Origin of the sequence: Prauserella shujinwangii, from assembly GCF_003001955.1 — a bacterium.
GTDB lineage: Bacteria > Actinomycetota > Actinomycetes > Mycobacteriales > Pseudonocardiaceae > Qaidamihabitans > Qaidamihabitans shujinwangii.
Genome location: NZ_PVNH01000006.1, coordinates 338,442 through 426,313 on the forward strand (window position 1 = coordinate 338,442; position 87,872 = coordinate 426,313).

The following is an 87,872-nucleotide window of genomic DNA, read 5'->3' on the forward strand; positions in this document are numbered from 1 at the left end:
CGTGGCCGTGCGCGCCCGGCCCCGCACCCCACCAGTCGCCGCCCTGCCAGTAGCCGAGGTTGTGCCTGCACCGGGCGGCGGGCCCGCTCGCCCAGTTGGACACCTCGTACCAGCGCAGCCCGGCCTCGTTCAGGCGGCGGTCGACGAGTTCGTAGCTCGCGGCCAGCGCGTCGTCGTCCGGAGCGGGCAGCTCACCGCGACGGACCCGCCGGGCGAGGGCGGTGCCCTCCTCGACGATCAGCGCGTACGCCGAGACGTGGTCGACCCCGGCGTCGAGCACCGCCGCCAGCGAGGCCTCCAGGTCCTCGGTGCGCTCCCCCGGCGTCCCGTAGATGAGGTCCAGGTTGACGTGCTCGAAGCCGGCCGCCCGGGCCTCCCTGGCCGCCCGCACCGGCCGTCCCGGCGTGTGCACGCGGTCGAGCACCCGCAGCACGTGCGGCGCGGCGGACTGCATGCCCAGCGACACGCGCGTGTAGCCGGCGGCGCGGATGCCCGCGAAGAACTCCGGTGCCGTGGACTCGGGGTTCGACTCGGTGGTCACCTCCGCGCCGGGCGCCAGGCCGAAGGCGTCGCGCACGGCGCCGAGCACCGCCGCCAGGCCCTCGGCGCCCAGCAGGGACGGGGTGCCGCCGCCGACGAACACCGTGTCGGCGGCCGGCGGCGTGCCCAGTGCCTCCGCGGCCAGGGCGAGCTCCCGGCGCAGGCCCTCCAGCCACGAGCCGGGCGACGCGCCCGAGCCGAGCTCGCCCGCGGTGTAGGTGTTGAAGTCGCAGTAGCCGCAGCGGGTGGCGCAGAACGGCACGTGCACGTACACCCCGAACGGGCGGGTGCCGAGCCCGCGCAGCGCGGACTCCGGCAGGGCGAACTGGTCGGGGGGTACCGCGATGGTCACCCCACCAGTGTCCCACCGGCGCTACAGCTCCCCCAGGCGGCGGGCCAGCTCGCCGAGCTCACCGGCCCCGGTGAGGGCGTCCGGGAGCAGTGGGACACGCACCAGGCCGGTGCCGGAGAACCGCCCGGCCAGCTCGGCCAGCACCCGCTCCTGGTGCTCCCGGCGCCGCGCCAGCACCCCGGTCTCGTCGTCGGGCACGACCCGGTTGACGACGGTCCGGCCCAGCCGGAGACCGCCGCCCTCCAGCGCCTCGGCGGCCCGCAGCGTCTCCGCGAGAGGCAGCTGCTCGGGCACGAGCACCAGGTGCACGAGCGCGTCGTCCCGCAGCCGGGCCCGCAGCCACTCCAGCCGGTCGCGGCGCGCGTGCAGGCGGTCCAGCAGCGGGTCCGGCCGTTCCCGCTCCCCGCCGAGCATCCCGGCCAGCAGCCGATCCGCGCCGCGCGCCCGTTCCCGCTGGCGCGCCAGTCCCTCGATCCACGGGGTGAGCAGCGCGGGCAGGCTCAGCAGGCGCACCATGTGCCCGGTCGGCGCGCTGTCCACGACCAGCCGGTCCCACCGCGCACCGACCTCCTCGACGAGGCCGGTGAGCCGGTCCAGCAGCGCGGACTCCACGGTGCCGGGGCTGTCCGCCGCGCGCGCCAGATGCCGCTCGACCGCGGGCAGCACCTCCCTCGGCACCGCGTGCCGCGCGTCCTCGGTGATCTCCGCGACCCGCCTGCGGGCCTGCTCCTCGCCGCTGATCTCCGCCGCCCACAGCAGGGGCGCGACCTCGCGCGGCTGCCCGGACAGCGGCGTCGCCAGCACGTCGCCGAGCGAGTGCGCCGGATCGGTGGACACGACCAGCGTCCGCTCCCCCGCCCCGGCCCTGCCGAGCGCGTACGCGGCGGCCAGCGTCGTCTTGCCCACGCCGCCCTTGCCGCCGAAGAAGCGGATCAACAGCACACCCCGGGATCGCCGAAACTCTCCTGACCCATCCGCCGGTGCCAGGCGTGCAGGTCGGCCACCAGGTACGGCACGAGGTCCAGCGTCTCGTACGCGACGGGGTTGTCCACGCCGAGCGACTCCAGCATCACCAGCGCCCGCAGGGTGTCCTCCTGGCGCCGGACCTCACGCCGCAGCCCCTGCCGCCAGCGGGCGACGAAGAGTTGGTCGTGCGCGGCCTCCGCCCTGCGCCAGGCGGAGGCCAGGCGGGTGCGCAGGCTCACGACTCCCGTTCCGGCTCGGGCGCCGGGGCGCCGGTCCGCGCGCCGAGCCACGCCTTCCGCAGTGCCACGGCCGCCTCGAAGATCAGCCAGACCGCCAGCACGAAGATGATCGCGTCGAGCGGGGCCAGCACCCAGTCGCCTTCGCCGATGAAGTTGCCGAGGTTGACGATCAGCGCCCAGCTGGTCATGACCAGCAGGAACACCAGCGGGACGAGCACCGCGACCGGGTTGCGGCGGTTCTTGGTGACCCACACCGCCACCACGGCGAGCGCCAGGCCCGCGGTGAGCTGGTTGGTGGTGCCGAACAGCTGCCACAGCACACCGAACGTGTAGCCGCGCTCGCCGCCGCCGGGCAGCAGGGCCATCACCAGCGGCACGATGACCGCGATGCCGGTGGCCAGCGTGACGTTGCGGGCAATCGTCCGCGCGCCCGCGATCTCGGCGATCTCCTGGACGATGTAGCGCTGCAGCCGCACGCCGGTGTCCATCGTGGTCGCCGCGAAGCTGATCACGACGATCGCCGCGAAGATCGTGCCGATCGCGACCGGCACGCCGATGTTGTTCGCGAACTGCGCCACACCGTTGACGAAGTTGCCCACCGCGCCGTCCGAGGCGGTCGCGAAGTCGGGGTAGGCGGCCTTCCAGTCGGCCGTGGTCGCGACGATGCCCGCCGTGCAGGCGAGGATCGACGCGAGCGCGAGCGAGCCCTCGCCGACCGCGCCGACATAGCCGACGTACCGGGCGTCGGTCTCCTTGTCGAGCTGTTTCGACGTGGTGCCCGACGACACGAGACTGTGGAACCCGGAGATCGCCCCGCACGCGATCGTGATGAACAGGAACGGGAACCAGTGCGGCGAGCCCTCGGGGGTGTCGTTGAACGCGGGCGCCACGATCCGGTCGAAACCGACGATGATGCCGAGCCCGATCACACCGAGCGCGATGAACAGCTGGTGCGAGTTGATGTAGTCGCGTGGCTGGAGCAGCACCCACACCGGGATCCGCGAGGCGACGAAGGTGTAGGCGAACAGCAGGATCACCCAGATGTTGCGCTCGGTGAAGAACCCGTCCTCGGCCGCGATGCCCGCGAGCGAGATCGGCACGAGCTGGCCCAGCAGGATCGACACGTAGAGCAGGATCACGCCGACGATCGACGGCAGGAGCGCGGCGCTGCGCGTGCGGTAGACGTACTGGCCGATGCCGATGGCGAGCGGGATCTCCAGCAGGATCGGCAGCACGGCCTCCGGGTTGGCCACGAACAGATTGCCGATCACCACGGCGAACACGGCGTTCACCAGGGTGAGCAGGAAGAAGATGATCAGCAGGAACAGCGTGCGCGCCCGCCGGTTGATGACCTCCCTGGCCAGGGTGCCGATGCTCTTGGCGCGGTGCCGGACCGACACCGCGAGCGCGCCGAAGTCGTGCACGCCCGCCGCGAAGATCGTGCCGAGCACGACCCACGCCAGCGCGGGGCCCCAGCCCCAGAACACCGCGATCGCCGGGCCGACGATCGGCGCCGCCCCGGCCACCGACGTGAAGTGGTGACCGAACAGCACGTGCTTGTTGGTCGGCACGAAGTCGACGCCGTCCCGCATGCTGTGGGCCGGGGTGACGAACGCCGGATCGAGGGCGTAGACGTTCTTGGCGAGATACGCCGAGTAGTAGCGGTAGCCGAGGTAGAACAGCACGGCTACGACCAGCGCAACGACGATGGCGGGCATGTCGCTCACTCCTGGCACCATTGGCGGGAGGCTCTGTCGACGTGGGACGTTAACAGCCCGACGATCTTCTGGTAAGAGCCTGGATGATGAACGAGCAGCTTCCGTTATGGCGGCGCGCGCTGACCGCCGAGCTGTGCTGGCTGGACGAGGCGGGGCAGCCGCACGTGGTGGCCAGCACCCCCCTGGTCGCCGGCTCGGTGCCGTGCGTGGCCCTGCCCTACGCCAGAGCGCCCGAGGTGGCGGGCATCGGCACGGGCACGCCGGTCGCGTTCGCGGTGACGGACTCGCGCTCGCTGCGGCGGGGAGGTCCCGGCCACGCGTGGTACGGCACCGTGACGAGGACCGAGGACACCGAGGGCGACTTCTTCGCCGTCGAGCTCCTGCGCCAGGAGCTGACCAAGTACCCGCCGTCACGCACGTTCGCCGACAGCCCGCTGCTGTGCCGGGAGAACTGGTGGTGGCTGCCGCGGATCGTGCTCCGGCTGGCGCGCCGCGCGCACGCCGTCGAGCTGCCCGCGCGCACCAGCCCGCACCGGCACGCCCTGCTGGCGCGGGAGCGGTCCGGGGAGTTGGCGCTGGACGTGGTGGACCTGCCGGACGGCGCGCAGGGCACGGGCGGCCCGGCCGCGCTGCCGTTGCGGTCGCTGGCCGGCGGCGCGCTGCGCGGTGACGGCGCGCAGGCGCTGGCGTTCGGCTACGACTACTCGATGCCGGACATGGAACGCTGGGAACCGTGGTCGCTGCGCGGCCCGCTGCTCGGCGACCGGCTGGAGGTCACCGACCGCGCCGGGGCCCCGGGCGCCGAGCTGGGGCCGCTGACGCTGCTGCAGCGCATCCGGCGGCAGCGGACGCTGTCGAGGGCCTGCCGCCGGGAGCTCGCGGCGGCGCAAAACCGCAGCTAGTGACGCTCCTCCCACCATGCGGACGGCGCTAGACCACATCCTGAGCGCATGGCACCCTGAGAACCGTGACTATCGCCGGTGTGCTCCTCGTGGTTCGACGCCACGTGGACTACCTGCGTGTCTCCAGCAGTCTCTGCCGGCGCTGACCCCATTCCGCGCGCCGCAATCCGCCCAACGTAGGACAGCAGGCGGCGCCGGACGTGCCGCGAACTGCCCCCACCACGGCCCTGCCCGGGCGGTCCGGCGCGCACGGCGCCCGCTCCCAGCTCTGGAGGACGACACCGATGGCCCCGAACACAGGCCGCCCCGCACGGACCAGGCAACGTCGCGGTGAGGGTCAGTGGGCCCTGGGCTACCGCGAGCCGCTCAACCCGAACGAGCGCTCGAAGAAGGACGACGCCCCGCTCAACGTCCGCGCGCGCATCGAGAACATCTACGCCCACCGCGGCTTCGACGCCATCGACCCCGGTGACCTGCGCGGACGCTTCCGCTGGTACGGCCTCTACACGCAGCGCAAGCCCGGCATCGACGGCGGCCGCACCGCCACGCTGGAGCCCGAGGAGCTCGACGACGAGTACTTCATGCTGCGGGTGCGCGTCGACGGCGGCGCGCTGACCACCCAGCAGCTGGCCGTGATCGGCGAGGTCTCGCAGGTCCACGCCCGCGACACCGCGGACATCACCGACCGGCAGAACATCCAGTACCACTGGATCCGCATCGAGGACATGCCCGCCGTCTGGGAGAAGCTGGAGGGCGCGGGCCTGACCACGATGGAGGCGTGCGGCGACAGCCCGCGCGTCATCCTCGGCTCCCCGGTGGCGGGCATCGCGGCCGACGAGGTCATCGACGGCACCCCGGCCATCGAGGAGATCCGCCGCCGCTACGTCGGCGACCCGGCGTTCGCCAATCTGCCGCGCAAGTTCAAGACCGCCGTCTCCGGCCTGCCCGACGTGGCGCACGAGATCCACGACGTCGCGTTCATCGGCGTGGTCCACCCCGAGCACGGTCCCGGCTTCGACGTCTGGGTCGGCGGTGGCCTGTCCACCAACCCGATGATCGGGCAGCGGCTCGGTGCCTGGGTGCCACTGGACGAGGTGCCCGACGTGTGGGCGGGCGTGGTGAGCGTCTTCCGCGACTACGGCTACCGCAGGCTGCGGTCGCGGGCGCGGATCAAGTTCCTGGTGAAGGACTGGGGCGCCGAGCGGTTCCGCGAGGTGCTGGAGAACGAGTACCTCGGGCGGGCGCTGCTCGACGGCCCGGCCCCCGAGGTGCCCGAGCGGCCGGTCGACCACGTGGGCGTGCACCGGCAGCGGGACGGGCGCTACTACGTCGGTGCCGCGCCGGTGGCGGGCCGGACCTCCGGCACCGACCTGGTCGCGGTCGCCAAGGCCGCGGAGCGGGCGGGCTCCGGCCGGGTGCGGCTCACGCCACAGCAGAAGCTCGTGGTGCTCGACGTGCCGGAGACGGAGATCGAGGGGCTGCGCGCCGAACTGGCGGAGCTGGGGTTGCAGACGGATCCGACGCCGTGGCGGCGGGGCGTGATGGCCTGCACGGGCATCGAGTTCTGCAAGCTCGCGATCGTCGAGACCAAGGCGCGAGCCCAGGAGCTGGTCGCCGACCTGGAGCGCAGGCTGGCCGACATCCAGGCCGGTGTGGACACCCCGGTGAGCGTGCACCTCAACGGCTGCCCCAACTCCTGCGCCCGGATCCAGACCGCCGACATCGGCCTGAAGGGCCAGATCGTCACCGACGCCAACGGCGACCAGGTCGAGGGTTTCCAGGTGCACCTCGGCGGCGGGCTGGGGCTCGACGCCGGTTTCGGGCGGAAGCTGCGAGGGCACAAGGTCACCAGCGCGGAGCTCACCGACTATGTGGAGCGGGTCGTGCGCAACTACGTGGCCGGCCGCGCGGACGGCGAGCGGTTCGCGCAGTGGGTGGCACGGGCCGAGGAGGGACAGCTGCGGTGAGCGAGACAGGACCCAGCACCGGCCGGGCCGTGCCGTTCCACTGTCCGTACTGTGGCGAGGAGGACCTGCGGCCGGAAGAGAACGGCGCGTGGCTGTGTTCCTCCTGCCGGCGGGTGTTCTCGGTGAAGTTCATCGGGCTGCAGATACCGGAGGTAACACGATGACGGCGGCATCGCCGACCGAGCAGTCGACCGAGGAGCTGAAGGCCCTCGCGGAAAGGGCGGCCGAAGAGCTGGCGGACGCCGGCGCCGAGGCGGCGCTGCGCTGGGCCGTCGAGCAGTTCGGCGACGATCTCATCGTGGCGTCGAACATGCAGGACGCCGTGCTCATCGACCTGGCCACGAAGGTCAAGCCCGACGTGGACGTCCTGTTCCTCGAGACGGGTTACCACTTCGCGGAGACGATCGGCACCCGGGACGCCGTGCAGACGGTCTATCCGGACATCCGGATCATCGACGCCAAACCGGCACAGACGGTCGCCGAACAGGACGCGGAGTACGGGCCACGGCTGCACGAGCGCGACCCGAACCAGTGCTGCTTCCTGCGCAAGGTGGTGCCGCTGCGCGACACGCTCGCGAACTACTCGTGCTGGGTCACCGGCGTGCGCCGGGTCGACGCGCCGACGAGGGCGAACACCCCGATCGTCACCTGGGACGACCGCAACGGGCTGGTGAAGGTCAACCCGATCGCGCCGTGGACGGACGAGGAGTTCAACGACTACCTCGACCGGCACGGCATTCTGCAGAACCCGCTCGTCGGCGAGGGGTACCTGTCCATCGGCTGCGCGCCGTGCACGGCTAAGGTCGCGCCGGGTGCCGACCCGCGGAGCGGCCGCTGGGCCGGACAGTCCAAGACCGAGTGCGGCCTGCACGGCTGAGAAAGGACGCCATGACCGCGCTTCACGAGACACGCGAGACGGGCGAACCGGACACTGTTTCCGCGGTGTCCGCTGCCGCCACCGACGCCGCGCGGGACAACCTCGCCGCGCTGGAGTCGGAGGCGATCCACATCTTCCGCGAGGTCGCGGGCGAGTTCGACCGCCCGGTGATCCTCTTCTCCGGTGGCAAGGACTCCACGCTGCTGCTGCACCTGGCGATCAAGGCGTTCTGGCCGGCGCCGGTGCCGTTCCCGCTGCTGCACGTGGACACCGGACACAACTTCGACGAGGTCATCTCCTTCCGTGACCGGATGGCCGAGCGGCACGGGCTGCGGCTCATCGTCGCGCACGTGCAGGACTGGATCGACGACGGGCGGCTCACCGAGCGCCCCGACGGCACACGGAACCCGCTGCAGACCCAGCCGCTGCTCGACACCATCGCCGAGCACCGGTTCGACGCGGTGTTCGGCGGCGGCCGCCGCGACGAGGAGCGCGCCAGGGCCAAGGAGCGCATCTTCAGCCTGCGCAACGCGTTCGGCCAGTGGGAGCCGCGCAGGCAGCGGCCCGAGCTGTGGAACCTGTACAACGGCAGGCACCGTCCCGGTGAGCACGTGCGGGTCTTCCCGCTGTCCAACTGGACCGAGTCGGACGTGTGGAACTACATCGCGCGCGAGCGCGTGGAGCTGCCGTCGATCTACTACGCCCACCAGCGCAAGGTGTACCGCCGCGACGGCATGTGGCTCACCGAGGGACCGTGGGGCGGCCCCCGCGAGGGCGAGGAGGTCAAGGAGCTGACGGTGCGCTACCGCACGGTCGGCGACGGATCGTGCACCGGCGCGGTCGAGTCCACAGCGTCCACTGTGGAGGAAGTTATCGCCGAGGTGCAGGCCAGCAGGCTCACCGAGCGCGGTGCCACCCGGGCGGACGACCGGCTGTCCGAGGCCGCGATGGAGGACCGCAAGCGGGAGGGTTATTTCTGATGAGTTCCTTGCTACGGCTGGCCACGGCCGGCAGCGTGGACGACGGGAAGTCGACCCTGGTCGGCCGCTTGCTGTACGACACGAAGTCCGTCCTCGCCGACCAGCTCGACGCGGTCCAGCGCGCGAGCGTCGACCGTGGACTGTCCACACCGGATCTCTCGCTGCTGGTGGACGGCCTGCGCTCCGAGCGGGAGCAGGGCATCACGATCGACGTGGCCTACCGTTACTTCGCCACGCCGAGGCGGAGCTTCGTGCTGGCGGACACACCCGGCCACGTGCAGTACACGCGCAACACGGTGACCGGCGCGTCCACCGCGCAGCTGGCCGTGCTGCTGGTGGACGCGCGCAAGGGCGTCGTCGAGCAGACGCGGCGGCACGCGGCCGTGCTGGCCCTGCTCGGCGTGCCCCGGCTCGTGCTGGCGGTCAACAAGGTGGACCTCATCAACTACGACGAGGCCGCGTTCACCGTGATCGCCAAGGAGTTCGCCACGCACGCGGCGTCGCTGGGTTACGCCGAGGGCTCGGTGCTGACCATCCCGGTGTCGGCGCTGCACGGCGACAACGTCGCCACGCGCTCGGAGAACACGCCGTGGTACGGCGGTCCCACCCTGCTGGAGCACCTGGAGCAGGTGCCGGTGGCGCCCGACCCGCACGACGCGCCGTTCCGGTTCCCCGTGCAGTACGTCATCCGGCCCCGCACGGCCGACTACCCCGACTACCGCGGATACGCCGGGCAGATCGCGGCGGGGACCGTGCGGCCCGGCGACGAGGTCGTGGTGCTGCCGCAGGGGCTGCGCACCAGGGTGACCCGGGTCGACACCGCCGACGGCCCCCGCGACGAGGCGGGCGCGGGCAGCTCGGTGACCGTGCTGCTGGCCGACGACCTCGACATCGCGCGGGGCGACCTCATCGCCTCGGCGACCGACCGGCCGGAGGTCACCGACGAGTTCACCGCCACCCTGTGCTGGCTGTCCAGCTCGTCGCTGCGGCCTGGCGCGCGCGTGCTCGTCAAGCACGGCGCGCGCACGGTGCAGGCACTGGTCGAGGAGCTGGGCTCCCGCTTCGACGAGCAGACGTTGTCCACTGTGGATTCTCCGGAGTCGCTGGAGCTGAACGAGATCGGCGGTGTCCGGATCCGGCTGTCCGAGGAGCTGCCGGTGGACGAGTACTCGCACAGCCCGCGCACGGGCGCGTTCCTGGTGATCGACCCGAAGAACGGCGACACGCTGGCCGCGGGCCTGGTCGGGGAGCGCCTTTCGGCGGTGGGCGCGGGGTGACCCTCGTCGCCGTCGCGCACGGCAGCCGCGACCCGAGGTCGGCGGCCACCGTGCGCGCCCTCGTGGGAGCCGTCCGCACCGTCTCCCCCGGGCTCGACGTCCGCGAGGCGTTCCTCGACCTGTCCGAGCCGAAGGTCGGCGATGTCCTCGCCCGCCTGCACGCCGAGGGCGCACGGACGGCCGTCGCCGCGCCGCTGCTGCTCGGCAGCGCCTACCACGCCCGAGTGGACCTGCCCGGGATCGTCGCCGAGGCCGCGGAACGGTTCCCGCCGCTGCGGGTGTCGGTCGCGGACGTGCTCGGCACCGACCCGCTGCTCGACGCCGTCGCGCTCGACCGGCTGGCCGCCGCGGGCGCCGACCCGGCCGATCCGGAGCTCGGCGTCGTGGTCGCCGCGGTCGGCTCGTCCCACCCGCCCGCGAACGACGCGGTCGCGCGCCTCGCCGCCCGCTGGCAGGCGCGGCACGGCTGCCTCGCGGCTCCCGCGTTCGCCAGCGCGGCGAAACCCGACGTGCCCGCGGCCCTGGCCCGGCTGCGCGCCCGCGGCGCACGGCACTTCGCCGTCGCGTCGTGGTTCCTCGCCCCCGGGCTGCTGCCCGACCGCGTGCTCGGGCAGGTACGCGAGCACGCCCCCGGCGCCCCGGTCGCGGAGCCGCTGGGCGCCGACCCGCGGGTGGCCGAGCTGGTGGTCCGCCGCTACCACGAGGCCGTCTCCGCGGCCGCCCGCAGCGCGTAGCATTCCGCCCTGCCCGTGCTGACCGGCGGCGCAGCGGCGCGGAGCGCCGCCACCAGGGGTGGCGGCCGGGCGACGGGAGAGCCGCGCCACGTTTCGCACGCACGAGGCAGTAAGGGGTAGCGATGCCGGAACGAAGCGCCGTCCGGGTGCGCGGGCTCGAGAAGTCCTACGGCGAGGTCCAGGCCGTCCGGGGGATCGACCTCGACGTGACCGAGCGGGAGATGTTCGGCTTCCTCGGGCCCAACGGCGCGGGCAAGACGACCGCCATCAAGATCCTCTGCACCATCGTCGAGCCCACCGCGGGGTCGGCCACGGTCGCCGGCTGCGACGTGCGGGACCAGCGCGCCGAGGTGCGCCGCCGGATCGGCGTGGTGTTCCAGGAGCCGACCCTGGACACCTACCTGAGCGCCGAGCAGAACCTCCGCTTCCACGGTGAACTGTACGGGATGCCGAGGCGGCTGCTGCGCGAGCGGATCGATGACGTGCTGGGGATGGTCGGGCTGGCCGACCGCAGGCACGAACCGGTCCTGAGGTTCTCGGGCGGCATGAAACGCAGGCTGGAGATCGGCCGGGGCCTGCTGCACGCCCCCGAGGTGCTGTTCCTCGACGAGCCCACGATCGGGCTCGACCCGCAGACCAGGGCCTCCATCTGGGAGTACATCGGGCGGCTGCGGGACAGCCAGGACATCACGATCTTCCTGACCACGCACTACATGGACGAGGCCGAGCACTGCGACCGGATCGCGATCATGAACCGCGGGGAGATCGTGGTGACCGACACCCCGGACGCGCTCAAGAGCAGCGTCGGGGCCGACCGGGTGCAGATCCGCACCGAGGACGACGACGCCGCCCTCGGCCTGCTCCGCGAGCGTTTCGGCGTCGAGGCCGCCGTCCACGGCGGCATGGTGACGTTCGCCGTTCCGGAGGGGGCGGAGTTCGTGCCCCGGCTGTTCGCCGGGCTGGGGCTGGCCATCAACACGGTGACCGTGACCCGGCCCAGCCTCGACGACGTGTTCATGGCCTACACGGGACGCACCATCGCCGACACCGAGCAGGCCGAGGGACCTGCCGCGTTCGCCCGGATGATGGCGCGCCGATGAGCGAGGGACCCGAGATGAGCGTGACCGGCGACGTACGGGAACGGGCGGGCCGGCCGGTGGCCACCCGCGGCGTGCGGCACGGGCTGCGGGCCACGGCCATGGTGTGGCGCCGCGAGATGATCCGCTTCCGGCACGACCGCATGCGCCTGTTCTCGATGCTGGTGCAGCCGCTGCTGTTCCTGTTCGTGCTGGGCACGGGCCTGGCCGGGGTGGTCCGCACCGAGGGCGCGCTCGACTTCCGCACGTTCCTGTTCCCCGGTGTGCTGGCGATGTCGGTGCTGTTCGCCGCCGCGTTCGCGGGCATCTCGCTGGTGTGGGACCGGGAGTTCGGCTTCCTGCGGGAGATGCTCGTCGCGCCGGTGAGCAAGACGTCGATCGTCGCGGGCAAGTGCCTGGGCGGCGCGACCACGGCCACCCTGCAGACCGTCGTGCTGCTCGGGCTGGCCGGCGTCGTCGGCGTGCCCTACGACCCGCTGCTGCTGCTCACGCTGCTCGCCCTGCTGTTCCTCGGCGCGCTCATGCTCACCGCCCTCGGCGTGCTCCTCTCGGCCCGGATCACGCAGATCCAGTCGGCGATGCCGGTCACCCAGCTGACGATCACGCCGATGATGTTCCTGTCCGGGGCCCTGTTTCCGATGGCGAACCTGCCGGACTGGCTCGCGGTGCTGACCAAGCTCAACCCGCTCACCTACGTCGTGCAGCCGATGCGCTCGGTGGTGTTCGACCACGTGGGCGTCTCCGCGCGGGCGCGGGAGGCCTTCGACCCGGCGATCACGTGGGGCGGGTGGACCGTGCCGGTCGGCGTCCAGGTCCTGGTCGCGGTCGGCTGCACGCTCGCGCTGGTGGCCGGCGGGATCGCGCTGTTCAACCGGACCGAGTGACGGCGGGGGCGCTGTGCCAAGGTGTCGGCATGGCAGACGAACTGGTGCACTACTCGGCCGAGCACGGGGTCGCGACGATCACCCTGGACTCGCCGCACAACCGCAACGCGCTGTCCGCGCAGCTGCGCCGCGAGCTGGCCGAGCGGCTGGAGCGGGCACTCGGCGACGACACGGTGCGGGTTCTCGTCCTGGACCACACCGGTCCGGTGTTCTGCGCGGGCATGGACCTGAAGGAGGCGCGCGGCAGCGGCGCCGGGGACCAGGGCGTCAACGAGTTCCCCGCGATCCTGGAGCGGATCTGGACCAGCCCGAAGCCGGTGGTGGCCACGCTGCGCGGGCCCGCGCGGGCCGGCGGCGTGGGCATCGTCGCCGCCGCGGACATCGCCGTGGCCGTCACCGACGCCACGTTCGCCTTCAGCGAGGTCCGCATCGGCGTGATCCCCGCGATCATCTCGGTCACCGTGCTGCCCCGGCTCGCCCCCCGCGCGGCGCACGAGCTGTTCCTCACCGGCGACACCTTCGATGCCGAGCACGCCGCGCGGATCGGGCTCATCAACGCCGCCGTGCCCGCCGAGCGGCTGGACACCGAGGTCGGCCGCTACGTGCGGTCGCTGGCCCTGGGCGGGCCGAAGGCGCTGGCCGCCACGAAGCAGCTGCTGCAGGGCGACTCGGCGGCCGCGATGCCGGAGCGGTTCGCGGCGATGCTCGCCACCTCGGCCGAGTTCTTCGCCGGCGAGGAGGGCCAGGAGGGCATCACGGCGTTCGCCGAGAAGCGCAAGCCCCGCTGGGTCCCCGAGGGCGCCGGCGAAGCGTGAGCGCAGCACTCAGGGCCCCGAACGCAGCACTCGCGGCCCTGAGTGCAGCACTCGGAGTGCCGCGTTCCGGTGCTACTCGTCGGCGAGGACGACGGTGAGCCTGCGGCTGTCGGCGCGCTCGCCGCCCGACGCGAGCGCCCGCTGCGCGTCGGAGAGCACGCCGTGCACCGCGAGGTAGGACTTCGGGTCGGCCTGCTTGAGCACGTCGGAGCCGATCCAGATGAGCACGTGCTCCCCCGTCGGCAGCCACGAGAGGTCGGTCAGGCAGTCGTAGAGCGCGTCCAGGTTGCGGCCGAACCAGTCGGGGAACGACAGGGCGGCCGCGATGGCGTCGAGCGTGCCGAGCCGGTCGCGGTGCTGGGCGCCGTCGAGCACGTGCGTGTGGGCGCCGCGGGCGCGGGCCTGCTCGGCGAGGGTCTTGGCGTCGGGTTTCTGCGTCACGGTCATCGACCTGGATCCACGACGACGAACGAGGCGTAGTGGTCGGCGGTGTAGTAGAGCTCGCGACCGTTGCCGGTGACGAGCCTGCGCGCACCGCGGTCGGCGCTTCCCGGAGTCACCACCGTGTACTCGCGGTAGTAGCCGGCTGGCTTCTCTGGCAACAACTTCTCCCTATTGCCGAACGTCGTTCCGTCTTTCCCGGGATACGGAAACGGTCCGCCCTGCTCGATCAGCGTCCACGTCCGGCCCGCCTCGGGCGGCAGGCTCGACAAGGCCTCGACCGGCAGGCCGGACTCCGCGCCGGGCAGGGTACCCGTTCGCGTGGTGTCGTCCGCGAGGACGTCCTGGATCAGCCATCCGATCAGGACCAGGACGATCAGCCCGAGCAACGCCGCGCTGATGCGCCTGCGGGACAACATGGGACTCACTGTAGGTCGGCCCGCCCGGCGCCGGGTGCGGCACTCCGCGGCCGCCCGCCCCGGTCCGCGACGAGCGCGGCCACCAGATCGACGACCCGGCGAATCACCCACGCCAGGAGCAGGCACAGCGGCACGAGCACAGCCATGACCAGCACGAACTGCACCGGGAACCACTGCTGGGCGAGCCACAGCTCGATCCCGTCCCACCAGCTGGACACACCGTCGAACACGAGAGACAAGCCTACGCCGGGCGGCTGCCACCACCCGCACGGGCGGGTAGGTTGACGCCCATGTTCGCCGTCTACGCCAAAGAACCCAACGCTGACGACCCGCTCGCCTCGCTGGTGGTGGGCGACCGGCCCGACCCCGAGGTGCCCGAAGGCTGGGTGCGTGTCCGCGTGCGGGCGGCCAGCCTCAACATGCACGACATCTGGACCCTGCGCGGCGTCGGCATCAAGCCGGAGCAGTTCCCGATGATCCTCGGCTGCGACGGGGCCGGGGTGCTCGACGACGGCTCCGAGGTGGTGCTGCACTCGGTGGTCAACGACGAGTCGTGGCACGGTGACGACACGCTCGACCCGAAGCGCACGCTGCTCACCGAGAAGCACCAGGGCGCGTTCGCGGACTCCGTGGTGGTGCCCGCGCGCAACGTGCTGCCGAAGCCGGCGGGTCTCTCGTTCACCGAGGCCGCCACGATGGGCACGGCGTGGCTGACCGCGTACCGCATGCTGTTCGTCAAGTCCGGCCTGCGGCCCGGCCAGACGTTCCTCGTGCAGGGCGCGTCGGGCGGGGTGGCCACGGCACTGATCCAGCTCGGCCGGGCCGCGGGCTTCCGCGTGTGGGCCACGGGCCGCACCGAGGAGAAGCGGGCACTGGCCGAACGGCTCGGCGCCCACCAGACCTTCGAGCCGGGCACGCGGCTGCCCGAGCGGGTCGACGGCGTCTTCGAGACGGTCGGCAAGGCGACCTGGTCACACTCGGTCAAATCGCTCAAGCCGGGCGGCATCATCGTCGTCTCGGGCTCCACGAGCGGTCCCGACCCCAGCGCCGAGCTGCAGCGGGTGTTCTTCCTGCAGCTGCGCGTCGTGGGCTCCACGATGGGCACCCGGGACGAGCTGGCGGACCTGCTCACCTACGTCGACCTGGCCGGAATCCGGCCGCAGATCGGGGCGGAGCTGCCACTGGCCGAGGCCGAACACGGCTTCCGCGACATGCTCGACGGCACCACCGCGGGAAAGATCGTGTTCACGCACGACCCGGCCTGAAGCCGCTGACCTGCACCGACGCCTCGTTGACGCACTGCCGATACCGGTTTGTGATCCACTTCGGGGGGATTGAACCGGCGAGTAATTGGCTAGTCTTGGTCAATGACCGCGGTGCAGCGGGAGGTCTCGCCGGACACGGCGAGCCGTGACGTACCCGGCCCGGAGATCCGGGCCGGGTACCGCCGCTTCGCGGGTTTCCGCACCCGGGTGCTGGAGGTCGGGCCCCGGCGCCCCGCCGACGGCGACCCGCCCCGCAGGCGCGGCAGGCGCAGGCCGCGGCAGCCGGTGCGGCCCGCCACGCCGCCGCGGCTCGTCCTCCTCCACGGCTACTGCGACAGCGCGGACACGTGGCTGCCCGTGCTCGAACGGCTCGCCGCGGAGGGGCACTCGGCGGTCGCCGTGGACCTGCCCGGGTTCGGCCACGCCGATCCGCTCCGGCCGGGGCCGATGCTGCCCCAGCTCGACGCGTTCACCGCGGCCGTGGTCCGGGAGCAGGCGGTGCTGGGCGACGTCGTGCTGGCCGGCAACTCGCTCGGCGGCACGATGAGCCTGCGGGCCGCGCAAAGCCCCCGGCTGCCCGTCTCCGGCGTCGTGTCGATCGCCGCGCCGGGCCTGGTGGACTCGTGGCTGGTGCGGATCGTGGGCCGGTACCCGCTGCCGCTGCGGCTGTACTCGGCGCTGCCCCTGCCGGTGCCCGGGTTCGTCGTGCGGACGGTCGCGCGGCAGGTGGTGCCGCGCCTGCTGTACGCGGACGCCAGGTCCGCCGCGGACGAGCACGTCCGCCGGTTCACCGAGCTGTTCCCGGACTACCGCTCGACCACCACCCGGCTGGAGCAGGCCAGGCAGCTCGTCGGCGAGCTGGCCGAGGCCTACCAGCCGGACCGTATCGGCGTACCGCTGCTCGTCGTCGCCTGCGGCAAGGACCGGCTGGTCAGCGCGGCCTCCGGCAGGCAGCTGCACTCGCTGGTGCCGCACAGCAGGCTGCTGGTGCGGGAGGACTGGGGACACTGCCCGCAGCTGGACGACCCGGCCGCCATCGCGGAGCTGCTGACCTACTTCGCGGCGGGCGCGCGCTTCCGGACCGCCACCGGGACCACCGGCGCCGGGGATTCCTCCGCGGAGGCCGCGGGATAGGGCGGGCGTCAGCCGAACAGCTTGCCGCCGCGCTCCAGCGCCGCCCTGGCCTGCTCGGCGATCCGCTCGATGAGGTCCGCGACCGGCCCCTCCCCCGCGACCGGGTAAGCCTGCCCCGCCCACAACGACATCGCCTCGGGGTCGCCCGCCCGCGCCGCGGCGGTGCGGATCGGCTTGCTCATGTGGTGCACCTGCGGGTACGTGGCGGGCGCGTGCGCCGAATGCTCCCGTGAGAACCGGTTCACCAGGCCCCGCGCGGGCCTGCCGCTGAACGCGCGGGTGATCGTGGTGGGCCGGTCCCCCTCCGCCAGCGTGTCCCGGTACACCGGATTGGTCCCGGCCTCGTCGGCGCGCAGGAACGCGGTGCCGAGCTGCGCCGCGCTCGCGCCCGCGACGAGCACGGCGGCCACGTCGGCGCCGTGGACCAGCCCGCCGGCCGCGATCAGCGGCAGGTCGGTTACCCCGGCGACCAGGCGGAGCGCGGCGAGCAGCCCGTACAGCTCGCCACCCGCGGGGGCGGCGGGCTCGTCGGTGAACACGCCGCGATGGCCGCCTGCCTCGAAGCCCTGCACGCACAGCGCGTCCGCGCCCGCGGCGGCAGCCTGCCGCGCCTCCTCCGGCGTGGTGACCGTGACGACGATCCGGCTGCCCGCCTCGTGCAGGCGCGCGATGTCGGCGTCCACCGGGATGCCGAAGGTGAACGACACCACCGGGACGCGTCGTTCGACGAGCAGGTCCATCTTCGCGGCGTAGGCGTCGTCGTCCCACCGCGCGTCGCCGGGCTCGACCCCGTAGCGGTGTGCCTCCTCCGCGAGCCGCCTCGCGTACGGCCGGGTGTCCACCGTGGACCGGATGCCCGGCACGAACAGGTTCACCCCGAACCCGGCCCCGGCGCGTTCCCTGGTCGTCTCGATCTGGCCGTCCAACGCCGCGGCGCTCAGGTAGCCACCGGCCAGGAAGCCGAAGGCTCCGGCGCGCGCGGCCGCGGCCACCAGGCCGGGCGTGGACGGTCCACCGGCCATCGGCGCGACGATCACCGGGACGCGCAAGCTGTCGAACATGGGACCCAGCGTACGAACCGCCGCCACCCGTCCTCGATGCGGTGGTCGGTCCGGGCCCGCCGTTCGCCCGGCCGCGCGGCGCGATGGTCGTTAGGGTGGCGGTATGCCCGCCGACCTCGCGCTCGTCCGCCGCCTCGCCGCCGCGGAGAACGGCCTGGCCACGCTCGCCGTCGCCCGCCAGGACGGCACCGTCCACGCGTCCGTCGTCAACGCCGGGGTCCTGCCCGATCCGGTGTCCGGCCGCGACAGCGTCGGCCTCGTCGCCAGGGGCGGCACCCGCAAGCTGGTGCACCTGCGGCGCAGCCGCCACGCGACGATCGTCTTCCGGCGCGGCTGGGAGTGGGTGTCCGTGCAGGGCACGGTGCGGCTGATCGGGCCCGACGACCCCGACCCGGACTTCCTCGCCGACGGCGTGCCGAGGCTGCTGCGGGACGTGTTCACCGCCGCGGGCGGCACGCACGACGACTGGGCCGAGTACGACCGGGTGATGGCCGAGGAGCGCCGGACCGCCGTGTTCGTGACGGCCGAACGGATCACCGGGAACCCGTGAGCTACTTCTTGCCCTTGCCGCCCTTGTCGCCCTTGTCGGTGCCGCTCTCGGTGGACAGCGCGGCGACGAACGCCTCCTGCGGCACCTCGACGCGGCCGACCGTCTTCATCCGCTTCTTGCCTTCCTTCTGCTTCTCCAGCAGCTTGCGCTTGCGCGAGATGTCGCCGCCGTAGCACTTGGCGAGCACGTCCTTGCGGATGGCGCGGATGGTCTCGCGGGCGATGATGCGGGACCCGACTGCGGCCTGGATCGGCACCTCGAACTGCTGGCGCGGGATGAGCTCGCGCAGCTTCGTGGCCATGCGGTTGCCGTAGGAGTACGCGGCGTCCTTGTGCACGATCGCGGAGAACGCGTCCACCGGCTCGCCCTGCAGCAGGATGTCCACCTTCACCAGGTCCGCGGTCTGCTGCCCGGCCTCCTCGTAGTCGAGCGAGGCGTAGCCGCGGGTGCGGGACTTCAGCGCGTCGAAGAAGTCGAAGATGATCTCGGCGAGCGGCAGCCGGTAGCGCAGCTCCACCCGCTCCTCCGACAGGTAGTCCATGCCGAGCAGCTGCCCGCGCTTGCCCTGGCACAGCTCCATGATCGCGCCGATGAACTCCGACGGCGCGATCACGGTCACCTTGCTGACCGGCTCGTGCACCTCGGCGATCTTGCCGCCGGTCGGCCAGTCGGACGGGTTGGTGACGATGTGCTCGGTGCCGTCCTCCAGGTAGACCTCGTACACGACGTTGGGCGCGGTCGAGATGAGGTCGAGGTCGAACTCCCGCTCCAGCCGGGCGCGGGTGATCTCCAGGTGCAGCAGCCCGAGGAAGCCGCAGCGGAAGCCGAACCCGAGCGCCACCGACGTCTCCGGCTCGAACGTCAGCGCCGCGTCGTTGAGCTGCAGCTTCTCCAGCGCGTCCCGCAGCACCGGGTAGTCCGACCCGTCCACCGGGTACAGGCCGGAGAACACCATCGGCTGCGGCTCCCGGTAACCGGGCAGCGGCTCGTCGGCGCCCTTGCGCTCGGAGGTCACCGTGTCACCGACCTTGGACTGCCGGACGTCCTTCACGCCGGTGATGAGGTAGCCCACCTCGCCGACGCCGAGTCCCCGCGTCGGCTTGGGCTCGGGCGAGATGATGCCCACCTCGAGCAGTTCGTGCGTGGCGCCCGTGGACATCATCCGGATCTTCTCGCGCGGGGTGATCTTGCCGTCGACCACGCGGATGTAGGTGACCACGCCGCGGTAGGTGTCGTACACGGAGTCGAAGATCATGGCCCGTGCCGGGGCGTCGGCCTCGCCCACCGGCGGCGGCACCTGCCGCACCACCTCGTCCAGCAGCTCGCGCACCCCCTCGCCGGTCTTCGCCGACACGCGCAGCACGTCGGTCGGCTCGCAGCCGATGATGTGCGCCAGTTCGGCGGCGTACTTGTCCGGCTCCGCGGCGGGCAGGTCGATCTTGTTGAGGACGGGGATGACGTGCAGGTCCTTGTCGAGCGCCAGGTAGAGGTTCGCCAGGGTCTGCGCCTCGATCCCCTGCGCCGCGTCCACCAGGAGGATCGCGCCCTCGCACGCCGCCAGCGCACGGGAGACCTCGTAGGTGAAGTCGACGTGCCCCGGCGTGTCGATGAGGTGCAGCACGTGGTCCTGCTCGCCCAGCCGCCACGGCAGGCGCACGTTCTGCGCCTTGATCGTGATACCGCGCTCCCGCTCGATGTCCATCCGGTCGAGGTACTGGGCGCGCATGGCTCGTTCCTCGACCACGCCGGTGAGCTGCAGCATCCGGTCGGCCAGGGTCGACTTGCCGTGGTCGATGTGCGCGATGATGCAGAAGTTCCGGATGAACTCCGGCGGCGTGAAGGTGGTGTCGGCGGACAGTCGTGTCACAGTGACTCTGTTCCTCGATCGGTCGGGGATGGCACCTTCCATGCTCCCACGAGGCCGGGGACGGATCTCCGGGTCATCCCCGATGCGCGTTCCCGCGGTTCGTGTTGACCTCGAAGGATGAGCTCCATGAACGACCTCTTGGACCGCGCGTTCGGTCACCCGCGCGGCATGCTCGGCCGGCTCGGCGGCACGCTGATGGCGCGGGGCAACGCGGCGACCGAGCACAACCTCACCGGCCTCGCCGCCCCCTCGGGCGAGGAGACGGTGCTCGTCGTCGGTCCCGGACCCGGCGTCGGGCTGGCGGCCGCCGCCGAGCGGGCCGGGCTGACCATCGGCGTCGACCCCTCGGCGGAGATGCTCGAGCTGTGCAGGCAACGGTGCGCGGCCGCGATCGCGCGCGGCACCGTCCGGCTGCACCGGGGGTCCGCCGCGGACACCGGCCAGGACCCCGGTTCGGTCGACGTCGTGCTCAGCGTCAACAACGTGCAGCTGTGGGAGGACCGGGCGGCCGGGTTCGCGGAACTGCTGCGGGTGCTGCGGCCCGGCGGGCGGCTGCTGCTCTCCGCGCACGAGAAGTGGCTGCCCGTGCCCCGGCACACGCTCGCCGCCGAACTGGAGCGGGCGGGGTTCACCGACATCCAGACCTGGACGTGGGAACCACCGGGCCGGATGGCCGCCACGGCCGCCCAGTTCCGCGCCTACCGGCCCGCCTAGTCCTGGCCGGGCTCGCGAACGTCGACGCGCAGCGGGTGATCGGCGGGGATCTCGACGAGGACGATCCGGACGCCGTCCGGGTCGGAGATCCAGGCCTCGTCGAGACCCCACGGCTCCCGCCGTGGCTCGCGGTCCGGTTCGACGCCCTTCGCCCTGAGCTCTTCGACGACGGCGCGCACGTCGCGCACCTGCAGCCACAGCGCGATGTCCGGGGAGGCGGGCGCGCTGCCCCGGCCCACCACCTCCAGGAAGCCGCCGCCGAGGAAGAACACGGTGCCCCCGGGGAACTCGCGGTAGACCGCCAGCCCGAGCGTGTCCCGGTAGAACGCGACGGTCGCCTCGGGGTCGGTGGGTCGCACCAGTACACGGCTGCTCAGCACGTCCATGCCGGTACGGTCTCACGCCAGCGCGATCGCCGTGATGCCGGCGAGCACCCCACACCGTCACCGGACCTGGCCGGAGCCGCCGTGACCGGGCCGTGTAGCCTGGTCAGCCGTTGCCGTGTGGCATTCCGCCAGGGAGGAAGCCTGCCCGGGTCCCCGTACCCGTCAGGGCCAGCAGAACGCGGCACCGGATCATCGACACACGACCGAAGGAGCGCCCGCGTGGCCAACATCAAGTCCCAGATGAAGCGCATCAAGACCAACGAGAAGGCGCGTCTGCGCAACCAGTCGGTGAAGTCGTCGGTGAAGACCGCGATCCGCAAGTTCCGCGAGGCCGCCGACGCCGGTGACAAGGACCGCGCCGTCGAGCTGCAGCAGGCCGCGGCCCGGAAGCTCGACAAGGCCGCCAGCAAGGGCGTCATCCACGCCAACCAGGCGGCGAACAAGAAGTCCGCGATGGCCAAGCGGGTCAACCAGCTCTGAGCCGTCCCCGCGCCGTCCCCGCGACGGTGCCCGAAGGCCCCCGGCGACCCCTCGGTCGGCGGGGGCCTTCGCCGTTCCGGAGGCCGTCAGCGCCGCTCCCGCGCCGCGATGATGTCCAGGACCGCCCGTTCGACGGCGTAGTCCGCGTCCGCCGCGGCACCCTTCACGTCGGCGTTCACCCGGGCGGCGACGCGCATCGCCTCCGCGAGCCCGGCGGTGCTCCAGCCACGCACCTGCCCCTGGGCCTTGCGGATCTTCCACGGGGGCATGCCGAGCTCACCGGCCAGCTGGTTCGGGTTGCCGCGCCCGGCGGCGGCCACCCGCGCGATCGTGCGGACCGCGTCGGCGAGGGCGTCGGCGACGAGCACGTGCGGGACGCCGATCTGCTGCGCCCAGCGGACCGTCTCCAGCGCGGCGGCCCGGTCCCCGGCCACCGCCTTCTCCGCCACCGCGAACCCGCTGACGTCGGCGCGGCCGCGGTGGTACCGCCGCACCGCCTCCTCGTCCACCGTCCCACCGGAGTCCGCGACCAGCTGGGCGGCGGCGGAGGACAGCTCCCGCAGGTCCGTGCCCACCGAGTCGACGAGGGCCACCACCCCGGCGGCGTCGATGCGGCCGCCCGCGCGGCGCACCTCATTGCGGACGAACGACTCCCGCTCGGCGGGCTTGGTGATCTTCGGGCACTCGGTGACCTCGGCCCCCGCCTTGCGCAGCGCGGCGGGCAGGCCCTTGGCGGCCTTGCTCCGGCCTCCGCCGGTGTGCACGACGACGAGCACGACGCCGTCCGCCGGGTCGGCGACGTAGGACAGGATCGCGTCGGCGATCTCCTGGGACGCTTCCTGCGCGGCCTCGACGACGACCACGCGGCCCTCGCTGAACAGCGAGGGACTGACCAGCTCGGCGAGCATCGGCGGGGTGAGCTCCGACACCCGGACGCGGGTCAGGTCGGCGCTCGGGTCGGTGCGGCGCGCGGCGTCGAGCGCGGCCCGGACAGCCCGCTCGACGAGCAGTTCCTCCTCGCCGAGGACCAGGTGCAGGGCCGGGCCGCGGGTTGCTGGTGCGGTCACGCGGTCGATCCTGCCACGGTGACGTCGCCCGCACTCCCATGGCCGGACCCGATCTCCATGCCGTAACGTGTACCCCGAAGCCGCGCGATCTTGGCCGACACAACCGAATACCGCTCATCCAGAGGGGCAGAGGGAACGGCCCGTTGAAGCCCCGGCAACCGGCGTCAGCCTGTCATCTCGAGTCCGCGAGGTAGCTGGCGATCACGGTGCCAATTCCGGCCCGCGCCAGTGGGACAGATGAGGAAAGGACCTCGCGATGACTGTGTACAGCCCGGCCCTCGACACCACCGCCACGCGCACCCTCGATCTCGGCCCCGCCGTCGAGCTGGTGTCCAAGGAGGAGGGCCACCGCCAGCCGCTGGCCCCCGAGTTCGTGTCCGCGGAGGACTTCTCGCCGCTGGAGGTCGCCTACGACTTCGGCCGCGTGCGGCGCGAGGACATCGAGGCGGGCCCGCGCAACATCTGGCGGTACAAGAAGCTGCTCCCGGTCCCCTCCCGCGTCGAGGAGATCCCCAACACCGAGCCCGGCTGTACCCGGCTCGTGCGCGCCGACCGGCTCGCGAAGGCGCTCGGCCTCCGGCGGGTGTGGGTGAAGGACGACACGGGCAACCCCACGCACTCGTTCAAGGACCGCGTGGTCGCCGTGGCGCTGGCCGCGGCCCGCGAGTTCGGGTTCGACACGCTGGCCTGCCCCTCCACCGGCAACCTCGCCAACGCGGTGGCCGCGGCCGCGGCGCGCGCGGGCTGGCAGTCGGTGGTGCTCATCCCCTCCTCTCTCGAGCGGGCGAAGATCCTGACCACCGCCGTGTACGACGGCGCGCTCATCGCCGTCGACGGCAACTACGACGACGTCAACCGGCTCGCCACCCAGCTCGCCGCCGAGAACGAGGGGTGGGCGTTCGTCAACGTCAACGTCCGGCCCTACTACTCGGAGGGCTCCAAGACCCTCGCGTTCGAGGTCGCCGAGCAGCTCGGCTGGCGCCTGCCGGAGCAGATCGTGGTGCCGATCGCCTCGGGTTCGCAGCTGACGAAGGTGGACAAGGGCTTCCGCGAGCTGGGACAGCTCGGCCTCGTCGAGGAGACCCCGTACCGGGTCTACGGCGCGCAGGCCACGGGCTGCTCCCCGGTGTCCACCGCCTTCCGCAACGGCCACGACGTGGTGCAGCCGGTCAAGCCGGACACCATCGCGCGGTCGCTCGCCATCGGCAACCCGGCCGACGGACCGTACGTGCTCGACACGGTCCACCGCACCGGTGGTTCGATCGAGGATGTCACCGACGAGGAGGTCGTGGCGGGCATCCGCCTGCTGGCCAGGACGGAGGGCATCTTCACCGAGACCGCGGGCGGCGTGACCGTCGCGACGGCGAAGAAGCTCGTGGAGACCGGCAAGCTGGACCCCGACGCGGAGACGGTGCTGCTCATCACCGGCGACGGCCTGAAGACGCTCGACGCGCTGGAGGACCGGATCGGCCCCAAGGCCACGGTGCCGCCGTCCGCGGACGCCGTGCGCGAGGCCCTCGGCGGCTGACCGCACCCGGCGGCCGCGCCGGGCGCGGTGGGCCCCTGGCCCGCCTGCCGTCCGCCCGGGCGGACGGTCCCCGGCGCACCACGGCCGGGTCCCGCTCACCGGGCACCACCGCGGTGTCGCCGCCGGTGTCGGTCCTCGCGACGAGCGCCCCTGCCCCGGTCAGCATGCGCAGCGCGACACCGTTCGGGTGGCCGTAGGTGTTGCCCCGGCCCACGCTGACCACCGCGATCCGCGGCGCGACGGCGTCCACGAAGCGCGGCACCAGGAACCTGCTTCCGTGGTGCGGCACCTTGAGGATCTCCGCCCGCAGGTCGGCCCCGGACGCGAGCAGGTCGGCCTGCGCGGCCAGCTCCACGTCACCGGTGAGCAGCACGCTGCCCGCCGGGGTATCCGCGCGCAGGACCACCGAGGCGTTGTTCACCTCGGTGCCCTCCGGTTCCCCGTCGGGCGGCGGCACGTAGCCGGGGCCGAGGACGTCGAGCCGCAGCGCGGGCCAGCCGAGACGCAGGCCCGCGCCGAGCTCGACGAGCGGCACGCCGTGCGCACCCGCGTCGGCGACCACCCGCCGCCACGCCCAGTCCGGGACGCGGCCCGGCCCCACCCCGATCGCGCCCACCGCACGGCCCTCGAACACCGACGGCAGCCCGCCGATGTGGTCCGCGTGCAGGTGGCTCAGCACCACCAGCGGCACCCGGTCGACGCCGAGCCGGTCGAGGCAGCGGTCGATCGGCCCCGGCTCGGGTCCGGCGTCCACCACCACCGCCCGGCCGGGCTCCCCGGTCGCGAGCACGAGCCCGTCACCCTGCCCCACCTCGCACGCCACCAGCGCCCAGCCCGGCGGCGGCCACGACGGCGCCACCACCCGGACCGGGATGGCCACCACGACCGCGGCCACCAGCGCCAGGGCCAGCAGCAGCCGCGCCGGGCGGTACCGCAGCGCCAGCACGAGCAGCGCGACCGCTCCGACCGCGAGCAGGCCACCCCACCACCCGGAGGGCCACGGCAGCACGGCGCCGGGCACGGCCGACGCCTCCCGCGCCACCACGATCAGCCAGCGCACCCCCGGCTCGGCGACCCGCACCAGCACCTCCGCGACCGGCGGGCAGGCCACCGCCGCCCCGGCGGCGAGCACGCCCAGCACCGTCACCGGTGCCACGACGGGAGCCGCGAGCACGTTGGCGGCCACCGACACCACGCTCACCGATCCGGCCATGCCGGCGACGATCGGCGCCGTGACGAGGAACGCGGCGAGCGGCACGGCGAGCCCTTCCGCCACCCCCGCGGGCACGCGCCGCCGCGTCAGCGCACCGGCCCAGCGCGGCGCGAGCAGGACGAGCCCCGCGGTGGCCGCGACGGACAGGGCGAAACCGTGGCTGACCGCCATGGCGGGGTCGTGCAGCACCAGGGCACAGACGGCCGCCGCCAGCGCGGGCAGCACCGACCGGTTCCGCCCGAGCACCAGCGCACCGAGCGCCACGGCACCCATCACCCCGGCCCTGAGCACGCTCGGCTCCGGCCCGACGAGCACCAGGAACCCGGCCAGGACCAGCCCCGCCGCGGCCGCCGCGCAGCGCGGCCCGCACCGCACCGCCCGCAGCAGGAGAAGCACCGACCCGCAGACGATCGCGATGTTCGCCCCGGACACCGCGGTCAGATGGGACAGGCCCGCGTCGAGGAACTCCTGCTCGACCCTCGGTGGCAGCGCGCTCGTGTCGCCGAGGACGAGACCGGGCAGCAGCCCGGCCGGCTCGTCGGGCAGGACCGCGCACGCCGCGCGCAGCGCCGCGCGCACCGACTCGGCGGCACGCTGCCACCACGGTGCCCGGGTGGGGTCGCGCGGCGGGCCGCGAACGTAGGCGACCGCCGCGATGAGCTCCCCGGAACGGGCGGGTGCCAGCGACCCGTGCGCGGTGACCGTCTGACCGGGCAGCAACCGGGCCCAGTCCGCGTACGGCGCGATGAGCAGCGCCCTGGCGGCGGTGGGGACGTCCCGGCCGCGCACGGTGGCCGCCCTGACCTCGACGGGAACCAGCACCGAGCGGACACCCCCCGCCTGTCCCGCGTAGCCCGCGGACCGCAGCGGGCGCGGGCGCTCGGCGAGGGTCACGCGGAGCCCGGCCTCACCGCCGCGTTCCGCCTCGGCACGCAGCGGGTCCTGCTGGGCGGTGGCGATCCGCACGCCCAGCGGTCCGGCGGCCAGTGCCGCGCACAGGACCAGGGCACCGGCCGCGGCGAGCCCGCGCGACCGTTCACGGTCGGTGCGGTGGTGCCGCGGGCCGTCCCGGCGCAGCCGCCACAGCGCCGCGGCACCCGCCACCACCCCGGCCCCGGCGCAGGCCACACCCACCCGCCAGCCGAGGAGCAGGCCGCCCAGCGCCGAGCCCCACACGACGACCGCGGCGGGCACCAAGCGCAGGTCGTGCGCCGCCCGCCCGGCCGGGGCGGCCTCGGCACCGGGCGCGACCACGGTCACCGGACGCTCACGAGGTCGCGCAGTCGCTCGAAACGCTTGTCGCCGATGCCGTCGACCTCGCGCAGTTGTTCCACCGCCGTGAAGCGGCCGTGCCGGGCGCGCCAGTCGAGGATGCTCCGGGCGGTGACCTCACCGATCCCGGGCAGGCTCTCGAGTTCCTCCCGGCCCGCGGCGTTGAGGTCGACCGGGACGCTCCCGCCCGTGCCGTCACCCGCGCCGGGCGGTGCGGCCTGGGGCAGCGCGCTGCCCATCCCGGGCGGCGACGGGACCCCGACGTAGAGCTGCTCACCGTCGGCGACGCGGCGCGCCAGGTTGAGGGTGGCCAGGTCGGCACCGGGCCGGGCACCGCCCGCCGCCCGCACGGCATCGGCGACACGCGCGCCGGGCGGGACGGTGACGAGCCCCGGTGTCCGCACCTTGCCGACGACGCTGACCACGAGCGGCTCGGCGTCGGCGGGCCGCGCGGTCGTGGTCCGCGGCGGCCCGGCGGCCCCCGCGGGAAGCTCCCTCGCCAGGGGCAACGGCGGCGGGCTCTCCGCCGCGGGCCCGTCCGCGAGCAGGAACGCGACCACGACCGCGACGGCGGCGACGCCGAGCGCGGCGGCGACGACGGCCACCCGGCGCCGCCGTTCGGGCGGGCCGGAGCCGAGCCCGGCCGGGAGCCAGCGTTCGACCAGCCGTCCCGCGCGGCCCGCGGGCAGGGGTCCGGTGCCGGGCGGAGGGTCGCCATCGCCGGGAGGCCCGTCCGGCCCTGGCCGGGCGCCCGGTGGTGGTTCCGGCTCGCCGGGCAGGGCGGCGAGCTGGCTGAGGCGCCGGCGTGGGGCGGGCGCGCTCGGGGACGGTGCGGTCTCACCGGACCGCCGGGGATTCTGCTCGAACACACGAGCGACGCTAGGGCGGGCTCGGGCCCGCGCGGCAGTGCCGATCGACCGGGCTGTGGATGGCCGGGGGGATGTGGACAACCCGCCGTCCGCACGGCCGCCCCGGGCCGCGCCGTCGGCACCGCATGCTACGGTCGCCGGTTCGGCTGCGTGGTGTCCGCCGGGTCAGTGGCCGCGTTGCACGACGACACCCACGACGCCGGGGCCGGTGTGCGCCCCGATCACCGCGCCGAGCTCGGACACCACGCAGCCGGGTGAGCCGGGCAGCCGCTCGTCGAGCCGGTTGGCGAGGTCCGCGGCGCGTTCCGGCGACGCGAGGTGGTGCACGGCGAGCTCGGCGGGACGGTCTCCCGCGGCCTGCACGGCGAGGTCGACGAGGCGGGTGAGGGCGCGGTTCATCGTGCGCACCTTCTCGAGCGGCCGGATCTGCCCCTCCACCATGTGCAGCACGGGTTTCACCGCGAGCGCGGTACCCAGCAGCGCCGCGGCGGCGCCGATCCGGCCACCGCGCCGCAGGTACTCCAGCGTCTCCACCACGAACAGCGTCTCCGACCGGCCCGCCGCCGCCACGGCCGCCGCCTCGACCTCCTCGCCCGACGCGCCCCGGGCCGCCGCGGCCGCGGCGTGCAGGGCGGCGAAGCCGAGCCCCATGGCCGTGGTGCGGGAGTCCACCACACGCACCCGCTCGGGGCCGACCTCCTGCGCCGCGAGGACGGCGGACTCCCAGGTGCCGGACAGCCGTTTCGACAGGTGCACCGACACGACGGTGTCCGCGCCCTCGGCCAGTGCCCGCCGGTACGCGGCGGCGAACTCGGCGGGGGTGGGACGCGAGGTGGTGACGATCCTGCGCTCGCCGAGCGCCTCGGCGAGCTTGGCCGGGCCGACATCGATCCCGTCGACCGCGGGCACGCCGTCGATGAGCACGTGCAGCGGCACGACGCGGATGGCGTGCCGGTCGGCGAATCCCTCCGGCAGGTGGGCAGTGGAATCCGTGACTACGGCGACCGGCACGGCCGCCAGCCTACGTCCCCGTCTCCCGGGCGGCGGGTTCCCCGGCGGTTCCGCGTGGCGGGACCAACGGGGCCAGCAGCCCGGCCATCGCCGTGCCCACCGCCTCGTGACCTGCCCAGCCCCAGTGCATGCCGTCCGGGTTGCCGTGGCCGCCGAGCACGTGGGGGCCGACGATCGCGGGCAGGTCGAGCGCGGGCACCCCGTCCTCGGCGGCCCACGCCGCGATCGCCGCCGCCGTGTGCTCGCGCACGGTGTGCACGAAGCCGTAGGACGGCGCCCGGTGCACCGAGGGCAGCCAGCAGGCGACCGGCAGCTCCGGCCGCAGCGTCCGCAGCGCCCCCACCGAGGTCCGCAGGTAGTGCACGGTCAGCCGGGTGGGCAGCACGGCGGGCCTGCCGCGCAGGGCGGCGGCCAGCCTCGGCTGCGCGGCGAGGTAGGCACCGCGCACCGCCCGGCGCAGCGCGGGCGGGCGGAGGTAGCGCAACCCGGTGCGCAGATAGGTCGGCAACGGGGAGGGCAGCGTGTCCATGCTGCCGACCGCGAGCACCACCGCGTCGGCGTGGTGCAGGTCGGCCCACACCCGGGGGTCGCCGGTGAGCGACCACCAGAGGTCGCGCGCGGTCCAGCCGATCCCGGCGACGAGCTCGGCGGTGCCCCCGAGTGCGGCCGCGGCGACGTTCGGCCACAGTCGCGGCTCGTCCGCCGGATACCCGCCGTCGGGGCCGTGGAAGCTCAGGGAGTCGCCGAAGACCAGCACCCGGGGGCCGGTGCGCACCATGCCGCTACCCGGTCATGCCCGCGTTGTAGGCGAGCAACCGCCACGCGTCGTCGCGCCTGCCGAGCTCGACCCAGTGGCAGTTCGCGATGCCGCCGAGGGTGGGCCAGTGCGACACCGGCAGGTCGATCAGGCGGGCGGTCAGCGCGAGGATGAGCCCGCCGTGCGCCGCGAGCAGGACGGTCTCGTGGTCCTCACCGCCGCGGAGCAGGTCGGCCACGACCTCCTGGGCCCGGTCGGCCACGTCGACTCTGGACTCGCCGCCCGGCGGCGCCCAGGTGGCGTCGCTGCGCCAGCGCTCGCGCTCCCCCGGCGCCCGGACGTCGACCTCGGCGCCGGTCAGCCCCTGCCACTCCCCCAGGTGGGTCTCCCGGAGCCGCTTGTCGATGCGCAGCGGGACGCCGATGGCCTCGGTGAGGACGGTCGCGGTGTCGGTGGCCCGCCGCAGGTCGGAGGCGATGACCAGGTCGGGGGCGAACCGGGCGAGCGCGGGCGCGGCGAAGCGGGCCTGGTTCCAGCCGACCTCGGTGAGCGCCGAGTCGAGGTGCCCCTGCATCCGGCCCGCGGCGTTGAAATCCGTCTCACCGTGCCGCCACAACACCAGCCGCCGCAGGCTCACGAGGGTTCCGGCTCCTCGCCGGAGCCGTCCGCCCCGTCCCGCAGGCCCTGCACCTCGATCCGCGGGCAGTCCTTCCACAGCCGCTCCAGGCCGTAGAAGGAGCGCTCCTCGTCGTGCTGGACGTGCACCACGACGTCGACGTAGTCGAGCAGGACCCAGCGGCCCTCGCGCGCGCCCTCCCTGCGCACCGGCTTGTGCCCGGCGATGCGCAGCTTCTCCTCCACGTTGTCCACGATGGCGCCGACCTGCCGCTCGTTGGGAGCCGACGCGATGACGAACGCGTCGGTGATCACCAGCTGGTCGGAGACGTCCAGCACGACCACGTCGGTCGCCTTCTTGTCCGCGGCCGCGTGGGCGGCCGCGGTCGCGATGTTCCGTGCTTCGGCCGTCGCTGCCACGGTGCTCCTTCACGTCGAACTGCGCCGGAAGCAGGGTACCCGCAACGCCCGGCGGTCCGCGCCGCCACCGGCGCCGGTCCGGGTCAGTCCCGGTACAGCTTCCGCTTGTCGATGTACCGCACGACGCCGTCGGGGACGAGGTACCAGACGGGTTCGGAGTTGCGGACGCGTTCCCGGCACCCGGTCGAGGAGATGGCCATCGCGGTGACCTCCACGAGGCTGACCTTGCCGCTGGGCAGGTGGTGGTCGTTGAGGTGGTACCCGGGCCGGGTGACGCCGATGAAGTGCGCGTAGCTGAACAGCTCGTCGGCGTTGCGCCAGGTGAGGATCTGTTCCAGCGCGTCGGCGCCGGTGATGAAGTACAGCTCGTCCTCGGGGTACTCGGCGTGCAGGTCCCGCAGCGTGTCGATGGTGTAGGTCTGGCCGCCGCGGTCGATGTCGACGCGGCTCACCGAGAACACCGGGTTCGACGCGGTGGCGATCACCGTCATCAGGTAGCGGTCCTCGGCCCGGGACACGGTGCGGTCGGACTTCTGCCACGGCTGCCCGGTCGGGACGAACACGACCTCGTCGAGCGCGAACCGGTACTGGACCTCGCTGGCCGCGACGAGATGCCCGTGGTGCACGGGATCGAAGGTTCCCCCCATGACCCCTATCCGACGTGGAGACATGGGAACCCACCCTATACACCCTGGTTGGCGGCCCGGATGCGATGTGCGGGTCGGCCCTCCCCCGTCCAGCAGGGCCGACCCGCACGGCGTCCTCCGGCGAACCGAGGGGGCGTCGCCGGACGTGCCAGCCGCTCCCCCACGAGGACTCGCACGCCGACGGGACTCGTGCCCGGTGGTCCCCTGACGACACCTTGCCTGTGATCCGCATCACAAATGACCCTCCGCGGCGCGGCCGCGGTTCCGTTCGCCCCGCCCGGGGCCGACATCGTCGGCCCGATGCGGTAGAGCTGGTCGGCGTGGACATCGACACTCTTCGCCAGCGGGCCGAGACCCTGCTGCACGCCCTCGCCGGCGCCGACGCGACCCTGCGCGACGACCAGTGGACCGCCATCGAGGCGCTCGTCGCGCACCGCAGGCGCGCGCTGGTGGTGCAGCGCACCGGCTGGGGCAAGTCGGCGGTGTACTTCCTGGCGACCGCACTGCTCCGGGAGCACGGGGCGGGCCCCACGGTGATCGTCTCGCCGCTGCTGGCGCTGATGCGCAACCAGATCGCGGCGGCCGAACGCGCGGGGATCCACGCGGCGACGATCAACTCGGCCAACCCGCAGGAGTGGGACGACGTCCAGGCGCGGATCGCCGCGGGCCAGGTCGACGTGCTGCTGGTGAGCCCGGAGCGGTTGAACAACCCGGACTTCCGCGACGCCGTGCTGCCCAAGCTGACCGCGTCGGCCGGGCTGCTCGTGGTGGACGAGGCGCACTGCATCTCCGACTGGGGCCACGACTTCCGGCCCGACTACCGCAGGCTGCGGACGCTGCTCGGGGACCTGCCGGACGGGGTGCCCGTGCTGGCCACCACCGCCACCGCGAACGACCGGGTCGCCACCGACGTGGCCGAGCAGCTCGGCATCGGCCACCGCAGCGACACCCTCGTCCTGCGCGGTCCGCTGGACCGGGACAGCCTGCGCCTGTCGGTCGTTCGCCTCCCCGCCCCGGCGCAACGGCTGGCGTGGCTGGCCGAACGGCTCGCCGACCTGCCGGGCTCGGGCATCGTGTACACGCTGACGGTGGCCGCGGCCCACGACGTCGCGACGCTGCTGCGGGACCGCGGCTACCCGGTGGCCGCCTACACCGGCAAGACCGACCCCGCCGACCGGCAGGCCGCCGAGGACGACCTGCTGGCCAACCGGGTCAAGGCGCTCGTCGCCACCTCCGCGCTCGGGATGGGCTTCGACAAGCCGGACCTCGGGTTCGTCGTGCACCTGGGCGCACCGTCCTCCCCCATCGCCTACTACCAGCAGGTGGGGCGGGCCGGGCGTGGCGTGCGCCGCGCGGAGGTGATCCTCCTGCCCGGCCAGGAGGACGTGGAGATCTGGAACTACTTCGGATCGCTGGCCTTCCCCGACGAGCAGCGGGTGACCCAGGTGCTCAACACGCTGGCCTACGCCGACCGCCCCCTGTCGACGGCGGCCATCGAGCCCACCGTCGAGCTGTCCCGCACGCGGCTGGAGATGGTGCTCAAGGTGCTCGACGTCGACGGAGCGGTACGCCGCGTCCGCGGGGGCTGGGAGGCGACCGGCCAGGACTGGCACTACGACCGGGAACGCTACGAGCGCGTGCGGCAGGCGAGGGCCGCCGAGCAACGGGCGATGCTGGACTACCTGGACACCACCGGCTGCCGGATGGAGTTCCTGCGGCACCAGCTCGACGATCCGCACGCCGCGCCGTGCGGCCGCTGCGACAACTGCACCGGCGAGCGCTGGCCCGCCGAGGTCTCCCCGGACGCGGCACGGGCGACCAGCGAGCGGCTGAACCGCCCGGGGGTGGCCGTGGCGCCGCGCAGGCAGTGGCCCACCGGCATGGCGGCACTGGACGTCCCGCTGTCGGGCCGCATCGGCAAGGACGAGCAGGCGGACGAGGGCCGGGTCGTGGGCAGGTTGACCGACGTCGGGTGGGGGAACCGGCTGCGCGACCTGGTCGGCGCGAGCACCTCGGACGGGCCTGTGCCCGATGCCGTGTTCGAAGCCTGCGTCTCGGTGCTGGCCGGCTGGGACTGGCCCGCCCGTCCGGTGGCGGTGGCCGGGATCGCCTCGCACACCCGCCCGGAGCTGGTCCGCGACCTGACCGAGCGGATCGCCAGGGTCGGGCGGCTGACCCCGCTGGGCACGGTCGACGCGCACGGCCCGCCACCGCGCCGCGCGAACAGCGCCCAGCGGCTCGCCGACCTGTGGCAACGGCTGAGCCTGCCGGACTCGGTACGGGAGGTGGCCGGCCGGCTCGACGGGCCGGTGCTCCTGGTGGACGACGTCGTGGACACCGGGTGGACCATGACCGTCGCCGCGCGCCTGCTCCGCCAGGCCGGGGCACCCTCGGTGCTGCCGTTCGCGCTGGCCGCGACGGCGTAGCGGCCAGGGGCGGTGTCACCCACGGCCGAGGAGCCGCGCGCCGAACGCCTGGCAGGCGGCGCGGAAGCCGGGCGGTTCGTGGACGGTGAAATCGGCGTCCAGGAAGGCGAGGGCGAGCAGCAGCCACTGCCACGTGTCGAGCATGAGGACGGCCTTCGTCCGCCGGTCGCCGAGCGCCTCGAGCTCGGCGTCCTGGTGCCGGAAGGCGTCGGCGACCGCGGGCAGGGGCGCCTCGACGGTGAGGACCACCCGGCTGCGGTCCTTGTGGAGCCCCTGCCGGAGATAGTCCAGCGCGGTCTCGGCGGGCAACGGCCTGGGCGAGAAGGTGCTCGTGGAGGTCCGGAGGCCGGTGACGCGGTCCAGCCGGAACACCCGCCAGTCCTCCCGGTGGACGTCCCAGGCGAGCAGGTACCAGCGCAGGTGGTGGTGGACGTGGCGGTAGGGATGCACCTGGCGGGACGTGACCGCGCCGTCGCGGCCCGCGTAGCCGAACGTGATGACGTGGCGGTGCCGCACGGCGTCGGCGAGCGCGGCGAGGACGTCGGCGCTGACGCTCGGAGCGCCGCTGGGTCCGGTCTCCAGGCTGGCGCGAAGCTGGGCGGCGCGGTGCCGCAACCGCTTCGGGAGGAACTGGTCGATCTTGCCGTAGGCCCGGGTGGCGGCCTCGTCCACGCTGCCTCCGGCGGCGCTGCCGGTGGCGGCGAGCGTGGCCAGCCCGAGGAGGGTGGCGATCGCCTCGTCGTCGTCGAGCGCGAGCGGGGGCATGGCGGTGCCCGCGGTGAGCCGGTAGTGGCCGCCGGGTCCCGGCTGGGTCCGGACCGGATAGCCGTAGCCGCGGAGGCGGTCGATGTCCCTGCGCAGCGTCCGGGGACTGACGCCGAGCCGCGCGACCAGCTCGTCCGCGGTGAACGCCCGTCCGGTCTGGAGCGTGGCGAGCAGGGCCAGGATGCGCTGGGTGACGTCCGCCATGAACCCAGTCTCCCCCCGGTCGCGGTCAGAATGTGGCCACATCTGTTTCTAGCCTGCGCCCATGGCGCAACGCACGATCCGCATCCGCGGTGCCCGGACCCACAACCTGAAGAACCTCGACCTCGACATCCCCCGCGGCCGGCTGGTCGTGTTCGTCGGCGTGTCCGGCTCCGGCAAGTCGTCCCTGGTGTTCGACACGATCGCGGCCGAGGCGGGCCACCAGCTCAACGAGACGTTCCCGCCGTTCGCCCGCAACCGGCTGCCGAAATGGACGCGCCCCGAGACCGACGAGATCGAAGGGCTCTCCCCGGTCGTGGTGATCGACCAGCGCAGGATCGGCGGGAACGCCCGGTCCACGGTCGGCACCATCACCGATGCCTGGACCTACCTGCGGCTGCTGTTCTCCCGGCTCAGCTCACCGCACGTGGGCGAGTCCAACCACTTCTCGTTCAACGATCCCGCGGGCATGTGCCCGGCCTGCTCCGGGCTCGGCGAGGTGGTGGTCAGCGCCGTCGACCGCTTCCTCGACCTGGACCGGTCCCTCGCCGAGGGCGCGATCCTGCTGCCCGGCTTCGGCAACGGCGGCTACTGGTACTCGCGGTATGCCGACATCGGCAGCTTCTCCCCCGACACCCCGCTGCGGGACTGGACGGAGGCCGAGCGCCAGGCCCTGCTCTACGGCGGCGAGCACGCCGCGCGGCTGGGCACCAGGCCCCCCGCCGACTACGAGGGCATCGTGCCGCGCTTCGAACGCATCTACCTGCGCACCTCCGACGACCTGTCCGACCGCAAGCGGGAGACCATCGCCCGGTTCACCCGGTCCGAGACGTGCCCCGAATGTCGCGGCGACCGGCTCAACGAGGCGAGCCGCACGGCCACCGTCCTGGGCCGCACCATCGGCGAGCTCGCCCGGCTGGAGATCACCGAGCTGCACGGCCTGCTGGACGGGGTGACCGACCCCGCGGTCGCCCCGGTCGTCACCGCCCTGCGGAACCGGTTGCGGGCGATGATCACCATCGGGCTGGGGTACCTGCACCTCGGCCGGGCCACCACCACCCTGTCCGGTGGGGAGTCGCAGCGGATCAAGACCGTCAAGCACCTCGGCAGCAGCCTCGTCGAGATGCTCTACGTCTTCGACGAGCCCACCGTCGGCCTGCACCCGCACGACATCGACTCGATGACCGCCCTGCTGCGGGAGCTCCGGGACAAGGGCAACACCGTCCTCGTCGTCGAGCACGACCCCGCGGTCATGGCGATCGCCGACCAGATCGTCGAGATCGGGCCCGGCGCGGGCACCGGCGGCGGTGAGCTGGTCTTCCAGGGCACGTTCGCCGAGCTCGGCGCGGCGGGCACGGCGACAGCCACCGCACTCGGCGGGCGGCCACCGGCCAGGACCCGGCCCCGGCAGGCCTCCGGCACGATCACGGTGGCGAACGCGGCCCGCAACAACCTGCGGAACCTGACCGTCGACATCCCGTGCGAGGTCCTCACCGTCCTCACCGGCGTCGCCGGGTCGGGCAAGTCCAGCCTCGCGGCGGAGCTGGTCGCCCAGCACGGGGCGATCGTGATCGACCAGAAGCCGGTCAGCACCAACCGGCGCTCCACCCCCGTCACCTACACCGGGATCGCCGCCGCCGTCCGCAGGCTCTTCGCCGAGCACAGTGGACTGCCCGCGGGCCGGTTCAGCGCCAACTCCGACGGCGCGTGCCCCGACTGCAGGGGCCTGGGTGTCCGGTACACCGATCTGGCCTTCCTGGACGGCCAGGAAACCGTGTGCGAAACGTGCCAGGGGCGCCGGTTCACCGAGGAGGTGCTCCGCCACCGGGTCGCCGGACTGTCCATCGCGGACATCGACGACCTCACCGTCGCCGACGCCCTCGACCGCCTCCCGGCCGAGCGGATCCGGCAGGCGCTGCGGCACCTGGAGCGGGTCGGCCTCGGCTATCTCCGGCTCGGTCAGCCGCTCACCACGCTCTCCGGTGGTGAGTGCCAGCGGCTCAAGATCGCCAGGGAGCTGCGCGACACCGCCGAGCCCACCCGGTACGTCCTCGACGAACCCACCACCGGGCTGCACCCGCGGGACATCGCCACCCTGCTCGACGTCCTCGACCAGCTCGTCGACCGGCACCACACGGTACTGGTGATCGAGCACAACGTCGACGTCATCCGGCACGCGGACTGGCTCATCGACCTCGGCCCCGGGCCCGGCAGGCACGGCGGCCGCATCCTCTACGAGGGGCCGGTCGCCGGCATCACCGACACCGTCACCGCGGCCGCGCTGCACGGCGAGCCCGCCAGCCGGTGAGACCGTTCAGCCGTGCCGCAGCGGGACCAGGTCGTCGGCGTGCACGACCTCGCGCCGCTGCTCGTCGGGCAGCTCGTGGCTGGACCGGCCGATGAGGTCCGGCAACTCGCCGACGTCGAAGGCGACCACCCCGCGGGCGACCACCCGCTGCGCCGGGTCGACCAGGTCGACGACGTCACCCGCCTGGAAGTCGCCGTCGACCCCGGTGATCCCGGCGGCGAGCAGCGACCGCCTCCGGCTGACCACGGCGGCGACCGCCCCGTCGTCGAGGTGCAGCCTGCCGCTGGAGCCGGCCGCGTATCCCAGCCAGAACCGGCGTGCGGACAGCCTGCTGCCCGCCGCGTGGAACGCGGTGCCGCCCCGGGCGTGCCCGAGGGCGTCCTTCGCCTCGGCGGCCGCGGCGATCAGCACGGGGATGCCCGCCGCCGCGGCCGTGCGCGCGGCGGCCACCTTCGACACCATGCCGCCGGTGCCGAGACCGGAGCTGGACCTGCCGACCGCGAGACCGTCCAGATCGGACTCGTCGGATACTTCGACGATCTTGCGGGTGGATCCGTTGCGGGGATCCCCGTCGTACAGGCCGTCCACGTCGGACAGCAGGACGAGCCCGTCGGCACGGATCAGGTGCGCGACGAGAGCGGCGAGCCGGTCGTTGTCACCGAAGCGGATCTCCTCGGTCGCCACGGTGTCGTTCTCGTTGACCACGGGCACCGCGCCGAGCGCGAGCAGCCGGGAGAAGGTGCGCTCGGCGTTGCGGTAATGCGCGCGCCGGACCACGTCGTCGGAGGTCAGCAGCACCTGGCCGACCGTGAGCGAGTAGCGGCCGAACGACTCGGCGTAGGCGTGCGCCAGCGCGAGCTGCCCCACGCTCGCGGCCGCCTGCTGCGTCGCCAGGTCCCGGGGACGGGAGCCCAGCGACAGCGGGGCGAGGCCCGCTCCGATCGCGCCGGAGGAGACCAGCACGATCTGCGTCTCCCGGGACACCCGCTCGGCGATGGCGTCCACCAGCGCGTCCAGCCGGGCGGCGTCGAGGCCGTCGCCCGCGGTGGTCAGCGCCGACGAGCCGACCTTGACGACCAGCCGGTCCGCCTCGGCGATCGCGCGCCGGGCCTCACTCACCGGTGTCCTCGCCGGACTCCGCGCGAGGCTGCCGCTCCGCGCCCGGGGCCGGCTCGTCCTCCGGCTCACCCTCGCGGCGGATGCGCCGGGCCTCCTTGCGCTCCGCGGCGCTGACCCGCGTGCGCTGCTCCAGCCTGGTGTCGTTGCCCCGACCGCTCAACTGGGCGGCGGTGCCCGCCGGGGTCGACGGCTCCCACTCGAACGTCATGTCGCCGATCGTGACCGGGCTGCCGGGCACGGCGCCCCGCCGGGCGAGCTCGTCCTCGACGCCGAGGCGGTTGAGCCGGTCGGCGAGATAGCCCACGGCCTCGTCGTTGGCGAAGTTGGTCTGCCGCACCCAGCGCTCGGGCCGCGCGCCGCGCACCACGAAGCCGCCGGGTTCGTCCGGGTCGGCTTCGACGGTGAAGCCGCTGTCGTCGACGGGCTCCGGCCGCAGCACGATCTTCGTCGGCGTGGGCGGCGGCTGCGCGGCACGGTAACCCTCGACGATCTCGCCGAGCGCGAACGTCAGCTCCCGCAGGCCCCGGTGCGCCACGGTGGACACCTCGAACACCCGCAGGCCCCGGGCCTCGAACTCGGGACGCACCAGGTCGGCCAGGTCGGCGGCGTCCGGGACGTCGACCTTGTTCAGCACGATCACGCGCGGCCGTTCGGCGAGCTCGCCGCCGAGCGCGGGGGTGTACCGCGCGAGCTCGTCCTCGATCGCGTCGACGTCCGACACGGGGTCGCGTCCGGGCTCGTAGGTGGCGCAGTCGACGACATGCACCAGCACGGCGCAGCGCTCGATGTGCCGCAGGAAGTCCAGTCCGAGACCCTTGCCCTCGCTCGCGCCGGGGATGAGGCCGGGCACGTCGGCCATCGTGAACACGGTGTCGCCCGCCGTGACGACGCCGAGGTTGGGCACCAGTGTGGTGAACGGGTAGTCGGCGATCTTCGGCCGCGCGGCGGAGAGCACGGAGATGAGCGACGACTTCCCCGCCGAGGGGAAGCCGACGAGCCCCACATCGGCCACCGAGCGCAGCTCCAGCACCAGGTCGCGGCTTTCGCCCGGCTCGCCGAGCAGCGCGAACCCGGGCGCCTTGCGGGCGCGGGAGGCCAGCGCGGCGTTGCCGAGCCCGCCCCGGCCGCCCTTGGCGGCGACGAACGTGGTGCCGGCGCCCACCAGGTCGGCCAGCACGGCGCCGTCCTCGTCGAGGACCACCGTGCCGTCGGGCACTCGCAGCTCGAGCGGTTCCCCGGCCGCGCCGCTGCGGTTGCCGCCCTGCCCCTGCTTGCCGTTGCCGGCGCGGGCATGCGGCCGGAAGTGGAAGTCGAGCAGCGTGTGCACACCGGGGTCGACGACGAGCAGCACGTCACCGCCGTGCCCGCCGTTGCCGCCGTCGGGGCCGCCGAGCGGCTTGAACTTCTCACGGTGCACCGACGCGCAGCCGTTTCCGCCGTTGCCGGCGGTCACGTGGATCACCGCCCGATCGACGAACCGGGACGCCATGTCTCGACCTTCCTGCAGAACTGGGTACCAGGCCCTGGATACAGAAACGAGGGACGGGACCGGAGATGTTCCGGACCCGTCCCTCGTTCAGGGGTCGTGCGCGCGAACCGGGCCCGCTCAGGCCTCGGTCGGCACGATGTTGACCGTCTTGCGCCCGCGCTTCTGGCCGAACTGCACCGCGCCGCCGGCCAGGGCGAACAGCGTGTCGTCGCCGCCACGGCCGACGTTCACGCCGGGGTGGAACTTGGTGCCGCGCTGACGGACCAGGATCTCACCCGCGTTGACGACCTGACCGCCGAACCGCTTGACGCCGAGGTACTTCGGGTTGGAGTCACGGCCGTTGCGGGAGCTGGACGCGCCCTTCTTGTGTGCCATCGGTGGTCACTCTCCTTCGAGGCAACAGCCTTACTTGTCGATGCCGGTGACCTCGACGCGGGTCAGCCGCTGGCGGTGACCCTGGCGCTTGTGGTAGCCGGTCTTGTTCTTGAACTTGTGGATCCGGATCTTGGGACCCTTGGTCTGCTCGACGACCTTGCCGGTGACCGAGACCTTCGCCAGCGCGTCGGCGTCCGTCGTGACCTCGCCGCCATCGACGAGCAGCACGGCGGGGAAGGTGTGCTCGGTGCCCGGCTCGCCCTCGAGCTTCTCGACCTCGACGACGTCGCCGACAGCCACCTTGTACTGCTTGCCGCCGGTCTTGACGATCGCGTACGCCGACACGGAAGTCTCCTGGTTACTCGACAGTGGGTTGGGGCCAATACGCCCGCGGCAACCGCGGGCCGTTCTACAGGTTACTGCGTGACCTCACGCGGCAGGACACCGGGGTCGGGCGCCGGGGCATCAGCCGTTCTCCTGCGCGTGGACGGGCGGCCCCGCGGGGCGCGACGCCGCCCGGCGCGGGCGCCGGGTGCCGGTGCGCGTGGCCGGGGCGGGCACCGCCGACCGCTCCGGGGTCTCCGGGGTCTCGTGGGTCTCCGGGGTCTCGTGGGTCTCCGGGGGCGCGGAGCTCTCCGGGGTCCGCGAGCTCTCCGGTCGCGTCTCCTCCCGCCGTTCCGGCTCCGGGGCGGCGGGAGTCGAGTCGGCGGGCCCGGTGGGCTCGGCAGACCCGGCGCTCTCGGCGCCCTCGGGGGACGCCGCGGACGCCGCGGGTTCGGGGCTGGCCGCCCGGTCGGCGGGACGGCCGTTGAGCGGCGGCGCACCGTGCTCGGGCCCGACCGACCGGTCCTCACCTTCGGCCGCCTCGGCCGCGGGGGTGGGTTCGGCGGGCTGGGTGGCCTCGGCGGGCTTGGCGGGCCGCTCGGCCCTGCGCGCGGAGCGGCCCTTGCGCTCGGCCCGCGAGGGCGGCGGCGACTGCTCGCCACTCTCGCCCTCAGCGGCCTTCGCGGATCCGGACGAGGCGGACGAGGCCGACGACGCGGACGCCATCGCCTGGACGGCGGTGACCGCGGTCTCCCGCTGTTCGGGTGTGGGGCCGGAGGACTGCTCGGCCCGCGCGGTGTCCTGCTGCTGGTCGTCGCCGCCCTTGCCGCGGCCACGGGAGCGGCGGGAACCACGCTCGTGGCCGCCGCCATTCCCCGTGCCGCCGGAGCCGCCGGAGCCACCGTTGCGCTGCGGTTCGGTGGAGATCAGCACACCGCGGCCCTTGCAGTGCTCGCAGGTGCTCGAGTACGCCTCGAGCAGGCCCGTGCCGACCCGCTTGCGGGTCATCTGCACCAGCCCGAGCGAGGTGACCTCGGCCACCTGGTGGCGGGTCCGGTCGCGGCCGAGGCATTCGGTGAGCCTGCGCAGCACCAGCTCGCGGTTGGACTCCAGCACCATGTCGATGAAGTCGATGACGATGATGCCGCCGATGTCGCGCAGCCGGAGCTGCCGCACGATCTCCTCGGCCGACTCCAGGTTGTTGCGGGTGACGGTCTCCTCGAGGTTGCCGCCGGACCCGGTGAACTTGCCGGTGTTGACGTCGATGACGGTCATCGCCTCGGTGCGGTCGATGACCAGGTAGCCGCCCGAGGGCAGCCACACCTTGCGGTCGAGCGCCTTGGTGATCTGCTCGTCGATGCGGTAGTCGGCGAAGACGTCCCCCGTGCCCGTGTACCGCTTGAGCCGGTCCACCAGGTCCGGCGCCACATGCTCCACGTAGGCGTGGATGGTCTCCCACGCGGTGCCGCCCTGGACTTCCAGCTTGACGAAGTCCTCGGTGAACAGGTCGCGCACGACCTTCACGAGCAGGTCGGGCTCCTCGTAGAGCATGGCGGGAGCGCCGCTCTTCTTGCCCTTGGCGGACTCGGCCTTCTCCTTGATGACGTCCCACTGCGCCTTGAGCCTGCGGACGTCGCGGCCGAGTTCCTCCTCGCTGATCCCCTCCGACGCCGTGCGGATGATCACACCGGCGTCCTCGGGCACGATCCGCTTGAGGATGTCCTTGAGCCTGCGCCGCTCGTTCTCCGGCAGCTTGCGGGAGATGCCGGTGGCGCCGCCGGCGGGCACGTAGACGAGGAAGCGGCCGGGCAGCGAGATCTGCGTCGTCAGCCGGGCGCCCTTGTGCCCCACCGGGTCCTTGGTGACCTGCACGAGCACGGTGTCGCCGGTGGAGAGGGCCTGCTCGATCTTGCGCGCCTTGCCCTCGAGACCGGCGGCGTCCCAGTCCACCTCGCCCGCGTAGAGCACCGCGTTGCGGCCGCGGCCGATGTCGATGAAGGCCGCCTCCATGGACGGCAGCACGTTCTGCACGCGGCCGAGGTAGACGTTGCCCACGATGGAGCCGCTGCCGGACGAGGTGACGAAGTGCTCGACGAGCACGCCGTCCTCCAGCACGCCGATCTGGGTGGAGTCGCCGCGCTCGGCGACCACCATCGTGCGTTCGACCGACTCGCGCCGCGCGAGGAACTCGGACTCGGACAGGATCGGCGCGCGCCTGCGCCCGGCCTCCCTGCCGTCGCGGCGGCGCTGGCGCTTGGCCTCCAGCCGGGTGGAACCGCGCACGCTGCGGACACCGTCGCGGGAGTCCGGCTTGCTCTCGCCCTTGCTGCCGTCGCGGACGTGCACGACCGTGTTCGGCGGGTCGTCGGCGCCCGAGGTCCCCGGCTCGGCGGACTCGTCCTCCCCGCCCTTGCGGCGGCGCCTGCGGCGCCTGCGCTTGCTGGCGGTGTCGCCGTCGGCGTCCTCGGCCTCGCCGCCCGCACCGCCCTCGGCGGGCTGCGCCTGCGCCGGCTTGCCCTCCCCTGCGGCCTGCGGCTGCTCCGGCTTCTCGGACTTCTCCGACTTCTCCGACTTCTCCGACTTCGGCTCGGCGCCCTTGTCCTGCTTGCCGGACTCGGCCTGCTGATTCTCGGCCTGGTCGCCGGTGTCGCCCTTGCCCCGGCCCCGGCCGCGACGGCCGCGGCGCCTGCGGCGACGGGCCCCGGCCTCGCCCTCGTCGTCACCCTCGCCGGGCTCGCCGCCCGGGTACTGCTCCTCGGACTGGTCCCCGGCCTGCTTCTCGTCCGTCTGCTCGGCCTGCGCGGCCTTCGGCTCCTCGACCGGGGGCTCCGGTGGCAGGAACACCGGGGACGGCGCGGCGAACACCGGCGTCCGCACCGGCCGCGGCGGGGTGGACGGCTCCGGTGGCGCGTCGGCGGGCGGGGTCGCCGCCACCGCGGGCGCGTCGGCCACCGCGGGTGAGGTCTCGTCCTCCTCGTCGGCGGCCGCCGCCGCGGGCGCCGGTTCCGCGTCGGGCACCGGGGCGGCCTCGGCGGCCTCCGCCACCGCCTCGTCGAGCGCGCCGAGCGCCTCGGCCAGGCGCAGTGCCACGTCCTTGGGGACGCTGGACTGCGCGCTGCGCGCCGTCTCGCCCAGCTCCGCGAGCTTCGCCAGCACCTCACGGCTGCTCGTGCCGAGCAGTTTCGCCAGTGCGTGCACCCGGATCCGGTGGGGCAGATCGGCCAGTGCACCGGCCGTGGATGTGGCGGTAGTCCCGCCCGTGTTGTCGGCGGGTGTCTCCGCGTTCGCCATGTGTCTCCTTCGCCCCCGGGCGCGCCCACCGGCCGTCCCCGCCGGGGCATACACCCCGGCCTGGGACGGCCCGCCGGAAACGCGGCCGCACAGGGGCCCTTTCCTGTTTTGTTCCGTCGCCGTGGTGCACGGCGACGGGAATCCTTGCCTCTCCGCGCCACCGGCGAGCTGGTCGGTGACCAGCGGTCCGCCGATGGCAGGTCCCGCGGCGACCTGCCTGCCGAGCTCGGGCTCTCGCCGCCTTCCACGTCGTCGAGCCGCCCGGCACCGGGTGCCCCGGGGCGGCGACGACGTGGAGCTCAGCCTGCACGTCACCGGACCGTCGCGCCGCCGCGCACCACCCCTTCCGTGGTACCGCGGCCGACGGCCACTGCCGAGTATCCCACACGGGAGCCGCGGCCCGGCGTCCTCGGTGCCACGACAGGCACGGTCGGGGGTCCCGACGTGCACGCGAACCGGCGACACGCGGTACCGGCCGGGGGAACTTTTCCGCAGAGCTTGTCCGGTTTCCCCGTGCTGGCTACCGTGCGCCAAGGCGGGGAGGGAAGCCAAACCGGGGTCGATCGCGCAACGGAGGTCCTGTGTTCGGGCGTGGGAGTGTGGTGCTCGCCTGCGCCGCCCTCGTGCTCGCGGGCCAGCTGGGCCACGGCGGCGCCGCCGCGGCGAGCGGCTGCGCCGGGTCCGGCCCGCCGCTCCGGTACGTCGTCCTGTTCGACCGGGGCACCTCGCCCGCCGCCGCGCACCGGGAGATCGAGTCCGCCTGCGGGGTGCCGGCCGCGTACTACCCGGAGATCGCCGTGGGCATCGCCACCGCCCGCGATCCCCGGTTCGCCGAGCTGCTGGGGCCCGACCGCGCGTTCAGTGCCCAGGCCCAGCGCCTGGTGGCGCAGCGCTCGGGGGCGGCCGCACCCGGCGGCCTGCGGCCGGACACCACCGACGCGGCCGCCGTCCCCGCCGGCGACCGCACGGCCGAGCAGTGGAACATGCGCCTGATCGGGGCGGACGCCGCCCGGCCCGTCGAGCCCGGCGGCCGCGGCGTGGTCGTCGGCGTGCTCGACTCGGGTGTCGACGCGACCCATCCCGAGCTGGCCGCCGCCGTCGACGAGGCGCTGTCGGCGGGATGCCTTTCCGGAGCCCCGGACCGCTCCCCCCGCGCGTGGGCGCCCACCGGTTCGCCGCACGGCACGCACGTGGCCGGGGTCGTCGCGGCCGCCGACGACGGCAGCGGTGTCAGCGGGGTCGCCCCCGGCGTGCGGCTCGCCTCGGTCCGGGTCATCGACGACGACGGCTTCGTCGATCCCGAGGCCGCGGTGTGCGGCCTGATGTGGGCGGCGCGGCACCGGATGGACATCGCCAACAGCAGTTTCTTCGTGGACCCGTGGACGCTGTCCTGCGCGCCGAAGGACGGCGAGCGGGTGGTGCACGAGGCGATCGCGCGGGCGGTGGAGTACGCCGACTCGGTCGGCACGCTCACCGTGGCGGCCGCCACCAACGAAGCGGTGAACCTCACGCCCTCGCCCGACGGCACCGGCCTGGATCCGAGCGGCCGCTGCGAGGCGCTGCCCGCCAGCCTGCCGGAGACGGTCACCGTGTCGGCGGTGGGACCGGATCTCCGGAAACCCGGCTACAGCTCCTACGGCCTGGGTGTGGTGGATGTCACCGCACCCGGTGGTGAGGGCGACCGCTGCGTGCTGTCCACCGTGCCCGGCGGCTACGGCGAGGTGTGCGGCACGTCGATGGCGGCGCCGCACGTCAGCGGGGTCGCCGCACTGCTGCGGTCGCGCGACCCGGAGGTGTCCACCGACGACCTCCGCACCGCGCTGGGTGACCAGGCGACCCCGGTCGCGTGCCCGGCCGACTACGACCTCACCGGCGACGGGACGCAGGACGCCTACTGCGCCGGCTACTCCGGCTACAACGGCTTCTACGGGCACGGCCTGGTGAACGCCCTCGCCGCCGTGGACGGGGCGGAGGCGTCACCGCAGGAGCAGCCCCGCCAGGCGGCGCGCGGTGGCGACCACGCCCAGCGCGGCGAGCGCGAACAGGTACGCCGCGTGCCCGAGCATGGTCAGGTCAGGTACGCCTACGGACAGGCCCCGCGCTAACTCCACGCCGTGGTACAGCGGCAGGCACTGCACCACGACCTGCAGCGGCACCGGGTACACCGACAGCGGGAAGAACGTGGTGGAGAACAGGAACATCGGCACCACGGCGAGCTGGACGAACTCGAACTGGGACGGCGAGCGCAGGAATGTCGCGCACGCCATGCCGATCGCCGCGAACGCGAAGGCGACGAGCAGCGCCACCGGGACCAGCAGCATCGCCCACGGCGAGTCCACCATGCCCATGACACTCATCACACCGAAGAACGCGACCGCGTAGAGACCGCCGCGCAGCACGGCCCAGCCGATCTCGCCCGCCGCGATGTCCAGCGGGCCGACCGGGGTGGCCAGCATGGCGTCGTAGGTCTTGGCGTACCGGAACTTGAAGAACACGCCGAACGTGGAGTCGAACACGGCGCCGTTCATGGCCGAGGCCACGAGCAGCGCGGGCGCCACGAACGCCACGTAGTCGAGCGGCCGCCCACCGGGCCCGGTGACGTCACCGACGAGGGCACCGAATCCGATCTGGAACGCCAGCAGGTAGAACAGCGGCTCCATCACGCCGGAGACGAACACCAGCCAGCCGCGCGAGTAACTGAGCACCGAGCGCTCGATGATCGCGCCGGCCCGGCCCGAGTACAGCCCCGGCGGGAGGATGCGCAGCAGCACGCCACCCGGCCGCCGCGGATCGGTCGTCGTCATCCTCACACCACCAGCCGCCGGTAGAAGTAATGCCGCGCGGCGAGCCCGCCCGCGGTGAAGACGGCCAGCAGGAACACCACGTGCCCCAGCGCGGGCAGCACACCGAGCCCGCCGAGGGTGACCCCGCGGGCGAGCTCGTTGCCGTGCCACAGCGGGGAGATCCAGGCCAGCCAGCGCAGTGCGCCCGGGATCTGGGTGATCGGGAAGAACGTGCCCGAGAACAGCGTCATCGGCATGACCACGAACCGGAACAGCGTGATGAAGCGCGCGCCCTCGTCGTAGGTGGTGGCGGCCAGCGCCATCACCGGCGCCGCGCACGCGACGCCGGTGGCCGTCGCGACGAGCACCACCACGGCGGCGCCCGCGTTGAGCCAGGCGCCGAACGCGAGCGCGACGAGCACGTACACGATCCCGGCCAGCAGCAGCCGCAGCGCGACCCACAGCAGCTGCCCGCCCAGCAGCTGGCCCGCCGTGACGGGGGTCGCGGTGACGGCGAGGTAGTCCTTCTGCCACTTGAACCCGGACAGCACCGGGAAGGTCGACTCGCCCACCGCGCCCTGCGCCGCCGTCGCCGCGAGCAGCGCGGGTGCGACATAGTGCAGATAGGACAGTCCGCCGGTGGCCGCACCCGGCTGCACCTGGGAGCCGAACCCGATGCCCATCGCGACGAGGAACAGCAGCGGCTGCAGCCCAGTGGAGTACAAAGTGGACGTCCAGTACCTGCGGTACCACGTCCAGTGCCCCTCGACCCGCAACCAGGCCGCCCGCCACGAGCCGACGACCCGGCCGGCCGGCGCCGCGCTCGTCATTCGACCAGGCTCCGTCCGGTCAGCCGCAGGAACACGTCCTCGAGGGTGCTGCGGCGCACGAGGCTCGACACCGGGCGCACTCCCCTGGCGTGCGCCCGCTCGAGTGCCGCCTCGCCGGAGCCGGTGTAGAGCAGGATCCGGTCGGGCAGCACCTCGACGCGGTCGGCCAGGTCGTCGACGAGCCCGACGACGGGTTCCTGCTCGCCCGGGGCGAACCGCAGTTCGAGCACCTCGCGGGTGGCGAAGCGCCGGATCAGCTCGGTGGGCGAGCCCTCGGCGGCGATCCGGCCGCCGTCCATGACGACGAGCCGGTCGCACAGCTGCTCGGCCTCGTCCATGTAGTGCGTGGTAACGATGAGCGTGACGCCCTGGGACTTGAGGCGGAACAGCCGGTCCCACACCAGGTGCCGCGCCTGCGGGTCGAGACCCGTGGTCGGCTCGTCGAGCAACAGCAGCTCGGGGTCGTTGACCAGGGACCGCGCGATGGTCAGCCGCCGCTTCATGCCGCCGGACAACGGCTCCACCTCGTCGTCGGCGCGCTCGGTGAGCTGGGCGAACTCCATCAGCTCGGCCGCCCTGCGGCGTACGTGGCTCCGGGAGAGCCCGAAGTAGCGACCGTAGACCTGCAGGTTCTGCCGCACGGTGAGCTCGCTGTCGAGGTTGTCCTGCTGGGGCACCACGCCGAGCCGCGCGCGGATACGCGGTCCCTCACGGTCGGGATCCAGCCCGAGTACGGTCAGCTCACCGTCCGTGCGCGGCGACACCGAGGCGATCATCCGCATCGTCGACGACTTGCCCGCGCCGTTGGGGCCGAGGAAGCCGAACGCCTCCCCGCGCCGCACGTGCACGTCGATTCCCCGGACGGCCTCGAAGTCGCCGAAGCGCTTCACGAGCGCCTTGGCCTCCACCATCGCGCCTTCGCCCACCACATGGCGAACACTGCCATGCCCCACCGACAAAAGGCGAACCAGTTACCTCGCGCCGGCCGTCCCTGACGTGTCCCCAATGTGGCGTTGGTTGCGTCAGGCGTAACCAACGCCACAGTGGGTGCGGTCAACGCCACCGATGCCACATTGGGGAGCTTTCAGCGGATCGCGACGGTCAGGGTGCGGCGCACGCCGTTGACGGTCACCGTCAGCTCGGCGGTGCCCGGCCGGAGCGCGGTCAGCGTGCCGGTTCCCGGGTCGAACGACGCGACGTGGTGCGGGCGCGGGCGGCTGGTGCCGCCCCGGGCCGGTTCGGCGACGTGCGTGTGCCGGCCGCCGGTCCAGTCGGCGCTCACCGGGTAGGCGACCGGCACCTCCCGGCCCGCCTGCGTGACCACCGCCGACACCGGCGCCGACGTCCCCGGCGCCAGCTCGGCGGGTCCGCGCAGCGCGAGCTCGTCCACGTGCGGCCGGGTCTCGACGCGCACCGGCTCTCCCCGGCGGCCTGCGGCGAAGCGCAGCAGGCTCCAGCCGGTGAAGCCGCCGTCCTCCGGCGCGGCGGCCGGTGCCTTGCCCATGTTGCCGTTGACGAGGTAGGGCACACCGTCGCGCCGGGACACGTCGAACGTCCCCGCGTGCGCGGTCACGGCGACCGCGGGCTTGCCGGAGCTCTCCTCGAACTCGGTGAGCCAGCGCGTGACGAGGTCGGCCTCCTTGCGGTCGCCGAGCTGGGAGTTGCCCGTCGGTGCGGGGTCGTCGACCGGGTGGTGCATCGCGAGCAGGACGCCCCGCACGTCCGGGTCGCGCCGGGCGCCGTCGAGCGCGTCGCGCAGCATCCGCACCTGGTCGAAGCCGCCCGCGCGGAGGCTGCCGCGGGAGGAGTCGAGCAGCACGAGCCGGATCCCGCGCACGTCGGCCACCCGGTACGGCTCACCGAACTCGGCGCGGAACTCCGCGAGCCCGGTGCCGCCGTCCGCCTCGTGGTTGCCCGGAACGTAGAACCACGGCACGCGGCCGTCCAGCTCCTCGGTGATGATCCGGCGGGCGAGATCGAAGTCGGGCGCGGTGCCCCGGTCGGTGAGGTCGCCGTTGATCAGCACCAGGTCGGGCCTGGCCGCGACCGCCTCGCGCAGGGTGCGGCGGGCCTGGGCGACGAGCGGACCGTCCGGGTTGTCCGCGGTGAACTGGGCGTCGCTGACGACGGCGACCCGCAGCCCGCCGCGTCCCGCGGTGCCGTCGGTGACCACGGCGGGGTCCTGCTCGGCCGGATCGGCCGGGGGACGCGCGGCCGGGGTGACGGCCGCGGTCAGGTCGTCGAACACCAGCCTGCCCTCGTACTGCCGTCCGGGGACCGTCTCGACCGCGTAGAACCGGCGCAGCCGCTGGCCGTCGGGCAGGCCGCCGGGCAACGTGGCCTCGACGTAGCGCCAGCCGGTCCAGTCCACGTGGCGCGCGAGGTCCAGGATGGACGCCACCCCCGCGGCGTCCCGCAGTTCGGCGCGCAGCCAGGCCCCCTGGCCGTCGCCGAGCACCCACAGGCCGAGCTTCTGGGTGCCGGGCGGCAGCGCGACCGGCTCGCCCGCGTTGACATAGGCGGCGCGGGTGGCGGTGGTGCCGGTGAGCCGGTAGTCGAGCGCGAGTCCCCCGCCGCCCTGACGTCCCTCCGCGGCGGAGAGCGCGGCCCCGACCACGCCCGGGTAGACGCTGGCGTGCCAGCCGGCCGCGCCGTCGAGCGGGTCGAGCACGCGCGGCTCGCTGCCCACCGTCACCGCCAGGTGGGTGGTGAGCCCGGCGACGGTCGCCTCGACCACGGTGGCGCCGGAGCCGGTGACCGCCGTGGCCGTGAAGCCGTCCCCCGCCGGATCGATCCGCACGACGGACGGGTCGTAGTCGAGCTTGACGTCGTCGGGCTCGACCCAGGTGCCGTAGCCGTCCGCGTCGTAGCCGTAGACCTGGAACCGGCCGGTCGCGCCGGTCCCGGACAGCGCGACCTGCTCGGTGCTCGTGCCGAGCCTGCGGGTCGTGCCGAGCACGGTCAGCGTGGTCCGGCCGACCACGCGCCCGGCGGCGGCGTGGACGTCCACCTCGGCGTGCCGGTCGGGATCCCGGCGGTCGGCGTGCGCCGTGAACCGTCCCGCCGTCACGCTGCCGCGGGCGGGGTCGCCGGTGAACCAGCGCGGGCGGGCGTTCACCGCGGCGCCGGTCTCGTCGTGGGCACCCGAGCGCAGCTGCCGGCTCAGCCCGGACAGCACGCGGGTGGCGTCCTCGCTCTCGTGCGCGGGTTCGGGCGCGAGCCCGGTGAGCCGTCCGCTGCCGGGTGCGGTGGCGAAGCCGAGCCCGTTGGGCACGGGACGCTCCCCGCCGTCCGAGGGTGCGTTGCGCACGCTCGCGTCTCGCTCACCCCGTTCCCTGGCGAGCAGCGTGGAGGAGCCGCCGCCGTCGAGGTTGAGCGCGTCGTCCGCACCGAGCGACTTCAGGTGCCGGGCCAGCTCCAGCTCAGTCATGCCGCGGCTGTCGGCCTGCCTGCCGTCGACCGTGACCAGCCACAGCCGCGTGCCGTCGGCGGAGAACCCGACCGCCGTCCTCGGGTGCGCGGTCACGGCGTCGACGGGCTGGATCTCCCCGTCGCGCAGCAGCACCTTGTTGCCGCCGACCGCGACCGCGAGCTTCCCGGCGTCAGTGCGGGGCGCGTACTCGACGGTGACCGGGTCACCGGGGCGCAGCGCGGCGAGGCGGTCGGCGCCCGCGTCCCTGCCGAGCAGCAACGTGCTGCCCGCGGGGACGGGCCCCTCGGCGGGGGCGTCGCCGACCCGGGTCACCGCGCCGTCGCGCAGCTCGACCTCGGTCACGCGCCGGGCGCCGGTCACGGCCGTGGCGCGGGAGGCGCCGCCCCACAGCGGGGTGTAGACACCGATGCCGTCGCCCGGCAGCCGCGCGCCGTTAAGGTTGGTCACCGCGACGCTGGAGCCGTCGGGCAGGGTCAGCGTGGCGTCGAGGAACACCTCGGCGAGCCGGGCGAGCCCGTCCTCGGTGACGGCGGCCGTCAGGTTGTGTCCCGTGGCGGGGGCCGTCCGCAGCTCGCCGTCGGCGATGCCCACGCCGAGCGGAGCCCCGGTGGCGCTGATGTCGAAGAAGTCACCGTTGACGGCGGCGACGGCACCGGCGCGTTCCGCCTGCTCGGACAGCGGGGACCGCGCGGACACGGTGCCGGGGCTGAGGTAGCGGGCCCGCAGCTCCGCGCCGAGGTCGACGGTGAGCGTGTCGCCGCGGATCCAGCCCTGCGGGTCGAACCGGTCGAACTCGGTGAGCGTGAGGCCGGGGGCGACGGGGGACGTCGCGCTGTCCGTGACGATCCCGGCGGGCGCGCCGGACCGCACCGAGTACGTGGCGGGACCCTCGGCGGCCGACGAGGCGGCGGGCGCGCTCTCGACGGGCCGGGGACCGAGCGGCGCGTCGAGTGGATCGGCGGCCGCGGGCACGGCCGGGAGCAGGGCCGCCACGGCCAGGACGGCGCCGATGTGTGATCTTTTCACGAAACACCCCAGAACCTCGTTGATGTCTGGACCATTAGAGCGTGTCCCGGTGGTCGAGCGGAAGGCCCCGCCAGTGAACGGCAGGGGAAACCTCGGCAGCCGCTTGCGGCCGCCCGCATCATCGGGTGCGGGACATCAGCGCAGAAAGGAAGGCAGCCAGTGGCCACGGAAACCGGACTCGCCGCGCGGGGTGTCATCCCGCCCCTCGTCACGCCCCTCGACGAGCACGGGGACGTCGACCGGCGTTCCCTCGAACGTCTCGTGTCGTTCCAGCTGGAAGCGGGGGTGGACGGCGTGTTCGTCGGCGGCTCCACCGGCGAGATCGCGCTGCTCGACGGCGAGCAGCGGCGAGCCGTCGTCGAGGTGGCGGTGGGCACGGTGGCGGGAGCGGTGCCGGTGCTGGCCGGCGCCGTCGCCACCGGGACCCGGCCGGTGATCGAGCACGCGCGGCAGGCCGCGCGGCTCGGCGCGGACGCCGTGGTGGTCACCGGGCCGTTCTACGTCCAGCCGCACCCGGACGAGATCGTCACCCACTTCCAGCGCGTCCGGGACGCCCTCGACGTCCCGGTGGTCGCCTACGACATCCCGAGCGCCGTCGGCACGCGGCTGACCCCGGAGGTGGTCTCCACGCTCGCCGAGGCGCGGCTCGCCGTCGCGGTCAAGGACTCCAGCGGGGACATCGCCGCGTTCCGCGAGATCCTGCGCCGCACCGGTCCCGCCTTCCCCGCGCTCACCGGCTCGGAGCTGTTCGCCGACACGGCCCTCGAACTCGGCGCGGCCGGGGTGGTGCCGGGCCTGGGCAACGTGGACCCGCACGGCTTCGTGCGCCTGCACCGCGCGGTCGCCGACGGGGACGTGCGGGCGGCGCGGGCGGAGCAGGAGCGGCTCGCCCGGCTGTTCACGATCACCACGGTGGCCGACCGCGCCCGGATCGGGGTCACCGCGGGAGCCGTCGGCGCGCTGAAGGCGGCGCTGGCGCTGCGCGGCGTGCTCGACCACCCCGCGGCGAATCCGCCGCTGCTACCGCTGGACGAGAGCGAGACCCGCGCCGTGGCCGACCTGCTGACCGAACAGGGCCTGCTCGGCTCGTGACTGAGGAGCGTGGTTCTCACCACGCCCCTGGCGGAGGCGCCGCGCGCCGCGGCGCCCGCTCACTCACGAGCCGCGGCGGTGTCGAACGGTCCGCGGTCCGGCTGGCACACGGTGCCCTCCGGCGGGAGCTTGCCGTCGAGGAAGTACGCGTCCAGCGCGGCGTCGATGCAGGCGCTCTCGCCGCGGGCACCGTGGCCGAACGACTCCAGCGTGAGCAGCCGGGCGTCGCCGAGCAGACGCGAGGTGCGGACCGCGTCCTCGTACGGGGTGGCCGGGTCGCCGAGGCTGTTGCCGATGACCAGCACCGGTTCCGCGGTCCGGCGGTGCCACGGGCCGGAGTAGGCGTCGCGGTCGTGTCCCGGCCACGTCGCGCACGGCAGCGACAGCCACGTCCACACCGGGCCGAAGCCCCGCGCCTTCCGGTCGGCCTTGCGGGCGTAGTGGCCCCAGACCCAGGGGTTGCCGGGGTTGCGGGAGTCGGCGCAGAACACACTGATGCCCTGCTCGGGGCCCGCGTAGAACTCGTCGGCGTCCTGGTAACCGGGAGTGGGCGCGGCGGGCGGGATCTCGGCCACCGGCGGGCTCGTCACCCGCAGACCGGGATCGGTCGCGACGTACAGCGCCTGCAGGTACTCGGCCAGCACCGGGGCGAGGTCGGCGCTGTAGAGCGCGCCGAGCGTGGTCTGGATCGCCTGCTGGTAGGTGATCTCCATCGGCTCGCCGCCAGGTGGCTGGATGACCGCGGGCTCGCGCTCCAGCCGGTCGAGCAGCGTGTCGTACTTCTCCCGCAGGTCCCGTCCCGGCTCGCGGAACGCGCAGCGCGCGTCCTCGGCGCAGGCGGAAAGGAACGTGCCGAGCGCGCGCTGGGCGCCGTCGAAGCTGCCGAGCCGGTAGGAGAACGGCTGGAAGCGGTCGAGCGGCCGGTAGCCGGTGGTCCACTCGACCGGGTCGAGCACGGCGTCGATCACCAGCGCCCCCGCCCGCTCGGGAAACAGGTTGGCGTAGACGGCGCCGAGGTGGCTGCCGTAGGAGATGCCGTAGTAGGACGTCTTCTCCTCGCCGAGCGCCTGCCGGAGCAGATCCATGTCCCTGGCGACGTTCGCCGTGGACATGTGGTCGAGCAGCGGGCCCGCGTTGCGGTCGCACAGGCGCATGGCCGCGGCCGTGTCGTCGATGACGCGCTTCTGCTCGCGCAGGGTCGTCGGGAACTGGTGGTCGAGCAGCTGGGCCTGCTCCGGTGTCGCGAAGCAGCGCAGTGGCGTGCTCGCGCCGATGCCGCGCGGGTCGAAGCCGACGATGTCGAACTTCTCGTGCAGGCCCGGGGTGAGCTCGGGCGGGAACTGGCCGGATCCGCCTGGCCCGCCCGGGTTGTAGAAGATCGTGCCCTGCTTGCCCGCCTGGTCGGTGGCGGGCAGCCTGCCCAGCGCCAGCGTGATCGCCGGGCCGTGCGGGTCGCGGTAGGACAGCGGCACCTCCGCCTCCGCGCACTCGTAGCCGGGCGGCGAGTCGGCCGGGCACGGCCCCCAGGCCAGCTCGGGCACGGGAGCCCCGTTGGTGCCCAGTGGTGGCGCCGGGGGTTTCGGTGCCGGTGCCGCGGCCGCGTTCGGCTGCCCGGCGGTGACCAGCCCGGCGGCCACGAGCAGTGCGGCGGAAACGGCGAAGAACGTGCGGACGCCACGGTCGCGTCTCATCAGCCAGCCCCCAGATTCACTCGACTGGTCTCGACCATAGTGGCGCGCCGCCTCCGCCACCATGGTCCGTTCGGAGGGCGGGAGCAGTGAATGGCACATTGCGTGCCTTGGGCGCACGCAATGTGCCATTCACTGCCGATCAGCTCACAGGTCGGGGAACCAGAGCTTCAGCTCGCGCTCGGCCGACTCGGCCGAGTCGGAACCGTGCACCAGGTTGAACTGGGTCTCCAGCGCGAAGTCGCCACGGATCGTGCCCGGCGTCGCCTTCTCCACCGGGTCGGTCCCGCCCGCCAGCTGGCGGAACGCCGTGATGGCGCGCGGACCCTCGACCGCCATCGCCACGACCGGTCCCGACGTGATGAACTCCAGCAGCTCGCCGAAGAACGGCTTCTCCTTGTGCTCGGCGTAGTGCTCCTCGGCCACCGAGCGCTCGACGTTGCGCAGGTCCATCGCGGCCAGCGTCAGCCCCTTGCGCTCGATGCGCGAGATGACCTCGCCGACGAGGCCGCGCTTGACGCCATCGGGCTTGACCAGAACCAGCGTGCGCTCACTCACGGGGTGCTACTCCTTCGTTCACGGCGATCGGTGCTGCGCAGCCTAACCGCCGGGTCACCTGCCCTGTGGCCGCAGGGTCGTCGACCAGAGCGCGGCGCCGGTCCCGTCGCGCAGGTACACCCGCAGCTCGCCGCTGTCGCCGTCGATGTCGAGCTCGCCGAAGTGCTGGTAGCCGTCCATCGGAGAGGTGTTCGCCGCGGGCGGCGCGTGCACGAACTCGGCCCTCGGCCCGAACGTCGGGTCCAGCGTGTTCGGCCCGAACGCGCCCGCGTGCAGCGGGCCGGACACGAACTCCCAGAACGGCGCGAAGTCGCCCACCGCGGCCCGGTCCGGCGAGTAGTGGTGCGCGGCGGTGTAGTGCACGTCGGCGGTGAGCCACACGAGGTTGCGCACGCCGCGCCGCGCGACCTGCCGCAGCACCCACGCCAGCTCGGACTCGCGGCCGCCCGGTGCGCCCGGCAGCCCGTTGGCGACGCCCTCGATGTCCGGCCCGTCCGGCACCACCAGGCCCACCGGCAGGTCGGCCTGGATGATCTTCCAGGTGGCGGTGCTGCGGCCGAGCGCGTGCACGAGCCACCGCGCCTGCCGCCACCCCAGCACCGAGCCGGAGCCGGTGCGGTCGGCCGTGTTGGCGTCCTTGTAGGTGCGCATGTCGAGCACGAAGATCTCGGCGTGCCTGCCGTAGCGGAAGCTGCGGTACACGCGGCCGTCCACGGCGGCCTTCGTGTCGATCGGCTGCCACTCGTGGAACGCCTGGAACGCCCGCCGCGCGAGCACGTCCACCCGCTTCTCCGTGTACTGCGGGAGGTCGAGGATCTCGCCGGGGTACCAGTTGTTGACCACCTCGTGGTCGTCCCACTGCACGTAGCTGGGCACGGCGGCGGCGAACGCGCGGACGTTGTCGTCGAGCAGGTTGTAGGCGAACTGCCCCCGGTACTCGTCGAGGGTCTCGGCGACCTTGGCCTTCTCCGGCGTGACGATGTTGCGCCACACCCGCCCGTCGGGCAGCGTCACCGTCTCCGTGAGCGGCCCGTCGGCGTACACCGAGTCGCCGTTGTGCAGGAACAGGTGCGGCTCCCGCCGGGCCATCGCGGCGTAGGCGGTCATGCCGCCGATGTCGGGGTTGATTCCCCAGCCCTGCCCGGCGACGTCGCCCGACCACAGCAGCCGCACGTCCTGCCTGCCCGTCGGCGCCGTGCGGAACCGGCCGGTCAGCGGCTCGCTCGCCGCGCGCCCGTCGAGCGCCTCGGCGGTGACGCGGTAGTGCAGCTCGGTGCCGGGCGGCAGTCCGGGCAGGCGGACCTTGCCGGTGCCGCCGGTGTCCGGGGTCAGCAGCGGGCCGCGCACGCGGCGGGCACGGCGGAAGGACGGATCGCGGGAGATCTCCACCAGCATCCGGGAGGGCCGGTCGGCGCGGGTCCACACGACGGCCGAGTGCCCGCTCACGTCGCCCGACTGCACACCGTGGGTGAGCACGGGACGGTCGCGGCGGACGAGTGCGGGGGCGGGGACGGCGCCGAGCGCTCCGGTGGCGAGCACCCCGGAGCCGAGGAGGCCCGCGCGCAGTGCGGCACGGCGGGAGAAACCAGTCGGTTCGGTCATGCCGCCACTTGTATCCCGCGGCGACGGCCACCCGGCGAACGCCGACTTGCGCGGCGGTGAAGTTACGGGGTGTGCTCCTGCTGTCCGGGCAGCGTGCCCTCGGCCATCCGGATCGCCACCTTCCGGCGCAACCACATCAGCCAGAGCCACACAGCGAGGAAGAGCAGCCCGACCACGCCCACGGACGGCAGCCAGAACAGGAAGGCGATCAGCGCCGCGTGCAGCGCGTACACCACCCCCATCGCCCACGGCCTGCGCAGCAGCCCGCAGCACCCCACCAGGGCCACCGCGATCCCCATGACGAGCCAGCCCTGCAGGCTGGTGATGCCGTCGCCGAGCTGCGCCACCACCGGCAGGGCGAGCGCCACCACGATCGCCTCGATGACGAGCGTGCCGGCCTGGACGCCCCGGAACGAGGTGAGCGGGTCCTTCCGCCGCGGGGCGGACGTGCCGGTGCCGGGTTTGTCGTTGCTCACACCGGCTCCTTGCCCAGCAGCGTACGGGCATCGCCGACGGTGACCACCGAGCCGGTGACCAGGACCCCGCCCCCGGACAGCGGCTCCTCGGGGTCGTCGGTGCGCTCCACGAGCGCCACCGCGGACTCGATCGCGGCGTCGAGCGTGGGCTCCACGAAGACCCGCTCCTCGCCGAAGACCGGCCGTGCCAGCTCGGCCAGCTCGGCCGGGGGCATCGAGCGCTCGGAACTGTTGCGGGTGACGACGATCTCCGACACCACGGGCTCGAGCGCCTCCAGGATGCCGGTGACGTCCTTGTCCCGCATCACGCCGACCACGGCGGCGAGCCTGCGGAACGCGAACTCCTCGGAGATGGTCGCGGCGAGCGCGGCCGCGCCGTGCGGGTTGTGCGCGGAGTCGAGCAGCACGGTGGGTGCCGCACGGGCGGGCTCCAGCCTGCCCGGATTGACCACGCCGGCGAAGGCCTCCCGCACCACGTCGGCGACCAGCTGCTTGTCCTTGCCCGCGCCGAAGAACGCCTCGACGGCGGCGAGGGCGACCGCGGCGTTGGCCGCCTGGTGCGCGCCGTGCAGCGGCAGGAAGATCTCGTCGTAGACACCGCCGAGGCCCTGCAGGGTGAGCAGCTGACCGCCGACCGCGATCTCGCGGCGCAGCACCGAGAACTCGCTGCCCGCACGCGCCACGGTGGCGTCGACCTCCACCGCGCGCTCCAGCAGTACGCGCTCGACGTCGGGCTGCTGCTCGGCGAGGACGGCCACGCTGCCCGGCTTGATGATCCCGGCCTTCTCGGCCGCGATACCGCGCGGGTCGCTGCCGAGGTACTCGACGTGGTCGATGCCGATCGGGGTGATCACGGCGACCTGGCCGTCGGCGGCGTTGGTGGCGTCCCACCGGCCGCCGAGGCCGGTCTCCAGGACGGCCGCCTCGACGGGCGCGTCCGCGAACGCGGCGAACGCCATGCCGGTGAGCACCTCGAACTTGCTCATGGCGGGCTCACCCGCACCGGCGGCACTGTCCACCATGGACACGAAAGGGGCGACGTCGCGGAAGGTGTCGACGTACTTCTCCGCCGAGATCGGGCCGCCGTCGATGCTGATCCGCTCGGTGACCAGCTGCAGGTGCGGGCTGGTGTACCGGCCGACGCGCAACCCCAGCCTGGTGAGCAGCGAATCGATCATCCGGGCGGTGGAGCTCTTCCCGTTGGTGCCCGCGAGGTGCACGATCGGGTAGGCCAGCTGCGGGTCGCCGAGCAGCTTGAGCAGCGCGGTGATCCGGGTGAGCGAGGGCTCGATCTTCGTCTCCGGCCAGCGCTCGTTCAGCTCGGCCTCGACCACGCGCAGCTCGTAGCGGGCGCGCTCCTCGATCGCGGCCTCGTCGACCTGCTCCCCCGCGTCCTCCTCGGGGTCGTCCGGCAACGGGCCCGCGATGAAGTTCTCCCCGGCCGAGAGCTCCGGCGGGAACTCCTGCTCGTCGGACGGCTCACCTCGCGGCACACGCACTCCCAACTCGTCTGACCTGCTCACCACCGAGTCTACGGAGGCCTCCGGCGGCTCCGCCGTGCGCCCTTTCCACACCGGCGGAACCACACCGGACGGCGATCCGTCGCAGTAAGAAGATCACCGGACGACCACCGTCGACGCGAGGGCCGCGCATGTTCACCTTCGACCACGACCGTGCCCGCAAGATCATCGACGCCCTGGAGACGCTCGGCGAGAACGCCCAGGCGGGCAGCAACTACCTCTCCGGGTACACCGACATCTCCTTCCTGGACCAGGGCGTGATCAACCTCCTCTCCGGCGCCCACGCCGACCTCACCACCACGGTCACCGACCAGATGGACCACCTGTTCGAGTACTTCCAGAGCACGCTGTCGTACAACCTGATCGACACGTTCCGCCTCTACCGCGACGAGGAGGCGGAGAACCGGGACAAGCTCCGCGCGCTGGAGGAGTACTTCACCGCCGAGGACAACATGATGGACGACCGGAGGGACGGCGTGTCCGGGGATCCGGCCGCCGGCACCGACGCCGATCCGTTCCGGGCACGCGAGGACCCGACGAGCCACTTCACCGAGGTCCAGCTCAGCGGTTCGGACATTCCGAGGGACGCCGAGACGCCGATGGGCGTGCTCGACATCTTCAGCATCACCTTCTTCGTGCAGACGGTGTGCCACTTCGTCGGCTGGTATCCGCTCGAAGCCGTCGGCAAGAGGATCGCCGGGGACTGGACCGCGTTCGCGAAGTGCGCGAAGGCCTACCGCAACCTGGCCGACGGCGTCGATGCCATCGCGCGCAACCTGCGCGACCACGTCGACCAGTTGGAGCAGGCGTGGACGGGCAACGCCTACGCCGCCTGCAACGTCGCCGTGTACGCGGCGGCCAACGACATCCAGACCGGCACGGCCGAGCCGTTGCGCAAAATCGCCGACCAGTACGAAGCCGCGGTCGATGCCGCGTACCAGACCTTCCGGGACCTCGAACCGATCATCCGGGCCATCATCGACGCCGCGACGGGGATCGGGTTGATCAGGACACTTGGCAAGGGCTTCAAGGAGGGGTTCGAGCTGCTGACCAAACACACCAACGACGCGGTCGAACGGATCTCCGAGTTCCAGGCGACGATCTCGGCGCTCAGTTCCGACCTGGCGAGCCTCGCCAGCGAGTTCACGAAGCTGGAGAAGGTCGGCGCCGTTCCCCCCATCCTCGACCAGTACGACAAGGCGTGAAGGACGCGCGATGGACTTCCACCAGCCCAGGAGCGAGAGCCGGATACTGCGCGACATGGCGGCCGAACTGAAGACCGCCGACCGGGCGGAGCTGAGGGAGATCGGCACCGCGGTGGAGAGCGGCGCACTGGCCTTCGCCGACGTCAACGCCAGCTCCGGCTATCGCGAGTTCCTCGCCGAATGCGCGGACCAGCTCAGCGCGATGACGGAGGAGGAGTTCTTCGCGAGCGAGAACCAGGACGAGGAATCCGGCCCGGCGCGGGCGGCGGCCACCGCCGACCAGGACCGCGAGGAGCCGGGCGAGCCGGAGTCCTACCTGCTTCCGGCACACCCCCCTCGCCGGGACACGCACCGCTGGTGAGCGGTGACCGCGGCGCTCACCACGAGCACCACGGTCACCACGCACCAGCGGGTCAGCCGCCGCCGTGGCCGTGCGGCTCGCCGAGGAACACGTGGACGTGCCCCAGCCCGGCCTCGATACCGGCGACGTCGAGCTGGTTGGCCGCGACCGACCACGCGGCCAGCGCGTCCCGGCGGAGGTCGTCCGCCAGCGCCCGCAACCGCTCGCGCAGCGCCCCCCGCGCGTCGAGCGCGGCGGCGTAGGCCTCGACGGCCCTGCCGACGGTGGCGACCGCGCCCGCCAGGCCGGAGCGCGCCAGGTTCACCGCCGTACCGCCCGAGGGCCGCTCCCGCAGCGGAGCCGCGGCGGCCTCGACCGACCGCCGCCACTCCGCCACGTCCCCGGCCGAAGCCACGCCGTCCGCGCCGTCCGGGTGCTCGCCGAGCGCCCGTTCGAGCCCGTCCAGCACCGGCACGACGGCGTCCCGGGCCTGCTCGGCCGTGCCGACCAGCTCTCGCGTGAGCCCGGCGTCGCGCTGCCGGTCCCGATCGGCGAGTTCCGCCGCCCGGTCCGCCACGGGGTCTCCCCCGCCCAGCACACCGGGCAGCACCACGACGGCGAGCGCACCGAGCAGCACCACCCCAGCGAGCGCGAGCAGGGTGTGGAGCCGGTGCCGCGACGGGGTCTCCCGCCGCGGCACCGGCCGGTGCGGGGAGCGGCCCGGCACCCGCCCCCGCGTCTTCGCCGGTCCCATCAGCCGCGCCACCGCTGGATCAGCGCCTCGGCATCCCGGACCAGCACTGCCTTCACCTCCTGGTCGGTCACGGTGCGTTCGGCCGCCGACGCGAACACGCGCATCGCCGCGATCGCGCCCCGGTCCGCCCCCGCCGTGTGCGCCCGCTCCGCCGCGAACAGCGACGCGCGCAACGCGACGGCGCCGGGCCGCGAGATGCGGCCCTCGTCGGTGAACCGCTCGACGAGGGCCCGCAGGTCCGCCACCGAGGTCGTCACCGTGAACGCGACCGTGCGTTCCACGGTGTTGCCCGCGGCGTCGGCGGCCGTGACCACCAGCTCGTGCGTACCGAGGTCGAGCGTGTGCAGCGGCACCTCGGTCCCGCCCTCGACGGGTTGCCCGTCGAGGGTCGCCGTGGCCTCGCCCGCCCCGGACGTCGCGTCGGCGACCGTCCAGCCCGGGGTCACCGCGCCCGAGTCGCCGTACTCCGCGTCCGGCTCCACGCCGGTGACGATGAGCGCCGGCGCGGTGCCGTCGAGCCGGAGGGTGCGGGACCCGGCCTGCTCGGCGTTGCCCGCCGCGTCGGTGGAGCGGAACTCCACGACGTGCGCACCGTCGCCGCCGACCTCGAACGGGGCGGTGTAGGGCTGCCACGCGCCGCCGTCCAGCCGGTACTCGGTGGCGGCGACGCCGGACCCGGCACCGTCGTCGGCGGACAGCGTGACCACGGGGGTGGTGCGGTACCAGCCACCGGCCCCGTCCGGCTCGGCGGGCGTCACTTCCGCCGACGTCACCGGGGGCTCCTCGTCGGCGGTCGCCGCGGTGAGGCGGAACCAGTCGAAGGCGACCGTCACCGGCCCCTCCGTCTGCTGCGGGCCCACGGCCATCAGGCCCACCGCCGGATCGGGCACCGCGTTGGTCACCGGCTGCCCGACCGAGGTCCACTGCTCACCGTCGGCGCTGACCCAGCCCTCGTAGCTGTCCCCGGTCCTGGTCAGCCGCAGGTACCACCAGCCGCTCTCGGTGTCGCCGAGCGCGATCGAGCGGTTGCCGCCGTTGCCGAACTGCCCGTCGTTCTCCGAGACCAGCTCGGCCCGCAGGCTCGGCGCCGAGCCCGGCTCGTTGACGGCCACCACGTCGAACTTGACGTAGTCGTCGTCGTTGCCGTGCACCATGAACCCGGCCAGCTGGTACCGCTCGACCAGCGGTGCCCGCAGCCGGGTCTCGACGGTCCAGTCGCCCTCCGGCGCGTCCTGCAGGACGAAGTTGGGCGCGGGACCGTTGTCGCCGCCGTTGATGTCGGCGTTCACGGTGTCGATCCGCAACTCGCCCTCCTCGACGCGCAGCGTGGCGAGGTCGGGCCGCACGACGGCGTTCCACCGGCAGCCGTCGAGCCGGTCACCGTCGAACTCGTCGTCCGGGTCGACCGGCCCGCCCTGCGCGGCGGAGATCCGGAAGTAGTCGAACGACGCGTCGATCACCGGGGCGGGGGTGTCGCCCTTGAGCGCGTACGGCCCGATCCGGCCGTCCGCCACCCCCGCGACGGGGAACGCGTCACCGTAGGCGGTCCAGGTGACCCCGTCGGCGGAGGTGTAGGCGGTCAGCGACGTGCCGTCACTCTCCATCCTCAGGTGGAAGCTGGTGCCGTCGGTGGCGAGCGCCCCCTTCCGGATGGTGCGCTGCCCGCCGCTCTCCCGGACGAACTCCAGCTCGCGAGCCGACCCGTTGGACTGCACGTTGACCCGGGCGTAGTTGTCGTCGTCGGCCCACAGCAGGATGCCGCCCTGCTGCCACTGCTGGGTGGCGTCGATCGTCACCAGCGTGGTCGCCGACCAGGTCCCGGACGGCGCCTGCTGGCCGACGAACGAGATCGGCCCCGACGCCGACCCGTTGATGTCACCCGCCGCCGTGGGCAGGACGAGGTGGCCGTCGGAGACCGCGTACTCGGAGCCCTCCGGCCGGACCATGGTCCACCGGCCGGTGTCCAGGGCCTCGCCCGTGAACTCGTCGGAGCCCTCGGTGCGGCATTCGATCGGCGGGGACACCTTCGGCGTCACCACGATCGGCACCGTGACCCGCTTGTGCCGCCCCGTGCTGTCGGTGACGGTGACCGCGGCCTCGTACTCGCCCGCGGCGGTGTAGGTGTGACTCGCCTCGGCCCCGGTGGCGGTCGCGCCGTCGCCGAACTCCCACGCGAAGGTCAGCGGCTCGTCGCCCTCGGGGTCGATGGCCGTGGCCGAGAAGTCGACGGGCAGCGGAGCGTTCCCGGTGGTCGGGCTCGCCTCGACCGCCACGTACGGCGCCGCGTTGACCGCCACCCCGGTGCCGAGGAAGGTCAGCGAGTCGAGGTCGTACGGCCCGGGCACGGCCGACCGGAACACGGCGAACAGCTCCGTCGTGCCGCCGGGGTCGGTGACGTCGACCGGGGGCAGCGTGACGTAGTCGTTCCAGCCACCGGTGTCGGGCACGTCCACCGTGGCCACCAGCGCGCCGTCGGGCGCACCGGCCCGCAGCTCCAGCGAGCCGCCGCCACCCGCCGACGACACGCGCAGGGCGACCTGGTCGATGCCGGTGAGGTTCACCGGCGAGAACGCGATCCAGTCGCCGTCGTCGATGTCGCCGATCCGGCCGCCCGCCTCGGCCCCGCCCTGGGACACGACGCGGATGCCGGACGAGCGGGTGAAGTACTCGGCCTGCTTGTGCTTGGGCTGCAGGACCGCGATGTCCCTGCCGACCAGCGGGGGCAGGCCCTCGGCTCCGCCGTCGGTGTAGCTGGCGTCGACCGAGTAGAAGATGTTCGCGTCGGCGTGCCCTTCGTCCACGATGGTCTCGAAGGTGCCCTCGCACGCGTTGACCGGGTCGAGCGGGTGGGCGTGCGCGTCGTGCCCGAGCGCGGGCTGCAGCACCACCCGGGAACAGTCGACCGCGCCGTCCTCGGGATCGGTGACGTCGACGTCGAACGCGATCTCGTCGCCGAAGTCGAAGAAGCCACCGTCCGGCGGGGCCGTCAGCTCCACCGTGGGCGCGGTGTTGCCCACGGTCACGGTGAGGTTGGTGGTGCCGGTCTTCCCGGTCGTGTCGGTCACCTGCAGCTGCACGTTGTAGGTGCCGTTGGCCGTGAAGGTGTGCACCGGCGCGGCCTCGGCGGACGTGCCGCCGTCACCGAAGGTCCACGCGTAGCTGAGCTCGGTGCCCTCCGGGTCGTGGGAGCCCTCGCTGGAGAAGGTCACCTCCAGTGGCGCGACGCCGGACGATGGCGTGGCACTGGCCTGTGCCACCGGCCTGCGGTTGCCCTGCGTGTAGTCGATGCGGTACAGCCCCGAGTCGGGGTTGTCCCTGCCGTAGCCGCCGCCCCACTCCAGCAGGTACATCGAGCCGTCCGGGCCGAACCGCATGTCCATCGGGGCGAGCGTGTCGACGCTGTCCAGCCACGGGTCGATGGTGTGCACCGAACCCTGCTCGTCCAGGTGGAACGAGAAGATCCGGTTGCGCGCCCACTCGTAGAAGAACGGCTTGCCGTCGTAGTAGGCGGGGAACTTGGTCTCCGACTCCAGGTCGGCGTCGTACCGGTAGACGGGGCCCGCCATCGGCGCCGCGCCGCCGGTGCCCATGATCGGGAACTCGGCGGACTCACCGTAGCCGTACCAGACCTCGGCCTGCTGCGCGGGCGGCAGCTCGGCGCGGCCGGTGTTGTTCGGCGAGTCGTTGACCAGGTTGGCGCAGTCGAACTTCTCGCCCGAGGTCTGCGTCGCGAAGTCGTAGTCGTTGTACGGGATGTTGTTCGCGACGCAGTACGGCCAGCCGTAGAAGCCCGGCGCGCGGATGACGTTCCACTCCACCTTGCCGTCCGGGCCGCGGTCCGGGTTGGCCGAGCGGGCGTCCGGACCGTAGTCGGCGACGTAGATCGTCCCGTCGGTGTCCACGGTGAACCGGAACGGGTTGCGGAAGCCCATCGCGTAGATCTCCGGGCGGGTCAGCTCCGTCCCCGGCGCGAACATGTTGCCCTCGGGGATCGTGTAGCTCCCGTCCGCCTCGGGGTGGATCCGCAGGATCTTGCCCCGCAGGTCGTTGGTGTTGGCCGAGGTGCCCTGCGCGTCGAACAGCGACCGGCCGGGCCGCTCGTCGATCGGGGCGTACCCGCCGGAGGAGAACGGGTTGGTGTCGTCCCCGACGCCGATGTAGAGGTTCCCACCCGGCCCGAACGTGAGATAGCCGCCGGTGTGGCCGGGTTCCTCCAGCCGCGACGCGGGGATCTCCAGCAGGACCACCTCGGAGTCGCGGGCGATCGCGTCACCCTCCACGGTGAACCGGGACACCCGGTTGACCTGCTCGGTGCCGGGCGGCGAGTAGTAGAGGTAGAGCCAGCCGTTGTCGGCGAAGCCGGGATCGACGGTGATGCCGACGATGCCGTCCTCCCCCCCGGAGTACACCGGCATGTCCAGGGCCGTGGACACCGCCTGGGTCTCCGGGTCGAACACCTTCACCTGGCCGAGGATCTCGGTGTAGAACACGCGGCCGTCCGGGGCGACGGTGAGCGCGGTCGGCGCCTGCGTGTTGCTGTCCAGGGCGACCTTCTCGAAGGCGTCGTCCACTGTGGCCGAGCAGTCGGCCTCCACCGCGCCCGCGGCCGTGCGCACGCCGCCGAGCACGTGCTGCACGAACAGTTCCTCGCTGTAGGCCGCCGTCGGGTGGCCCATCGCGGTGGCCCACACGCGGGCCTGGCCGACGTCGCGGCACCAGGAGATCGGGTGATCCGCACCCATCGCGTCGGGGCCGGGGTTGTACGTCGACTCGTCGGCGTTGACCAGCACGTGCACGTCGCCGCGCATGCTGCGGTCGAAGTTGTACCACTCCTCGGACCGTTCCCAGCGGGCGGGCAGCCCGGCGGTCGAGGGGTGCTGGTGGTCGGTCACCTGCGCGGTGCCCGGCAGCACGCCGGGCGAGTGCGACGGCATGTGCGCACCGGCGTTGACCAGCTCGTCCCACCACGGGAACTCGTTCTCGATCCCCATGTCCGTGGCGTTGTGGATGGCCGCGATGCCGCCGCCGTTGTCCACATAGGTCTGGATGGCCTGGCGTTGCGCGTCGTTCTCCCACACCATGCCCGAGGTCTGGAACATGATGACGACGTCGTACTGGGCGAGGGTGGCGTCGTCGAAGACGCCCGAGTCCTCGGTGTGGTCGAGGGTGAAGTGGTGGTCGGCGGCGAGCTGCTCGAACATCGCGACACCGGCCGGGATGGAGTCGTGCCGGTATCCGGCGGTCTTGGTGAACAGCAGTGCGGCGAACTCGGGGTCCTGCTCGTGCCCGGGGTGCGCCTGCGCGGCGGCCGGGACGAGCCCGATCGCCGTGAGCGCACCGATCAGCACGGCGCCGACCCGCGGCAGGAATCTCTTTCTTCTGCTCATGGTTCCTCACGTCTTGGGGACACGGGAAGAGGTCACTGCGGCGTGCCGGCGCCGGCTCGACGGATCAGGAGTGCGCCATCACCTCCCTGAGGAACGCCAGCCCGTCCGCGGCGAGGGCGTCCTGGCTCTCGGCCAGCGGCCGCCAGATCGAGGCGGCCGTGGCGATGCTGTTGTTGTGCGCGGTGAACGACTCGATGCACAGCGGCCCGCCGTACCCGGCGTCGCGGAGGGCGGCCAGCAGGGCCGGCCAGTCGAGATGGTCGCGCCCCGGTGTGCCGCGGTCGTTGGCGCACACCTGCACGTGCGCGATCCGCCCGCCCGCCGACCGGATCGCCGCGGGGATGTCGGTCTCCTCGATGTTCTGGTGGTAGACGTCCAGCGCCACCCCGCAGGAGGGCAGCCCGTCGAGCGCCTCCAGGGTCTGCCCGACCGTGTTGAGCAGGCTCGTCTCGTACCGGTTGAGCGGCTCGACGCCGAGCACCACACCCGCCTGCCGTGCGTGCTCCAGCACGGGGGCGAGGTTGTCCCGCAGCTCGCGCACGCACGCGGCCCGCTCGGTGGCCGTCATGCGCCACGTGCGGCCCACCGACGCGTAGGCGGGACCGCACAGCGCGGGCGAGCCCACGCGTGCGGCCACGTCCAGGCAACGGCGGAGGTAGTCCTGTGTGGACGCGACGGTGGCGGTGTCGGCCCGCACGAGCTCCCTGCCCGGTGGCATCACCAGCACCACGGACGCGGCCAGGCCGAGATCGGCCAGCAGCGCCGCGGCCGCGCCGGGGTCCCAGTCACCGAGGTTCTCCACCGGGAGCTCGAGCACGTCGAACCCCTGTTTCGCCACGGAGGGCGCCAGCTCGGCGAGCGCGGCGTCGTCCAGTGGCGAGGTCCACACCCAGGTGTTCACGCCGACCGCGTGCATCGTCACCGCCAGCGCTGCGGGAAGCCGGGCATGTCCTGGCAGCCGCAGAGGCCGTAGTGCAGCGGCGGCATGCCCTCGGTCAGGTACCGGTCGAGGTTGCCGGAGTCGACCACCGGCTGCGGCAGGATCCACTCCTTCGGCACCTCTTCCCCGTTCAGGATCTTCAGCGCCGCGATCACCGGGGTCCGCCACTGGTACGTCGGGTACGTCGGCGCCAGCGCGGTCAGGCCCTCGTCCTTCCACTTCCGCAGGAACTGCTGCTGGTCCTCGCCGGAGATCGCGGGCGGCTCCATGCCGGCGTCCTCGAACGCCTCCAGCACGGCGACCGCGGCGGTGCCGTCGTCCATCCAGATGCCGTCGATCCGGCCCTCCCGCTGCAGGTAGTCCGACACGATGCTCTTGGCGGTGGCGCTGTCGTTCTCGGTGAACTCCGCGCCCACCACCTCGACGCCGTTGTCGGCGAAGATCCGCTCCGCCGCGGCCCAGCGGTGCTCCAGCACGTCCACGCCGGGCAGCACCCGCAGGGCGAGCACCTTGCCGTCCGAGCCGACCTCCCCGGACAGGAACTCGGCGGCCGTGGCGCCGAACGCGTAGCCGCCGATCGGGTGGATGAACGTCACCGGGCAGTCGGTGTTGACCCCGCGGTCGAACACGATCACGGGGGTGCCGCTGTCACAGGCGGCCTCGACCGCGGGGGTGAGGGTGGCGGTGGTGTTGGGCGAGACGATCAGCGCGTCGCAGTCGCGGGACAGCAGCGCGGAGATGTCGCTGATCTGCTTGTCGTCCTTGGCCTCCGCGTCGAGGACCGTGAACTCGGCGATCTCGTCGTGCAGGTCCACCTCGGCCTGCATGGTCTTCCAGCCGACCTGCCGCCACGGGTTGTCCACCGAGGCGTTGGAGAAGCACACGTGGTGCGGGCCGTCCTTGGCGTACTGCGCGGTGTCCACCATCTCCGGTTCGAGCGCCTGCTCCCACGGCTTGCCTTCGGGGCCCTGCGGGGTGGCGTCGCGCAGGGCGAGCTGCCGCTCGTACTCGGCCTGGTCGAAGAACTCGTCCTGCTGCGCCGGTGACTGCTCCGGGGCCGAAGACGGTCCCTGCGCGGGCGGCAGGTCGCTCGAACAGGCCGCCAGTGCGAGCGCGGCCGCGGCGAGCGCGGTCAGCCATGCTTTTCTCATGATGTGCCTTTCCTCGTCCGGAACACCGACCGGCCGCTCGCGGCGTAGGCCACGGCGGCGATGATGATCACTCCCTGCACGGCGGACTCCAGGCCACCGGAGATGCCGAGCAGGTTCAGCAGGGAGAACAGCGCTTCGAGGGTGAGCGCGCCGGCCATCGCGGCGACCACGGAGCCACGGCCGCCGCCGAGCACCACGCCGCCGAGCACGACCGCCGTGATGACCCGGAACTCCAGCCCGTCGCCGACCTGGGCCGACACGCCCGCGAACCCGCCGAGCAGGATGGCCGCGACCGCGGCGGACAGGCCGGAGAGCACGAAGGCGAGCGTGCGCAGGCGCTCGACGTGCCCGCCACCGAGCCGGACCGCCGTCTCGTTGTCGCCGATCGCGACGAGCATGCGGCCCGTGCCGCCGCGCATGAACAGCACGGCGGCGGCCACCAGCGCGGCGAGCAGCAACACCGACCACGGCACCTGGCCGAGCAGGGGCACGTCGAAGCCCTCCCGGCCGATCGTGCGGAACGCCTCGGACAGCGCGCCGCGCGGCGAGCCGCCGGTCCACAGGAACACCGCGCCGTCCAGCACCAGCAGCATGCCCAGGGTGACGATGAACGAGGGCACCAGCAGCCGCGTGGTGATGAGCCCGTTGACGAGCCCGACCAGGGCGCCGAAGCCCAGCACGAACGGGATCACCCAGAGGGTCGCCGCCTCGTCGCCGTCGATCAGCCGCGCCGCGATCACCACCTCGGCGGTCACGAGCGAGCCGACGGAGAGATCGAAGCCGCCGCTGACGATCACGAAGTACTGCCCGATGGCGAGGATCATCAGCGGGGCCGCCCGCTTGAGCAGGGCGAGGTAGCCGGCAGGCTCGCTGTAGGCGGGTCCGGCGAAGGCGAGGGCCACGAGCAGGACCGCCAGCACGGCGAGCACGGGCGCGGTGCCGTCGGCGAGCCGGGGCAGCCGGGACGGGCGGGAGGCCGGGTCGGTGGTGGTCATCGGCGCATCCTCCGGCGGGCGTACAGGGCGACGGCGACGATCAGCACGACGCCGCGGACGACGTCCTTGAAGAACGGGGTCACGCCGAGCTCGTCGAAGGTCGTGTCCAATGTGGCCAGGATGAGGACGCCGCCGATGGTTCCGGCCACGCCGCCCCTGCCGCCCGCGAGCAGCGTGCCGCCGAGCACGACCGCGGCGATGGACTCCAGGTCGTAGCCCGCGTCGGTGCCCACCCACGGCGCGCCCGAGCCGAGCCTGCTGGCGAGGAACAGCCCGGCCAGTCCCGCGGCCACCGAGCACAGCACGTGGGCGGTGATCACGACCCGGTCGGTGCGGATGCCGGAGAACCGTGCCACCTCCTCGTCGCCGCCGACCGCGTAGAGGTGGTAGCCGGGCCTGGTCCGGGCCAGGAACCACCAAGCGAGCCCGGCCAGCGCCAGCATCAGCAGCGCCGAGACCGGGACCGGCCCGATCCGGTCGTAGCCCAGGTGCTGGAACACCCTGGGCACCTGGCCGGAGGGCCCGGTGTAGCCGTTCTCCAGGTAGCCGCGGATGATCAGCGCGGTGCCCAGCGTCGCGATGAACGCGTTCACCTTCAGCTTGGCGACCACGAGCCCGTTCAGCAGGCCCACCCCCGCGGCGCAGGCGAGGGTCAGCAGCACGGCGGGCAGGATCATGCCCGGATCGCCTGCCATCGTCTCGGCGCCGATGAGCGAGCACAGCCCGATCAGGTAGGCCACCGACAGGTCGAGCTTGCCGGTGAGGATCACCATGGTCTGCCCGATCGCCACCAGGCCGAGCGCCGTGCTGCGGGTGAGGATGTTGAGGATGCCACCCTGGTCGAGCAGCACGCCGCCGCGCATCGCGACGAGCACGCTGCCCAGCACCAGCAGGAGCACGAGCGCGCCGTAGACGGCCGCGACGGGGTTGCCCAGGCGGGTCCACTGCGGACGGACGCCGGGCTCGACGGCCACGCTCATGCCGCCCCGCCTTCCGCCCGGCGCGACGCTCCCCAATGTGGCATTGGTGGCGTTGACCGCACCGAATGCGGCGTTGGTTGCATCGAACGCACCGAATGCCACATTGGGGGCACCCCGGCGATCGGCTCCGCCCCGGCGATGGGCCCCGTCCCGGTCATGCGGCCTCCAGCGCGTGTCCCGTGGCCAGCGCCATCACGGCCTCCTCGCTCGGCCCCGCGGGCAGCTCCCCGGCGATCCGGCCGTCGTACATCACCAGCACCCGGTCGCTCATGCCGATCAGCTCGGGCAGCTCCGAGGAGATGAGCAGGATCGCCACGCCCTGTCCGGCCAGCCCGCGCAGCAGGTCGTAGACCGCCTTCTTCGCGCCCACGTCGATGCCGCGCGTCGGCTCGTCCACCACGAGCACCTTCGGCTCGACGGCGAGCCACTTGGCGAGCACCACCTTCTGCTGGTTGCCGCCCGAGAGCAGCCGCACCTCCTGGTCGGGCCCCCTGGCCACGAGCGTCACCGAGCGCAGCAGCTCACCGAGGTCGAGCCTGCGCAGCCCGCGCCCCCGGCCGAACGCGGCGCGGCGGACCAGCAGGGCGTTGTCGCGCACCGACTGGCGCAGGGCGAGGCCCTCGCCCTTGCGGTCCTCCGTGACGTAGGCGACGCCGCGCCGCACCGCCGCCCGCGGCGAGCGGATCCGCGCCGGCGTCCCGTCCAGCTCGACGGTGCCCTCGGTGAACGGCTCGGCCCCGCAGACGGCCCTGGCGACCGCGGACCGGCCCGCGCCCTGCAGCCCGGCGAGGCCGACGATCTCGCCTGCCCGCAGCCGCAGGTCGATGCCGTGCACCCGGGCGTTGCCCCCGCCCCGCACCGCGAGCCGTACGTCGCCGAGATCGGCGGGCCGCGCCCGGTCGGGGAAGTAGGCGTCGAGCGGCCTGCCCACCATGTGCCGGACCAGCTGGTCCGAGGTGAGCTCGCGGGTCGGCCGGACCGTCACCAGCTCACCGTCCTTCAGCACGGTGATGCGCTGGCTGAGGTCGAACACCTCGCGCAGCCGGTGCGAGACGTAGAGGATCGCGATGTTCCGCTCGCGGAGCCTGCGCACCAGGTCGTACAGCAGCTCGACCTCGTGGTCGGCGAGTGCCGCGGTCGGCTCGTCCATGGCGAGCACGCGGGCGTCGGTGGCCAGCGCCTTGACGATCTCCACGACCTGCTGCTGCGCCACCGGCAGCCTGCGCACCTGCGTGCGTGGCGAGATCCCGCGCTCCCCCAGCCAGTCCAGCAGGCGCTCGGTCTCGGCCTCCATCCGCCTGCGATCGACGCGTCCCCACCGGACGGGCTCGCGGCCGAGGTGGACGTTCTCCGCGACGCTGCGGTCGCCGAGGAGGTTGAACTCCTGGTGGACGATGGAGATCCCCGCCGACTGCGCCTCCCGGGGCGAGGCGAACGTCCGCCGGACGCCGTCCACCTCGATGGTGCCCTCGTCCGGCTGGTGCACCCCGGCCAGCACCTTCATCAACGTGGACTTGCCTGCCCCGTTCTCGCCGACCAGCGCGTGCACCTCGCCGGCGTGCAGGTCGAGATCGACGTCCCGCAGCACCTGGTTGCCGAGAAAGCGCTTACCAATCCCGCAAAGCCGAACGACCGGAGACTCCACGGTGAGGCCAGTCACACTCATGCGGGGGACCTTACAAGACCTTCTGTGCAAGTCAAACAAAAGTTTGATTTCGGGCAGCGCAAACACGTTCGGACGCGGCCGAACGGGTGAGCACCCGAACGGCGGCACCCCTCGACGCCCGGAGCCGCTACAACCAGAGGGAACGATCACCGCCGGATCGGGGGCTCCCATGCGTCCCATGCGCGACAGCCTGCTCGCCGTCCTCGTCGCGGCCCTGGTCGCGCTGCTGCTGGGTCCCGGCCAGGCCGCCGCGCGCGAGTCCGGATTCCGGCACTACGTCGCGCTCGGCGACTCCTACACCTCGGGTCCGCTCATCCCGTTGCAGCGGCTCGACCCGCTCGGCTGCCTGCGGTCCACGAGCAACTACCCGGCTCAGCTGGCCTGGCGGCTGCGGGTGCGCTCGTTCACCGACGTCAGCTGCGCGGGCGCGGACACGGCCGACATGGCCGCGCCGCAGCGCGTCCCGCTCGGCGTCAACCCGCCCCAGCTGGACGCCCTGCGGCAGCACACCGACCTGGTGACGCTCGGCATCGGCGGCAACGACCACGGCGTGTTCGGCACGGTGATCGACACCTGCCCGGAGTTGCGCGAGTCCGATCCGGACGGTGCCCCGTGCCGGGAGCACTTCACCGTCGACGGGACGGACACACTGCTCGCGGCGATCGCGGACACCCGGCGCAACGTCGAGGCCGTGCTCCGCGAGATCCGCACCCGCTCCCCCGGGGCGACCGTGCTCGTGATCGGCTACCCGCGCATCGCGCCGCCGACCGGAACCTGCCCGCGGGTGCTGCCGTTCGCCGACGGCGACTACGCCTGGCTGGACAGCGTCGAGCAGGCGCTCAACGGCGCTCTCGCCGCGGCCGCGGCCACCGTCGGCCGGGCCCGCTTCATCGACATGTATCCGGCTTCACTCGGGCACGACGCGTGCGCCGGGCGGGACGCGTGGATCCAGGGCAAGGACACCAACCCGCTCGCGGCCGCCTCCTACCACCCGCGGCTGTCCGGCATGACCGGCGTGGCCACGGAGATCCACCGCGTCCTGACGTCGTGAGTGCGGAACGTGGCTGGAACCACGTTCCGCGCTCACGAGGGCAGGGCGGCGAGGCGGGCGGTGATGCGCTCGATGTCGGCGGCCGCGGTGTCGCGGCGCGCCTTGATCTTGTCCACCACCTCGGCGGGCGCCTTGTCGAGGAACGCCTGGTTGCCCAGTTTGCCCTCGGTCTGCTTGAGCTCCTTCTCCGCCACCGCGAGGTCCTTCTGCAGCCGCTTGCGCTCGGCGGCGACGTCGATCGCGCCGGACGTGTCCAGCTCCACCTGCACGGCCCCGGCGGGCAGCGAGACCTCGATCGCGGCGGTGGCCGAAAAGCCGTCGCCCGCGTCGGTCAGCCGCGCCAGCGACCGCACCGCGTCCTCGTGCGCCGCGAGGTCCGCGTAGCCAGGGCCGGACAGCCGCGCGGCCACCTTCTGACCGGGCTTGAGCCCCTGGTCGGAGCGGAACCGGCGGATCTCGGTGACCAGCTTCTGCAGGTCGGTGATCCGGCCGTCGGCGACGTCGTCGGGCTCGGGGAGGGCTGGCCCCCCTCCGGTCAGCGCCTGCCCCGGCCAGCGCGCGACGACGAGGGACTCGCCGCCGGTCAGCGCCGTCCAGAGCCGCTCGGTGACGAACGGCACGAACGGGTGCAGCAGCCGCAGCACGGTGTCGAGCACGTGCCCGAGCACGGCTCTGGTGTTGTCCGCGCGGTCACCCGAGAGCTGCACCTTCGCCAGCTCCAGGTACCAGTCGCACAGCTCGTCCCACGTGAAGTGGTAGAGCAGGTTGGTGGCCTTGGCGAACTGGAAATCCTCCAGCAGATCGTCCACTTCGGACACCACGGTGCGCAGCCTGCCGAGGATCCACCGGTCCGCCTCGGTCAGCTCCCCGGTGGCGGGCAGCGGCCGCGCGACGGTGGCGCCGTTGAGCATGGCGAACCTGCTGGCGTTCCACAGCTTCGTGCCGAAGTTGCGCGCCCCGGCGGCCCACTCCTCGGCCAGTGCCATGTCGCCGCCAGGGTTGGCGGCGCGGGCGAGGGTGAACCGGGTGGCGTCCGCGCCGAAGCGGTTCATCCAGTCGAGCGGGTCGATGCCGTTCCCGCGCGACTTCGACATCTTCTTCCCGTTGGCGTCGCGGATGAGCCCGTGCAGGAAGACGTGGTCGAAGGGCTGCCTGCCGTCCATGGCGTACAGGCCGAACATCATCATCCTGGCGACCCAGAAGAAGAGGATGTCGTAGCCGGTGACCAGCACCGTGGTCGGGTAGAACTTCGCCAGATCCGCGGTGTCGTCCGGCCAGCCCATGGTCGAGAACGGCCACAGCCCCGACGAGAACCACGTGTCGAGCACGTCCGGGTCCTGGTGCCAGCCCTCCCCCGACGGCGGCTCCTCGTCCGGGCCGACGCACACGGTCTCGCCGTCCGGGCCGTACCAGACCGGGATGCGATGCCCCCACCACAGCTGGCGGGAGATCGTCCAGTCGTGCATGTTGTCGACCCAGTCGAAGTAACGCTTGGCGAGCTCCGGCGGGTGGATCTCGGTGCGGCCGTCGCGCACGGCGTCGCCCGCGGCCCGCGCGAGCGGCTCGACGCGCACCCACCACTGCAGGGACAGCCTGGGCTCCACCACCGTGTCGCAGCGCGAGCAGTGCCCCACCGCGTGCAGGTACGGCCGCTTCTCCGCGACGATCCGGCCCTGCTCGCGCAGCGCGGCGACGATGGCGGGCCGCGCCTCGAACCGGTCCAGGCCCTCGAACGGGCCGTGCGCGGTGATCACCGCGCGTTCGTCCATGATGGACGGCATCGGCAGCCCGTGCCGCCTGCCGATCTCGAAGTCGTTGGGATCGTGGGCCGGGGTGACCTTCACGGCGCCGGTGCCGAACTCGGGGTCGACGTGCTTGTCCGCCACCACCGGGATGCGGCGCCCGGTGAGCGGCAGCTCCACCTCGGTGCCCACGAGGTGCGCGTACCGTTCGTCGTCCGGGTGCACGGCGACCGCGGTGTCGCCGAGCATCGTCTCGGCCCGGGTGGTGGCCACGACGATGGCGTGGTCGCCGTCGCCGTAGCGGATCGAGACGAGCTCGCCCTCGTCCTCGGAGTGGTCGACCTCGATGTCGGACAGCGCGGTGTGGCAGCGCGGGCACCAGTTGATGATCCGCTCGGCCCGGTAGATGAGCCCGTCGTCGTAGAGCCGCTTGAACATCGTCTGCACGGCCCGCGACAGCCCGTCGTCCATGGTGAACCGCTCGCGGGACCAGTCGACGCCGTCGCCGAGCCTGCGCATCTGGTCGAGGATCTTGCCGCCGTACTCGGCCTTCCACTCCCAGACCCGCTGGACGAAGCCCTCGCGGCCGAGGTCGTGCCGCGAGACGCCCTCGTTCGCCAGCTCGCGCTCGACGACGTTCTGCGTCGCGATGCCCGCGTGGTCCATGCCGGGCAGCCACAGCACCTCGTAGCCCTGCATCCGGCGGCGGCGGGTCAGCGCGTCCATCAGCGTGTGGTCGAGCGCGTGTCCCATGTGCAGGCTGCCGTTGACGTTCGGGGGCGGCAGCACGATGGTGAACGGCGGCTTGTCCGAGGCCGCGTCCGCCGTGAAGTAGCCCGCGGCTACCCAGCGCTGGTAGAGGCCGGCTTCCTCGTCGGCCGGGTTCCAGGCGTTGGGCAGGTCGGTCTGCTGCTGGGGCGCGTTCTCCGTCACAACCGTGAAGTCTACGAACCGGCAGCCCGGCGCCGGTCGTCAGGTGCCGGTGCCGGCGACGATGGTCGGCACGAAGACCGCGGCCATCACGGCGGCGGTCATCTCGTCGACCGCGCGGCGCATCGCGTCCCCGGCCCAGTTGCCCTCGGCGATCTCCTTGGCCCGCCGCTCGACGGCCTTCGGGTCGGGCCCGTCCACCACCCGCCTGACCACGCCCATGCCGACGAGCAGCGCGATCAGCGCGCCCATCCGCTCGTCCGGGCGTTCCCCGTCGACGAGCACCCGGCGCAGGCCGTCGCGCACGGCCGCCTCGTGGCCGGAGTCCTCGGCAGGCCAGCGGGTGGTCGGGAACAGCCCGAGAATCCGGCCCTCCTCCCGGCGCAGCACGCCGCGGTCGGCCAGGCCGTCCAGCAGGCGGCCGCGCAGGTCGTCGCGGGCGAGCGGGCCGATGACGTCCTTGGGCTTGCGCCCGGCCAGGCCCGCCAGCCCGCCCAGGGCGTCGTCCAGCACCGGGGTGCCGGTGGGCGTCTCGTCGAGCACGACGAGCCTGCCCGCCTTCTCCTCCCCCGTACCGTCGCTGACGTCGACGCGGCCCTGCATCGCGAGCTCGATCAGCAGCGCACCGGCGAGCGAGTAGCCGAGGTTCCGCACGCCTTCGGCGGGCTTGCCGCTCTCGTCGTCGAACAGGAGCAGGAGCAGGTCCTCCGCGATCACCATGTGCGAAAGCCTACGACCGCGGGCTCCACCTCGCAGGAAAACGCCGTGTCCGCCGATTGTGCACGCGTGTCCGCCGATTGTGCACGCGTGTCCGCGTCGCACGCCGCGGACACGCGTGCACAACTCGCGGACACGCGCTCAGCTGAACAGCTGCACCACCTTGCGCACCAGCTCGGCGACACCGTAGGCGAACGGCAGTCCCACCCACAGCCACACGGCGACGAGCAGCGCGGTCCTGCGCCGCGGCGCGGGCTCGGTCATCGGCTTCCGGCCTCCTTCCCTGACACGGCTTCCCCGGACACGGCTTCGGTGCGCGTGCTGCCGCCCGCGGGCTCGTGGAACCTCGGGTGCACGGGACGCACCAGCTCGTTGGCGACGAACCCGGCGATCAGCAGGCCCGCCATGATGAACAGGGAGGTCGTGTAGAGGGCGGGTCCCTGCCTGCCCGCCGCCTCCTGGCTGTCGGCGATGGCGTTGACGATCAACGGCCCGAGCACACCCGCGGTGGACCAGGCGGTGAGCAGCCTGCCGTGGATGGCCCCCACCTGGTAGGTGCCGAAGAGGTCCTTCAGGTAGGCGGGGATCGTCGCGAACCCGCCGCCGTAGAAGGAGATGATCAGCATCGCGCTGAGCACGAACACGATCTTCGACGAGTTGGTGGCCAGCGCGATCACCAGGTACAGCGCCGCGCCGACGCCGAGGTAGACGCGATAGATGTTGCGCCGCCCGATGACATCCGAAGTGGACGACCACACGAAGCGGCCGATCATGTTCGTCAGCGAGAGCAGTCCCACGAAGCCCGCCGCGGCACCCACCCCGACCGGCGCGGACGTCTCCGCGAAGAACTCGGTGATCATCGGTGCGGCCTTCTCCAGGATGCCGATGCCGGCGGTGACGTTGAGGCACAGGACCACCCACAGCAGCCAGAACTGCGGGGTCCGGATGGCGTTGTTGGCCGAGACGTCGGCGGTGGTGATCATGCCCCGCCGCGCCGGACGGCCGGCGGCGCCCGACGGTGCGCCCGGCGGCCGCCAGCCCTCCGGCGGCACCCGGACCAGCAGCACGCCCACCAGCATGAAGGCGCCGTAGGCCAGGCCGTGCACGAGGAACGTCGTGGCGATGCCGCCGGTGCCCGTGCCGAACGACGACAGCATCTGGCTCGACCACGGGGAGGCGATGAGCGCGCCACCGCCGAATCCCATGATCGCGATGCCGGTGGCCATGCCCGGCCGGTCGGGGAACCACTTGATCAGCGTCGAGACCGGCGAGATGTAGCCGATGCCGAGGCCGACGCCGCCGATCACGCCGTAGCCGACGACGACCAGCCAGTACTGGCCGGAGGCCACGCCGAGCGCGGAGACACAGAACCCGGCCGAGAAGCAGGTGGCCGCCACGAACATGGCCCAGCGGGGTCCCCTGCGCTCCACCACCGTGCCGCCGAACGCGGCGGACAGGCCCAGCATGACGATGCCGAGCTGGAACGGCAGTGCGCTCTGCGTCCCGCTCAGCCCGAGCGACTCCTCGAGCGGGGCCTTGAACACGCTCCAGGCGTAGACCTGCCCGATCGCGAGGTGGATCGACAGCGCCGCGGGCGGCACGAGCCAGCGGCTCCAGCCCGGCGGTGCGATGCTGTGGGAGCGGTCCAGGAACGAGAGAGCCGGAAAGGTCACAGCGAGCACCTCCGTAGACCGGATACAGTCGGTTGTATACAGCACAGCGCGCGCCCGGACAATGTATTACGAAAAAGTCGTGAGCGCAGTGGCCTACTGTCGAACGTTCGCCGCGGGAACGATGAGGAGTTGATGCCCGATGGGCCGAGTGACCGTGCGCAGGCCGGTTCGCATGCTGGGCCCCGGCGGCCAGCGGCGCAGGCCCGACGCACTGGCCGCCGAGGAACCACTCGAACTGCGGGTCGCGGGCAGCCCGCTGGCGGTGACCATGCGCACCCCGGGACACGACGTCGAACTCGCCCACGGATTCCTGCTGTCCGAGGGCGTCATCGGCGCCCGCGAGGACATCAGCACCGCGCGCTACTGCGACAGTGTCGACGACACCGGCCGCAACACCTACAACGTCCTCGACCTCGCCCTCGCGCCGGGCGTGCCGCCGCCGGACACCGGGGTGGAACGCAACTTCTACACCACGTCCTCGTGCGGCGTGTGCGGCAAGGCCGCCCTGGACGCGGTGAAGCTGCGCACCCGGTTCGACCCGTCCGGCTCACCGTTCGCGGTCACCACGGACGTCCTGGCCGGCCTGCCCGACGCGCTGCGGGAGCGGCAGCGGGTCTTCGCCGCCACCGGCGGGCTGCACGCGGCGGCCCTGTTCACCGCCGACGGAACGCTGCTGGCCGTGCGGGAGGACGTCGGCAGGCACAACGCCGTCGACAAGGTGCTCGGCTGGGCCGTGCTGGAGGACCGGGTGCCGCTGCTGGACTGCGGCCTGCTGGTGTCCGGCCGCGCGTCGTTCGAGCTGGTGCAGAAGGCCGCGATGGCCGGGGTCCCGATGCTCGCGGCCGTGTCGGCGCCCTCGTCGCTCGCGGTGGAGCTCGCCGAGGAGAACGGGATGACCCTGGTCGGTTTCCTGCGTGGCCGGAGCATGAACCTCTACACCGGCGAGAAGCGCGTCCGGGAGAGCTGACCCGGTGCCCGGCCACCGCGTCGGCCGCCGCGCCGTGCTCCTCGGCGGGGCGGGCGCGGTGGCCGCGGCGGGCGTGCTGGCGGGAACCGACGGCGCGCGGACGCTGCTGGGGCTGGTCCCCTCCTCGCCCGAGGGCACCCGGGAGGAGACGCGGACGGAGCGCGTGTACTCCGCCGCCCGCGGTCGCCATGTCGACCTGGTGACCCTGCTCCCGCCCGGCGCGCCCGACCGCCTGCCGATGTGCCTGCTGCTGCACGGGCGCGGCGGCGACGCGCACAGCGCCGCGCCCTCCGGCCTGCTGGCCGGGCTCGGCGGGGAGGTGGCGCGGGGAGCCGTACCGCCGTTCGGGTTCGTCGCCGTCGACGGCGGCGACACGTACTGGCAGGAGCACGTGCCCGGCGACGACCCGATGGCGATGGTGCTGGACGAGGTGCCGGGCTGGCTGCGCGACCGCGGCCTCGGCGGGCGCACCGGACTGCCGTTCGCCTGCGCGGGCACCTCGATGGGCGGGTTCGGCGCGCTGCTCTACGCGCGGCTGCGGGTCCGGCGCCGCCTGCCGCCCTCGGCGGTCGGCCTCATCTCCCCCGCCCTGCTGCGGTCGTGGGACGAGATGCGCAAGCGACGCGCGTTCCGCGACCGCGCCGAGTGGCGGTCCCTGGACCCGCTGCGGCACGTCGAGGCGACGCGGGACGTGCCGACCGGGGTGTGGTGCGGCACCGACGACCCGTTCGTGGCCGGCGTGCGCGAGTTCGTGGCCAGGGCGCGGCCCGAGGTCGCCCACCTCGGTCCCGGAGGGCACAGCGGGGCGTTCTTCCGCACCGCGGTGCCGGGCCTGGTCGCGTTCCTCGGCCGGCACTGTCCCCGCGCCGCGCGGTGAGCCGTCAGGGCAGCCGGAAGTGGGCGCGGATGGCGGTGCCCGCGGAGTCCGTGTGGATCCGCACCAGGTCCGCGAGGTGGTTCACGAGCAACAGCCCCCGGCCACCGGGCTGGGTGGGCGGGGGCTGCTTGCGGCCGGCCAGCGGATCGGTGATCCGTCCGCCGTCCTCCACCTGGCAGACCACATGCCCGGAAGCGGACCAGATCCGCAGCACGCCGCTGCCGCCGCCGTGCTGGACGCTGTTGCCGCACAGTTCCCCGGCGACGAGGGCGACGTCGTCCCGCCGCTCGGCGGGCAGGCCCAGCTCGACGGCCCTGGTGGCCGCGAAGCGGCGCGCGGCGGTGAGCCCGCGCATGTCGAACTCGACGGTCTCGGCGCCCGGCGGCGCGGGCAGCGGGACGTTGTGGGCCCGGACCACCGCGTCGGGCCGGTACCGGGCGCTGGGCCTCCTGCCGCCGTCGCGGACCAGCACGGGATGGGTGGCCTCGGCCTCCGCGAGCACGTCCCGCGACAGCTCGCGCACCGCGTAGGGGCACAGCACCCGCAGGCCGCGGCCGGCGAACGCCTCGTTGATCAGCGCCTCGTGCACGGCGCACGCCGGGTACTCGTCGGCGGAGCGCGCCGCCCAGATGGGCTCGCCGATGAACCGGGCGGGGCCGCCGTGCCGGTCGGCGAAGTCGGCGATGACACCGGGGATGATCCGGCCGGGGTTGCGCCCCGCCTCGGTCATGTCGACGAACCGGACCGCACGGGCCACCGGACCGAGCGCTTTCTCCAGCAACCGCAGGTTCCGTCCCGGCATCGCCACGGCGACGGCCTCGCCCCCGTCGAGGCCCTCCTCCACGAACGGCACGGTCCCGGTGAGCAGGGCGTCGGCGTCGCGGTAGAACAACGCCTCGTGCCACGTCTCGGCACTGTCCTCCGAGCGGGCGGTCACACCGACTCACCTCCGTCCGGCGGTCGATACACGCGCCGTGCGATCCGTCTCGTGCGCAGCTCGGGCACCTACCCGAGCTACCCGATCAACGGTGTGGGCAAACCCTCATTCGAACATACGTCCCACGACCGAGATCAACCAGAGGCTGAACGCCATTCCGCAGAACAGCACGGCGACCCAGCCGAGGAGTTGCCGGTCGGTGTCCGCCGAACGCAGGCGCAGCAGCCCGTAGCCGGCCACGGCGAGCGGTGCCAGCGGCAGCAGCGGCCACGCGGAGAGCCGGGTGGCCACGGCGGCGAGGCAGACGGCGGCGAACACCCCGAGCACGGCCAGCAGGACCACGTGCACGGTGGGCCGCCGCAGGTACGTGGTGACCGCGAGCCGCGTGACGAGGTCGCCGAGGCCGCGCACGTCCTCGGCGTCCGCGCGCTCGGTGCGGCGGCGCGGCGCCGGTCGGGACGGGGAGCTCATGGGCTGGCGGGTTCAGCTGGCCGGGCGCCGGTCAGGCGGACTTCTCGCCGCGCTCGCTGCGCTGCCTGCGCGAGGGCTGGCGGGACACGATGGTCGGGTTGACGTTCTCGCGGACGGTCTGCTCGGTGATGACGACCTTGGCCACGTCGTCGCGGCTCGGGATGTCGTACATGACGGGCTGCAGAACCTCTTCCATGATCGCGCGCAGCCCGCGGGCCCCGGTGCCCCTGAGCACCGCCTGGTCGGCGATCGCCTCGAGCGCCGTCTTGGTGAACTCCAGCTCCACGTTGTCCATCTCGAAGAGCTTCTTGTACTGCTTCACCAGCGCGTTCCTCGGCTCGGTGAGGATGCGCACGAGGGAGTCCTTGTCGAGGTTGGTGACGCTGGCCATCACCGGGAGCCTGCCGATGAACTCGGGGATCAGGCCGAACTTGATCAGGTCCTCGGGCATCGTCTCGGCGAAGACGTCGCTCTCCTCGATCTCGCGCTTGGTGCGGATCTCCGCGCCGAAGCCGAGGCCGCGCTTCCCGATGCGCTCGTTGATGATCTTCTCCAGACCCGCGAACGCGCCGGCGACGATGAACAGCACGTTCGTGGTGTCGATCTGGATGAACTCCTGGTGCGGGTGCTTGCGGCCGCCCTGCGGGGGCACGCTGGCCGTGGTGCCCTCCAGGATCTTCAGCAGCGCCTGCTGCACGCCCTCACCGGACACGTCACGGGTGATCGACGGGTTCTCGGACTTGCGGGCGATCTTGTCGACCTCGTCGATGTAGATGATGCCCGTCTCGGCGCGCTTGACGTCGTAGTCGGCGGCCTGGATGAGCTTGAGCAGGATGTTCTCGACGTCCTCGCCGACGTAGCCGGCCTCGGTGAGCGCGGTGGCGTCGGCGATGGCGAACGGGACGTTCAGCAGCTTCGCCAGGGTCTGCGCCAGATAGGTCTTGCCGCATCCGGTGGGGCCGAGCATGAGGATGTTGGACTTCGCCAGCTCGACCGGCTCTTCCTTGGAGTCCTTGGGGCCGCCCTTCTCCCCGGACTGGATGCGCTTGTAGTGGTTGTAGACCGCGACGGCGAGCGAGCGCTTGGCGTCCTCCTGGCCGATGATGTACTGCTCGAGGAAGTCGTGGATGTCCTGCGGCTTGGGCAGCTCGTCCAGCTTGACGTCGCCGGACTCGGCCAGCTCCTCCTCGATGATCTCGTTGCAGAGGTCGATGCACTCATCGCAGATGTACACGCCGGGTCCGGCGATGAGCTTCTTCACCTGTTTCTGGCTCTTCCCGCAGAAGGAGCACTTGAGCAGGTCTCCGCCGTCGCCGATCCGTGCCATGACCGCTGACCTCGTCCCCTCCGGTGCCGCGGGGGCACCTGATGCGTCTCACTGTCCCTCGCCGTGGCGGACTTCATGCGCTGCCACTGACGGTACCCGTCCGGCGCGCCCGGCGGGAGGACCATCGGCAATTCCGGGCGCGTGGAGGACACCCTAGCCCCGGGAGCGGCCCTGTGTCCCTCGACGACACGCGGCCGGGGCGCCGCCGTCGCGGGGGTGCGGCGCCGGGGCGCCGCACCCCGGCGGCTCACGTCTGGTCGGACGCCTTCCGGTACGGCAGCACCTCGTCGATGATCCCGTACTCCTTGGCCTCGTCGGGGGTGAGGATCTTGTCGCGCTCGATGTCGTCGCGCACCTCGTCCGCCGACTTGTTCGTGTGCTTGGCCAGGGTGGTCTCCATCAGGCGGCGCACCCGCTGGATCTCGTTCGCCTGGATCTCGAGGTCGGACACCTGGCCGTAGGTGCCCTCGGTGGCCGGCTGGTGGATGAGCACGCGGCTGTTGGGCAGGGCGAGGCGCTTGCCCTTGGTGCCCGCGGCCAGCAGCACGGCGGCGGCCGAGGCGGCCTGGCCGAGGCACACCGTCTGGATGTCCGGGCGCACGAACTGCATCGTGTCGTAGATCGCCATCAGCGCGGTGAACGAGCCGCCGGGCGAGTTGATGTAGATCGTGATGTCCCGGTCGGGGTCCTCGTGCTCGAGGTGCAGCAGCTGCGCCATCACGTCGTTGGCGGAGGCGTCGTCGACCTGCACACCGAGGAAGATGACCCGTTCCTCGTAGAGCTTGTTGTACGGGTTGGACTCCTTCATCCCGTAGCTCGTGCGCTCGACGTACGAGGGCAGGACGTACCGGGACTGCGGAAGGTTGAAGTTGCTCATGGGATTGGTCCTCCTACCGGGCCCGGTCAGCGGCTCGGGTTCGGGCGCGGGTTCTCGCGGGTCAGCACCTGGTCCACGAAGCCGTAGTCCCTGGCTTCCTCGGCGGTGAACCAGCGGTCCCGGTCGCCGTCCTTGATGATCTGCTCGACGGTCTGCCCCGTCTGCTCCGCGGTGATCTTCGCCAGCTCGTGCTTCCACTTGCCGAACACCTCGGCCTGGATGGCGATGTCGGACGCGGTGCCGGTGACGCCGGCCGACGGCTGGTGCATGAGGATGCGCGCGTGCTGCAGGGCGTAGCGCTTGCCCGGCGTGCCCGAGGACAGCAGGAACTGCCCCATCGAGGCAGCGAGGCCCATCGCGTACGTCGCGACGTCCGGCTCGATCAGCTGCATCGTGTCGTAGATCGCGAAGCCGGCCGTCACCGAACCGCCCGGCGAGTTGATGTAGAAGCGGATGTCCGCCTGCGGGTCCTCCGCCGACAGCAGCAGCAGCTGCGCCGTGATCCGGTTGGCGATCTCGTCGTTGACCTCGGAGCCGAGCACGACGATGCGCTCCTGGAGCAGCCGCTCGTACACCGAGTCGGTCAGGTTGAGCCCGGCGGTGGTGGTGCGCCCCTCGGGCATGTGCTGCGTCACGTCTGCCTGCCTTTTCGCCGCCGTGGCCCGCTCGACGCGGCGGGCCACTGAGGTTTGCGATTCAGATCTTGTAACCGACCCTAACGAACTCGGGCGGCACGGCATGCCCGATACCGCCCGAGTTCGCTCAGAGCATGAGAAAGGGTCACTTGTCGCTGGTCGGCGTGGCCTCTTCGGTGCCCTCGGCGTCACCGGCCGCGGCGGAGTCACCCGCAGGAGCCTCCTCCTGCCGCGCGGCGGTCCCGGCCTCCGGCACCTCCACCGGCGCCTCGTCCTCGTCCGTGCCGAACAGCTCGGAGAGATCCACCGGCGAGCCCGACTGGTCCGTCACGGTGATGCCCCGCACGATCGACGCGAGGGCCTTGCCGCGGCGCACGTCGGCGTAGATGGCGCCGAGCTGCCCGGACTGCTGCGCACGCTGCACGTACTCGTCCGGGCTGATGCCGAACCGCTGCGCCTGATAGATGATGCGCTCGGTCAGCTCGGAGTCGTTGACGCCGATCTCTCTGGCGTCCGCGATGGTGTCCAGCAGCAGCTGGGTGCGCACCGACTTCTCGGACTCCTCGCGGACCTCGTTCTCGAAGTCCTCGAACGACTTGCCCTCGGCCTCGAGCGCCTGCCGCAGGGCGTCCTCGTCGTGGTCGTACGGGTGCACCGCGTCGTGCTTGCGGTTCTCGACCTCCGCTTCCACGACCTTCTCCGGCAGCGGGACCTCGGTGCGCTCGAGCAGCTCTTCGAGCACCTTGTCCCGTGCCTGCACGCCCTGCTGCATCCGCTTCATGCGGCGCAGCCGCTCGCGCAGGTCCTCCTTGAGCTCGTCCAGCGTGTCGAACTCGCTGGCCAGCTGCGCGAACTCGTCGTCGGCCTCGGGCAGCTCCCGCTGCTTGATGGACTGGACGGTGACGCTCACCTCCGCGTCCTTGCCGGCGTGCTCACCGGCCAGCAGCTTGGTGGTGAAGGTACGGCTCTCCCCCGCCTCGGCGCCGATGATCGCGTCGTCGATGCCCTCGACCAGCTGGCCGGAGCCGACCTCGTAGGACAGGCCGGTGGTGGAGGCGTCGGGCACCTCCTCCCCGTCCACGGTGGCGGACAGGTCGATCGACACGAAGTCGCCCTGCTGGGCGGGCCGGTCGACGCCCGTCAGCGTGCCGAACCGGGCCCGCAGCTCGTCGAGCTGCTCGTCGACCTCGGACTCGGAGACGTCGATGTCGTCGACGGTGACCGAGAGGGACTCGAGGTCGGGCAGCTCGATGTCGGGCCGGACGTCGACCTCGGCGCTGAACTCCAGCACCTCGCGGTCCTCGATCCTGGTCACCTCGAAGTCGGGCTGGCCGAGCGTCCGGACCTCGCCGGAGCGGACCGCCTCCAGGTACTTCGCGGGGATGGCCTCGTTGACGACCTCGTCGAGCACCGGAGCACGGCCGATCCGGCTCTCCAGCACACGGGCCGGGGCCTTGCCCGGACGGAAACCGGGGATGCGGACCTGCTGAGCGATCTTGCGGTAGGCGCGGTCGAAGTTAGGTTTGAGCTCGTCGAACGGCACCTCGACATTGATCTTCACGCGCGTCGGGCTCAGCTGCTCGACGGTGCTCTTCAACGTTTTCTCCTCGCCGGGACAGTAACGGGTATCGGTGGACTCGGTCGCGGACGACCGCAGGTCACGTGGACCGGAAGTCCGAGTCTAGGCCAGTGACCGCGCCAGGATGGCACGGGTCGCATGTAGCTCCCCGGGCGCGCCCGCGGCGGCGACCGGGGACCGGACGTCGCGCGCGACCCGCCGGTCCGCCGGTGCGGAACGCGGGCCCCACGACGGCAGGGTACTGAACGCGGCCACCTCACCGGACGCACGCCGCCCGGGCCACGGCAGGCGGTCACCGGCCTCGCCTGCCGTGCTCCGTGGTCCCGCTCCGCTGGCCCTAGGTCCCGTGGTCGCGCCGGGGCGGGTCGTCCGCCTCGGTCTCGAAGACGTCCGGGATGCCGTCGGCGTCGACGTCGCGGGTCTCCTCCTCGTAGATCCGCCGGTACGTCCGGTTGCGGATCCGCAGGATCACCGTGGCCACGAGCGCCGACAGCAGGGAGCCGGACAGGACGGCCATCTTCACGTGCTCGTCCTGCTCGGTGCCCGCGCCGAAGGCGAGGTCACCGACGAGCAGCGACACGGTGAACCCGATGCCGCCCAGCAGGGCGATCCCGAGCACGTCGATCCAGGCCAGGTCGCTGTCCAGCTCGGCCCTGGTGAACCGGCCCATGAGATAGGTGGCGCCGAAGATGCCGATGGCCTTGCCCAGCACCAGGCCGGCGATGATGCCGAGGGACACGCGTTCGCTCAGCGCGCCGGTCAGCCCGTCCAGCCCGCCGAAGGTGACGCCCGCGGCCAGCAGCGCGAAGATCGGCACCGCGACACCCGCGGACACCGGGCGCCAGCGGTGCTCGAAGTGCTCGGCGAGCCCGTGCGCCTCGCCCTCGCGCTTCAGCGCGGGCACGGCGAAGCCGAGCAGCACCCCGGCGACGGTGGCGTGCACCCCGGAGGCGTGCACCAGCGCCCACGTGACCAGGGCCAGTGGCAGCAGCAGCCACCAGGACCGGATCCGGCGCTGCACGAGCAGGGTGAACAGCGCGAGCGGGAGCAGCGCCAGCAGCAGCGGCACCGGTGCCAGGTCGTCGGTGTAGAAGAGCGCGATGATGAGGATCGCGACCAGGTCGTCGACGACCGCGAGGGTCAGCAGGAACATGCGCAGCGCCGACGGCAGGCAGCGGCCGACGACGGCCAGCACGGCGACCGCGAACGCGATGTCCGTGGCGGTCGGGATGGCCCAGCCGCGCAGCGCGTCGCCGTTGGTGGCGTTGACCGCGACGTAGATCGCCGCGGGCATGATCACGCCGCCGAGGGCGGCCACCACGGGGACGGCCGCCCGCCGCGGGTCCCGCAGGTCGCCCGCGACGAACTCGCGTTTGAGCTCGAGGCCGACCACGAAGAAGAAGATCGCCAGCAGGCCGTCGGCGGCCCACTCGGAGATCGTCAGGTCGAGATGCAGCGCGTGGGGGCCGATCGTGAACTCGCGCAGCGAGGTGTAGCTTTCCGACCACGGTGAGTTCGCCCACACCAGCGCCACGACGGCGCCGATGAGGAGCAGCATCCCGCCGACGGTCTCCTGCCGGAGGATGTTCGCGACCTGGGTCCACTCCGCCCACGACGAGCGGCGGAACAGCTTCGACCGGGGCGGGCTCGTGTTGCTCATGGTTCTCGCGTCAGCCCCTCACCTCGTCCGGACGTGCACTCTCCCGGATCTTACAAGCGGAACCGGCGCTGATGATCATTCGAACGGCGGCGGCCGGGCGACCACGGCCCGGCGCGGGAGCCGGTCAGCGCAGCTTGCGCAGCCACAACCGCCAGATGACGGCGGTCGGCACCCCGGCCGCCAGTGCGGCGCCGAGGACCACGAGCGCCGGGGAGTCCAGCTCCGACCCGGTCGCGATCACGATCAGACCCACGACGAGGGCGGCGACGACGGACAGGACGACCAGCCCCGCCCGGCCGAGCGCGAACGGGCGCAGCTTCGCCAGCCGCTGAGCGAGGTGCGGATCGTCCTCGACCAGCCGCTGCTCGATCTCGGCTAGCTGCCGTTGCTCCTCGTCGCGAAGCGCCATCGCCACATCACCACCACCAGTATGGACCCGATGGCGGCCGCACGCACGTCCCGTTCGTCGTCAATGTGCCTTTCGTGACCCGCGGGTGACGTACCCGCCGGGCCGTCCCCGGGCCCCCGGGGACGGCCCGGCCGACGTCAGTCTTCGGTTCCTTTGTGGAGTTCGGTGGTGATGTGGTCCATGACGGTGGTGTCGGCGAGGGTGGTGACGTCGCCGATTTGGCGGTTTTCGG

Annotated in this window: 76 protein-coding genes, 1 pseudogene and 1 riboswitch (1 of these 78 only partly in view); of the genes and pseudogenes, 25 read left to right on the forward strand and 52 right to left on the reverse strand. The window is 72.9% G+C overall.

Annotation, left to right across the window (positions count from 1 at the left end; translation table 11 throughout):
* The 4 genes in view from hemW to B0I33_RS16950 are tightly spaced (at most 21 nt apart) and all read right to left on the reverse strand, a layout consistent with a single transcriptional unit that may run on beyond the window.
* Positions 1 to 892, reverse strand: the 5' portion of a protein-coding gene (gene hemW / locus B0I33_RS16935; RefSeq protein WP_106179741.1) for a radical SAM family heme chaperone HemW. The gene continues 311 nt to the left of window position 1, outside the view; the window shows 892 of its 1,203 coding nt (coding positions 1–892); the start codon lies at positions 890 to 892; the stop codon falls past the left edge of the window.
* 21 nt (positions 893 to 913) lie between these two features.
* The gene (locus tag B0I33_RS16940) at positions 914 to 1,834 is read right to left on the reverse strand and encodes an ArsA family ATPase (protein ID WP_106179742.1); all 921 of its coding nucleotides are present in this window, start codon (positions 1,832 to 1,834) and stop codon (positions 914 to 916) included.
* Entirely contained in the window at positions 1,825 to 2,097 is a 273-nt protein-coding gene (locus B0I33_RS16945) for a cory-CC-star protein (protein WP_106179743.1), read from the reverse strand. Before B0I33_RS16945 ends, B0I33_RS16940 begins: the two co-directional genes overlap by 10 nt.
* Complete coding sequence (locus B0I33_RS16950) at positions 2,094 to 3,815, reverse strand: carbon starvation CstA family protein (RefSeq protein ID WP_106179744.1); 1,722 nt, start codon at positions 3,813 to 3,815, stop codon at positions 2,094 to 2,096. Before B0I33_RS16950 ends, B0I33_RS16945 begins: the two co-directional genes overlap by 4 nt.
* A gap of 86 nt (positions 3,816 to 3,901) precedes the next feature.
* On the opposite strand from B0I33_RS16950, the gene B0I33_RS16955 reads away from it, so the two are divergent.
* From B0I33_RS16955 to B0I33_RS17000, 10 genes are all read left to right on the forward strand, one after another.
* Entirely contained in the window at positions 3,902 to 4,717 is an 816-nt protein-coding gene (locus B0I33_RS16955) for a hypothetical protein (protein WP_106179845.1), read from the forward strand.
* Between the two features lie 284 nt (positions 4,718 to 5,001).
* A complete protein-coding gene (locus B0I33_RS16960; RefSeq protein WP_106179745.1) occupies positions 5,002 to 6,684 on the forward strand; it encodes a nitrite/sulfite reductase in 1,683 nt (560 codons plus the stop codon).
* Positions 6,681 to 6,848 carry an Insertion element protein gene (locus B0I33_RS30445; protein WP_106179746.1) on the forward strand — a complete coding sequence of 56 codons (168 nt, stop codon included), beginning with the start codon at positions 6,681 to 6,683 and terminating at the stop codon, positions 6,846 to 6,848. The genes B0I33_RS16960 and B0I33_RS30445 overlap by 4 nt, the downstream gene beginning before the upstream one ends.
* A complete protein-coding gene (locus B0I33_RS16970) occupies positions 6,845 to 7,561 on the forward strand; it encodes a phosphoadenylyl-sulfate reductase (protein ID WP_106179747.1) in 717 nt (238 codons plus the stop codon). Before B0I33_RS30445 ends, B0I33_RS16970 begins: the two co-directional genes overlap by 4 nt.
* Positions 7,562 to 7,572: 11 nt before the next feature.
* Positions 7,573 to 8,541, forward strand: coding sequence for a sulfate adenylyltransferase subunit CysD (gene cysD / locus B0I33_RS16975; protein WP_425440484.1), 969 nt, complete (start codon positions 7,573 to 7,575; stop codon positions 8,539 to 8,541).
* A complete protein-coding gene (locus B0I33_RS16980; protein WP_106179748.1) occupies positions 8,541 to 9,818 on the forward strand; it encodes a sulfate adenylyltransferase subunit 1 in 1,278 nt (425 codons plus the stop codon). The genes cysD and B0I33_RS16980 overlap by 1 nt, the downstream gene beginning before the upstream one ends.
* On the forward strand, positions 9,815 to 10,552 hold the full coding sequence (locus B0I33_RS16985) for a sirohydrochlorin chelatase (RefSeq protein ID WP_106179749.1): 738 nt from the start codon (positions 9,815 to 9,817) through the stop codon (positions 10,550 to 10,552). Before B0I33_RS16980 ends, B0I33_RS16985 begins: the two co-directional genes overlap by 4 nt.
* 122 nt (positions 10,553 to 10,674) lie before the next feature.
* Positions 10,675 to 11,652, forward strand: coding sequence for an ATP-binding cassette domain-containing protein (locus B0I33_RS16990; RefSeq protein ID WP_106179750.1), 978 nt, complete (start codon positions 10,675 to 10,677; stop codon positions 11,650 to 11,652).
* Positions 11,649 to 12,533: an ABC transporter permease gene (locus B0I33_RS16995; protein WP_245900753.1), complete on the forward strand. Its 885-nt coding sequence runs from the start codon at positions 11,649 to 11,651 to the stop codon at positions 12,531 to 12,533. Before B0I33_RS16990 ends, B0I33_RS16995 begins: the two co-directional genes overlap by 4 nt.
* A 29-nt stretch (positions 12,534 to 12,562) precedes the next feature.
* Positions 12,563 to 13,348: an enoyl-CoA hydratase-related protein gene (locus B0I33_RS17000; RefSeq protein WP_106179751.1), complete on the forward strand. Its 786-nt coding sequence runs from the start codon at positions 12,563 to 12,565 to the stop codon at positions 13,346 to 13,348.
* Positions 13,349 to 13,420: 72 nt separating this feature from the next.
* Here the strand turns inward: B0I33_RS17000 and B0I33_RS17005 are convergent, their stop codons facing one another.
* From B0I33_RS17005 to B0I33_RS17015, 3 genes are read right to left on the reverse strand one after another with little or no spacing between them, the layout of a single operon-like run.
* Positions 13,421 to 13,795: a barstar family protein gene (locus B0I33_RS17005; protein WP_106179752.1), complete on the reverse strand. Its 375-nt coding sequence runs from the start codon at positions 13,793 to 13,795 to the stop codon at positions 13,421 to 13,423.
* Positions 13,792 to 14,208, reverse strand: coding sequence for a guanyl-specific ribonuclease (locus B0I33_RS17010; protein ID WP_106179753.1), 417 nt, complete (start codon positions 14,206 to 14,208; stop codon positions 13,792 to 13,794). The genes B0I33_RS17005 and B0I33_RS17010 overlap by 4 nt, the downstream gene beginning before the upstream one ends.
* Positions 14,209 to 14,213: 5 nt before the next feature.
* Complete coding sequence (locus tag B0I33_RS17015) at positions 14,214 to 14,438, reverse strand: hypothetical protein (RefSeq protein ID WP_106179754.1); 225 nt, start codon at positions 14,436 to 14,438, stop codon at positions 14,214 to 14,216.
* Between the two features lie 60 nt (positions 14,439 to 14,498).
* On the opposite strand from B0I33_RS17015, the gene B0I33_RS17020 reads away from it, so the two are divergent.
* Positions 14,499 to 15,473 carry a quinone oxidoreductase family protein gene (locus B0I33_RS17020; RefSeq protein ID WP_106179755.1) on the forward strand — a complete coding sequence of 325 codons (975 nt, stop codon included), beginning with the start codon at positions 14,499 to 14,501 and terminating at the stop codon, positions 15,471 to 15,473.
* Between the two features lie 102 nt (positions 15,474 to 15,575).
* On the forward strand, positions 15,576 to 16,607 hold the full coding sequence (locus B0I33_RS17025) for an alpha/beta hydrolase (RefSeq protein ID WP_106179756.1): 1,032 nt from the start codon (positions 15,576 to 15,578) through the stop codon (positions 16,605 to 16,607).
* An 8-nt stretch (positions 16,608 to 16,615) separates the two neighbouring features.
* On the opposite strand, the gene B0I33_RS17030 is transcribed toward B0I33_RS17025, so the two are convergent.
* Positions 16,616 to 17,668 (reverse strand): NAD(P)H-dependent flavin oxidoreductase, encoded by a 1,053-nt coding sequence (locus tag B0I33_RS17030; protein WP_106179757.1) that lies wholly within the window; start codon positions 17,666 to 17,668, stop codon positions 16,616 to 16,618.
* Between the two features lie 103 nt (positions 17,669 to 17,771).
* Here B0I33_RS17030 and B0I33_RS17035 point away from each other — a divergent pair, with 103 nt between their 5' ends.
* A complete protein-coding gene (locus tag B0I33_RS17035) occupies positions 17,772 to 18,218 on the forward strand; it encodes a pyridoxamine 5'-phosphate oxidase family protein (protein WP_106179758.1) in 447 nt (148 codons plus the stop codon).
* A 1-nt stretch (position 18,219) separates the two neighbouring features.
* Here the strand turns inward: B0I33_RS17035 and lepA are convergent, their stop codons facing one another.
* Positions 18,220 to 20,127, reverse strand: a complete 1,908-nt coding sequence (gene lepA, locus B0I33_RS17040) for a translation elongation factor 4 (RefSeq protein WP_106179759.1) — start codon at positions 20,125 to 20,127, stop codon at positions 18,220 to 18,222.
* 75 nt (positions 20,128 to 20,202) lie between these two features.
* Here lepA and B0I33_RS17045 point away from each other — a divergent pair, with 75 nt between their 5' ends.
* Complete coding sequence (locus B0I33_RS17045; protein WP_106179760.1) at positions 20,203 to 20,799, forward strand: class I SAM-dependent methyltransferase; 597 nt, start codon at positions 20,203 to 20,205, stop codon at positions 20,797 to 20,799.
* Here B0I33_RS17045 and B0I33_RS17050 read toward each other — a convergent pair.
* Positions 20,796 to 21,185, reverse strand: a complete 390-nt coding sequence (locus B0I33_RS17050; RefSeq protein ID WP_106179761.1) for a VOC family protein — start codon at positions 21,183 to 21,185, stop codon at positions 20,796 to 20,798. The two genes, B0I33_RS17045 and B0I33_RS17050, sit on opposite strands and share 4 nt — an antisense overlap.
* 219 nt (positions 21,186 to 21,404) lie before the next feature.
* Here B0I33_RS17050 and rpsT point away from each other — a divergent pair, with 219 nt between their 5' ends.
* A complete protein-coding gene (gene rpsT / locus B0I33_RS17055) occupies positions 21,405 to 21,665 on the forward strand; it encodes a 30S ribosomal protein S20 (protein ID WP_106179762.1) in 261 nt (86 codons plus the stop codon).
* A gap of 86 nt (positions 21,666 to 21,751) precedes the next feature.
* Here rpsT and holA read toward each other — a convergent pair whose 3' ends face one another.
* Positions 21,752 to 22,732, reverse strand: coding sequence for a DNA polymerase III subunit delta (gene holA / locus B0I33_RS17060; RefSeq protein ID WP_106179763.1), 981 nt, complete (start codon positions 22,730 to 22,732; stop codon positions 21,752 to 21,754).
* Between the two features lie 111 nt (positions 22,733 to 22,843).
* Positions 22,844 to 22,976: riboswitch (SAM riboswitch) on the forward strand.
* A gap of 12 nt (positions 22,977 to 22,988) precedes the next feature.
* On the opposite strand from holA, the gene thrC reads away from it, so the two are divergent.
* Positions 22,989 to 24,260, forward strand: coding sequence for a threonine synthase (thrC, locus tag B0I33_RS17065; RefSeq protein ID WP_106179764.1), 1,272 nt, complete (start codon positions 22,989 to 22,991; stop codon positions 24,258 to 24,260).
* Here thrC and B0I33_RS17070 read toward each other — a convergent pair.
* The 7 genes from B0I33_RS17070 to nadD all read right to left on the reverse strand — a co-directional run bounded on the left by B0I33_RS17070 (position 24,154) and on the right by nadD (position 31,088).
* Positions 24,154 to 26,727, reverse strand: coding sequence for a ComEC/Rec2 family competence protein (locus tag B0I33_RS17070; RefSeq protein ID WP_245900766.1), 2,574 nt, complete (start codon positions 26,725 to 26,727; stop codon positions 24,154 to 24,156). The two genes, thrC and B0I33_RS17070, sit on opposite strands and share 107 nt — an antisense overlap.
* Before the next feature lie 2 nt (positions 26,728 to 26,729).
* Positions 26,730 to 27,614, reverse strand: a complete 885-nt coding sequence (locus tag B0I33_RS17075; RefSeq protein ID WP_245900755.1) for a ComEA family DNA-binding protein — start codon at positions 27,612 to 27,614, stop codon at positions 26,730 to 26,732.
* Positions 27,615 to 27,779: 165 nt separating this feature from the next.
* Positions 27,780 to 28,625, reverse strand: coding sequence for a DegV family protein (locus B0I33_RS17080; protein ID WP_106179765.1), 846 nt, complete (start codon positions 28,623 to 28,625; stop codon positions 27,780 to 27,782).
* Between the two features lie 10 nt (positions 28,626 to 28,635).
* Entirely contained in the window at positions 28,636 to 29,403 is a 768-nt protein-coding gene (octT, locus tag B0I33_RS17085; protein WP_106179766.1) for a diglucosylglycerate octanoyltransferase, read from the reverse strand.
* Positions 29,404 to 29,407: 4 nt separating this feature from the next.
* On the reverse strand, positions 29,408 to 30,019 hold the full coding sequence (locus tag B0I33_RS17090; RefSeq protein ID WP_106179767.1) for a histidine phosphatase family protein: 612 nt from the start codon (positions 30,017 to 30,019) through the stop codon (positions 29,408 to 29,410).
* Positions 30,016 to 30,417 carry a ribosome silencing factor gene (gene rsfS, locus B0I33_RS17095; RefSeq protein WP_106179768.1) on the reverse strand — a complete coding sequence of 134 codons (402 nt, stop codon included), beginning with the start codon at positions 30,415 to 30,417 and terminating at the stop codon, positions 30,016 to 30,018. Before rsfS ends, B0I33_RS17090 begins: the two co-directional genes overlap by 4 nt.
* A gap of 83 nt (positions 30,418 to 30,500) precedes the next feature.
* The gene (nadD, locus tag B0I33_RS17100; RefSeq protein ID WP_106179769.1) at positions 30,501 to 31,088 is read right to left on the reverse strand and encodes a nicotinate-nucleotide adenylyltransferase; all 588 of its coding nucleotides are present in this window, start codon (positions 31,086 to 31,088) and stop codon (positions 30,501 to 30,503) included.
* A 296-nt stretch (positions 31,089 to 31,384) separates the two neighbouring features.
* Between nadD and B0I33_RS17105 the strand changes: the two genes are divergently transcribed.
* Positions 31,385 to 33,490 carry a RecQ family ATP-dependent DNA helicase gene (locus B0I33_RS17105; protein ID WP_106179770.1) on the forward strand — a complete coding sequence of 702 codons (2,106 nt, stop codon included), beginning with the start codon at positions 31,385 to 31,387 and terminating at the stop codon, positions 33,488 to 33,490.
* Positions 33,491 to 33,505: 15 nt separating this feature from the next.
* Here the strand turns inward: B0I33_RS17105 and B0I33_RS17110 are convergent, their stop codons facing one another.
* Positions 33,506 to 34,459, reverse strand: coding sequence for a helix-turn-helix transcriptional regulator (locus B0I33_RS17110; protein ID WP_106179771.1), 954 nt, complete (start codon positions 34,457 to 34,459; stop codon positions 33,506 to 33,508).
* Positions 34,460 to 34,520: 61 nt separating this feature from the next.
* On the opposite strand from B0I33_RS17110, the gene B0I33_RS17115 reads away from it, so the two are divergent.
* A complete protein-coding gene (locus tag B0I33_RS17115; protein WP_106179772.1) occupies positions 34,521 to 36,764 on the forward strand; it encodes an ATP-binding cassette domain-containing protein in 2,244 nt (747 codons plus the stop codon).
* 6 nt (positions 36,765 to 36,770) lie between these two features.
* Here B0I33_RS17115 and proB read toward each other — a convergent pair whose 3' ends face one another.
* From proB to B0I33_RS17140, 5 genes are all read right to left on the reverse strand, one after another.
* Positions 36,771 to 37,883 carry a glutamate 5-kinase gene (gene proB, locus B0I33_RS17120; protein WP_106179773.1) on the reverse strand — a complete coding sequence of 371 codons (1,113 nt, stop codon included), beginning with the start codon at positions 37,881 to 37,883 and terminating at the stop codon, positions 36,771 to 36,773.
* Complete coding sequence (gene obgE, locus B0I33_RS17125; protein WP_106179774.1) at positions 37,876 to 39,372, reverse strand: GTPase ObgE; 1,497 nt, start codon at positions 39,370 to 39,372, stop codon at positions 37,876 to 37,878. Before obgE ends, proB begins: the two co-directional genes overlap by 8 nt.
* A 117-nt stretch (positions 39,373 to 39,489) precedes the next feature.
* Positions 39,490 to 39,747, reverse strand: coding sequence for a 50S ribosomal protein L27 (rpmA, locus tag B0I33_RS17130; RefSeq protein WP_106179775.1), 258 nt, complete (start codon positions 39,745 to 39,747; stop codon positions 39,490 to 39,492).
* Between the two features lie 30 nt (positions 39,748 to 39,777).
* Positions 39,778 to 40,092: a 50S ribosomal protein L21 gene (gene rplU / locus B0I33_RS17135; protein ID WP_106179776.1), complete on the reverse strand. Its 315-nt coding sequence runs from the start codon at positions 40,090 to 40,092 to the stop codon at positions 39,778 to 39,780.
* Positions 40,093 to 40,212: 120 nt separating this feature from the next.
* Positions 40,213 to 43,362, reverse strand: a complete 3,150-nt coding sequence (locus B0I33_RS17140) for a translation initiation factor IF-2 N-terminal domain-containing protein (protein WP_106179777.1) — start codon at positions 43,360 to 43,362, stop codon at positions 40,213 to 40,215.
* Between the two features lie 581 nt (positions 43,363 to 43,943).
* On the opposite strand from B0I33_RS17140, the pseudogene B0I33_RS17145 reads away from it, so the two are divergent.
* Positions 43,944 to 45,323, forward strand: a pseudogene (locus B0I33_RS17145) (S8 family serine peptidase); the annotation flags it as partial.
* 15 nt (positions 45,324 to 45,338) lie between these two features.
* On the opposite strand, the gene B0I33_RS17150 reads toward B0I33_RS17145, so the two are convergent.
* The 4 genes from B0I33_RS17150 to B0I33_RS17165 all read right to left on the reverse strand — a co-directional run bounded on the left by B0I33_RS17150 (position 45,339) and on the right by B0I33_RS17165 (position 51,434).
* Positions 45,339 to 46,166, reverse strand: coding sequence for an ABC transporter permease (locus B0I33_RS17150; protein ID WP_106179778.1), 828 nt, complete (start codon positions 46,164 to 46,166; stop codon positions 45,339 to 45,341).
* A 2-nt stretch (positions 46,167 to 46,168) separates the two neighbouring features.
* Complete coding sequence (locus B0I33_RS17155) at positions 46,169 to 46,975, reverse strand: ABC transporter permease (RefSeq protein ID WP_106179779.1); 807 nt, start codon at positions 46,973 to 46,975, stop codon at positions 46,169 to 46,171.
* Positions 46,972 to 47,886: an ABC transporter ATP-binding protein gene (locus tag B0I33_RS17160; RefSeq protein WP_106179780.1), complete on the reverse strand. Its 915-nt coding sequence runs from the start codon at positions 47,884 to 47,886 to the stop codon at positions 46,972 to 46,974. Before B0I33_RS17160 ends, B0I33_RS17155 begins: the two co-directional genes overlap by 4 nt.
* 173 nt (positions 47,887 to 48,059) lie before the next feature.
* On the reverse strand, positions 48,060 to 51,434 hold the full coding sequence (locus B0I33_RS17165; protein ID WP_245900759.1) for a phosphodiester glycosidase family protein: 3,375 nt from the start codon (positions 51,432 to 51,434) through the stop codon (positions 48,060 to 48,062).
* A gap of 159 nt (positions 51,435 to 51,593) precedes the next feature.
* Here B0I33_RS17165 and B0I33_RS17170 point away from each other — a divergent pair, with 159 nt between their 5' ends.
* Entirely contained in the window at positions 51,594 to 52,526 is a 933-nt protein-coding gene (locus tag B0I33_RS17170) for a dihydrodipicolinate synthase family protein (RefSeq protein WP_106179781.1), read from the forward strand.
* A 59-nt stretch (positions 52,527 to 52,585) separates the two neighbouring features.
* On the opposite strand, the gene B0I33_RS17175 is transcribed toward B0I33_RS17170, so the two are convergent.
* The 5 genes from B0I33_RS17175 to folC all read right to left on the reverse strand — a co-directional run bounded on the left by B0I33_RS17175 (position 52,586) and on the right by folC (position 58,373).
* The gene (locus B0I33_RS17175) at positions 52,586 to 54,217 is read right to left on the reverse strand and encodes an alpha/beta hydrolase (protein WP_106179782.1); all 1,632 of its coding nucleotides are present in this window, start codon (positions 54,215 to 54,217) and stop codon (positions 52,586 to 52,588) included.
* A gap of 144 nt (positions 54,218 to 54,361) precedes the next feature.
* Complete coding sequence (gene ndk / locus B0I33_RS17180) at positions 54,362 to 54,772, reverse strand: nucleoside-diphosphate kinase (protein ID WP_106179783.1); 411 nt, start codon at positions 54,770 to 54,772, stop codon at positions 54,362 to 54,364.
* Positions 54,773 to 54,826: 54 nt separating this feature from the next.
* The gene (locus tag B0I33_RS17185; RefSeq protein WP_106179784.1) at positions 54,827 to 56,374 is read right to left on the reverse strand and encodes an alkaline phosphatase D family protein; all 1,548 of its coding nucleotides are present in this window, start codon (positions 56,372 to 56,374) and stop codon (positions 54,827 to 54,829) included.
* A gap of 62 nt (positions 56,375 to 56,436) precedes the next feature.
* Positions 56,437 to 56,850 carry a DUF4233 domain-containing protein gene (locus B0I33_RS17190; RefSeq protein WP_106179785.1) on the reverse strand — a complete coding sequence of 138 codons (414 nt, stop codon included), beginning with the start codon at positions 56,848 to 56,850 and terminating at the stop codon, positions 56,437 to 56,439.
* Positions 56,847 to 58,373: a bifunctional tetrahydrofolate synthase/dihydrofolate synthase gene (gene folC / locus B0I33_RS17195; RefSeq protein WP_342750070.1), complete on the reverse strand. Its 1,527-nt coding sequence runs from the start codon at positions 58,371 to 58,373 to the stop codon at positions 56,847 to 56,849. Before folC ends, B0I33_RS17190 begins: the two co-directional genes overlap by 4 nt.
* Before the next feature lie 128 nt (positions 58,374 to 58,501).
* On the opposite strand from folC, the gene B0I33_RS17200 reads away from it, so the two are divergent.
* Entirely contained in the window at positions 58,502 to 59,575 is a 1,074-nt protein-coding gene (locus B0I33_RS17200) for a WXG100 family type VII secretion target (protein ID WP_106179786.1), read from the forward strand.
* A gap of 10 nt (positions 59,576 to 59,585) precedes the next feature.
* Positions 59,586 to 59,936, forward strand: coding sequence for a hypothetical protein (locus tag B0I33_RS17205; RefSeq protein ID WP_106179787.1), 351 nt, complete (start codon positions 59,586 to 59,588; stop codon positions 59,934 to 59,936).
* A 52-nt stretch (positions 59,937 to 59,988) separates the two neighbouring features.
* Here the strand turns inward: B0I33_RS17205 and B0I33_RS17210 are convergent, their stop codons facing one another.
* From B0I33_RS17210 to B0I33_RS17240, 7 genes are all read right to left on the reverse strand, one after another.
* Positions 59,989 to 60,669 carry a hypothetical protein gene (locus B0I33_RS17210; RefSeq protein ID WP_146147515.1) on the reverse strand — a complete coding sequence of 227 codons (681 nt, stop codon included), beginning with the start codon at positions 60,667 to 60,669 and terminating at the stop codon, positions 59,989 to 59,991.
* Positions 60,669 to 66,056, reverse strand: coding sequence for a ThuA domain-containing protein (locus tag B0I33_RS17215; RefSeq protein WP_106179789.1), 5,388 nt, complete (start codon positions 66,054 to 66,056; stop codon positions 60,669 to 60,671). The genes B0I33_RS17210 and B0I33_RS17215 overlap by 1 nt, the downstream gene beginning before the upstream one ends.
* A 64-nt stretch (positions 66,057 to 66,120) precedes the next feature.
* Positions 66,121 to 66,972 (reverse strand): sugar phosphate isomerase/epimerase family protein, encoded by an 852-nt coding sequence (locus B0I33_RS17220; RefSeq protein WP_106179790.1) that lies wholly within the window; start codon positions 66,970 to 66,972, stop codon positions 66,121 to 66,123.
* Between the two features lie 2 nt (positions 66,973 to 66,974).
* Positions 66,975 to 68,147 carry a substrate-binding domain-containing protein gene (locus B0I33_RS17225; protein ID WP_106179791.1) on the reverse strand — a complete coding sequence of 391 codons (1,173 nt, stop codon included), beginning with the start codon at positions 68,145 to 68,147 and terminating at the stop codon, positions 66,975 to 66,977.
* Positions 68,144 to 69,142, reverse strand: coding sequence for an ABC transporter permease (locus B0I33_RS17230; protein WP_106179792.1), 999 nt, complete (start codon positions 69,140 to 69,142; stop codon positions 68,144 to 68,146). The genes B0I33_RS17225 and B0I33_RS17230 overlap by 4 nt, the downstream gene beginning before the upstream one ends.
* A complete protein-coding gene (locus B0I33_RS17235; protein ID WP_106179793.1) occupies positions 69,139 to 70,122 on the reverse strand; it encodes an ABC transporter permease in 984 nt (327 codons plus the stop codon). The genes B0I33_RS17230 and B0I33_RS17235 overlap by 4 nt, the downstream gene beginning before the upstream one ends.
* 154 nt (positions 70,123 to 70,276) lie before the next feature.
* A complete protein-coding gene (locus tag B0I33_RS17240; protein ID WP_106179794.1) occupies positions 70,277 to 71,788 on the reverse strand; it encodes a sugar ABC transporter ATP-binding protein in 1,512 nt (503 codons plus the stop codon).
* A 178-nt stretch (positions 71,789 to 71,966) separates the two neighbouring features.
* On the opposite strand from B0I33_RS17240, the gene B0I33_RS17245 reads away from it, so the two are divergent.
* Positions 71,967 to 72,839, forward strand: a complete 873-nt coding sequence (locus tag B0I33_RS17245) for an SGNH/GDSL hydrolase family protein (RefSeq protein ID WP_425440485.1) — start codon at positions 71,967 to 71,969, stop codon at positions 72,837 to 72,839.
* 32 nt (positions 72,840 to 72,871) lie between these two features.
* Here the strand turns inward: B0I33_RS17245 and B0I33_RS17250 are convergent, their stop codons facing one another.
* From B0I33_RS17250 to B0I33_RS17260, 4 genes are all read right to left on the reverse strand, one after another.
* Positions 72,872 to 75,514, reverse strand: a complete 2,643-nt coding sequence (locus B0I33_RS17250) for a valine--tRNA ligase (protein WP_106179796.1) — start codon at positions 75,512 to 75,514, stop codon at positions 72,872 to 72,874.
* 39 nt (positions 75,515 to 75,553) lie between these two features.
* The gene (locus B0I33_RS17255) at positions 75,554 to 76,231 is read right to left on the reverse strand and encodes a GOLPH3/VPS74 family protein (RefSeq protein ID WP_106179797.1); all 678 of its coding nucleotides are present in this window, start codon (positions 76,229 to 76,231) and stop codon (positions 75,554 to 75,556) included.
* Between the two features lie 138 nt (positions 76,232 to 76,369).
* Positions 76,370 to 76,492 carry an MFS transporter small subunit gene (locus B0I33_RS30720; protein WP_281259431.1) on the reverse strand — a complete coding sequence of 41 codons (123 nt, stop codon included), beginning with the start codon at positions 76,490 to 76,492 and terminating at the stop codon, positions 76,370 to 76,372.
* Positions 76,489 to 77,901, reverse strand: coding sequence for an L-lactate MFS transporter (locus B0I33_RS17260; RefSeq protein WP_106179798.1), 1,413 nt, complete (start codon positions 77,899 to 77,901; stop codon positions 76,489 to 76,491). Before B0I33_RS17260 ends, B0I33_RS30720 begins: the two co-directional genes overlap by 4 nt.
* A gap of 139 nt (positions 77,902 to 78,040) precedes the next feature.
* Here B0I33_RS17260 and fdhD point away from each other — a divergent pair, with 139 nt between their 5' ends.
* Positions 78,041 to 78,868 (forward strand): formate dehydrogenase accessory sulfurtransferase FdhD, encoded by an 828-nt coding sequence (fdhD, locus tag B0I33_RS17265; RefSeq protein ID WP_106179799.1) that lies wholly within the window; start codon positions 78,041 to 78,043, stop codon positions 78,866 to 78,868.
* Positions 78,869 to 78,872: 4 nt separating this feature from the next.
* Positions 78,873 to 79,745 carry an alpha/beta hydrolase gene (locus B0I33_RS17270; RefSeq protein WP_106179800.1) on the forward strand — a complete coding sequence of 291 codons (873 nt, stop codon included), beginning with the start codon at positions 78,873 to 78,875 and terminating at the stop codon, positions 79,743 to 79,745.
* 4 nt (positions 79,746 to 79,749) lie between these two features.
* Here B0I33_RS17270 and B0I33_RS17275 read toward each other — a convergent pair whose 3' ends face one another.
* The 8 genes from B0I33_RS17275 to B0I33_RS17310 form a co-directional block, all read right to left on the reverse strand.
* Positions 79,750 to 80,682 (reverse strand): anti-sigma factor RsbA family regulatory protein, encoded by a 933-nt coding sequence (locus tag B0I33_RS17275; protein ID WP_106179801.1) that lies wholly within the window; start codon positions 80,680 to 80,682, stop codon positions 79,750 to 79,752.
* A gap of 105 nt (positions 80,683 to 80,787) precedes the next feature.
* Complete coding sequence (locus B0I33_RS17280; protein WP_106179802.1) at positions 80,788 to 81,153, reverse strand: hypothetical protein; 366 nt, start codon at positions 81,151 to 81,153, stop codon at positions 80,788 to 80,790.
* Positions 81,154 to 81,184: 31 nt separating this feature from the next.
* Entirely contained in the window at positions 81,185 to 82,480 is a 1,296-nt protein-coding gene (clpX, locus tag B0I33_RS17285) for an ATP-dependent Clp protease ATP-binding subunit ClpX (protein WP_106179803.1), read from the reverse strand.
* Positions 82,481 to 82,727: 247 nt separating this feature from the next.
* Positions 82,728 to 83,357 carry an ATP-dependent Clp protease proteolytic subunit gene (locus B0I33_RS17290; protein ID WP_106179804.1) on the reverse strand — a complete coding sequence of 210 codons (630 nt, stop codon included), beginning with the start codon at positions 83,355 to 83,357 and terminating at the stop codon, positions 82,728 to 82,730.
* A gap of 26 nt (positions 83,358 to 83,383) precedes the next feature.
* Positions 83,384 to 83,980 (reverse strand): ATP-dependent Clp protease proteolytic subunit, encoded by a 597-nt coding sequence (locus B0I33_RS17295; protein WP_245900770.1) that lies wholly within the window; start codon positions 83,978 to 83,980, stop codon positions 83,384 to 83,386.
* A gap of 157 nt (positions 83,981 to 84,137) precedes the next feature.
* Positions 84,138 to 85,589 (reverse strand): trigger factor, encoded by a 1,452-nt coding sequence (gene tig, locus B0I33_RS17300; protein WP_106179806.1) that lies wholly within the window; start codon positions 85,587 to 85,589, stop codon positions 84,138 to 84,140.
* 319 nt (positions 85,590 to 85,908) lie between these two features.
* A complete protein-coding gene (gene nhaA, locus B0I33_RS17305) occupies positions 85,909 to 87,231 on the reverse strand; it encodes a Na+/H+ antiporter NhaA (RefSeq protein ID WP_106179807.1) in 1,323 nt (440 codons plus the stop codon).
* A 124-nt stretch (positions 87,232 to 87,355) separates the two neighbouring features.
* Entirely contained in the window at positions 87,356 to 87,640 is a 285-nt protein-coding gene (locus B0I33_RS17310) for a DUF3040 domain-containing protein (RefSeq protein ID WP_106179852.1), read from the reverse strand.
* Positions 87,641 to 87,872: the final 232 nt, after the last annotated feature.

Bases quoted from the DNA above. Each gene is read 5' to 3' on its own strand.
- B0I33_RS16950 (WP_106179744.1), bottom strand. From the start codon at position 3,815: ATGCCCGCCATCGTCGTTGCGCTGGTCGTAGCCGTGCTGTTCTACCTC.
- B0I33_RS16955 (WP_106179845.1), top strand. From the start codon at position 3,902: ATGAACGAGCAGCTTCCGTTATGGCGGCGCGCGCTGACCGCCGAGCTG.
- B0I33_RS16960 (WP_106179745.1), top strand. From the start codon at position 5,002: ATGGCCCCGAACACAGGCCGCCCCGCACGGACCAGGCAACGTCGCGGT.
- B0I33_RS16970 (WP_106179747.1), top strand. From the start codon at position 6,845: ATGACGGCGGCATCGCCGACCGAGCAGTCGACCGAGGAGCTGAAGGCC.
- cysD (WP_425440484.1), top strand. From the start codon at position 7,573: ATGACCGCGCTTCACGAGACACGCGAGACGGGCGAACCGGACACTGTT.
- B0I33_RS16980 (WP_106179748.1), top strand. From the start codon at position 8,541: ATGAGTTCCTTGCTACGGCTGGCCACGGCCGGCAGCGTGGACGACGGG.
- B0I33_RS16990 (WP_106179750.1), top strand. From the start codon at position 10,675: ATGCCGGAACGAAGCGCCGTCCGGGTGCGCGGGCTCGAGAAGTCCTAC.
- B0I33_RS16995 (WP_245900753.1), top strand. From the start codon at position 11,649: ATGAGCGAGGGACCCGAGATGAGCGTGACCGGCGACGTACGGGAACGG.
- B0I33_RS17000 (WP_106179751.1), top strand. From the start codon at position 12,563: ATGGCAGACGAACTGGTGCACTACTCGGCCGAGCACGGGGTCGCGACG.
- B0I33_RS17005 (WP_106179752.1), bottom strand. From the start codon at position 13,795: ATGACCGTGACGCAGAAACCCGACGCCAAGACCCTCGCCGAGCAGGCC.
- B0I33_RS17010 (WP_106179753.1), bottom strand. From the start codon at position 14,208: ATGTTGTCCCGCAGGCGCATCAGCGCGGCGTTGCTCGGGCTGATCGTC.
- B0I33_RS17020 (WP_106179755.1), top strand. From the start codon at position 14,499: ATGTTCGCCGTCTACGCCAAAGAACCCAACGCTGACGACCCGCTCGCC.
- B0I33_RS17025 (WP_106179756.1), top strand. From the start codon at position 15,576: ATGACCGCGGTGCAGCGGGAGGTCTCGCCGGACACGGCGAGCCGTGAC.
- B0I33_RS17030 (WP_106179757.1), bottom strand. From the start codon at position 17,668: ATGTTCGACAGCTTGCGCGTCCCGGTGATCGTCGCGCCGATGGCCGGT.
- B0I33_RS17035 (WP_106179758.1), top strand. From the start codon at position 17,772: ATGCCCGCCGACCTCGCGCTCGTCCGCCGCCTCGCCGCCGCGGAGAAC.
- lepA (WP_106179759.1), bottom strand. From the start codon at position 20,127: ATGGAAGGTGCCATCCCCGACCGATCGAGGAACAGAGTCACTGTGACA.
- B0I33_RS17045 (WP_106179760.1), top strand. From the start codon at position 20,203: ATGAGCTCCATGAACGACCTCTTGGACCGCGCGTTCGGTCACCCGCGC.
- B0I33_RS17050 (WP_106179761.1), bottom strand. From the start codon at position 21,185: ATGGACGTGCTGAGCAGCCGTGTACTGGTGCGACCCACCGACCCCGAG.
- thrC (WP_106179764.1), top strand. From the start codon at position 22,989: ATGACTGTGTACAGCCCGGCCCTCGACACCACCGCCACGCGCACCCTC.
- octT (WP_106179766.1), bottom strand. From the start codon at position 29,403: ATGGTGCGCACCGGCCCCCGGGTGCTGGTCTTCGGCGACTCCCTGAGC.
- nadD (WP_106179769.1), bottom strand. From the start codon at position 31,088: ATGTCTCCACGTCGGATAGGGGTCATGGGGGGAACCTTCGATCCCGTG.
- B0I33_RS17110 (WP_106179771.1), bottom strand. From the start codon at position 34,459: ATGGCGGACGTCACCCAGCGCATCCTGGCCCTGCTCGCCACGCTCCAG.
- B0I33_RS17115 (WP_106179772.1), top strand. From the start codon at position 34,521: ATGGCGCAACGCACGATCCGCATCCGCGGTGCCCGGACCCACAACCTG.
- obgE (WP_106179774.1), bottom strand. From the start codon at position 39,372: ATGGCGTCCCGGTTCGTCGATCGGGCGGTGATCCACGTGACCGCCGGC.
- rpmA (WP_106179775.1), bottom strand. From the start codon at position 39,747: ATGGCACACAAGAAGGGCGCGTCCAGCTCCCGCAACGGCCGTGACTCC.
- B0I33_RS17140 (WP_106179777.1), bottom strand. From the start codon at position 43,362: ATGGCGAACGCGGAGACACCCGCCGACAACACGGGCGGGACTACCGCC.
- B0I33_RS17150 (WP_106179778.1), bottom strand. From the start codon at position 46,166: ATGACGACGACCGATCCGCGGCGGCCGGGTGGCGTGCTGCTGCGCATC.
- B0I33_RS17155 (WP_106179779.1), bottom strand. From the start codon at position 46,975: ATGACGAGCGCGGCGCCGGCCGGCCGGGTCGTCGGCTCGTGGCGGGCG.
- B0I33_RS17160 (WP_106179780.1), bottom strand. From the start codon at position 47,886: ATGGTGGAGGCCAAGGCGCTCGTGAAGCGCTTCGGCGACTTCGAGGCC.
- B0I33_RS17175 (WP_106179782.1), bottom strand. From the start codon at position 54,217: ATGAGACGCGACCGTGGCGTCCGCACGTTCTTCGCCGTTTCCGCCGCA.
- B0I33_RS17185 (WP_106179784.1), bottom strand. From the start codon at position 56,374: ATGACCGAACCGACTGGTTTCTCCCGCCGTGCCGCACTGCGCGCGGGC.
- B0I33_RS17200 (WP_106179786.1), top strand. From the start codon at position 58,502: ATGTTCACCTTCGACCACGACCGTGCCCGCAAGATCATCGACGCCCTG.
- B0I33_RS17205 (WP_106179787.1), top strand. From the start codon at position 59,586: ATGGACTTCCACCAGCCCAGGAGCGAGAGCCGGATACTGCGCGACATG.
- B0I33_RS17210 (WP_146147515.1), bottom strand. From the start codon at position 60,669: ATGGGACCGGCGAAGACGCGGGGGCGGGTGCCGGGCCGCTCCCCGCAC.
- B0I33_RS17215 (WP_106179789.1), bottom strand. From the start codon at position 66,056: ATGAGCAGAAGAAAGAGATTCCTGCCGCGGGTCGGCGCCGTGCTGATC.
- B0I33_RS17220 (WP_106179790.1), bottom strand. From the start codon at position 66,972: ATGCACGCGGTCGGCGTGAACACCTGGGTGTGGACCTCGCCACTGGAC.
- B0I33_RS17225 (WP_106179791.1), bottom strand. From the start codon at position 68,147: ATGAGAAAAGCATGGCTGACCGCGCTCGCCGCGGCCGCGCTCGCACTG.
- B0I33_RS17230 (WP_106179792.1), bottom strand. From the start codon at position 69,142: ATGACCACCACCGACCCGGCCTCCCGCCCGTCCCGGCTGCCCCGGCTC.
- B0I33_RS17235 (WP_106179793.1), bottom strand. From the start codon at position 70,122: ATGAGCGTGGCCGTCGAGCCCGGCGTCCGTCCGCAGTGGACCCGCCTG.
- B0I33_RS17240 (WP_106179794.1), bottom strand. From the start codon at position 71,788: ATGAGTGTGACTGGCCTCACCGTGGAGTCTCCGGTCGTTCGGCTTTGC.
- B0I33_RS17245 (WP_425440485.1), top strand. From the start codon at position 71,967: ATGCGCGACAGCCTGCTCGCCGTCCTCGTCGCGGCCCTGGTCGCGCTG.
- B0I33_RS17255 (WP_106179797.1), bottom strand. From the start codon at position 76,231: ATGGTGATCGCGGAGGACCTGCTCCTGCTCCTGTTCGACGACGAGAGC.
- B0I33_RS30720 (WP_281259431.1), bottom strand. From the start codon at position 76,492: ATGACCGAGCCCGCGCCGCGGCGCAGGACCGCGCTGCTCGTCGCCGTG.
- fdhD (WP_106179799.1), top strand. From the start codon at position 78,041: ATGGGCCGAGTGACCGTGCGCAGGCCGGTTCGCATGCTGGGCCCCGGC.
- B0I33_RS17280 (WP_106179802.1), bottom strand. From the start codon at position 81,153: ATGAGCTCCCCGTCCCGACCGGCGCCGCGCCGCCGCACCGAGCGCGCG.
- clpX (WP_106179803.1), bottom strand. From the start codon at position 82,480: ATGGCACGGATCGGCGACGGCGGAGACCTGCTCAAGTGCTCCTTCTGC.
- B0I33_RS17290 (WP_106179804.1), bottom strand. From the start codon at position 83,357: ATGAGCAACTTCAACCTTCCGCAGTCCCGGTACGTCCTGCCCTCGTAC.
- B0I33_RS17295 (WP_245900770.1), bottom strand. From the start codon at position 83,980: ATGCCCGAGGGGCGCACCACCACCGCCGGGCTCAACCTGACCGACTCG.
- nhaA (WP_106179807.1), bottom strand. From the start codon at position 87,231: ATGAGCAACACGAGCCCGCCCCGGTCGAAGCTGTTCCGCCGCTCGTCG.
- B0I33_RS17310 (WP_106179852.1), bottom strand. From the start codon at position 87,640: ATGGCGCTTCGCGACGAGGAGCAACGGCAGCTAGCCGAGATCGAGCAG.